78 protein-coding genes are annotated in these 99,903 nt (G+C 40.3%); 52 read left to right on the top strand and 26 right to left on the bottom strand.

Annotated features, from left to right (window positions below; all coding sequences use genetic code 11):
- Nucleotides 1-58: 58 nt before the first annotated feature.
- The 5 genes from HPE56_RS15540 to HPE56_RS15520 all read left to right on the top strand — a co-directional run bounded on the left by HPE56_RS15540 (nt 59) and on the right by HPE56_RS15520 (nt 4,200).
- A complete protein-coding gene (locus tag HPE56_RS15540; protein ID WP_188244661.1) occupies nt 59-328 on the top strand; it encodes a GIY-YIG nuclease family protein in 270 nt (89 codons plus the stop codon).
- 182 nt (nt 329-510) lie between these two features.
- Entirely contained in the window at nt 511-1,416 is a 906-nt protein-coding gene (locus HPE56_RS15535) for a MerR family transcriptional regulator (RefSeq protein WP_188244660.1), read from the top strand.
- A gap of 24 nt (nt 1,417-1,440) precedes the next feature.
- Nucleotides 1,441-2,898 carry a phytoene desaturase family protein gene (locus HPE56_RS15530; protein ID WP_188244659.1) on the top strand — a complete coding sequence of 486 codons (1,458 nt, stop codon included), beginning with the start codon at nt 1,441-1,443 and terminating at the stop codon, nt 2,896-2,898.
- 8 nt (nt 2,899-2,906) lie between these two features.
- The gene (locus tag HPE56_RS15525) at nt 2,907-3,746 is read left to right on the top strand and encodes a phytoene/squalene synthase family protein (protein ID WP_188244658.1); all 840 of its coding nucleotides are present in this window, start codon (nt 2,907-2,909) and stop codon (nt 3,744-3,746) included.
- A 1-nt stretch (nt 3,747) separates the two neighbouring features.
- Nucleotides 3,748-4,200, top strand: a complete 453-nt coding sequence (locus tag HPE56_RS15520) for a sterol desaturase family protein (protein WP_188244657.1) — start codon at nt 3,748-3,750, stop codon at nt 4,198-4,200.
- Between the two features lies 1 nt (nt 4,201).
- On the opposite strand, the gene HPE56_RS15515 is transcribed toward HPE56_RS15520, so the two are convergent.
- The 6 genes from HPE56_RS15515 to HPE56_RS15490 all read right to left on the bottom strand — a co-directional run bounded on the left by HPE56_RS15515 (nt 4,202) and on the right by HPE56_RS15490 (nt 11,096).
- On the bottom strand, nt 4,202-4,762 hold the full coding sequence (locus tag HPE56_RS15515; protein ID WP_188244656.1) for a TlpA family protein disulfide reductase: 561 nt from the start codon (nt 4,760-4,762) through the stop codon (nt 4,202-4,204).
- Nucleotides 4,752-5,327 (bottom strand): TlpA family protein disulfide reductase, encoded by a 576-nt coding sequence (locus HPE56_RS15510; protein ID WP_188244655.1) that lies wholly within the window; start codon nt 5,325-5,327, stop codon nt 4,752-4,754. The genes HPE56_RS15515 and HPE56_RS15510 overlap by 11 nt, the downstream gene beginning before the upstream one ends.
- A 110-nt stretch (nt 5,328-5,437) precedes the next feature.
- Nucleotides 5,438-7,705, bottom strand: coding sequence for an aconitate hydratase (locus HPE56_RS15505; RefSeq protein WP_188244654.1), 2,268 nt, complete (start codon nt 7,703-7,705; stop codon nt 5,438-5,440).
- 175 nt (nt 7,706-7,880) lie between these two features.
- Complete coding sequence (locus HPE56_RS15500) at nt 7,881-8,834, bottom strand: AAA family ATPase (protein ID WP_188244653.1); 954 nt, start codon at nt 8,832-8,834, stop codon at nt 7,881-7,883.
- 5 nt (nt 8,835-8,839) lie between these two features.
- Entirely contained in the window at nt 8,840-10,291 is a 1,452-nt protein-coding gene (locus tag HPE56_RS15495; protein ID WP_188244652.1) for a peptidylprolyl isomerase, read from the bottom strand.
- The gene (locus HPE56_RS15490; protein ID WP_223170339.1) at nt 10,275-11,096 is read right to left on the bottom strand and encodes a peptidyl-prolyl cis-trans isomerase; all 822 of its coding nucleotides are present in this window, start codon (nt 11,094-11,096) and stop codon (nt 10,275-10,277) included. Before HPE56_RS15490 ends, HPE56_RS15495 begins: the two co-directional genes overlap by 17 nt.
- A 323-nt stretch (nt 11,097-11,419) precedes the next feature.
- Between HPE56_RS15490 and HPE56_RS15485 the strand changes: the two genes are divergently transcribed.
- From HPE56_RS15485 to HPE56_RS15460, 6 genes are all read left to right on the top strand, one after another.
- Nucleotides 11,420-11,659: a hypothetical protein gene (locus tag HPE56_RS15485; protein WP_188244651.1), complete on the top strand. Its 240-nt coding sequence runs from the start codon at nt 11,420-11,422 to the stop codon at nt 11,657-11,659.
- 19 nt (nt 11,660-11,678) lie between these two features.
- On the top strand, nt 11,679-12,824 hold the full coding sequence (locus HPE56_RS15480; RefSeq protein ID WP_188244650.1) for a serine hydrolase: 1,146 nt from the start codon (nt 11,679-11,681) through the stop codon (nt 12,822-12,824).
- A gap of 132 nt (nt 12,825-12,956) precedes the next feature.
- Nucleotides 12,957-15,317: a DUF2339 domain-containing protein gene (locus tag HPE56_RS15475; RefSeq protein WP_188244649.1), complete on the top strand. Its 2,361-nt coding sequence runs from the start codon at nt 12,957-12,959 to the stop codon at nt 15,315-15,317.
- Entirely contained in the window at nt 15,301-16,530 is a 1,230-nt protein-coding gene (locus HPE56_RS15470; RefSeq protein ID WP_188244648.1) for a DUF3999 family protein, read from the top strand. The genes HPE56_RS15475 and HPE56_RS15470 overlap by 17 nt, the downstream gene beginning before the upstream one ends.
- Nucleotides 16,531-16,587: 57 nt before the next feature.
- The gene (gene rluF / locus HPE56_RS15465; protein ID WP_188244647.1) at nt 16,588-17,328 is read left to right on the top strand and encodes a 23S rRNA pseudouridine(2604) synthase RluF; all 741 of its coding nucleotides are present in this window, start codon (nt 16,588-16,590) and stop codon (nt 17,326-17,328) included.
- A gap of 502 nt (nt 17,329-17,830) precedes the next feature.
- Nucleotides 17,831-19,162: a carboxypeptidase-like regulatory domain-containing protein gene (locus tag HPE56_RS15460; RefSeq protein ID WP_394355058.1), complete on the top strand. Its 1,332-nt coding sequence runs from the start codon at nt 17,831-17,833 to the stop codon at nt 19,160-19,162.
- Between the two features lie 82 nt (nt 19,163-19,244).
- Here HPE56_RS15460 and recQ read toward each other — a convergent pair whose 3' ends face one another.
- A complete protein-coding gene (gene recQ / locus HPE56_RS15455; protein WP_394355057.1) occupies nt 19,245-21,455 on the bottom strand; it encodes a DNA helicase RecQ in 2,211 nt (736 codons plus the stop codon).
- Nucleotides 21,456-21,650: 195 nt separating this feature from the next.
- Here recQ and HPE56_RS15450 point away from each other — a divergent pair, with 195 nt between their 5' ends.
- The 3 genes from HPE56_RS15450 (at nt 21,651) to lptB (ending at nt 24,292) form a co-directional block, all read left to right on the top strand.
- Complete coding sequence (locus tag HPE56_RS15450) at nt 21,651-22,616, top strand: KpsF/GutQ family sugar-phosphate isomerase (RefSeq protein WP_188244646.1); 966 nt, start codon at nt 21,651-21,653, stop codon at nt 22,614-22,616.
- The gene (tatC, locus tag HPE56_RS15445) at nt 22,616-23,470 is read left to right on the top strand and encodes a twin-arginine translocase subunit TatC (protein ID WP_188244645.1); all 855 of its coding nucleotides are present in this window, start codon (nt 22,616-22,618) and stop codon (nt 23,468-23,470) included. Before HPE56_RS15450 ends, tatC begins: the two co-directional genes overlap by 1 nt.
- A gap of 81 nt (nt 23,471-23,551) precedes the next feature.
- Nucleotides 23,552-24,292 (top strand): LPS export ABC transporter ATP-binding protein, encoded by a 741-nt coding sequence (lptB, locus tag HPE56_RS15440; RefSeq protein ID WP_109649225.1) that lies wholly within the window; start codon nt 23,552-23,554, stop codon nt 24,290-24,292.
- 5 nt (nt 24,293-24,297) lie between these two features.
- On the opposite strand, the gene HPE56_RS15435 is transcribed toward lptB, so the two are convergent.
- Nucleotides 24,298-25,053 carry a CDP-alcohol phosphatidyltransferase family protein gene (locus HPE56_RS15435; protein WP_188244644.1) on the bottom strand — a complete coding sequence of 252 codons (756 nt, stop codon included), beginning with the start codon at nt 25,051-25,053 and terminating at the stop codon, nt 24,298-24,300.
- Between the two features lie 299 nt (nt 25,054-25,352).
- On the opposite strand from HPE56_RS15435, the gene HPE56_RS15430 reads away from it, so the two are divergent.
- The 7 genes from HPE56_RS15430 to HPE56_RS15400 all read left to right on the top strand — a co-directional run bounded on the left by HPE56_RS15430 (nt 25,353) and on the right by HPE56_RS15400 (nt 35,440).
- Nucleotides 25,353-26,543: an Lnb N-terminal periplasmic domain-containing protein gene (locus HPE56_RS15430; RefSeq protein ID WP_188244643.1), complete on the top strand. Its 1,191-nt coding sequence runs from the start codon at nt 25,353-25,355 to the stop codon at nt 26,541-26,543.
- Nucleotides 26,540-28,423, top strand: a complete 1,884-nt coding sequence (locus tag HPE56_RS15425) for an ABC-F family ATP-binding cassette domain-containing protein (RefSeq protein WP_188244642.1) — start codon at nt 26,540-26,542, stop codon at nt 28,421-28,423. The genes HPE56_RS15430 and HPE56_RS15425 overlap by 4 nt, the downstream gene beginning before the upstream one ends.
- 18 nt (nt 28,424-28,441) lie before the next feature.
- Entirely contained in the window at nt 28,442-28,945 is a 504-nt protein-coding gene (locus tag HPE56_RS15420) for a hypothetical protein (RefSeq protein ID WP_188244641.1), read from the top strand.
- 269 nt (nt 28,946-29,214) lie between these two features.
- Nucleotides 29,215-29,790 (top strand): cob(I)yrinic acid a,c-diamide adenosyltransferase, encoded by a 576-nt coding sequence (locus tag HPE56_RS15415; RefSeq protein WP_188244640.1) that lies wholly within the window; start codon nt 29,215-29,217, stop codon nt 29,788-29,790.
- A gap of 112 nt (nt 29,791-29,902) precedes the next feature.
- The gene (locus HPE56_RS15410) at nt 29,903-30,127 is read left to right on the top strand and encodes a DUF2795 domain-containing protein (RefSeq protein WP_013994285.1); all 225 of its coding nucleotides are present in this window, start codon (nt 29,903-29,905) and stop codon (nt 30,125-30,127) included.
- Between the two features lie 310 nt (nt 30,128-30,437).
- Entirely contained in the window at nt 30,438-33,800 is a 3,363-nt protein-coding gene (gene secA, locus HPE56_RS15405) for a preprotein translocase subunit SecA (RefSeq protein WP_188244639.1), read from the top strand.
- A 425-nt stretch (nt 33,801-34,225) separates the two neighbouring features.
- Complete coding sequence (locus HPE56_RS15400) at nt 34,226-35,440, top strand: sensor histidine kinase (protein WP_188244638.1); 1,215 nt, start codon at nt 34,226-34,228, stop codon at nt 35,438-35,440.
- A gap of 381 nt (nt 35,441-35,821) precedes the next feature.
- On the opposite strand, the gene HPE56_RS15395 is transcribed toward HPE56_RS15400, so the two are convergent.
- The 3 genes from HPE56_RS15395 to HPE56_RS15385 form a co-directional block, all read right to left on the bottom strand.
- Nucleotides 35,822-36,079: a hypothetical protein gene (locus HPE56_RS15395; protein WP_188244637.1), complete on the bottom strand. Its 258-nt coding sequence runs from the start codon at nt 36,077-36,079 to the stop codon at nt 35,822-35,824.
- 1,050 nt (nt 36,080-37,129) lie between these two features.
- A complete protein-coding gene (locus tag HPE56_RS15390; protein ID WP_188244636.1) occupies nt 37,130-37,324 on the bottom strand; it encodes a hypothetical protein in 195 nt (64 codons plus the stop codon).
- 705 nt (nt 37,325-38,029) lie between these two features.
- On the bottom strand, nt 38,030-38,233 hold the full coding sequence (locus HPE56_RS15385; RefSeq protein WP_188244635.1) for a hypothetical protein: 204 nt from the start codon (nt 38,231-38,233) through the stop codon (nt 38,030-38,032).
- Between the two features lie 277 nt (nt 38,234-38,510).
- Here HPE56_RS15385 and HPE56_RS15380 point away from each other — a divergent pair, with 277 nt between their 5' ends.
- The 3 genes from HPE56_RS15380 (at nt 38,511) to HPE56_RS15370 (ending at nt 41,500) form a co-directional block, all read left to right on the top strand.
- Nucleotides 38,511-39,230, top strand: a complete 720-nt coding sequence (locus tag HPE56_RS15380; protein ID WP_188244634.1) for a dienelactone hydrolase family protein — start codon at nt 38,511-38,513, stop codon at nt 39,228-39,230.
- 84 nt (nt 39,231-39,314) lie between these two features.
- On the top strand, nt 39,315-39,992 hold the full coding sequence (msrA, locus tag HPE56_RS15375) for a peptide-methionine (S)-S-oxide reductase MsrA (protein ID WP_188244633.1): 678 nt from the start codon (nt 39,315-39,317) through the stop codon (nt 39,990-39,992).
- 317 nt (nt 39,993-40,309) lie between these two features.
- On the top strand, nt 40,310-41,500 hold the full coding sequence (locus HPE56_RS15370) for a Gfo/Idh/MocA family protein (RefSeq protein ID WP_188244632.1): 1,191 nt from the start codon (nt 40,310-40,312) through the stop codon (nt 41,498-41,500).
- A gap of 85 nt (nt 41,501-41,585) precedes the next feature.
- On the opposite strand, the gene HPE56_RS15365 is transcribed toward HPE56_RS15370, so the two are convergent.
- The 3 genes from HPE56_RS15365 to HPE56_RS15355 are packed head-to-tail and all read right to left on the bottom strand — an operon-like array spanning nt 41,586 to nt 44,122.
- Nucleotides 41,586-43,031, bottom strand: a complete 1,446-nt coding sequence (locus tag HPE56_RS15365; protein ID WP_188244631.1) for a DUF4097 family beta strand repeat-containing protein — start codon at nt 43,029-43,031, stop codon at nt 41,586-41,588.
- Nucleotides 43,012-43,596 (bottom strand): hypothetical protein, encoded by a 585-nt coding sequence (locus HPE56_RS15360; protein WP_188244630.1) that lies wholly within the window; start codon nt 43,594-43,596, stop codon nt 43,012-43,014. Before HPE56_RS15360 ends, HPE56_RS15365 begins: the two co-directional genes overlap by 20 nt.
- Nucleotides 43,580-44,122 (bottom strand): RNA polymerase sigma factor, encoded by a 543-nt coding sequence (locus tag HPE56_RS15355; protein WP_188244629.1) that lies wholly within the window; start codon nt 44,120-44,122, stop codon nt 43,580-43,582. Before HPE56_RS15355 ends, HPE56_RS15360 begins: the two co-directional genes overlap by 17 nt.
- Before the next feature lie 106 nt (nt 44,123-44,228).
- On the opposite strand from HPE56_RS15355, the gene HPE56_RS15350 reads away from it, so the two are divergent.
- The 4 genes from HPE56_RS15350 to HPE56_RS15335 all read left to right on the top strand — a co-directional run bounded on the left by HPE56_RS15350 (nt 44,229) and on the right by HPE56_RS15335 (nt 47,666).
- Complete coding sequence (locus HPE56_RS15350) at nt 44,229-45,137, top strand: aldose epimerase family protein (protein ID WP_188244628.1); 909 nt, start codon at nt 44,229-44,231, stop codon at nt 45,135-45,137.
- Between the two features lie 24 nt (nt 45,138-45,161).
- Nucleotides 45,162-45,722 (top strand): DUF2911 domain-containing protein, encoded by a 561-nt coding sequence (locus tag HPE56_RS15345; RefSeq protein ID WP_188244627.1) that lies wholly within the window; start codon nt 45,162-45,164, stop codon nt 45,720-45,722.
- A 128-nt stretch (nt 45,723-45,850) separates the two neighbouring features.
- Entirely contained in the window at nt 45,851-46,810 is a 960-nt protein-coding gene (locus HPE56_RS15340; protein WP_109649244.1) for a glycosyltransferase family 2 protein, read from the top strand.
- Complete coding sequence (locus tag HPE56_RS15335) at nt 46,791-47,666, top strand: lysylphosphatidylglycerol synthase transmembrane domain-containing protein (RefSeq protein ID WP_188244626.1); 876 nt, start codon at nt 46,791-46,793, stop codon at nt 47,664-47,666. Before HPE56_RS15340 ends, HPE56_RS15335 begins: the two co-directional genes overlap by 20 nt.
- Here HPE56_RS15335 and HPE56_RS15330 read toward each other — a convergent pair.
- The 5 genes from HPE56_RS15330 to mazG all read right to left on the bottom strand — a co-directional run bounded on the left by HPE56_RS15330 (nt 47,660) and on the right by mazG (nt 52,417).
- On the bottom strand, nt 47,660-49,318 hold the full coding sequence (locus HPE56_RS15330; RefSeq protein WP_188244625.1) for an ArnT family glycosyltransferase: 1,659 nt from the start codon (nt 49,316-49,318) through the stop codon (nt 47,660-47,662). The genes HPE56_RS15335 and HPE56_RS15330 overlap by 7 nt on opposite strands.
- Nucleotides 49,315-49,884, bottom strand: a complete 570-nt coding sequence (locus tag HPE56_RS15325; protein ID WP_188244624.1) for a phosphatase PAP2 family protein — start codon at nt 49,882-49,884, stop codon at nt 49,315-49,317. Before HPE56_RS15325 ends, HPE56_RS15330 begins: the two co-directional genes overlap by 4 nt.
- Before the next feature lie 5 nt (nt 49,885-49,889).
- Complete coding sequence (locus HPE56_RS15320; protein ID WP_188244623.1) at nt 49,890-50,117, bottom strand: hypothetical protein; 228 nt, start codon at nt 50,115-50,117, stop codon at nt 49,890-49,892.
- Between the two features lie 11 nt (nt 50,118-50,128).
- Complete coding sequence (locus HPE56_RS15315) at nt 50,129-51,496, bottom strand: MATE family efflux transporter (RefSeq protein WP_188244622.1); 1,368 nt, start codon at nt 51,494-51,496, stop codon at nt 50,129-50,131.
- 132 nt (nt 51,497-51,628) lie between these two features.
- The gene (mazG, locus tag HPE56_RS15310; protein ID WP_188244621.1) at nt 51,629-52,417 is read right to left on the bottom strand and encodes a nucleoside triphosphate pyrophosphohydrolase; all 789 of its coding nucleotides are present in this window, start codon (nt 52,415-52,417) and stop codon (nt 51,629-51,631) included.
- A gap of 152 nt (nt 52,418-52,569) precedes the next feature.
- On the opposite strand from mazG, the gene HPE56_RS15305 reads away from it, so the two are divergent.
- From HPE56_RS15305 to HPE56_RS15295, 3 genes are read left to right on the top strand one after another with little or no spacing between them, the layout of a single operon-like run.
- Nucleotides 52,570-54,021 carry a TolB family protein gene (locus HPE56_RS15305; protein WP_223170338.1) on the top strand — a complete coding sequence of 484 codons (1,452 nt, stop codon included), beginning with the start codon at nt 52,570-52,572 and terminating at the stop codon, nt 54,019-54,021.
- Between the two features lie 7 nt (nt 54,022-54,028).
- On the top strand, nt 54,029-54,943 hold the full coding sequence (locus tag HPE56_RS15300; RefSeq protein ID WP_188244619.1) for an SMP-30/gluconolactonase/LRE family protein: 915 nt from the start codon (nt 54,029-54,031) through the stop codon (nt 54,941-54,943).
- On the top strand, nt 54,940-55,668 hold the full coding sequence (locus tag HPE56_RS15295) for a glutamine amidotransferase (protein ID WP_188244618.1): 729 nt from the start codon (nt 54,940-54,942) through the stop codon (nt 55,666-55,668). Before HPE56_RS15300 ends, HPE56_RS15295 begins: the two co-directional genes overlap by 4 nt.
- Nucleotides 55,669-55,793: 125 nt before the next feature.
- On the opposite strand, the gene HPE56_RS15290 is transcribed toward HPE56_RS15295, so the two are convergent.
- From HPE56_RS15290 to HPE56_RS15280, 3 genes are read right to left on the bottom strand one after another with little or no spacing between them, the layout of a single operon-like run.
- Nucleotides 55,794-56,600, bottom strand: a complete 807-nt coding sequence (locus HPE56_RS15290; RefSeq protein WP_188244617.1) for a hypothetical protein — start codon at nt 56,598-56,600, stop codon at nt 55,794-55,796.
- 28 nt (nt 56,601-56,628) lie between these two features.
- Nucleotides 56,629-58,341: a RagB/SusD family nutrient uptake outer membrane protein gene (locus HPE56_RS15285; protein ID WP_223170337.1), complete on the bottom strand. Its 1,713-nt coding sequence runs from the start codon at nt 58,339-58,341 to the stop codon at nt 56,629-56,631.
- Nucleotides 58,342-58,357: 16 nt separating this feature from the next.
- Nucleotides 58,358-61,579 (bottom strand): SusC/RagA family TonB-linked outer membrane protein, encoded by a 3,222-nt coding sequence (locus HPE56_RS15280; RefSeq protein WP_223170336.1) that lies wholly within the window; start codon nt 61,577-61,579, stop codon nt 58,358-58,360.
- Nucleotides 61,580-62,039: 460 nt separating this feature from the next.
- Between HPE56_RS15280 and HPE56_RS15275 the strand changes: the two genes are divergently transcribed.
- The 8 genes from HPE56_RS15275 (at nt 62,040) to HPE56_RS15240 (ending at nt 69,795) form a co-directional block, all read left to right on the top strand.
- Nucleotides 62,040-62,369 carry an ArsR/SmtB family transcription factor gene (locus HPE56_RS15275; protein WP_188244616.1) on the top strand — a complete coding sequence of 110 codons (330 nt, stop codon included), beginning with the start codon at nt 62,040-62,042 and terminating at the stop codon, nt 62,367-62,369.
- A gap of 46 nt (nt 62,370-62,415) precedes the next feature.
- Nucleotides 62,416-63,303 carry an arsenite methyltransferase gene (locus HPE56_RS15270; protein WP_188244615.1) on the top strand — a complete coding sequence of 296 codons (888 nt, stop codon included), beginning with the start codon at nt 62,416-62,418 and terminating at the stop codon, nt 63,301-63,303.
- Nucleotides 63,304-63,321: 18 nt separating this feature from the next.
- A complete protein-coding gene (locus HPE56_RS15265; RefSeq protein WP_188244614.1) occupies nt 63,322-63,951 on the top strand; it encodes an arsenate-mycothiol transferase ArsC in 630 nt (209 codons plus the stop codon).
- 3 nt (nt 63,952-63,954) lie between these two features.
- A complete protein-coding gene (gene arsB / locus HPE56_RS15260) occupies nt 63,955-65,004 on the top strand; it encodes an ACR3 family arsenite efflux transporter (RefSeq protein WP_188244613.1) in 1,050 nt (349 codons plus the stop codon).
- 185 nt (nt 65,005-65,189) lie between these two features.
- Nucleotides 65,190-65,768 carry a PepSY-associated TM helix domain-containing protein gene (locus tag HPE56_RS15255; RefSeq protein WP_188244612.1) on the top strand — a complete coding sequence of 193 codons (579 nt, stop codon included), beginning with the start codon at nt 65,190-65,192 and terminating at the stop codon, nt 65,766-65,768.
- A 183-nt stretch (nt 65,769-65,951) separates the two neighbouring features.
- Nucleotides 65,952-66,602, top strand: coding sequence for a GDSL-type esterase/lipase family protein (locus tag HPE56_RS15250; protein WP_188244611.1), 651 nt, complete (start codon nt 65,952-65,954; stop codon nt 66,600-66,602).
- 25 nt (nt 66,603-66,627) lie between these two features.
- Nucleotides 66,628-68,244, top strand: a complete 1,617-nt coding sequence (locus HPE56_RS15245; protein ID WP_188244610.1) for a family 20 glycosylhydrolase — start codon at nt 66,628-66,630, stop codon at nt 68,242-68,244.
- A gap of 42 nt (nt 68,245-68,286) precedes the next feature.
- A complete protein-coding gene (locus tag HPE56_RS15240) occupies nt 68,287-69,795 on the top strand; it encodes a S10 family peptidase (RefSeq protein WP_188244609.1) in 1,509 nt (502 codons plus the stop codon).
- Nucleotides 69,796-69,867: 72 nt separating this feature from the next.
- Here the strand turns inward: HPE56_RS15240 and HPE56_RS15235 are convergent, their stop codons facing one another.
- From HPE56_RS15235 to ruvX, 3 genes are read right to left on the bottom strand one after another with little or no spacing between them, the layout of a single operon-like run.
- Nucleotides 69,868-70,287, bottom strand: a complete 420-nt coding sequence (locus tag HPE56_RS15235; protein WP_188244608.1) for a DUF5606 family protein — start codon at nt 70,285-70,287, stop codon at nt 69,868-69,870.
- A 57-nt stretch (nt 70,288-70,344) separates the two neighbouring features.
- Nucleotides 70,345-70,935: a peptide deformylase gene (def, locus tag HPE56_RS15230; protein WP_188244607.1), complete on the bottom strand. Its 591-nt coding sequence runs from the start codon at nt 70,933-70,935 to the stop codon at nt 70,345-70,347.
- Complete coding sequence (ruvX, locus tag HPE56_RS15225; RefSeq protein WP_188244606.1) at nt 70,936-71,346, bottom strand: Holliday junction resolvase RuvX; 411 nt, start codon at nt 71,344-71,346, stop codon at nt 70,936-70,938.
- A gap of 105 nt (nt 71,347-71,451) precedes the next feature.
- Here ruvX and HPE56_RS15220 point away from each other — a divergent pair, with 105 nt between their 5' ends.
- The 11 genes from HPE56_RS15220 (at nt 71,452) to HPE56_RS15170 (ending at nt 83,797) form a co-directional block, all read left to right on the top strand.
- Nucleotides 71,452-72,267, top strand: a complete 816-nt coding sequence (locus HPE56_RS15220) for a 2,3,4,5-tetrahydropyridine-2,6-dicarboxylate N-succinyltransferase (RefSeq protein ID WP_188244605.1) — start codon at nt 71,452-71,454, stop codon at nt 72,265-72,267.
- A 242-nt stretch (nt 72,268-72,509) separates the two neighbouring features.
- On the top strand, nt 72,510-73,307 hold the full coding sequence (locus HPE56_RS15215) for a glycosyltransferase family 2 protein (RefSeq protein WP_188244604.1): 798 nt from the start codon (nt 72,510-72,512) through the stop codon (nt 73,305-73,307).
- A 347-nt stretch (nt 73,308-73,654) separates the two neighbouring features.
- Nucleotides 73,655-74,836 (top strand): hypothetical protein, encoded by a 1,182-nt coding sequence (locus tag HPE56_RS15210; protein WP_188244603.1) that lies wholly within the window; start codon nt 73,655-73,657, stop codon nt 74,834-74,836.
- Nucleotides 74,833-75,516 carry a phosphocholine cytidylyltransferase family protein gene (locus tag HPE56_RS15205; protein WP_188244602.1) on the top strand — a complete coding sequence of 228 codons (684 nt, stop codon included), beginning with the start codon at nt 74,833-74,835 and terminating at the stop codon, nt 75,514-75,516. Before HPE56_RS15210 ends, HPE56_RS15205 begins: the two co-directional genes overlap by 4 nt.
- Nucleotides 75,516-77,357, top strand: coding sequence for a CDP-glycerol glycerophosphotransferase family protein (locus tag HPE56_RS20580; RefSeq protein ID WP_188244601.1), 1,842 nt, complete (start codon nt 75,516-75,518; stop codon nt 77,355-77,357). Before HPE56_RS15205 ends, HPE56_RS20580 begins: the two co-directional genes overlap by 1 nt.
- A 63-nt stretch (nt 77,358-77,420) precedes the next feature.
- Nucleotides 77,421-78,491 (top strand): CDP-glycerol glycerophosphotransferase family protein, encoded by a 1,071-nt coding sequence (locus HPE56_RS15195; protein WP_188244600.1) that lies wholly within the window; start codon nt 77,421-77,423, stop codon nt 78,489-78,491.
- Between the two features lie 380 nt (nt 78,492-78,871).
- The gene (locus HPE56_RS15190; RefSeq protein WP_188244599.1) at nt 78,872-79,432 is read left to right on the top strand and encodes an L-threonylcarbamoyladenylate synthase; all 561 of its coding nucleotides are present in this window, start codon (nt 78,872-78,874) and stop codon (nt 79,430-79,432) included.
- A 2-nt stretch (nt 79,433-79,434) separates the two neighbouring features.
- The gene (locus HPE56_RS15185) at nt 79,435-80,859 is read left to right on the top strand and encodes a CCA tRNA nucleotidyltransferase (protein WP_188244598.1); all 1,425 of its coding nucleotides are present in this window, start codon (nt 79,435-79,437) and stop codon (nt 80,857-80,859) included.
- A 237-nt stretch (nt 80,860-81,096) separates the two neighbouring features.
- Complete coding sequence (locus HPE56_RS15180; protein ID WP_188244597.1) at nt 81,097-82,131, top strand: COX15/CtaA family protein; 1,035 nt, start codon at nt 81,097-81,099, stop codon at nt 82,129-82,131.
- A 27-nt stretch (nt 82,132-82,158) separates the two neighbouring features.
- On the top strand, nt 82,159-82,656 hold the full coding sequence (locus HPE56_RS15175; RefSeq protein WP_188244596.1) for an IS1096 element passenger TnpR family protein: 498 nt from the start codon (nt 82,159-82,161) through the stop codon (nt 82,654-82,656).
- Between the two features lie 82 nt (nt 82,657-82,738).
- Complete coding sequence (locus tag HPE56_RS15170; RefSeq protein WP_109649276.1) at nt 82,739-83,797, top strand: nucleoid-associated protein; 1,059 nt, start codon at nt 82,739-82,741, stop codon at nt 83,795-83,797.
- Nucleotides 83,798-83,953: 156 nt separating this feature from the next.
- Here the strand turns inward: HPE56_RS15170 and HPE56_RS15165 are convergent, their stop codons facing one another.
- Complete coding sequence (locus HPE56_RS15165; protein WP_188244595.1) at nt 83,954-85,036, bottom strand: hypothetical protein; 1,083 nt, start codon at nt 85,034-85,036, stop codon at nt 83,954-83,956.
- Nucleotides 85,037-85,222: 186 nt separating this feature from the next.
- Between HPE56_RS15165 and HPE56_RS15160 the strand changes: the two genes are divergently transcribed.
- Both HPE56_RS15160 and HPE56_RS15155 read left to right on the top strand, forming a co-directional pair.
- Nucleotides 85,223-97,660, top strand: coding sequence for a T9SS type B sorting domain-containing protein (locus tag HPE56_RS15160; RefSeq protein WP_317173218.1), 12,438 nt, complete (start codon nt 85,223-85,225; stop codon nt 97,658-97,660).
- A gap of 180 nt (nt 97,661-97,840) precedes the next feature.
- Entirely contained in the window at nt 97,841-99,901 is a 2,061-nt protein-coding gene (locus tag HPE56_RS15155) for a DUF11 domain-containing protein (protein WP_188244594.1), read from the top strand.
- The last annotated feature ends 2 nt before the right edge of the window (nt 99,902-99,903 follow it).

Raw genomic sequence — 99,903 nt, 5'->3', positions numbered from 1 at the left:
TTCGACTCCAGTCGTGGGCACTTAAGCTTCCCCGTAAAAAGGGAGGCTTTTTTCGTTTATGAAGTACTTCACATACATATTATACTCCGAAGCCTTCGACACCTTCTATAAAGGACAGACAAATAATGTACTTGAACGACTCCACCGCCATAATTCCGGAAGGGAAAAAACCACGGCACGCTATCGACCATGGAAACTTGTTTGGTTTACCGAAAAGAAAAACAGGGCCGACGCCATGGCCCTTGAAAGAAAACTTAAGAACCTCACTAAAGAACGCACCAAGGAATTCATCGCAAAATATAGCAAGGATGCTGGTTCTGATGTTTAGCTCGCTAAAATCAGAATGCTGACCGAAGCGTCAGCATTCGACTCCAGTCGTGGGCACTTAAGCTTCCCCGTAAAAAGGGAGGCTTTTTGTTTTTAGTTTAGACCTAATTTTGGATTTTAACGTTCCTTTTTGATATCCGCACCAAATAAATTCTATATTTGTTTAAACTTTTCATATAAAGTATGAACAATATTAAAAAGAATTTCAGTATCCGGGATTTGGAAAACCTATCGGGGATAAAGGCACATACCATACGGATTTGGGAAAAAAGGTATAATCTACTTTCCCCTGAAAGAACCACGACCAATATTAGGACCTACAGTCTTCAAAGTTTGCAAAAGCTATTGAACATCACCCTGTTATATAACAACGGACACAAGATATCAAAAATAGCAGAATTGAAAGAGGCTGATATTCCTGTAAAGGTCAAGGAAATCGCGACTGTTCAAAACAGCAAAAACCATGTTTTGAATGCCTTTAAAATGGCGATGATAAATTTTGACCAAACCCGTTTTGCGATTACCTATAATGGTCTATTGGCAGACCACTCCTTTCGTGATATCTTCAAAAATTATTTCATTCCCTTACTTCATGAGCTTGGACTTTTATGGCAAACCGATACGATTACCCCCGCCCATGAACATTTTATAACAGGATTGATCAAACAAAAAATACAGGTCAATATAGAAAAGTTACAGATCAATGAACCCACAAGGAAGGACAAAACCTTTGTTTTGTATTTACCAGAAGGTGAAATACATGAAATAGGATTATTATACCTTAATTATGAGATTTCATTGCAGGGCTACAAGTCCATCTACCTTGGCCAATCCATCCCTTTGGATAATTTAGGGGAGTTGATGGGGTTGGTTGAAAACATTTATTTCCTATCTTACTTCACAGTTGCACCCTCCAAGGATAAAATAGAAAAGTATATTGAAGGACTTTCCCAAGCGATTGTAAAGGATATAGATTGTCAAGTTTGGTTATTGGGTCGGCAAACCCAATATTTAGAGTTGGACAACCTTTCCCCAAACATAAAAATATTTGATTCCATAGAGCAATTGGTAGCACAGGTTCAAAATTAAAAACCCTTAGACTAAAATAATAAAATGGATAAAAAAGTTGTCATAATCGGTTCGGGGTTCTCTTCGCTTTCAGCGTCCTGTTATTTAGCCAAATGGGGTTTTGATGTCACTGTGTATGAAAAAAACAGTACGATTGGCGGTAGGGCAAGTCAAATGGTAAAAGACGGATTCACTTTTGACCTAGGGCCAAGTTGGTATTGGATGCCCGATATTTTCGACAAGTTCTTTGCCGACTTTGGAAAGCAGACCAGCGACTACTACACCTTGCATAAATTGAGTCCGGCCTATAAAATATTCTTCTCGGACGATTCGATTACCATTGGTGATACTATGGATAAGATCTGTTCGGAATTTGAAAGAATAGAGAAAGGGAGTTCCGTTCATTTAAGGAAATTCATTTCTGACGCCCAAGAAAACTATGATATTGCCATAAATAAGGTTGTACTTAAACCTGGATTATCCCCTTTTGAACTTATCACCACAGACACCATTCAAAAGGTTGACCAGTTTTTTAAAACCATCAGTGGGGAGGTCAGGAAAAAATTCAAAAACCCAAAATTGATTTCCACGTTAGAGTTTCCTGTCCTTTTTTTGGGAGCAAAACCCAGTAATACACCCTCATTTTATAGTTTTATGAACTTTGCTGACTTCGGTTTGGGAACTTGGCATCCCGAGGGAGGCATGTATGAGATCATAAAGGCAATGCATGCTTTGGCTTTGGAGCTTGGGGTAAACTTTCATGTAGATAGTCCTGTTGGCAAGATCCGTGTTACTAATGGCAAAACAATCGGTATTACGGTCAATGATCAGGATATTGATGCTGATTTTGTGCTCAGTGGAGCCGATTACCATCATTCCGAAACATTACTTGAACAAAAATACCGACAGTACAGTGAAAAATACTGGGATCAAAGAACTTTTGCACCTTCCTCCCTGCTGTTCTATGTAGGTTTAAACAAAAAACTAAAGAATGTTGAGCATCATAATCTCTTTTTTGACACTGATTTTGAGCAGCACACCTATGACATCTATGACAAACCGCAATGGCCAAAAAAACCATTGTTCTATGCGAATTTTCCGTCGAAAACGGATTTAACCATGGCACCCAAGAACTGTGAAACAGGATTTTTTCTGATTCCCATTGCTCCCGGACTCGAAGACACCCCCGAATTGAGGGAACAATACTTCGACCTTATTATGAAAAGGCTGGAGGCCAGAACCGAGCAAAACATCAAGGATGGAATATTATTTTACGAATCTTTTTGTGTCAATGATTTTATAGAGAAATACAATTCCTATAAAGGTAACGCCTATGGTATGGCAAATACCTTGACCCAAACCGCTTTTTTAAGACCTAAATTGAAAAGTAAAAAAGTTAAAAACCTATATTTTACCGGACAATTGACTGTTCCAGGGCCGGGCGTACCCCCTTCCCTGATTTCAGGAAAACTTGTATCAGAATTAATCTCAAATAACCAATAAGCAATAAAATGAAGGCATTATTCGACAAAGTATCCTATGATTGCAGTAAGCGAGTGACACAGACTTACAGCACTTCATTTTCACTTGCCACAAAAATGTTGGGTGCTTCCATTCGTCCGGACATATATAATATTTATGGTTTTGTGCGATTTGCGGATGAGATTGTAGATAGTTTCCACGGCTATAAAACCGAGGAACTTTTCAATGATTTTGAACAGAGCCTTAAATATGCGCTTGAGCATAAAATCAGTATGAATCCTATTTTGAATTCATTTCAACATACATACCACAAATATCAAATTCCATATCACTTGGTCGAATCGTTTATGAAAAGTATGCGTATGGACTTGACCAAAAACACCTATTATTCCGAAAAGGAATACAAAGACTATATTTATGGTTCTGCCGATGTGGTTGGACTCATGTGCCTAATGGTTTTTGTTAAAGGAGATCAAGAAAAATACGAGTCCCTGAAAGATTCCGCCATGTCATTGGGCTCCGCTTTTCAAAAGGTGAATTTTCTAAGGGACTTAAAGGCCGATTTCGAAGTATTGCACCGCTCCTATTTTCCGAACACGGATCTGAACCAGTTGGACGAGGATTCAAAAAGAAGGATCATCAATGAAATAAAGGATGATTTCCAAAGGAGCTATGGCGGTATCCAGCAATTGCCCAGGGAGGCTAAATTAGGGGTCTATACCGCCTATAAATACTATTATAGATTATTGGGTAAATTGGAAAAAACCCCTTCAACCCAAATTCGCCAAGCCCGAATAAGGGTTCCCGATTATCAAAAATTTGGACTTTTGGCGGAGTCTTATGTCAATTTTAAATTAAATTTGGTTTAAGATGAACATCGCAATAGGCATACTTATTTTTTTACTCGTTTTTTGCTTCATGGAGTTTATGGCGTGGTTTACGCATAAATATATCATGCATGGGTTTTTATGGAATCTACACAGGGACCACCATAAAAAAGACCACGATTCCTGGTTCGAACGCAACGATACCTTTTTTATTTTCTATGCCATAGTAAGTATCTCATTCTTCTATGCAGGGGCCAATACCGATTTCTGGTATGGCTGGCCTATTGGTTTTGGTATTATGGCCTATGGAGCCGCTTACTTCATAGTGCACGATATTTTTATACACCAACGTTTCAAAATGTTCCGGAACGCAAATAACCGGTACTCAAAAGGGGTACGAAGAGCACACAAAATGCATCACAAACATTTAGGAAAAGACAAAGGGGAATGTTTTGGGATGTTATTTGTTCCCTTTAAATACTTTAAAAAGAATTAAGCTACTCCTGAAGTAATCCATCCAGGATATTTCGCACTTCCGCACTATTCCAATCTGCGTAGCCTGTCTTGGCAATCATAATCTTACCTTTCCTATCAATAATGTAGGTCGTAGGTAACATTTTAGCCGTTAGCAAACTTGGGGCCTCGGTCTTAGAAAAATAAACAGGCAGATCATAACCTTTCTTCGATATAAAGGCCGTTACCTTATCGGGCTTGTCCTGCGCAACACACATAAATACGATTTTATCGCCATAATCATGGTACAAAGTTTGAAGACTTGGCATCTCGGCAATACAAGGAGGGCACCATGTGGCCCAATAATTCACAAGAACCACCTTACCCTTAGCCTCTTCAAAACCAAAACTACGCCCATCGACATCTGTCAGTTGCCAGTTGTAATCATCAACATTCAAGTTCAATTCCTGCTTCACAACCGCCGAACCGGAAGACAATAATCTGCTGGCAAAAGTACTTACATACCCAATTATTGGGGTAAATAAAACTACAACGATCCCAATGATCAAGACAATGTTCCCCCATTTTATCTTCTTAATTCCCATTGGGGGGCCTCTTAATCAATTCGGTCAATAGATTCTTTACCTTACTGCTATCCCAATCTGCAATATCATTTTCCCTAACCACAATATAACCATCCCGATCAATAATGTAGCTTCCGGGTGGCTCAAGAATATCAAAAGGGGCCGGTTCACCGATAATCATATACGTAATGGGGAATGTGAACTTTTTAAGCCGCATAAATTCTTCTACGGGAGGTCTTTCCTCATTGGTGATGATATAAAAATCAACCCGAGCACCGAATTCATCATATAATTTCTGTATGCCGTTTAATTCGGCCTCAGAAGGCAACATCCATGAAGCCCAAAAATTGATGAACACCACTTTTCCCTTGGACCTTTCCATGTTGAAAAAATCCCAATTGGGATCCTTTAATTTCCAGTTATAGGATGGAATCTGCTTTCTTGATGTCTCGACAATAATATCGGGGGTAGAAGCAAAAAGTCGATTTAAGAATATTTTACCGAAATGTCCTAAAGGAGTAACGAAAAAAGACAGAACAAAAGCAAATAGCAATATATTAAGTACTGTTTTTCTTTTAACTATCATTATCTGGGGGTTTACCCAAAACTAAAAAACTCCCGACGAAAATCGGGAGTTTTTATCAATTAAAAAATAGTATTTCAAAACAAATCAATCTAGCTAAGCCAGCTTATTGATTATGCAGCATTTTCCCGTTTGATAACATTCAATGCCGAACCTTCCTTAAACCAACCAATCTGTGATTCGTTATAGGTATGGTTTGCCATGATAGTATCCTTGGAACCATCGGCATGAACAACTTCAATGGTCAATGGCTTGCCTGGTGCAAAATCGGCAACATCGACAAAGTTAAAGGTATCATCTTCCTGAATCAGGTCATAATCACTTTCATTGGCGAACGTCAAGCCCAACATTCCTTGTTTCTTAAGGTTGGTCTCATGAATCCTCGCGAACGATTTAACCAAAACAGCGGCAACACCCAAATGTCTAGGTTGCATGGCCGCATGTTCCCTTGAGGAACCTTCCCCATAGTTATGGTCTCCCACAACAATGGATTTTATGCCTGCTGCCTTATAAGCCCTCTGGGTGTCGGGCACCCCTCCATATTCACCGGTCAATTGGTTCTTCACGAAGTTCGTCTTCTTATTAAAAGCGTTGACCGCCCCAATCAAGGTATTGTTGGCGATATTATCCAAATGTCCACGGAAACGCAACCAAGGTCCGGCCATAGAGATATGGTCGGTGGTACATTTACCAAAGGCCTTGATCAGTAATTTAACCCCTTGTAATTGTTCTGGGGTGATTGGTACGAAAGGCTCTAACAATTGCAGTCTTTCTGAAGTAGGACTAACCCTGACCTCTACACCTGAACCGTCTTCGTCGGGTTCTAAATAACCCGCATCCTCAACAGCAAAGCCTTGAGGAGGAAGTTCTATACCCATTGGCTCATCCAATTTAACCTCTTCACCATCCTCGTTGATCAAAGTATCGTGCATGGGGTCAAAATCCAATCTTCCTGAAATTGCAATGGCAGCTACCATTTCTGGGGAACCGACAAAAGCATGGGTATTTGGATTACCATCTGCCCTTTTTGAGAAGTTACGGTTAAACGAATGGACAATGGTATTCTTTTCATCCCCTTTTAGGTCACTTCGGTCCCACTGACCTATACATGGTCCACAAGCATTGGTAAAAACCGTTGCACCTAAATTCTCGAAAGTCTCAAGAAGTCCATCACGTTCGGCGGTATATCTAATTTGTTCCGATCCCGGGTTGATACCGAAGTCCGATTTTGGTTTGATTTTTTTGTCAACAGCCTGTTTTGCTATGGATGCTGCACGGGATAAATCCTCATAGGAAGAGTTGGTACATGAACCTATCAATCCCCAATCCACTTTAAGTGGCCAATCGTTCTCTCTGGCCTTTTTCCCTAATTCACCAACTGGTGTGGCTAAATCCGGAGTAAATGGACCATTCAAATGTGGTTTCAATTCATCCAGGTTGATTTCAATGATCTCATCGAAATATTGTTCTGGATTTGCATAAACCTCAGCATCGGCTGTCAAATATTCCCTAACGGCATTGGCTGCATCAGCTACATCATTTCTATCGGTAGCCCTCAAATAACGCTCCATAGAATCATCATAACCAAAGGTAGATGTAGTGGCGCCAACTTCAGCACCCATGTTACAAATGGTTCCTTTACCTGTACATGAAAGGTTTTTAGCCCCTTCACCAAAGTATTCTATAATAGCTCCTGTACCTCCTTTAACGGTAAGGATTCCGGCTACTTTCAAAATAACATCCTTAGCGGATGTCCACCCTGAAATGTTTCCTGTCAACTTAACACCTATCAGTTTTGGGAATTTCAATTCCCAAGCCATACCGGCCATTACATCAACGGCATCAGCACCACCAACACCGATGGCTACCATTCCCAATCCACCTGCATTTACAGTATGCGAATCGGTACCGATCATCATTCCTCCGGGGAACGCATAGTTTTCCAAAACCACTTGGTGAATAATACCTGCTCCCGGTTTCCAAAATCCAATTCCATATTTATTCGAAACCGATTCCAAAAAATCGAAAACCTCTGCACTCGTTTTATTAGCAACTTTTAAATCTGCAGTTGCGCCACTTTTTGCCTGGATCAAGTGATCACAGTGTACTGTTGTCGGAACGGCCACTTTTGGCTTCCCGGCCTGCATAAACTGCAATAAAGCCATCTGTGCTGTCGCATCCTGACAAGCAATACGGTCCGGGGCAAAGTCTACATAATCCTTACCTCGTTCAAAAGCCTTGGAAGGCTTGCCTTCCCATAAATGGGAGTATAAAATTTTCTCAGACAGGGTAAGTGGTTTACCGACTATTTCACGTGCCTTGTCAACACGGCTAGCCATATTAGCGTAAACACTTTTGATCATTTCGATATCAAATGCCATTATTATTGAATATTTAGAATTAAATTATTTAAGCGAAATTAAGAAAATCCATGTCGCAAATAAAATTTTTATTCAAGGATTAATATGATTTTTATCATTTGCCAACAACAATGGCAACTTTAATGAAAAAACATTGAAAAGTATTCAATGTTTCAACGCCCTGAATAATGCGAAATCAAAAAAGTCTTCTAATAATATCCTCTTCCGATATACCTTCAGCCTCTGCCTTGTAATTCTTGATAATCCTATGACGAAGGATACCCATGGCAACGGCCTGCACATCTTCAATATCAGGGGAGAATTTCCCATGGATGGCGGCGTGTGCCTTTGCCCCCAAAATCAAATTTTGGGATGCCCTAGGTCCAGCACCCCAATCGAGGTACTCTTTAATGAAATCAGGGGAAGTCTCAAGGTTAGGTCTTGTTTTGCTCACAAGGGTAACCGCATAATTGACCACATTGTCAGGTACTGGAATACGACGTACCAAGTGTTGCACTTCCAAGATTTCCGCTGCATTGAAAAGGGCGTTTATTTGAATGGTCTCGTCCGAAGTTGTGGCTTTCACCACTGCGATCTCCTCTTCGACTGATGGGTATTTCAGTTCTATAGCGAACATAAAACGGTCCAATTGTGCCTCTGGAAGGGGATATGTGCCTTCTTGTTCTATAGGGTTCTGCGTTGCCAAAACGAAATAGGGCAACTCCAACTTATGTTGATGTCCCGCAATAGTCACCGCCCTTTCCTGCATGGCTTCCAATAAGGCCGCTTGGGTTTTTGGTGGGGTTCTATTTATTTCATCCGCTAAAATAATATTGGAAAAAACAGGTCCTTTAATAAATTTGAACTGACGGTTTTGATCTAAGATCTCACTCCCCAAGATATCACTGGGCATTAAATCGGGAGTAAACTGTATTCTTTTGAAGTCGAGGCCCAAAGTTTGTGCAATGGTATTTACCATTAGCGTTTTGGCCAAACCCGGAACACCGATAAGCAAGGAATGCCCCCCCGTATAAATAGACAACAGGATCAGGTCGATAACATCATTTTGCCCAATAATAATCTTCGCTATTTCCTCTTTTAGGTCAGCATGTTTCTGTACTAGTTTATTAATGGCCGCTACGTCTGACATCCCCCCTATTCCTTAACCCAGTTATTAGCAAAATCACAGTCCCTATTGGCTTCATTAACACTGATATAGGTATCATCAATATGTTTGCCCATCCATTTTTTTATGGCATTATACTGTTTTTCCGTTAGGGCAAGTTGTTGAATCCTTGTATAATCCTTGGCAAAATCAGCCACATGCTCATCGTACCTATTGGTAACTTTCAGAATCTTATACTTTGGTCCACCCCCCCTTGGGTCCTGCTCTAGGATAGGGTATGAAATCTCATTATCCTTTAAGTTCCGTACCTGATTGTAAAGGGTCGGATCCATTTTGGTCAACTCAAACCTAGAATCGTAGGTAATCGGGTTTCGCAATAACCCCCCATCAAATTTGGTTTCTTTTTCATCCGAAAAATTACGGGCAGCATCAGCGAAAGAGTATCTACCATCCATGATATGCTTGCGTATCGTATCCAATTCGGACTTGGCCTCATCCAATGATTCTTGGGAAATCTCTGGGGTTATGAGTATATGGCGTAAATCGAGTTCTTGACCCCTTATTTTTTCGATATATACCAAATGAAATCCAAACATGGTCTCAAAGGGTTCGGATACCTCACCTTCCTGTAAGCTAAAGGCAACATCCTTAAAGGTTTTGTCGAAACCGGTATCCTTGGTGATACTATAAAAACCACCTTTTGATTTAGACCCAGGATCCTGTGAGTACAGAATGGCCTTAACACTGAATTTGGCATCATTGTCCTCAACATCCGCCTTTATGGCCTTCAGCTTGTCAATGACCTTTTGTTTTTCAGCCTCAGTAGCCTTAGGTTGCTTAATGATTTGGGATATTTCCAACTCAGCACCAAAAACCGGACGTTCATCCTTCGGTATCTTATTGAAGAATTGGCGAACCTCTTCGGGTGTTATCTCTATTTCGGAAATGATGCTATTCTGCATTTTTTCAGAAAGCATTCGTAGTTTGTTGATCTTGTTAATGTCTTCCCTTAAGCTTGCCTCATCCTCTTTTTTGTAGAACTTCAGCAATTTTTCCATAGAACCCATTTGGGCCACAAAGGATTGGATTTGTCTTTCGGTAGTTAAACTCACCTCATCATCGGAAACCAACAAACTATCCTGTACCGCCTGGTGGGCATACAAACGATCTTCCATTAATTTTCCCAACAGACCACAGCGGGTGATATCCTCTGACATGGCCCCTTGATTTTTAAGGTCGATCAAGGTTTTTTCAATATCGGATTCCAAAATCACATAATCCCCAACAACTGCAGCAATACCATCCAATTTCACTTTTTTGAAATTAGAGGTCGAGTCCTTGGTTACACCCTTGTCGGCCTGTAACTCTGGCAAGGGTGGCTCAATCTGCGTATCTGGAACTTCGTCGGGTACTTGGGAAAAAACACTTCCTGAAATAAACAATAAGGATAGTAAAAGGGTAATTTTATTTGTCTTGTGCATAGACTTCGAATTCTTTTTCTTTAATAGCTTCATCTATTATCTCGGTTTCCAATTTTCTAATATAGTCCAACTTTCTGCGATTGAGAAGCACTTGTCGAATTGATGGTTCTATATAGGACAAGGGTGCAATGTCATTAACATCCAACACTCCCGTAATCTTTGCCAAATATACCCCTAATGAATCCTGCAATTCAAAAAATTGTGATTTTTTTAAGTATCTATCCTGATTTTCAAGGGTCAAAGGAGGTATTTCTTCCTGCACCCTCGAGGCACTGACCCAAATGGAATCATTGAAGTTCAACTTTTTGAATTGCACCCCTATGGAATCCAAATATTCAATATCCTCTTCCTTAAAACTTTTCAATTTATCCGCCACCGTTTCCTTATCCATGAATTGGGGTGGTAAGTGAATGAATCTAAGGCTGATCAGTTTTTCCTTGAGTTTGAAATTCTCCTTTTCCTTTTCGTAAAAGCTTTCCAATTGGGATTTGCTAATGACCGTATCACTCCCTTGTTGCACCAATGCCTCTTTATAAGCCCGGGTATATAAATCGGTCCTATAGGTTTTTACCAATGCATCGAATTCTGCTAGTTTTTCTTCTGATAGATTGATCTTGGCCTTTGAAAGCAATAACTGCTTGGATGCCCAATTATTGATATAGTCGGTCACAAACGATATACTATCCGCCTCACTCATATTTTCCGTGAAGAGTGGTGCTATATCGTCCTTGTACAAATACAATTCCCCCACACGGGCAATCGGTTCCTGATCGGCATGATCTTTCAATAACGAATTGCAGGACATACCGAGCAGGACTAAAACCACCCAAGTATATCGAACTGGAAAAGTATTTTTCAATCTAAAAAACATCCCGCAAAAATAACAATTACAACCTGTTAAACAAGTGATATAGGCTTTCATTAACACAATTTACACATAAATGCAAACCGCATTCCGTTAAAAAACAGACACCTGACGCCAGTACCTACCCAATGGCACCAAAAATGTAGTCCTTCCCAACTATGACCGATAATCCAATTTCCAAGGAGAAAAACCCAAAAAGTAGAACAACTCTCCAAAAAGAATTAATTTAGGCGAATCATAAAGTAGCAAAGAGGAATAAAGCAATGAACAGGAAAATCAGGCTTATTTGGGACTTTCGGGGCCCTGCAGCGGCAAAAACCGCTGAACATCATGAAATTCATTTAAAGGAATATATCCTTATTGAGAACCTTGAACCGCAAATCACCGGGCACGAACATATCAATGAAATGCATAGTTTGGCCTATATGGTCGTAGAGGAAAAAGACATGATTGCCGTCCGTGATGCCCTAAAACCCCATCGGGCCGAAGTATACCAAGAATAATTTGCTCCAAGAACAACGGATGATCCAAAAAACACTTCCCTTCCTGATCATAATGGTTTTTTCAACCGCTTGCAAAAAACCACCCCAATACACCAATGCCCTGGACTATGCACTAGCTTCCAAAGACCTTAAAATAAAAAGGGTAATCGACAGTCTGGATTCCTACGAAGTACAAATAAAATTCACTAAAATAATAAGGGCAGGTGACAGTGTTATTTTCGAAGACCACGACTTTCAAGTCAATGACACCAACTATTTCTACCCTGCCAGTACCATAAAATTACCTATTGCCGCCTTGACGCTTGAGAAATTGAACCATATGGATTCGCTCCATAGAAATACCAGGTTTTATGTGGAAGGCGATACTATGGAAACCACATTTGCCTCTGACATCATGAAAATTTTCACCATCAGTGATAATGCGGCGAACAATCGTTTATTTGAATTTTTGGGACAGGATGCGATCAATGGAAAATTAAAACAGAAAGGTATCGATGCCGTTCGTATTTCGCACCGATTGTCTTCTGACGATGCCTATGAAATCACTACCAAACCCCTTGTAGTCTATTTAAACGACTCTACTACGACCATGTTGAAGAACACGATCAACACCAGCGCCATCCCCTTGGATATGAACAAAATACACAAAGGCAAGGCCTATTATGATGATGAGGATGGACTTGTAGACGAACCTTTCGACTTTAGCCTAAAAAATTATTACCCCATAAATGCACAGCACAATGTGCTAAAGAGAATTGTTTTCCCCGAATGCTTCGATCCCAGTGAACGATTCGACCTAAGCACCACACAACGTGATTTTCTCCTAGAGGCCATGCAAACCTTACCCAGGGAGGCCGGCTATGACCCAAAGGAATACTACGATAGCTATGTTAAATTCTTGATGTACGGGGACAGTAAGGCAGCTATTCCCGATTATATAAAAATACGAAATAAGGTGGGCTATGCCTATGGCACCCTAACCGACTGTGCTTACATACACGACCCTAAAAACAATGTGGAATTTTTACTGACCGCCACAATACTTGTCAATGAAGATGGCATTTTCAATGACAATGTCTACGAATATGATTCCATTGGCATTCCCTTTTTAGCCACATTGGGCAAGGAGATATACAATTATGGATTACAATCAAAGAAAGATTAAGGTAGTATTACAAAAAAGAACTTATCCCAGAACGGAAAATTCCCATCAATAAATCCATGATTATATCGTTTTAGTGTTAGCCAAAAACCGAATTCAGCCTTTTTACCCCATTTTGGGACATAAACCAGACCTATGCAAGACCATCAAAACCGCATTGACGAGCTCAACCAAAAACTAGAGACCCTACTTAGCAAACAAGAAGGTTTTGCGAAAGAACTCATGACCCTATACAAGGAAATCGAAGCCTTAAAAAAAATGGGGGCCGAATTTTCGGAAACAAAAAAGACCATTACACCACAGCCTGTGGTCGAAAAACCAATAGACACCCCCATCCCGAAAGGGGAAGTCACAAAGGAATTCGCTATCGAACCCATTACGGTTGGGCTACCAAAAGAAAATGTGAAACCCAAGTTGGTGCAAAAAATAAAGACCAAATCGAATTGGGAAAGGTTCATCGGTGAAAACCTCATCAATAAAATTGGAATCGTGATTACCGTCCTCGGGGTTGCCATAGGCGCAAAATACTCTATTGAAAACAACCTGATAAGTCCGTTGACTCGAATTATCCTTGGCTATTCTGCTGGTTTGGGCCTATTGGGTTTCGGCATAAAACTCAAGGAAAAATATGAAAACTACAGTGCCGTACTTGTAAGTGGGGCCTTGGCCATTCTCTATTTTATAACCTTTGCGGCTTATAGTTTTTACGATTTATTTCCGCAGCTCATGACTTTTGCCCTAATGCTTGTTTTTACCGCTTTCGGAGTCGTGGCCGCATTGCATTACAACAAACAGGTAATTGCCCATATCGGTCTTGTGGGCGCCTATGCCGTACCCTTCTTACTGAGTAACGACTCTGGGAGTACATCTGTTCTTTTTTCTTATATGGCGATTATAAATATCGGCATTTTGATCATTTCCTATAAAAGATACTGGAAGTCCCTTTACTACTCATCTTTCGTCATTACTTGGCTTGTATTTGCCAGTTGGACGGGGTTCTCCTATGATTATGAAGCACATTTTACAACTGCCCTGATATTCTTAAGTGTTTTCTTCCTTATTTTCTATGCTACTTTTCTAGTATATAAATTAAAGGTCTCTGAAAAATTCAAAAATTCAGATATCGTACTCCTATTACTCAATGCGTTTATATTTTACGGATTCGGTTATGGGTTACTTTCGCAAAATGATACCGGAGTACAACTCTTGGGGGTTTTCACCCTCTGCAATGCCATGCTACACTTTATCGTAAGCTTGATCATCCACAAAAGGAAATTGGCCGACCGCAATCTATACTATTTGGTTTCAGGAATGGTCCTGGTTTTCTTGACCATTGCCATTCCCGTTCAATTGGACGGCAATTGGGTCACCCTTTTATGGGCGTTTGAAGCTGCCCTATTATTCTGGATAGGACGTAAAAAGAATGTTGTTGTCTACGAGTACCTCTCCTATCCTTTGATGGTTTTAGCGGTATTCAGCCTAATACAGGATTGGGAGCTAAGCTACTACATCTTCCAAGGTCAAGACTCCACCATGCGACCTGTTTTCAATGTCACCTTTTTGAGCTCTATATTGTTCTTAGGTGCCTTTGGCTTTATCAATTGGGTAAACAACACTGTAGCACATCCTAAGGAAAACGCCAAAAACACTTCGTTTCCCACAATCATGACTTACGCAATCCCAAGTATCTGGCTCATTATACTCTTCTTTAGCCTGTTCTTGGAAATCCAGTATTATTGGGATACGTTGTACTATGGTTCTGAAGTTGCGATAACCAACGAATACGAATACCTCAAGTACAATCCCGATATTCGTAGTACAGGCAATATATGGTTGCTCAACTATTCCCTTATGTTTATCGCTGCGTTGAATTTGGTGAATATCAAAAAACCGAAAAACCGGGTTTTAGGCATTGTTTCGCTTACCGCTGGTCTATTCGCCCTATTGATATTTCTTACCATGGGATTGTATGAACTCAGCGAATTAAGGGAAAGTTACATTGACCAAACCCTTTCAGAATATTATAACATAGGGATCTTTAATATCATCATTCGCTATATAACCTTTGCGTTTGTGGCGCTTTTATTGATTAGCCTGTATAGATTGATACGTCAAGCTTTCATGAAAATAAACTTCAACATACCCTTCGAAATCATCCTTCATATAAGCATTCTTTGGGTTGCGAGTAGCGAATTGATCCACTGGATGCATATGGTTGGATCCCATCAAAGTTACAAACTAGGCCTGAGCATATTTTGGGGTATATATGCCTTGGTCATGGTTGTTCTGGGGATTTGGCAAAACAAGAAATTCTTACGTCTCGTTGCCATGATTCTATTCGGGCTTACCTTGATCAAATTATTCTTCTATGATATCGCATCGCTCAACACCATATCAAAAACCATTGTTTTTGTTTCTTTAGGGGTATTGTTGTTGATCATTTCATTCCTTTACAATAAGTATAAAAACAGAATATCAGATGATGAAACGAACTAAGATCAGTCTATTGGTCAGTCTTCTCTTTAGTGCGGTTGCCCTTGCCCAAATCGGGGATTATAATACCAAAAGGGAAATCCTGGGTATTACGGACCAATGGCATTCCTTCGAATTACCACCTTCGGTTTTTACGAAGGTATCGAACAACCTGGCGGATATCCGCATATATGGCATAACCCCAAAAGACACCCTTGAGGCCCCTTATCTCTTACGAATCGAAAGGGAGAAACACATACAAAAGGAAATTGACTTTGAATTGATCAATACCACAAACAAGCAACACGACCATTACTATACTTTTGAGGTACCCACCAAAGAAACCTTGAATGGGATTTTATTGAATTTCAAAAATGAAAATTTCGATTGGAAGGTGACGTTGGAAGGCAGTCAGGAGCAATCCAATTGGTTTACGATTCTAAAGGATGCACGAATACTATCCATAAAAAATGAGCAGACCGATTACCGCTTCACCCAGTTGAATTTCCCCAATGCAAAGTATCGCTATTATCGAATATCATTCCATAGTGAAATGACACCAAGATTTAAAGGGGCGAACATTTATTTAGATGATCGCATCAAAGCCAAATACAACACTATCCATATAGCCAACCTCGAGAGCTCCAAGGATAAGGACAAAAAGCAAACCATACTCCAAATCGTAATGGACCAACGTGCGCCTATTAGTTTCCTTAGTCTCGATATAGCCAATGACATTGATTACTACCGGTCGTTTCAACTTCAATATGCCCATGACAGTGTCGCTACGGAAAAAGGATGGAAATACAATTACCGCACCCTTACACGGGGTACGCTAAACTCCGTCGAAAAGAATGAATTCACATTCAATTCCGTATTGGCAAAAAAAATAAGGGTAATCATTGAAGACCATGACAACCAACCTTTAAGCATCGAAAATGCGACTGCAAAAGGCTACGTTCATCAAATAATAGCCCGATTTACGGGTAAGGCGGCGTATTTTTTGGTCTATGGAAACGAAAACGCCTATCTTCCAAATTACGATTTAGTGCATACTTCCAAAAATATCCCCAGTTCCTTAACCCAGGTTAATTTAGGGGAAGCCATACCGATTCCCAAAAAACAAGAAGACAAAATCGCTCCTTTGTTTGAAAATAAATTTTGGCTTTGGGCCGTAATGGGTGTGATCATTTTGGTATTAGGCGGCTTCACCCTTAAAATGATGACAAAAAAGTAACCTCGTTTATTGCGAAGGAAAACCCTAAATTTGTGGTGTCACAAAAGATACGGCCAAATGTCAGCACCCAAACAAACCCGAATCAATAAATATTTAAGCGAAGTTGGTTATTGCTCACGAAGAGCTGCAGACAAACTCATTGACCAAGGCAGGGTCACCATCAACGGAAAAGTTCCCGAAATGGGTACAAAAATTATTCCCAGCGATGAAGTTCGTGTTGATGGCGAATTGATTTCAGACCCTAAGGACAAACCCGTCTATCTTGCATTCAACAAACCAATAGGCATTGTTTGCACGACGGACACAAGGGTTGAAAAAGACAATATCGTGGATTTTATCAACTACCCAACGCGGATCTTTCCGATTGGCCGGTTGGACAAACCGAGTGAGGGACTCATATTCATGACCAATGATGGCGATATCGTAAATAAGATCCTCCGCGCCCGTAACCATCATGAAAAAGAATATTTGGTGACTGTAAACAAACCCATAACCCCTGCGTTTCTGGAAAAAATGCGTACCGGCGTTCCCATTTTGGATACGGTTACACGGGAATGTGAAGTGGAAAGTCTTGGCAAATACCAATTTAAGATCATCCTGACCCAAGGCCTCAATAGACAAATACGTCGAATGTGCGAATATTTAGGCTATAATGTCAAAAAATTAAAACGCATTCGTATCATGAATGTAAAGTTGGATATCCCTGTCGGCACATGGAGGGATCTGACAAATGAGGAATTATCCGAAATCAATAGGTTGGTCGCATCCTCTTCGAAAACCCATGATGATCTTTCATAACCCCACCCAATACAAGGAGGTATACTTCCCTATACAAAGGGACAAAATAAAACATTCCCTCACTTTATAAATCAAATCATATATACGTCTGATTGACCAAGAACATTCAGTTTAAAGGATTCGTTGTTTTACACCCTAATTTTGTTTTGCCTTCGCACTATATTTATTTTTAACGCTTTGGCCCATAGACCCTAATCAAAATCGGTACTTTGACATGATATACCCAACATACAAAGGAATAGTTACTTTACCTGCTGGAGCTCATTTTATGGGGCATTCAAAAAAATTTTCAGTAATGTATTCATAATAGATAGAAGTATCCTGACAGAAATCATTTTCAATACACGAAATAATGACAATCTTTATAAACCTATCAAACGACGCATCAAAATCAGCACCCTATACATTAGGGGGTTAATCCATTTATTTTAACAACTTATGTTCGTAATTATCACTAACTTGTATAGACCCAAAAGCGCTATCCAATTTAAAACAAGCCATCATGAAGAATAAACGATTATTTAGGTTTCGAAAGGCATTCAATACCCTATTACTTTGTTTCTTTCTTATGGGCTTGTTAGGCATGCCCGATGCTTCGGCCTTTGTTCAGGAAGCTCAAGAGCAAGAAATGAATTACAAGCAATTTAAAGGAAGGATAATGGATGCCGAATCCAAAAAACCATTGGTGTTTGCCACACTTACCGTCGAAGGAACGAATATCAGTACCATTTCAAATACAGAGGGTGAATTTGCCTTAAAAGTACCCACATCGATGAAGGAAGGTAAAGTTTTGGTCGCTTTTTTAGGGTATAAAAACAAATCGATCCCCCTTTCCCAATTCAAGGAAGACAACAACAAAATTTATTTGGATGTTTTTGTGGAAGCCTTGGGCGAGGTTAGTCTTAGCGTCCCCAAGAATGCTGAGGAATTGGTGCGGGAAACCTTAAAAAGAAGAGGGGAGAATTATTTTGATGATCCCACCCTAATGACAGCCTTTTATCGGGAAACCATAAAAAGAAGAAAGAAAAACGTTTCCCTTTCGGAAGCTGTTGTAAATATTTATAAAACCCCATACAACTCAAACAAGAAAGACGGGGTTAAGCTTTATAAAGCCCGTAAAAGTACCGATTACAGTAAACTTGATACCGTTGCCCTTAAATTACAGGGCGGACCGTACAACGCACTTTATGTGGATATCATGAAGTACCCCGAGTATATTTTTCATGAAAAATCCCTAAGTAAATATAATTTTAGTTTCGAACAATCAACCCGTGTTGACAACCGGCAGATTTATGTGATCGATTTTAAGCAAAAACCAAATATTGAGGAACAATTATATTCGGGCAAACTATATATCGATGCGGAACATAAAATCTTGACCAGTGCCATTTATTCCTTGAATATTACCAATAAATATGAGGCCGCTAAATTATTTGTCCGTAAAAAACCTGCCAACGCCAGGGTCTGGCCCAACAAGGTCGCCTATCGTGTAGACTATCGTGAGAAAGATGGCAAATGGTACTACGGTTACAGTAATGTGCTTTTGGAATTTAAAATCGATTGGGATAAAAAACTTTTCAACTCGGTCTATAGTCTATCCTGCGAGATGGCTGTCACCGATTGGAAAAAGAACCTAACCAACGAAATGCCCAGGGCAAGGGACAGAATCAAGACATCGATTATTTTGGGCGATGAGGCTGTCGGGTTTTCCGATCCCGATTTCTGGGGAGAATACAACATTATAGAACCTGAAAAATCAATCGAGTCCGCCATAAAGAAAATACAAAGACAACTTAAAAAATCTAAGTCGGGCGATGGTAGTCCCGCTCCTTAGACAATAGGTAAAACTGCAAACAAAAAAACGTCCTGAAGGCTTTCAGGACGTTTTTATTATTTAGAATGATGTGTAACCAACCTTAGTTGGCCACTTCACTGATAAACTTCAATCGATATAAACGAAGATCTTCTTCCTCATACTCGCCATCAAACTCTTGCATGGCCTCCTCAAGATCATCGGTTTCGGCCTCCAAGAAATAATCATGGATCTCTTCCTGTTGGTCTTCATCCAAAACATCATCGATATAATAGCCAATATTCAATTTTGTACCGCTATATACGATCTGTTCCATTTCCTTGATCAATTCAGGAATCTCAAGACCTTTGGCCGAAGCAATATCCTCCAAGCCTAATTTCCGGTCCACATTCTGAATGATGTATAGTTTCAATCCTGAATTTGCCCCGGTACTTTTCACGACCAAATCATCGGGTCGTAAAATATCATTTTCATCAACATACGTTTTGATTGCATCAATAAAAGGTTTACCGTATTTTTTGGCCTTACCTTCCCCTACTCCATAGATATTCAGCATCTCTTCCATGGAAATCGGATATTTCAGTGCCATATCCTGTAGTGAAGGATCTTGGAAAACCACAAATGGGGGTACACTCAATTTATCTGCCTGCTTCTTCCTAAGGGATTTTAAGATTTTCAAAAGTTTCTCATCGGCCACTCCCCCTTTAGAGGCACTTACAATAGCTTCGTCCCTTTCCTTGCTATATTCATGGTCTTTGGTCATCATAAACGATGTAGGCTTAACCAAAAATTTCCTTCCTTTATCCGTTAGATGAAGGATACCGTATAATTCAATTTCCTTTTTCAAAAGTCCGGCCACCAACGTCTGACGGATCAAGGCCATCCAATGGTTCACACTTTGATCTGACCCTATGCCAAACACTGACTTTTCATTGGCCTTATGGGATGAAACCAAGGCGTTTACTTGCCCCGTAATCGTTTTTACAACTTCCTTTGACTTGAATTTTTCACTGGTTTCCTCTACGGTGCGTAACAATTTAAGCACATCATCCTTCGCTTCCTGTTTTTCTTTTGGATTACGGGCATTGTCATCCATATCGGCCCCATCCCCATTGACCTCATCGAATTCTTCCCCAAAATAATGAAGCATGAATTTTCTACGGGACATGGAGGTTTCCGCATAGGCGACGACCTCTTGCAACAGGGCATTCCCTATCTCCTGTTCAGCGACAGGCTTACCTGACATGAATTTTTCCAATTTCTCGATATCCTTATAGGAATAGAACGCCAAACAATGGCCTTCACCCCCATCCCTTCCGGCACGACCGGTTTCCTGATAGTAACTTTCAATACTTTTCGGAATATCATGGTGGATAACGAAACGAACATCAGGTTTATCTATACCCATACCGAATGCAATGGTAGCCACCACAACATCAACATCTTCCATAAGGAACATATCCTGGTACTTTGAACGGGTCTTGGCATCAAAACCAGCATGGTAGGGAACGGCACTAACACCATTTACCTGTAAAACCTGTGCCAATTCCTCAACCCTTTTTCTGCTCAAACAATAGATAATACCAGACTTACCTGCATTTTGTTTTACATACCGGATTATATCCGCATCAACATTTGCCGTTTTAGGGCGTACCTCATAAAATAAATTGGGTCTATTGAACGATGCCTTAAAAACCTTGGCATCGTTAATTCCCAAATTCTTTATTATATCTTCCTGGACTTTGGGTGTTGCTGTAGCCGTTAGGCCAATAATTGGAATATTGTCACCAAGCCTACTTACGATAGTTCTTATATTCCTGTATTCAGGTCTAAAATCATGACCCCATTCCGAAATACAATGCGCCTCATCAACAGCAACAAAAGAAACTTTCACAGATCTTAGAAAATCTATGTACTCCTCTTTGGTCAATGATTCCGGAGCAACATACAACAACTTAGTAACCCCTGATATAATATCGTTTTTGACTTGTTTGACCTCGGTCTTGTTCAATGAAGAGTTCAATACATGTGCGATACCATAATCATCGGAAATACCCCTTATGGCATCTACCTGATTTTTCATCAAGGCTATCAATGGGGATACGATAATCGCGGTACCCTCATGCATTAAGGCCGGTAGTTGGTAACATAATGATTTGCCACCGCCCGTGGGCATAATTACAAAAGTATTATTTCCTTCAACAATATTATTGATTACTTGTTCCTGCAGTCCCTTGAACTTGGAAAACCCAAAATACTTTTTTAACGAGGCGTGTATATCATAATCATTCTGCCCCATTGCTTCTTTCACCATCTAATTTCTTAATTCAATGGCCTAGGGCCATCTACCAAATTTATAGTTGAAGTTAAGGCGTTTTGTTTTACGAAACAAATCCTTCCTTAACATCGTTTAAAACTTAACTGTTTTATAAAATTAAGTTTATGTAATTTTGTAAACTTAAATATAAGACATTCTTTTAGGATAACAATCCTTAACTTCAAATATACCTTGAACAATTCCGAAACCATATTCAAAATTGCCAAAAAGACCATTGAAACCGAAAGTGCGGCCATTGGGAATTTGGCACACCTCTTAGATGGGGATTTTACCCTAACGGTCAACAGTATTTTAAACTCCAAAGGCAGGGTCGTAATCTCGGGCATAGGCAAAAGTGCTATTATTGCCACCAAGATAGTGGCCACCTTGAACTCCACCGGAACACCTGCGATTTTTATGCATGCCGCGGATGCCATACATGGTGATTTAGGGACCGTACAGGATAATGACATTGTCATTTGTATCTCCAAAAGCGGTAACACCCCAGAAATCAAAATGCTGGTACCCCTGATCAAACGGGGTAAAAATCTTTTGATAGGGATGACAGGCAATACAGAATCTTTCTTGGCACAACATGCCGATCATATATTGAACACCTATGTCGAAAAAGAAGCCTGCCCCAATAACCTAGCACCAACCACCAGTACAACGGCACAATTGGTCATGGGGGATGCCCTTGCCATTTGCCTGTTGGAACTTAAAGGGTTCAGCAGCAAGGATTTTGCGAAATACCACCCAGGGGGCTCCTTGGGCAAACGATTGTACCTTACTGTCAACGATATTGTCCAAACCAATATGAAGCCCCAGGTCGATGTAGCTACCGATGTTCGTCAGGTCATCGTTGAAATATCTGAAAAAATGTTGGGGGTCACTGCAGTAATAAATGACGAAAAACTTGTAGGTGTTGTCACTGATGGGGATATTCGCAGAATGTTGAACAAATATGAAAATATCAACGGACTCAAAGCCGAGGATATCATGAGTGCCAATCCGAAAACCATTGAGACGGACAAACTTGCCATTACAGCTCTTGAACGTATGCAAGAAAACGAAATCTCGCAATTATTGGCCGTAAAGAATGGAGCCTATAAGGGCATAGTACATTTACACAACTTAATAAACGAGGGCATAATATAATGGCTGAAACCGAGAGAAAAAGTCCGGACGAAATGTCTTTTCTTGACCATCTTGAAGAATTGAGATGGCATTTGATTCGAAGTATTCTTGCGATTGTCCTTATTGGGATCGTAGCATTCGTAATGAGTCGTTTCATTTTTGACAACATCATCTTTGCTCCGACAAGAATGGATTTTCCCACATATCGTTTCTTTTGCGATATCGCGACATTCTTTGGTATAGAATCTGCCTTTTGTGCCGAAAAATTACCTTTCACCATACAGAGTCGATTGATGGGCGGGCAGTTCTCCGCCGATATTTGGACTGCCATTTGGGCCGGTTTTATCATAGGGTTCCCTTATGTACTCTATGAAATATGGAAGTTCATTAGCCCCGGGTTGTATGAGAAAGAGCGCAAAAACTCAAGAGGATTCATTTTCATCGCATCTTTACTTTTCTTTATGGGTGTGCTTTTTGGGTATTATGTTGTGGCTCCCTTATCCATTAACTTTTTAGGAACCTATCAGGTTAGTGATATTGTACTGAACGAATTTGACATAGGATCATATATAGCTACTTTAAGGACATCGGTTATCGCATGTGGAATAATATTTGAGTTACCCATAATCATTTATTTTCTGACCAAAACAGGTTTGGTAACCCCCGAAATCCTAAGAAAGTATCGAAAAATTGCCTTGGTGATCGTTCTAATCCTATCTGCGGTAATCACCCCTCCTGATGTGACCAGTCAGATTATTGTGGCCGTACCCGTGCTTATATTGTATCAGGTCAGTATCCATATTTCCAAAATGGTATTACGGGCAGATGCAAAAAAAGAGGCCAAATTGGCTGCCGAGAAAAAGAAAAAAGGTTAAAAAACAGTGAATAAGAAACCATCACCCAGTATTTAGATTTAGATTTGGGGGATATTTATTTGAATTTATCCGAATCCGCTTATGAAGCTTAGAGCAGATAATATTATGAAGGCCTATAGGGGGCGCCAGGTGGTAAAAGGGATTTCCTTGGAAGTCAACCAAGGTGAAATCGTTGGACTTTTAGGACCTAATGGCGCGGGGAAAACCACCTCTTTCTACATGATTGTCGGCCTTATAAAACCTAATACGGGCAAGATTTACCTGGATGATATGGAAATCACCAATTTCCCCATGTACAAACGCGCCCAAAATGGTATTGGATATTTGGCCCAAGAGGCTTCGGTATTTCGAAAATTAAGTATTGAAAAGAATATATTAAGCGTGCTACAGCTGACCGATCTCAGCAAAAAAGAGCAACTTATGAAAATGGAATCGCTCATTGAGGAATTCGGCCTTGGCCATATTCGAAAAAACAGGGGTGATTTACTTTCAGGGGGAGAACGTCGTAGAACCGAAATCGCCCGGGCCTTGGCTACCGACCCAAAATTCATTCTTTTGGATGAACCCTTTGCGGGGGTTGACCCCGTAGCCGTTGAGGATATCCAGCGTATCGTAGCCCATTTAAAGGATAAGAACATTGGCATCCTCATCACTGACCATAATGTTCAGGAAACCTTGGCCATTACCGAACGTTCCTATTTAATGTTCGAAGGGGGAATCTTAAAATCCGGTGTACCGGAAGACCTCGCTGCTGACGAAATGGTTCGTAAGGTATACTTGGGACAAAATTTTGAGCTACGTAAAAAGAAGCTCGATTTTTAAGGCAACTAAGCCTTTTTGGATACATTTCCGACAGCAGAGCTCAAAATATAAAAGACAATAATCGCAGGTATGGCCAAATACTTCATGGTCAGCAAGAGCACCAAACTCACGATAAGGAAAATATAACGTTGCGAATTATCCTTAAAATTCCAATTCTTGAACTTTAAGGCAAACAGTTCCAATTTCGAATTCAGCAAATACGCACTTAAAATCGTAATCCCAATCAAAAACCATTGATTAAGGATAATACCGTTCAATATATCATTGTTCTGGTACAACAGGATCAAGGGTAGGGACAGGATCAACAAGGCATTGGCCGGTGTGGGTAGTCCTATAAAAGAACTGGTTTGGTTGTCATCAATATTGAATTTCGCCAAGCGATATGCCGATGCCAAAGTAATCAAAAAGCCCAAAAAGGGTAAAGGGGCAACTTTAAGTCCAACCCAAAAGGTATCATGTGCCGCCTGGGAAGACAAGCTCACATTCCATCCACCATTCATTGACATGGCCAATAACTGGAACATGACAATACCGGGCACAAGACCACTGGTAATTACATCGGCCAGGGAATCCAACTGCAACCCCAATTCACTTTTTACATTTAAGATCCGGGCTGCCATTCCATCAAAAAAATCAAAGATAATCCCCAGGAAAACAAAAAAGGCGGCAAGCTCCAACTGGTTCAGTACGGCAAATACCGTAGCCACAGAGCCACAGAAGACATTCATTAAGGTGATCAGATTGGGAATATGACGTTTCATGACTACTTGTTTATGTAAAAATAAGATATTTATAGGAATACTATTTCCAATTTCCCTTCCCTAATTATTTGTACTGCCCCTAAACCCGCCTTGCTTCCCTTCCCCCTATCCACATCAACAAACTTTGAATACATTACCGATAACAACCCAATACAAATCCTATTGCATAAAATGAGGCTGGCCAAAATCAAAGTAAACCTTACCTTTGGCAAACCTAATCATCAAGATGCCCAAAGATAAAACTACCTTCTAAACAATTTATTCAGATATTTGTCATTGAAAATTTCTATCGAAACATTATGCCATTAAAAAGGTTAATCACATTCCTTTTATTTTTCATTACACTTACGGGGTATTCCCAGGTTCCGGAATTGTCCCCATTGTCAAAAATCAGTGTTTTGACCTGCGGGCCTGGCGACCAACTCTATTCCACCTTCGGGCACAGTGCCTTTCGCGTAAAAGACCCTGCCATTGGCATAGATGTCGTTTATAATTATGGGGTGTTCGATTTTTATTCGGACAACTTTTATGTGAAATTTGCCCAAGGAAAACTGGATTATATGTTGGCCCGACAGCAATACCCCAATTTTATCCGCGAATACAAATATGATAAACGCTGGGTAAAGGAACAGGTCCTGGAACTATCCCAAACCGAGAGAAACAAGCTGTTCCAGTTTTTAGAGCACAATTACCTTCCCGAAAACAGAGGCTACCCCTATGACTTCTTTTATAACAACTGTGCCACCAAGATTTGGGATGTTCTCGATTCGGTTTACGGCAATAAATTGGTCTTCGATAAAAACTACCTTAAGAATCAATACACCCATCGCGAGCTTATACGACAAAATATGCCGGTTAATTCATGGTCTTCCTTCGGTATAGACCTAGCCCTTGGGGCCGTCATTGACGATTTGGCAACACCAAAAGAACACATGTTCCTGCCCCAATATATAATGCAGCAATTGAACTTCGCTAAATTGGACAACCAACCTTTAGCCCCCAAAGAGGTTTTCCTATACCAACCCAAAATCACGGAACACAAAAGTAATTTTTTACTTACCCCACTGTTTTGGTCCATAATGTTGATGGTTTTGGTTTTTAGTATAACCTATAAGGATTACAAGAACAATAAACGGACTAAGGGAATGGATTTCGCCCTCTTCCTAATAACAGGGCTCGCCGGGATACTTATTTTCTTTTTATGGTTCATCACGGACCATACCGCTACCGCCAATAATTTTAATATCCTTTGGGCATTTCCATTCAATTTGGTCCTTGCCTTTTTGGTAGGGCGTAAAAAAGCACTTCCCGAATGGATCGTCAAATACATGCTATTTTTAATCTTGATGCTATTCGTGGTTATCGGCTTATGGATAATGAAGGTTCAAATATTTTCCCCGGTGCTTATCCCCATCTTATTGGCGTTAGGTTCTCGGTATTTCTTTTTATATTCCCGTAATCACAAACAAAACACCCATTCCCGAATATGAACCTACTTTCTGTTGAAAACATAGCGAAGTCCTATGGTGAACTTGTCCTTTTTGAAAATCTATCCTTTGGGGTCAATAAGGATCAGAAGATTGCCTTGATCGCCAAGAATGGCGACGGTAAAACTTCAATACTCAACATTCTTTCCGGCAAGGACGTTCCCGATGCCGGACTGGTCAATTATCGAAAAGGAGTACGGGTGTCTTTCCTGGAACAGGAACCCGACCTCAATCCCGACCTAACCGTTGAAGAGACCATTTTTGCCTCTGACAATGAAATACTCAGGATAATCCTGGCGTACGAAAAAGCATTGGAAAACCCTGAAGACGAAGAGGCTTACCAAAAAGCCTTTGAAGGGATGGACCGCCATGACGCTTGGGATTTCGAGACCCAATACAAGCAGATCCTCTTCAAACTGAAATTGGAAGACATCCACGCCAAAGTGGGGCTTCTGTCGGGTGGACAGAAAAAACGATTGGCCTTGGCCAATGCACTCATCAATAGACCTGACCTATTGATCCTGGATGAACCTACCAACCATTTGGACTTGGAAATGATCGAATGGCTCGAACAATACTTTTCAAAGGAAAACATAACCTTGTTCATGGTTACCCACGACCGTTATTTCCTGGAGCGGGTCTGTAATGAAATCATCGAATTGGACGGTGGCAAATTATACCCCTACAAAGGCAATTATTCCTATTATCTGGAAAAAAAGGAAGCGCGTTTGGAACAGGAAGCCGTTGAACAACATAAATCCAAGTCACTCTTCAAAAAGGAATTGACATGGATGAGGAGACAACCCAAGGCCAGGACCACTAAATCAAAGTCAAGGATCGATGACTTTAAGGATATCAAAGAAAAGGCACATCAACGCCGTATAGAGCATGAGGTGCAACTCGAATTAAACATGGAACGCATAGGGAGTAAGATCCTTGAACTCCATAAAATATCCAAAACCTATCCGGGAAAACCCATCCTCGACCAGTTCGAATATACCTTTACCAAAGGGGAACGTATTGGTGTCATTGGCAAAAACGGTACGGGAAAATCAACCTTTCTAAATATTTTATCCGGTTTGGACCAACCTGACTCTGGCAAGGTAGTCATTGGTGAAACCATCAAAATAGGATATTACACCCAAAAAGGCATCACGATCAAACAAGGGCAAAAAGTCATCGATGTCATTCGGGAGTTCGGGGATTTTATCCCCCTAAAAAAAGGAAAACAAATTTCCGCACAACAGCTGCTTGAACGCTTTTTATTCGATAGAAAAAAGCAATATGATTTTGTCGAAAAGTTAAGTGGGGGTGAACGCAAACGTCTTTACCTATGTACCGTACTGATCCAAAATCCGAATTTCCTGATCTTGGATGAACCTACCAATGACCTTGATATCATGACCTTAAATGTACTGGAGAGTTTTCTGTTGGATTTTCCCGGATGCCTCATGGTCGTATCGCATGACCGTTATTTCATGGACAAGATCGTAGACCACCTCTTTGTTTTTAGGGGAAATGCCGTTATTGAGGATTTTCCCGGCAATTATTCCGATTACAGGGCTTATGAGGACAGTCAGTTGGTAGAAACCAGGTCTGAAAAGAACAAGACCAATGAAAACAGTTCGGCAAAAAACTCCTGGAAAGAGGAAAACACCGTAACAAAACTCTCTTATATCGAGCAAAAGGAATACAAATCACTGGAAAAGGACATACAACGATTGGAGAAAAAGAAAAAGGAATTGCAAAACAAATTTGCCGAAGGTAATCTTTCCGGAGAGAAGATCGATGCGCTTTCTATAGCATTAAAGGAAATCGCGGAGGCCATTGAAACAAAAACCGAACGATGGTTTGAGCTTTCGGCCATGATGGAAGGAAATTAACAAAAACCCTTTTGTTCCATGTTGTACCGCATTATCGCTTACCTAAGGTTCATCCTAAGTTCAACCAACCAGCATGGGGTACATTCCCCCTTTATGTATGCATATGTCACAAAATGCCTGTACCAAAGATCAAAATTCAAGGGAGGCAAAAACATAAAAGCCTTATTCAAGAGCATTGTTTATTTTAAGGCTAGGAACGTTTTTATCCCCCCCAATGAAGATGCTTTGATCGACCGGATAAAAGAAGCATTCCCACATATTAAGATCAACCAACAACCGGCAGACATTATTTATTTGAATACACCCAACAACGTATTGTTTTCCAACATCATAAAAGAAGGCACCTACCATAATGACAGTATGGTTTGGATCGACAAGATACATTATAACAAAGAAAACACATGTCTTTGGGAGTCATTGAAAAACCATGCCAAAGTAACTGTATCGGTTGATCTATTTTATTGCGGGGCCTTATTTTTTAGGAGGGAACAGGCGAAAGAACATTTTAAAATTAGAATATAAACCCGTAACTTTATACAGAAGGAACTCTGCGGTACCAAGTTTCGCAACATCCGTTAAAATCAGCATTTCCAAAAAAGGGGAAATCAAAGTATAAAATTATGGAATATCCCATTTATTCGGTTCTAGGTGTACTTGTCGTCATATATTTGTTTTTTATGATTGTCAACAGGAATAAATCCAAAGAAAGAAAATCGAAAAAATTCATGGATGGGTATCACCATGAGGACAAAAAAGAGAAAGAAAATCGAACCTAGGAACAACAACACTACATGAAGATTTACACTAAAACCGGAGACAAAGGCACGACTGCCCTTTTTGGCGGCACCCGAGTTTCAAAAAAGCATATCAGAATCGACAGTTATGGTACCATTGATGAATTGAATGCGTGGGTAGGCCTTATCCGCGACCAGGAAATGGATACCTACACCAAGAGTTTACTCTCCCTGATCCAACATAAACTTTTCACCGTCGGTGCCATTTTAGCCACAGACCCTGAAAAAGCCATCCTTAAAAACGGCAAAGAGCGATTGAACATCCCCAAAATAGATGCTTCTGACATTGAATTGCTGGAAAATGAGATGGATATCATGAATGAATCCCTACCCCCGATGACACACTTTATACTCCCTGGGGGACACACAACCGTGTCATACTGTCATATTGCCCGTACCGTTTGCCGAAGGGCCGAACGTATGGCCACGGAACTGTTCGAAAAAGAGCCGTTTGATGAAAATGTCATGTCATACATAAATCGACTTTCAGACTTCCTTTTTGTCTTGGCACGGAAATTGTCCAATGACCTAAAGGCGGATGAAATCAAATGGATTCCCGAAAAGAAAGGCTAATAAATCCCGATTTTATTCGTTATCAAACTATTATAGCTAAATAATTGCAAAATAACTTGGCTATTTCAGGATAAAAATTACTTTTGCAAAAATTAAAAATTAAACTACTAAAATGTATTGGACTTTAGAACTAGCATCCTATTTAAGCGATGCACCTTGGCCGGCGACCAAAGATGAGCTTATCGATTATTCGATTCGGACTGGAGCACCTTTGGAGGTTGTAGAAAATTTACAATCTATGGAAGAAGAAGGTGGTGAAATATACGAGTCCATCGAAGAAATTTGGCCAGACTATCCCACAGAGGAAGATTACCTCTGGAACGAGGATGAATATTAAATAAAATCAAACACGTAAAAAAAGTCTCTTCGGAGGCTTTTTTTTATGATTTTATTATAATTACTGACCAGATAAAAAGAAAGAAATTAGCATTCAAAATGTTACCTTCGCAGTGAAATAAAATACCTTGGACTTTTTCTCGGTAAATTTGGCAGTATCTCGGGCATTCCTTTTGATCTATCAAAAACTGGAACACCTTTTGCTTTATCCTTGAAATATTCTTTTAAAAAGGTTTTTAATATAATAGAGCGTTTAAAAAATTGAAAGAAATCGATTTCCGCAACTTTCAATCATATAATAGTAATAAATTATGAGTTTTATAAATTCAGTGCTGAAGGCATTTGTAGGGGACAAATCAAAGAAAGATGTTAAAGAGCTACAACCTATCCTTAAGCAGATAAAATCATTTGAATCCATATTGGAAGGTTTGAGTATCGATGAACTCAGGGCCAAAACTGATGAATTCAAAGCAAGAATAAAGGCCGATTGCAAGGAATTGGACGATAAGATTAACGAGTTGACCGAGCAGGTACACAACTCTACCGATATTGACAAGAACGAGGATATTTATGCCGAAATAGACAAACTTAAGGAAGAGGCTTATAAAATTTCCGAAAAAACCTTGAACGATATTCTACCAGAAGCTTTTGCCGTAGTCAAGGAAACAGCCAAGAGATTTGTAGCCAATGAAACCCTTGAAGTTACCGCAACGGAGTTTGATAGAAAATTATCTGGAAGTAAGGATTATGTATCCTTGGATGGTGACAAGGCTATCTGGAAAAACTCATGGGATGCTGCCGGAAAAGCAGTTACATGGGATATGGTTCATTACGATGTACAGCTCATCGGTGGTATCGCCCTTCACCAAGGTAAGATCGCGGAGATGCAAACAGGTGAAGGTAAGACCCTGGTCGCTACCCTACCTATGTATTTAAATGCACTTTCTGGCCATGGCGCCCATTTGGTGACGGTAAACGATTACTTGGCAAAAAGGGATAGTGCCTGGATGGCCCCTATATTTGAATTCCACGGACTTTCCGTTGATTGTATAGATCATCACAAACCCAACTCCGAAGGACGTAGGGCGGCTTATAACGCTGACATCACCTATGGCACCAATAACGAATTTGGTTTTGATTACCTAAGGGACAATATGGCGCATACACCTGCTGACTTGGTGCAAAGACCACAACATTATGCGATTGTCGATGAGGTCGATTCTGTCTTGGTCGATGATGCACGTACCCCATTGATCATTTCGGGACCTGTTCCTGAAGGGGATCGCCATGAATTCAACGAACTCAAACCCAAAGTCAATGATATCGTCCAAAAGCAAAGGCAACATTTGACCGGTGTATTGGCTGAGGCAAAAAAAGCAATTGCTGCAGGTGACACCAAGGAAGGTGGGTTCCTACTATTAAGGGTCTTTAGGGGATTACCTAAAAATAAGGCCTTGATCAAATATTTGAGTGAGGAAGGTATCAAGCAATTGTTGCAGAAAACCGAGAACTACTATATGCAGGATAACAATAGGGAAATGCCCAAGGTTGACGAAGACCTCCTATTTGTTATCGATGAGAAGAACAATCAGATTGAATTGACCGATAAGGGTGTCGATTATATCTCTGGGGAACAGAATAGGGATTTCTTTGTTATGCCTGATATTGGCGGTGAAATAGCAAAAATTGAAAGTCAGAACCTCGATATTGAAAAAGAAGCTGAACTCAAGGAAGAGCTTTTTAAGGACTTCACGATAAAGAGTGAACGCATACATACCATGAGCCAATTGTTAAAGGCATATACCCTTTTTGAAAAAGATGTGGAATATGTGGTCATGGAAAATAAGGTTTTGATCGTTGATGAGCAAACCGGTCGTATTATGGATGGGCGTCGCTATTCTGACGGATTACACCAAGCCATTGAGGCAAAGGAAAATGTGAAGATCGAAGCACTGACACAGACCTTCGCTACAGTTACCCTCCAGAATTATTTCAGAATGTACAAGAAACTGTCAGGTATGACAGGTACTGCCGTTACGGAAGCTGGGGAATTTTGGGAAATTTACAAATTGGATGTGATGGAGATCCCAACAAACCGTCCAATTTCCAGGGATGACCGAAACGACTTGATCTATAAGACCAAACGCGAAAAGTACAATGCCATTATTGAAGAGGTGACCAAGTTATCACAATCGGGAAGGCCTGTATTGATTGGTACTACCTCAGTTGAAATTTCAGAATTACTGTCTCGAATGTTGAACATTCGAAAAGTACCCCATAATGTTTTGAATGCGAAACTGCATAAAAAAGAAGCCGATGTGGTTGCAGAGGCCGGTAATCCAGGCGTGGTTACCATCGCAACCAACATGGCAGGTCGTGGTACGGATATCAAACTGACCGAGGAAGTGAAAAAAGCGGGTGGTTTGGCCATTATTGGTACAGAACGCCACGATTCAAGACGTGTAGATAGACAGTTAAGAGGTCGGGCAGGACGACAAGGTGACCCAGGAAGCTCCCAATTCTATGTTTCTTTGGAGGATAACCTAATGCGTTTGTTCGGTTCTGACCGGGTAGCGAAGATGATGGACAAGATGGGCTTGGAAGACGGAGAGGTCATACAACATTCCATGATGACAAAATCAATTGAACGGGCCCAGAAAAAAGTAGAGGAAAACAACTTTGGGGTTCGTAAACGATTGTTGGAGTATGATGATGTCATGAACGCACAGCGTGAAGTGGTATACAAAAGAAGGCGCCACGCCCTACAGGGAGAGCGTCTAAAGGTCGATATTGCCAATATGATCTATGATACCTGTGAGGTTATTGCCGAGTCCAACAAGGGCGCCATGGATTACAAACATTTCGAATTCGAATTGATTAAATTCTTTTCGATAACCTCACCCATAAGCGAGGCCGATTTCGGAAAAATGACCGTACCTGAACTGGCAAATTCCATTTACAAATCCGCTTACGAGTTTTATCAAGGTAAGATGGAACGCAATGCGGCAACCGCATTTCCTGTCATTAAGAAGGTTTATGAGGACAACTCGAACAAGTTCGAACGTATTGTGGTACCATTTACCGATGGGATCAAGAGTTTGAATGTGGTTACCAACCTGAAGGAAGCGTACGAAAGTGATGGTAAACAATTGGTAACTGATTTTGAAAAGAACATTACACTTGCCATAATAGATGACGCATGGAAAACCCATCTGCGCAAAATGGATGAATTGAAGCAATCGGTACAATTGGCCGTCCATGAACAAAAAGATCCTTTGTTGATCTACAAGTTCGAGGCCTTTGAACTTTTCAAGAGTATGATCGACAAGGTCAACAAAGAAGTGGTTTCATTCCTATTCAAAGGGGAATTACCAACTGAAAACCCGAATGAAATCCAAAATGCAGGAAACGTAAGAAGACCTAAGGAAAATTTACAGACCAGTAAGGAGGAAATCCCCAATAGTGATGAACTCGCCTCACAAAACAGGGCTGCTGGCCAAACCCAAGGGCAAAGACCACAAATAACGGAAACCATTATCCGTGACCATCCTAAAATTGGACGAAATGACCGTGTCACCATTAAAAATGTGATGTCGGGCGAAAGTAAAACCGTGAAATACAAACAGGCGGAACCGTTGATCCATAATGGCGATTGGGTTTTGACTGAAGACTGATTTCCATTAAAATAATTATAAAAAGCGACCCAATGGTCGCTTTTTTTTTTGCAAATAAACAATATCATTAAAGAAACCCAAATGCCCAATCCCGTATACGAATGGGATTGTATTGCAATACTCCATGTACGAACCCCATAAATAGGCCCTTCCCGTTATAAACCTCTATATCAGCAACATCAAAGAATCTGAATGAAAATCCAACCGATCTAAAAAAAGGATATACCCTCGGTTTTTACACGAATTGCAGCTCTCGTTATTTAATTTTTTTGCTAAAAAGTTGAACAAAACATTTATATTTCATGAAATGATGTTGATTTAATTGTAAAACATATTTAGATTTACCATAAATAACATTAAATTATAAGGAATTACCTTTCAACACGAACATGTAATTCTCTATTAATGAGCCAAAAATTCAAGTCATGAAAATATCCGTACAAGATGAATATCGCTTAAAGGATAAGATCAAATTAACATTGAGGGTCAATTATTTCTCCTCAATATTCGCCATCATCCTTGGATTCCTTTGCCTTTATGTTCTTAATATAACAGAGATACTGCCCTATGCCTTTTGGGGTTTTGGTGTTATAAACCTAATAAATACCATAGCCTTTAAATGGCACAATAATTTAACTGTCACGTACAATATCACCTCAATTACCGGCCTAATCAGCGGAACCTTCATTACCCTCTTTAGTGGAGGAATAAACAGTCCGTTTATTTTTGTTCTGGCACTTATTGTATTCACGGGGTATGTGACTACCAAGCTATACGGCAAGGTTTATCTTTATATCAATATGTCCATTGTCTGCCTGTTGTACTTGGAGAGTCTTCCCCAATACAGTCTAGCCTACAACGTGGTACCTGAGGCGTCACGGAATCTCTTCAGCTTATTAAGTATTCTTTTTTCGGTCTATCTCTTAGGAGGTGTATTGGGGAAAAACCTCTTGAAAGCACATCACAATCTCTACAAATCGCGTAATGAAATCGAAAAACGGATCAAGGAAAAAGAAACTTTGCTTCGTGAAGTACATCACCGGGTAAAGAACAATCTACAAACCGTTTCTAGTCTTTTGAGCCTGCAATCGAGGAATATTCAAGATGAAAAAATGAAAAACATCATGAAAAGCAGCCAAAACAGGGTTATCTCAATGGCTATGGTCCATGAAATGTTGTACATGCGCGATGACCTTTCCAAAATAGAGTACAAATCCTATGTTCAGGAATTAAGTGAATTTTTAATTCGCTCTTTGAAAGGTGCCGATAGCAAGATAAAACTCAATATTGATATACCCGATATCAAGTTGGGTATCGATACGGCCATACCGTTGGGCCTATTGATCAACGAAGCGATTACCAATGCACTCAAATATGGCATAACCGATCAAAAGGATGGGGAAATAAATATTTCCATACGACAAAATGAAACCAATGGTTATGAGTTACGTATAGGGGATAATGGCATCGGTTTCCCCGATACTATTGACCACAAAACAACCAAATCATTAGGACTCAAATTAATCCATAACCTGGCGCGTCAATTGAAAGGAAGCATTAGTAAGGATCTTTCCAAAAAAGGCACAAACTACATAATAGAATTCTACGAAGTTGGGAAGCAATTCAATGCCGTTGCTTGATAATTGATCCGGAATAATGAAGTAATACGCCTAGGAGGTACAAAATATCGCATTAATAATGGTAAAGCCCTTTTTAAAAAAAGCAAAAACCATGGTCAATGACGAAAAGAATGGACTATCAAATTACACAACCTGGAATAAAACATTAATTGCCGTAGCGGGTTGTAACGGACCCATGATAGTCCCTCTGAATGATAATTATAATTGAATTGGGACTATTTCTTGACCCTCACTTTCAAAGGCTGTAAAAAGCCCTTCGTTTTAGGGAACACTATCATATTCAAAATCAGTAAAGCAACCGGAAGCAATAAAATCAATAGTAGCATAGGTTATAGGTTTAAGATTAAACAGGATTTTAAAAAAAACAACCAACCCCTGTTTTTAGGATAGTTTAGGTTTGTCCTTTTTAGTAGTAAAAGTCAAAGCTTTCTTTACTCTTGAATTTTTGAACTTGTATAAGCGCGCAATACTTTTCCCCGTAGTGATTTTAATTTCCTTAACACTAGCAGAATCGTCAACCCCACTATCCAGAACAATATCCATTTGAATAGGCTCCACTGTATCATTGGTATTTGTGTTATGGGCTTGCGCGGTTAAAGTGATGAAAAGAACAAAAGTCAAGGTTAAAAAAGCTTTCATAATAACGATTTGGGTTACATAAATTTAACTCCAATCGAAGGCTTAACAGGTTCACAAAACGTTGAAAAGCCCTTGTTTTTCGGTTATCGGGGAAAGTTTGGATAAAGTGCCCAGAATCTCCGACAACCGTTTTCCATACAAAAAACAACTTGCCGGACCAAAGGACTATTTATCGGATTATGGGTACACTTATTTGCAACCGATTCTAGAGATTCCATAGGAAAAGTACGGGCTGATCTGAAATTTTAGAAGGGTTTGTGGGTCAATCCCAAAGGTTGGGGGTGAATTGGAAAAAGAAGGCATAAACTATCCCGCAGTTCGTGTTCTGTTCTTTTTTGCATTGCCTCAAATGCATAGCATTCATGAATACCGTTAAAAAACAATAGACATGCCGATGAATAAAAAAGAAACAAGGCCGAAAAACCAAGGTATGGTATACCTTGGCTTAGAGAAGCCAGCCGCAGCATGGCCACTTTGTCAAGACCCACATTGACGAAAGCAAATAAAAATCACGGCCACACCGTCCAGGCCGCTTTCACTAAAGTGAAATGCGCTATGGACGGCTTCCCCCACCCAATGCGGAAACCACTTGATTTAAAACGAAATCAAAAATAGGCCGTTCCTTCTTTAGGATTCCGTTCAGAGGCGTTAGAAATACAGAATTTTTCCTATTTAGATTAACTCGATTATTATCATGAATATCCAAATACCCATAAATTGTTCTTGATCTGGGTTTGTAATGCGAAATGAGGAAGCCAAATGGTATCTATAAAATAGTTCAACGATTGTAATACGGAAATAGTAAAAATCCTGTGATCCGAAATAAACCCGGAAGTTTCTTCACTACTGTCTGAATCATTGGATAGCCTTGAAGATCGATGATAACAGAATAGTTTTAAAACACACCTGTTTGTTCTCCTTTTTAAAACAAAATACCTAAAAAATCAAACTGATACAAAGAGTCAAGCTGATAGAAAGAATCAAAGGTAAACCGGAAGGAAACGATCATTACGGACCGATTGGACTACGTTGTATCAATAACACCTACGATTAAGCAAGTTTGGGTTTATTCCTCTTTGTCTTAAAAGCAAGAGCCCTTTTCACCTTGGTATTCTTAAACTTATAAATACCAACCGGATTGGACTTTTTAGGACGTCTTAGTTTGAAGATACCTACCTGTTCTTGAACGGACTGGGCAGGAAGTGACAAAAACGTTAGTGCGGAACCCTTTTCTATTGAATTCATTTGTTTATTCGGACCTATACAATGGGCAAAGGATATAAAGCCCGTAAATAAAAAGATGGTTACTAAAAAAAGGGTTCGCATAGTTGTTAGTAAGTTTGGTTATAATAGAACCTGACGACCCTTGTTTCCCTTTCGAATATTCGATGAAGTGAACCCTTTTATAGATAAAAAGTCAATACATCGATGAAATACACTATTCTACCGGGTAAATCCCATGCGCGATAATACACTTTATCGTTGATTTCTGCATTTCACCGAAGATTTCTGTATTTGGAAACGACCTTTCTTCCTCAAAGGCCATGATTACTTAAGACCCATAGCCCTTTCATAAATCACTTTTGTTACTGAACCCCTGTAGCAAGTTCAATCCCACCTATGCCTATTGCAGACGTATGGCTTACCCCTTACTCCGATAGTAAAATCAAAAAATAGCGCAGATAGCTTTTAGACACCTGCGTTCTTCTACCCTAAGCACGGTATCCCATACCAATTCAAGGGTCCAATCGGTAAAAGAACCCGGATATTTTCATCGATTTTTGGCACTAGAAACCTAGTGCCGTAAATGTTCAAGGAACCTAAAGGCACAACTACTTCCTATACCGACACTTAGGATTGTGACGGAAATTATTAGGAAAATCGTTTTAAAAAAGGTGAAATATGATGAATATGAATACTTGGATCCAATTTGGATGTTACAGTTGTGATCTATTTCACGTTATCCAATATCTTTCCTTTACTTACCTCGCCAATAACAACTACATCCTTGGATACTTCATATTCTTTAATTGCCATTTGCATTTGTTCCTTTGTATCCCTTCTGATTTTCACTCCAGCTTTGGAACCTCTATTTCTTATTTCTATATAAAAACCATCCCTTAATTCCGTTGGTTTTGTTGCCGGTCTACCCATAATATTGCTTATAAACTTAGTTAATGTAGTGTGTCCTTTATCATTAATCCCCACCACTGTACTCAATAGTCGTTAATTAAAGGCCTAACCTACAGCAAAAAGTAAGTAAAACATAGCATTTACCAAAATAGTTATTAAGTATTCATGAACAAAAGACCCATTTATCTTAATTTTAAGAAAGTTTAACATAATTGACTATCAAAATCATAATTCAAGACCCTTAATTGGTATACAAAACAACATTTTCACAATTGAAATATTTTAAAAAAATCCATAAATGATAATCAAAGAAAACATAAGCTACCGGGATGCCTCAAAGAATGAGTTTGAGGGTGTCGTGGTATGGGATGACTCCCACCCTCAGCCCAAACCTGGAATACTGGTCTCCCATATGTGGAGTGGGCAGTCTGAATTTGAAGTGGAAAAAGCAACGGAATTAGCCCAATTAGGCTACGTGGGGTTTGCCATCGACAATTACGGTAAAGGACGCCGGGCCAATGGACCCGAAGAGGCACAAAAACTTATGGATGAGCTCGACCGCGACCGACCCTTATTACAATCGCGTATGTTACTGGCGGTAGACACTTTAAAGAAACATAAGGCGGTCGATGCATCCCAAATTGGGGCTATTGGTTTTTGCTTTGGAGGAAAATGTGTTTTGGACCTCGCACGTTCTGGAACCCAAATAAAGGGTGTGGTAAGTTTTCATGGACTATTGGACCCGCCCACTCCCCATCCCAATAAGGAAATCCAAAGTGCGGTACTGGTCCTGCATGGCTGGGAAGACCCTATGGCATTACCCAATGACATGGTTAAGCTTTCCGATGAAATGAATACCCACAAGGCTGACTGGAATATCCATATATATGGACATACCGGACATGCATTCACCAATCCCAAAGCACAATTCCCTGAAAAAGGATTATTCTTTGAACCTACGTCCAATAGACGCTCATGGGATTCTATGATCTATTTCCTTAATGAGATCTTCGATTGAACCTATTCCGGTACACAACACATTTTAAGCCTTAGCCATGTAAGTAAAGTAGAAAGTCAACAACTAAAATAAAAAAGACATACCATGAATAAACTAACCCTATTGGCATTTACACTCTTGATCACTTTAAGTTGTGAATCAAAAGTAAAGGACAAGAAGCAGGATTCGGGCAATATCGATACTGAAACCGCGATAAAATTATCCCCCAGTGAATTGAAAAAATATAAGGTCGCCTATTTTGCGAGCGGTTGTTTTTGGTGTGTCGAGGCTATTTACGAAGATGTCATCGGCGTAAAGGAAGTTGTTTCAGGATATTCAGGAGGCACTGAGAAAAATCCAACCTATGAGCAGGTCGGAAGAGGTTTGACGAGCCATGCCGAAGCCGTAAAGGTATATTACGACCCGAAGGTGGTCGACTTCAAAACCTTGGTCAAGGTGTTCTTTGGTTCGCACGACCCTACAACATTGAATAGACAAGGGCCAGATCATGGTGCCCAATATCGTTCCATTGCATTTTATTCGAATAATGAAGAGAAAAAAATCATTGAGGATTATATTTCCCAATTGAAAAAAGACAAGGTGTACAGTGCACCCATAGTTACCCAAGTCAAGCCATTCGACAAATTCTATGATGCCGAGGAATATCATCAGGATTATGAAAAGCTGAATCCGAACAACCCCTATATCATAAACATCTCAATCCCAAGATATAACAGGTTTAAAGCCAAATATCCCGAATTATTGAAAAAAGGGGCGCACTGACAACCATTGCCATCCTCAAAAATTATAAAAGCGATTTTTACGGGTCGCTTTTTTTTATTTACGAAAATATCCGATTATCTTTAAGACCATAAATCATTGATACACCAATGGGACGTCAAGAATGTAATCCTTTGAATCTTCAATTTTCAGCGAACAACCCGCTATTTTTTAGTGGCTCCCCATTGGAAACAGACCAAAACAAAGGCACTACGGAACTCAACCCCAACACAAACAGCAGCTAAGGTTTTCAACAATGAATAAGCATTAACAAACAGGAAAAAGGAATTTCAAAAAAGCTAGAACGCAAAATTGTAAAAATGAAACGCAGGGAATTTGTAGTAAAAGGAAGTTTGGCTACTGCAGCAGTCGCCACATCAACATCGATTTTTGGAAACATCAACAACTATAAAGGTGCCAATGATACCGTGAATATTGGGGTAATTGGAACGGGAAGCAGAGGGTCAGGCCTCATTCCCCTAATCAATCAATTGGATAAATTCAATGTGATCGCTTGTTCTGACACCCTACCCTTTCGTTTGGAAAACGGGCTTGGCAAAGTTGAGGGAAAAGCCCAAGGATATAAAGATTATCGCAAACTTTTGGACAACCCTGATGTTGATGCCATATTGGTATCGACCCCTTTTAGCACACATTCCAAAATAGCCATGGATGCCTTGGATGCGGGCAAACACGTTTATTGCGAAAAAACAATGGCTAAAGGGTATACCGGCATTGAACATTTGGCCGAAAAGGTCAAATCCTCAAAAACCCTATTTCAGACAGGACACCAATATCACAGTTCCCGCCTTTACACCCATGTGGTAGATATGATCAAAAAAGGAACGATTGGCAAGTTGACCGCTTTTGAATGTCAATGGAACAGAAATGGTAATTGGAGAAGGGAAGTTCCCAGTCCAGAATTGGAACGCGCCATAAATTGGAGAATGTATCGTGAATTTTCCGGTGGTTTAACGGCAGAACTGTGTTCCCACCAGATTGATTTCGTAAACTGGGTGACCGAGACGACTCCAGATAAAGTTATGGGAATAGGTGGTGTTGATTATTGGAAAGATGGTCGTGAAACCTATGACAACATTCATCTTCTCTACTCCTACCCCAATGGCGTAAAAGCCACATTTACTTGCTTAACCAGCAATGCCATGGACGGCTACCAAATCAAGGCTATAGGTGATAAAGGCACCATTGTCTTGGATTATGCAAAAGCCTGGTTCTATCCTGAAGGAATGAAAAACAAGGAATTGGGTGAGGTTGATGGAGTTTCTGGAGCTACGGTAAAATGGGACGAAGGAAAAGGCTATGCCCTGAACATTGAACATGAGGATGCCAGCAAACAGGCCTTGCATGACTTTAGGGATAGTATCCAGAACAACACCAAACCGATTTCGAACATCACTACAGGGGCAAATGCTGCCATTTGTGTACAGATGGGTCTCGATGCCATGTACAATGATGAAATCGTACATTGGAAAAATCTTCCGAACGTATAAGACTTAAAAAACGGTAATGGAGTTAGAGGAAAAGATGACCTTTGGATAAGATCCGGGGTGGTTTTAGGTACTTGGAAACTGAGGATTATTCCTTTAAAACGACTTCACTATATTTTGAATTGATGTAAATAGACCTTGTACTATTTATGTTCTTATTGTACCCTGTAAGGACTACATTTTTGTCTTTTTGGGCTCGGTCCAACGCCAGGCTTGGCGGAGTGGTCAGCTTGGACAAGGTTTGGTTAATGGTTATTAAGAAATCCGATTGTGGTAAATCGCACGTCATTTCCGCATTCTCAATCGATATATCAATGTCTTTGAAACTATCGGAAATCGCATTGATTTTTAACGGCCCCATCTTCGTATGTATAATGGCGTGTTCCATCAGTGTATGAATGGTAACATCAGAGGATGTGGCACGCAACCTTAAGTTGAGCACCTCACTCAAATCAACATCATCGGAATAATCGGCTTGCAACAAACCATAATTCCAACGTTTGACACGCACCGGTGAATACGAGGTTGTAATTGTGGTTTCATCCCCATCAATGGTGGTTGCCCATAGGGTACTATAGGATAATTTCGCATTGATGTTTTTTGTGTTTTCAGCCAATTTAACCGCTCCGTGACGTACATTCATATTGATCTTCATACCCTTTGGCATCTTAACCTTAATGGATTTTCGAACCTTGAATTTTTTCTTCCCCTTTGCTGTTGAATAATAAAAAACAGTAGGGGCATTGTCGTGCCTTTCACGCAATTCCAACATATGCTCCTTTCGTTCTTCCATTTCCTTGGCACGTTTTTCCATAACCACTGCCCTTGCTTCCATTTGCCTTTCCTGGGCCTCCATCCTTTTCTCGATCATCGCCTCTCGTTTTTCGGCCATGGCTTCTTGTCGTTTGGCCATTGCCTCCTGTTTGGCTGCCATCTTTTCGCCCCATGCCTCCATTTTTCTTTCGTATTCCTTATCAAAGCCCTTGTCAAACTTCTTCTGCCATTTTTTAAGGTATTCCTCCCCATCCTTTTGATAGGCGTCATAGTCGAATTCAACCGCAGGTACGGGAGGCATGGGCATATCGGACAAATCGATATGTAAATCGTGTATATCCATCTCGGGCATCTCGGGCATTTCGGGCATCTCGGGCATTTCAAAATGGAAATTGGGAATATCGATATCAAAATCCTCATACCCTCCTCCTGAAGAAAATTTAAAACCATAGGCATTACCAACACCTGTGACGATAGATACTTTTTTACTATTGCCAACAATTTCGATATCTGCCTGTTCAAAATATTCCTTTGCCTCTTCATCCGTAGCACCATCAAGGAAGATGGTCGCCTCCACAGCTATCTGGTTTTTGTTCCAAGTCTCAAATTCAATATCGACATTACTTGTATTGATGTCGAGGACTGTTTCTGGATTGACATTGAAAACCTCATTAAAGGTCTTACGCTGTTCTTGACCATAAACCCCAATTGCCAATAGGGTTACGACCATGGTTATCGATTTAAATCGCATTCGTTTCATACTGTTCGTTTTTTGATGATTGTATTTCATTTAACTTCGATTTCAATTGCTGTAACAGCTGCAGTCGTAATTGTAGATTCTTTATCAGTGCCGATATCGTCTGGTCATTCGGTCCTATTTGATTGAGTTCGAAATTTAGATTTTTGTATTCCGCATTCAATTCCGACAATCGCTCCATATAACTTTCTACCATATCCTTCGTATCCCCGGAAACATCCAATTTCGAAAGTTCAAGGTTGATATTGGCCACATAATAGTTTTCAACTTTTTTTAAGTCGGGCGAAAGATCCCCCAAGGAAATCCCTGTCTTGGTGTCCTTATCAGGGTTTTCAGTTACGATGGTCGTCGTAATGCCGGTGTTATCCCTATGCATATAAAAGAACAATCCCGAACCGATCAAAACTAAAATAGCTGCCGCAATCTTGACAAAAAAGAATGGGTTCTTCCTTTTTTGTGGGAGCTCTTTCTCCAACAGTTGTTCAAATCGCTGTTCATGCCCCTTTGTCATTGCGAACCCTTCCTCGCACTGCTCTTTTTTAAATAAATCCCTAAGATCTTGTGCCATAGTTTTTTTCCATTAATAATTCCTTTAAATAGCTTTTACCCCGTAATAATCGTGTCCTACTTGTGGTTTCGGTCAGTTTTAAGACCTGTGCAATTTCCCTATGGTCATACCCCTCAATCAGGAACATCATGACCACATATCGGTACTTATCGGGAAGCTTCCCTATTGCCGACTTAACACGATCTATGGTGATTCCATTATCTACCGTCCAGTCATTATCATCGGTGATCTTCAAATAATTCTCATCCAATGCTACCAAATGCTGTTTTTTTGTTTTTAAAAAATCAATACTCTTATTGATGACAATGCGTTTTAACCAGGCCCCAAACGTAACCTCTCCCTTAAATTGATGGATCTTCTGGAAAGCCTTTATAAAAGCTTCCTGTATAACATCCTCTGCATCATTGGTGTTTTGAACATAACGCATGGCTACACAGAACATGCCTTCACAATACTGTTTGTAAAGTTGCATTTGGGCCTTACGATCATTGGCCTTACATTGTTCTACCACATCAATATGAAACATTGTATAACTTGCTGTTGGTTTTAGCTGTTCTATTTCCCTAAGGACGATATTAATAGGTCAATGTTGCAAAAACCTTTAATTTTACGTCGATTTAAATTCGATTTTCTTGAAACAAGTTACAATAAGCAACCCTTTTATCACTTTGATCGTATTGGATTATGGTGCGATCATACAAAAATTATTGGTCAAGGATGATGAAGGAAGATATACAAATGTAGTCGTAGGTTATGACTATCCGAGTAAATACCCTAATGACACTAGATCTTTAGGCGCTTGTGTAGGCCGATATGCCGGGCGTATTTCGAATGGCGGTTTCAACCTCGATTGGAAAAACTATCCTTTACCTTCTGTAAACGGTATTCACCTACATGGGGGCAAGGAAGGTTTTGCCAAAAAATATTGGACCGTTGAGGAAATCGCCCACGGTGATGAACCTTTCGTAAGGCTTTCCTATATGAGCAAACATTTGGAAGAGGGTTATCCCGGTAATCTAAAAGCTACTGTAACCTACAAAATAAGGAATAATGAACTTTTTATAATCCATGAAGCTACGACCGATTTAACGACAGTGGTGAATATGACCAACCATTCCTATTTTAAATTGGACAGGGAAGACAGTATCGATCATTACTTTCTTAGATTAAATTGTCCTAAAGTCTTGGAAACGAATACGAATTTATTACCCACAGGTAAAGTACTACCTGTCGAAGGAACAGAATTTGATTTCAAATCAGTGCGTCAAATCGGTCAAACCCGATTGGACACCCCCTTCGCCACGGATGACAATAGTAGTTTTGCGGCCATGGTATACTCCAAAAAATCAGGTATTTCAATGGAGGTAAACACCAATCAAAGAGGATTGGTCGTCTATACCCCCAACAGTTTCCCTGCCATATGTTTTGAGACCCAAAACTTTCCCGATGCGCCCAATCAACCACATTTTCCGAGCAGTGTACTCAGACCCAACGAAACCTATCGCAATGCAACTATCTTTAAATTTGATTTAGTAACTTAGATCGGAACACCCAAAAATTTGAAAATGAAAAAATTAAAATGGATTATCCTGATAATAGTTGCTTTATTGGCCTTGGTTTTTTTCGTTGGTATGCCCTACATGAAAGAGCAGACAAAAAAAATCAGCCCGGAAACCACGAAGACCTATACGGAAAATGGAATGGACCTATCCATCAATTATTCAGGTCCCTTTAAAAAAGGACGCACGATCTTTGGAGACCTCGTTCCTTATGATGTGGTCTGGCGTACTGGGGCTAACGAACCCACAAAATTCATTACGGCTACAGATATCAAGATTATTGACAAAATACTCCCTGCCGGCACCTATTCCTTTTGGACAATACCCAATAAAGATAGTTGGAAAGTGATTTTCAATAGTGAAATACCCGATTGGGGGGTTACCATTCTCAGTGGTGGTAAGAAAACAACGCGGAATCCTAAAGCCGATGTCATTGTTTTTGAAGTCCCTGTTGAAAAGTCAACTATCGTTGAACAACAACTAACGATGGACTTCGAGGAGGATGATCAATTATACCTGACGCTTTCTTGGGACCTAACCAAAATAAGGATACCCATCAACCAATAACCTTAGAGTCCATTACGTACAACCTGACGCGTGGAGTCTACCGTTTCACCTAGTGTTCCAAAGATAAATATGGAGAATAGGGATTCACTAATAAAAAGCATAAATTTGCGCCACCATAATTCAACGGAATGCAACCTATAACAGATTCATTACTTTCAATTGTTGTCCCTCTTTATAATGAGGAGGAAAATGTGGTTTTATTGACCCAAAAGATTCACGAAAGTCTTGTTGGGTACCAATACCAAATCATCTATATCGACGACTTCTCTAAGGACAATACCCGTAAGGTAGTCAAAAATATGAATGACGACTCGGTGCATCTTATAGAGCTCAAGAAAAATTATGGTCAGAGTTTGGCCTTGGCTGCCGGATTGGATTATGCCGAGGGGGAGTATATCATTACCATGGATGGGGATTTACAAAATGACCCCAGCGATATACCCCAAATGTTGAACTATGCCGTAAATGACGACTATGATGTGGTCACGGGTATACGGCAGAAAAGAAAGGATTCCCTCGTCAAAAAAATACCTTCCAAGATTGCGAATTTTTTGGTTAGAAGGGTAACCAAACTGGATATAAAGGACAATGGATGCGCCTTGAAGGTCTTTACCAAGGAAATTGCCAAAGACCTGAATCTATATGGCGAAATGCATCGCTTTATTACCCTACTTGCCCATTTGGAAGGAGCCCAGATAAAACAAGTACCCGTAAAACACCATGCCCGCCATGCCGGGGTTTCAAAATATGGACTAGAACGCGTTTTTAAGGTCGTTGCCGATATGATGCTATTGCTTTTTATCCGCAAATATTTTCAGCGTCCCATACACCTCTTTGGTATTTTTGGTTTTTTAATGATTCTTTTGGGAATGTTCATCAACATCTACCTCCTTATTGTAAAATATGGTTTTGGAGAGGATATTGGCACGCGCCCATTACTGATTTTCGGTCTGATGTTCATTTTGGCAGGCATTCAGTTGTTCACCATCGGTATTGTAATGGAACTCCTAATTAGGACCTATTACGAATCGCAGAAGAAAAGACCCTACCGAATTAAAAAAGTGACGATTGGAGACGGGGTTGCGTAAAAAACTGATAACAATAGCTAAAATTGCCATAAGTGCAATTCTGATCTATTTTATCTTTACCAAGGTCGATTTTAAGGAGGTACTTCAAATCGTAAGGAAGTCGAATCCGTTTTATTTGACCGCTGCCATCTTGCTCTTCATTGCCTCAAAGGCCTTGGCATCCATCCGACTCAATCTCTACTTTCATCAACTGCATGTACAACTCACCCAAAAAAGCAACCTTAAGTTATATCTATTGGGCATGTTCTACAACCTCTTTCTACCGGGAGGTATCGGAGGTGATGCCTATAAGGGTTATCTTATTAAAAAGGAGTTTCAAGTGGAAACCAAAAAAGTGGTTTCGGTCCTGGTTCTCGACAGACTTAGCGGATTGTTATTACTATTTATCTATGCATGTATCCTTGGTGTGCTTTTAGATAATCATTGGCTCAACACCTACGACATACCCATGGGCTTCCTAGGGATTTTATCCGTTGTGGTATTTTGGTTCCTGAACAAAAGGTTCTTTGCTTTTGTCCTGCCCATTTTCTGGAAGTCTTTTGGACTATCGGCCCTAGTGCAAATGGCACAATTGGTATGTGTGGTATTTATTTTGCTAGCCCTAAAAATAGACACCAACAATATCCCCTATCTTTTTATCTTTCTGATCTCTTCCATCGTATCGGTATTACCCCTGACCATCGGTGGTATTGGCAGTCGTGAAGTCACCTTTTTTTATGGCGCTACCCTTTTGGCCTTGGATGAAAACACATCAATCGGCATCAGTATGGTTTTCTTTCTGATCACCGCACTGGTTTCCCTGTTCGGTATCATTTATCACTTTAAGAAAATAAAACTTAAAACGCAGGATCAATAGATATGCACCAAATTCATTGCATTCACCACTTTCTTTCTGGTATCCGGATTTAAGAACTTGCCTTGCAATCGGGTGATCCTGAATTGTTTTTCAATCAACTGTTTGTTCCAATCCAAACCTGAATCCTTTAGGGCTTCCAATTCTTTGTCATTGGCATACACCCAAACATGCTTTCTTTCCTTCAATTCCCTTATCGATATGATTTTTACAGGTTTCTGGTTGTAAAAATCCAATGCCCAAGTATGGTTATTCGAGATCTTATAGACATTATCGGTAGAAATATTGTTTTCCTTAATTGTCCTGGCCATGGTCGATCCTGCCTGATACTCCAATAAAGAGGGATAAAAATGCGTATTCAAGACCCCATTCAACAAAATAGAACTTACTGCCCCTATGGTTATGATCCTATAATAATACGCCTCGCGTTTTAGACAGTAATAGATGATAAAAGCACCCAAGATAAGCTTCCATATATAATTGTAATAGGTCTCGCCCTTAAAAACGAAAAAGGAAATCAAGGTTGTGGCTATAAAGACCACACCGAGAATAAAATATTGGAAACCCAATAATATCTTTTTTACCCTTTTGTGTTTCTCTGCATGCAAACCATATAAATATCCGGCGGATAGCACAGCAAACAAGGGCATGGTAATATTCAGATAATGTGGTAGTTTAAATTGTGCGAAGCTGATGATGATAAAAATCAAGGTAATTCCACCCAACGTTAAAAACTCCTGCTTCGGCACATACTTGAACTTAGATTGAATCAATGTCCTTGCTTTCTGCCAGTAGGCCAACAAACCAACTACGGTCCATGGCAGGAATACCCATAGAAAAGTATGGAAGAAGAAAAAGTAATCACTACTATTCTTACCTACACCTTCCCCGCTTAAACGCTCAAAACTCTGCTCCCAAAATATAAAGAAGATACCACTTCTATGGCACTTACCCCGTATCACTTTCTCCGGATGCAAATCAAATTGATAATAATAGGCGTACAACATGGGAGCAATGACCACGGCAAAAACCAAAATCCCCATAAGTACCCGCCAATTCAGGAACATCTTCCATTCTCGTGTATAGGCTAGGTGACAGAGTATAGGTAGACCAATGACCAAAAGGGCTATCTGTCCTTTGGTCGAGAAGGCAATCCCAGCGCCAAAGGCGCCCAAGACCATATGTTTCAGTGAATTTTTCTCAATATAGGCGGCCAAATGCCAAATGGCAAAAACGGAAAAACCGGTCAATACCGCATCGGTACGGACATCAATTGCCCCCAATACAATCGTTTGGCACGTCATAAAAATCAAAGCGGCAAGCCTACCCACATTGGCATTGTACAACAACCTACCCAAGCCAAAACAACTATAGGCCCCCAATAAAGTAGCCAATATGCCCGGTATCCTATACGCCCAATCATGCAATCCGAATATCTTGAAAGACAAGGCTGCCAGCCAATAGTGCATATGGGGTTTGTCCAAATATTCCTCCGTTCCCTTAAAAAGGCTCAAAAAATCATTCTCCTGCACCATTCGCATGGCCATGACGGCAAATTGGGCCGAGTCGTTTTCGAAAAGGGTAACGAACATTCCGGCGATGTACACCAGAACCACAAGAAACAACAAAAACCAATATCTGGTATTTGAAATCATAGTTGGTATTTATGAAGTGCAAATATATACAACTTTGTAAACAGCCAGCCTAAACCTAAACCAATAACGATACCGGTCAACACATCCAAGGGAAAATGTACCCCAATATAAATACGGCTATAGGCCACGATCAGTGCCCAAAGAAACAATAGGAATCCAATACGCTTAAAACCAGGCTTCAATAAAAATGTAAAAAAGGATGCTATGGCAAATGAATTGGCTGCATGGGCCGAAAAATAACCAAATTTACCACCACAAGAACTTTTGACCAATCGCATGATCGAACTTATCTCGGGATCATAACAGGGACGTAGTCGCTGTACCCCATACTTAAAGAAATTTGCCAATTGATCGGTCACCAAAATCAAAATGGCGACAGTCCCCAGTACCATGAGCATTTTTCGCAATCCCAATTGCCGATAGGCCAAAATGAGCAATACCAGATACAAAGGAATTGAACTCAATTTATTGGTAGCTGACATCCAAAAACCGTCCCAAGAGGGGTTTCCCAGACCATTGAGAAAGAGAAATACTTCCTTATCCAGTTGTACGAGTTGGTCGAGCATAGGAATTAATCTTCGTAACGGGACACCTCTCGGTCATAGAAAGCCGTAGCTGCTTCAATAAGACCCTCTGCCTCGGATTCCAGATCTTTCTCGTCTTCCGTGGTAAAATCCTCAAACCACTCTACCTCATCATCCTCAAGGTTGATAATAAATCTGGGGTACTCGGTATGAATCACGAATATGGCATTGGGCAAATCAGTGTTATCGCCCAATATGAATTTTGGTAGTTCCATGTGTATTTATATTAATCTGTAATCAATTTTTTCGTCAAATAATTAAATCGAAGATACAACATAATCGCCGATGCGCTCAACCCGGTAAGCAATCCTATCCAGATTCCGGTACTCCCCAGGTCGGTATAAAGCCCACAGTAAAAAGAAATGGGGAAACCAATGACCCAATAGGCTATAAATGTAATCAGGGTAGGCACCTTCACATCCTGTAATCCACGTAAAGCACCCAACACCACTACTTGGATTCCATCAGAAATCTGGAAGAAAGCCGCCACCAACAACAATTGGGCCGCAAGGATAATCACCTCAGTATTGTCCGCCATATTCTGGGCATCGTCAACATCTAGATAAATCGTAGGAAACCAATGTCTGCCCCATAAAAATAAAGCGGCAAAAACAACTTCCACAATCAGGGTCAATAAAAATATTGATTGGGCTATACGTCTTAATTCCTTAAAATTGCGCAATCCTTTTTGATTACCTACCCGAATCATGGCAGCCACCCCCAGTCCCGTTCCGAACATAAAAGTCATACTACTTAAATTTAAGGCTATTTGGTTGGCGGCCTGGGCATTTTTCCCCAGCACCCCACTCAACCACACCGCAGCGGTGAAAATGGCCACTTCAAAAAACATTTGAAGCGCCGATGGGAAGCCTAGACTTATGATTTTTTGCATCACCTTCTTTTCAATCTTCCTGAAATTGAATCCAGTGACATAATCATGGAATTTCTTTTTGCCCCTAAGCAAGAACCAGATGTACAATACCATCATACACCTTGAGACCAAAGTGCCTATGGCTGCCCCCACGATGCCCATTTTAGGAAACCCTAAAGAACCGAAAATCAATAAATAATTCAAGGTAATATTCACCACGTTGGCAATTATCGTGGCATACATCGGATATTTTGTTTGTGACAATCCTTCAGAAAATTGTTTAAAGGCCTGAAAAATAATCAAGGGTACCAATGAAAAGGCCACAAGGTCAAGATAAGGCATTGCCAAGTCAACCACTTCAGGTGGCTGCCTCATCATATGAATTAGGGGTTTTAACAATAGAATGATTGCGAATAGCGACAATCCCAAGGCCGTACATAAAACCAAGCCATGTTTTAAAGCGCTTTTTGCATCTGCCTTATTTCCTCCCCCATCAGCTTCGGCGACCAACGGTGTAATCGATGTGGAAAAACCAATACCGAACGACATGGCAATAAACACAAAGCTATTTCCCAAGGAGACTGCTGCCAATTCCGCGGTCCCCAATTGGCCGACCATTATATTATCTGCAAGGGCCACAAAGGTATGCCCTAACATGCCCAGTATGACAGGAACAGACAATCTGATATTGTATTTGAATTCTTTGGTATATTGTTTTAACAAAGTAATGTATGATTATAAATTATTGATAATACGTGAAGCATCCTTTGGTCAGGACATAACCCTACCGCTAATAGGATAATAGAGACATTGATCCTATAAAGGGTGATTTTGACCTCCCTCTAAAAATATCGACTAAGATGACCCTTCCAAAGCGCTTTTGGCTTCTTCCCAAAAGACATCCATTTCACCAAGGGTCATATCCTTCAAGGACTTCCCTGCTTCCTTGGCTTTGGACTCCAAATATTGGAATCGGCCGATGAATTTCTTATTGGTACGTTCCAAGGCATTCTCTGGATTTATATTGAGAAAACGGGCATAATTGATCATGGAGAACAAAACATCGCCAAACTCAGCCTCCATCTTATCGGCATTTCCCGACTTTATCTCCGATTGCAATTCGGAAAGTTCCTCTTGTACTTTTTCGAAGACTTGTTCGGGTTTCTCCCAATCAAAACCGACGCCAGCGACCTTATCCTGTACGCGATTTGCCTTCACCAAAGCCGGCAAGCCTTTTGGCACACCTTCCAGAACGCTTTTCTTGCCTTCCTTCAGTTTAATGTTCTCCCAATTGCGTTTTACCTCCTCCTCATCCTTTACGGTCACATCGCCATAGATATGGGGATGCCTATTGATCAATTTTTCACAGATACTATTACAGACATCGGCGATATCAAAGGCATTGGTTTCCGATCCGATTTTTGAATAAAAAACAATATGAAGTAAAACATCACCCAATTCCTTTTTGACCTCGACCAAATCGTCCTCTAAAATAGCATCACCCAATTCATAGGTTTCTTCAATGGTAAGATGCCTCAATGTTTGCATGGTCTGCTTTTTATCCCACGGACATTGCTCACGGAGTTCATCCATTATGGTCAATAAACGGTCGAATGCCTTTAATTGAAGTGCTCTTGAATTCATTATTTTACTTTTGGCAAAAGTACGAATACAATTAGTTTATCCCTTAGCCCTTTATCACACATTTTTTAACTAACTTATATGATGTAAATCCATCCTAAAAAGCAATGAAATCCCAACCTATTCATACAATACTTATGGTAATTATTACAACAATGGTAGTTGGACAATCCCCTACCTCCGAAAATTTGGGGATATTTGACAACCACGATGATATCGGCAATGTCTACCACAAAGGATGGGCAAGTTATAGCACAACTGACAATACCTATACCATTTCTGGGAGTGGAACCAATATGTGGTTCAATTCGGATGAATTTCATTTTGTCTGGAAAAAAATGTCGGGCAACGTATCCCTCTCTGCCCTCATAGAAATGATGGATGAAGGTGTTGACCCCCACCGTAAGGCCTGTTTAATGATACGCCAAAATCTTGAACCCGATGCCCCTTACGTCGATGTAGCCCTTCATGGCGACGGCCTCACAGCCATGCAGTTTAGGGAAACCAAGGGTGGAACGACCCATGAGATTAAATGTAACAGCCTGACTCCAAGCCATATTCAATTAAGAAAAGTAGGTGATTACTTTACGATGTATACCGGTTCATCGGAAAAAGACCTTAAAATTGCCGGAGGGTCCTTGCGCCTGGAACTCAAATCCCCATTTTATGTAGGCCTCGGTGTTTGTTCCCATAACAATGAGGTTCTTGAAACCATAAAATTCAAGGATGTTGTGATAAAGGAAAACCTAAAAGCAATCGATACGGTCACGAAGGTTGAAAGCAGCTTGGAAATCCTCGATATTACCTCCTTGAACCGAAGTGAAATACACCATACAAAAAGCCATATCGAAGCTCCCAATTGGACGCCCGATGGCAAAAAATTGATTTATAATAGTGATGGACTTCTGTATAAAATCAATATTGAAGGGGGCACGCCACAAATGATACCAACTGGATTTGCCAATAGGATCAATAATGACCATGGCATATCCCCAGACGGCACGCAAATGGTCATCAGTGACCAAACGGAAACCGGAAACTCAATGATCTATTCCTTTCCTATTGAAGGTGGAAAACCCGAAAAAATCACTCCCCTTGCCCCTTCATACTGGCATGGATGGTCTCCCGATGGGCAAACTTTGGCCTATTGTGCCGAGCGCAATGGCAATTATGATATTTATACTATTCCTTTTGAAGGAGGAAAAGAAACACGCCTGACCGCTGCCGAAGGACTCGATGATGGCCCGGATTACTCCCCTGATGGCCAATATATCTATTTCAATTCCACACGAACGGGTACCATGCAAATCTGGCGGATGAAAACCGATGGATCCGATCAGGAGCAGATTACAACGGACGAATACAACGATTGGTTCGCCCACCCTTCCCCTGATGGCAAATGGATTGCCTATGTCACTTTCAATACCGATGTACCGGCAGGTGCACACCCACCCAATAAGGATGTTATGCTTCGATTGATGAACTTAAAAACCAAGGAAATAATTATCTTGGCGAAATTGTTCGGGGGACAGGGAACCATAAACGTACCTTCTTGGTCACCCGACAGTAAAAAATTGGCTTTTGTAAGCTATCATCCTGTAAAATAGAATAACCATGAGTCTAGTTAAAATTAGTTGTTCCCGTCAAGTGTTCGGATTACTTTTTCTTGTTGGCGTATGCTTTTCAGCAACTTCCCAAGAAAATTCGATTATAGCCGAGGATGCGAAACCTGTATTGATCGCGTCGGCGTATGAATTCACCGAGGGACCGGCTACCGACAAGGAGGGCAATGTCTATTTTACGGACCAACCCAATGACCAAATCATCAAATGGTCCGCAAGTGACAACACCTTGGAGGTTTTCTTAAAACCCTCTGGACGTTCTAACGGACTCTATTTTGACCATGATGGTAATCTTATCGCCTGTGCCGACGAAAAAAACGAATTATGGCGCATTGACAAACAAAAGAATATAACCGTCTTGGTCAATGGTTTTGACCATAAAAAAATGAATGGTCCCAATGACCTATGGATCGATTCAAAAGGCGGGATTTACCTCACCGACCCGTTTTACAAAAGAACGTGGTGGAATCATGAAACGACTGAACAAGAATCCGAGCGGGTGTATTACCTTTCACCTGATAAAAAAGACCTCCGCATTGTTGCCGATGGTTTTGTTCGCCCCAATGGCATTATCGGCACCCCGGATGGCAAAACGCTTTATATTGCGGACATCGGAGATAAAAAAACCTATTCTTACACCATCAATGAGGATAGTAGTCTAACGGATAAAAAACTTTTTACCGCTATGGGTTCCGATGGAATGACCTTGGATAACCAAGGAAACGTATATCTTACTGGTGATGGGGTTACCGTATTTAATGTAGAAGGTGAACAAATCCAACATATTCCCATAAACCAAAAATGGACCGCCAATGTGACCTTTGGGGGAAAGGATAAAAACAAACTTTTTATCACAGCCATGAATTCGGTCTACCTTTTGGATATGAATGTAACCAGTGCCTATTGAAAAAGTTGCTTATTTTACAGCTTCGTCCTGAGGATGAAACCGCCGATAGCGAATTCAATGCCATTTTGCAGATTGGCGGTTTGAGTCCCAATGATGTAGAGCGCATTCGGTTGGAAAAAAGCATTCCTGTAATTGACTTGAATCATTATTCAGGGATTATTGTAGGGGGCAGTCCGTTTGACATTAGCACTGCCAATAACCAAAAGAGCATCCTCCAAAAAAAAATTGAAGCCTTTTTCAACACCTTATTCGATGAAGTTGTCAAAAGGGATTTTCCTTTTCTCGGGGCATGTTCAGGTAATGGACTCTTGGGAAATTATTGTGGAGCTACCATTTCAACCACGTATTCAGAACCGATAGGCAGCGTCGACGTAAGGATTACGGAGGAAGGGAAGGAAGACCCCCTCCTCAAAAACCTTCCCGAGACTTTTTCAGCGCTGGTAGGCCACAAGGAAGCTTGTGATAGTATACCTCCAGGCGCAGTACTTTTAGCCACCTCAGCAACCTGTCTTGTTCAGATGTTCAGGGTAAAGGAGCATATCTACGCCACGCAATTCCATCCCGAGGCCGATGCCAACGAATTTATTCTTCGTATAAATATTTACAAAAACCACAACTATTTTGAACCTGATGAAGTTGGGGAATTGATCAACAGGGTGCAAAAGACCAATACGCCAATACCCAAGATTATTTTAAAACACTTTGTTGAGCGGTATCATATTTGATGCTCTATCAATCCCATTTACCCAAATTCCTTTGTGGTATTCCACACCCTTATTGATGTGAATTGGGTATAAAAAAAGGGCTGTCTTTTAAAACAGCCCTTTAAGATTGATTGGTAATAAACCACTTATTCTTGTGGTTTATAAATTAATGTCCAACCTGTAGGATCACCACCTTCATTGACATTTAACGGAACATACAGTATCAGCTCATCTTCTGTTAAGGAAACAATCTGATAAACACCATTAACACTTGTCCAATTGGCATTGTACCCTAATGCAGTTGTTGGATCTGTGAATGTTAAAGTTTGTCCAGATACATCCAAGTTAAAGGTTCCATTTACTGCTTCTGCACCTGGTTTATTATAATAGGTAACGTTTGCTGCTCCATTAAGATCAAAAGTCATACTTCCGAAAGGATCAGGGGCACAACACTCCCCTGCATTCCACCAAACTTGAGCCCAACTGTCTATATTATTCGATGGCGACATATAATAAAATAAGCCATCATCAGGAGTGCCATTAAACACCCATGTTTTACCAATGGAAGGATCCTCACCTGTCAAATCATAATAATCCTGGGCTATGGGTGTTGTGAATTCGTCAATGGTAACATCTATGGTTTTACTAAAGAACTCAGCACCAAGTGTCCCATGATAGGTAAATGTTGCTGCACCTAAAATAGGATAAACAAACTCAACTTTGTCGGTATAAGCCTGACCGGTATTATAATCCCAATACCCTGTAATACCGGGAGTAACCATACTCAACGCTACTTTATTCCCTCCCGGATCAATTTGGGTGGCCATTAATTCGACCCCTGCAACGTCTGTAACGTTATACAATTCCTCAGTATCCGTAACAATAGGTTCGCATGCTATGAACAACAAAGCAAACATACCTACGGAAAAACCTATGATTTTATTTAATTTCATGTTTCTTATTTTTAAGTTATAAAACATACTACCACCCAGGGTTTTGTTCATAAGCCCCGTTAGACAACCTTATTTCCGTTTCAGGTATCGAAACCAAACCTTTTGTTTCAGACCTATACGAGCCACTATAAGTAGCATCGGAACCTGAATTCCGTACATTCTCAGTATAATCAAAGGCTGTGTCTACATCACCCCAACGCACCAAATCGAAATATCTCAGCCCTTCAAAAGCCAATTCATGCTTTCTTTCCTCCTTCAAGGCCTCAAGGGAATATCCTATAGCTGGCAAACCTACTCTTGCCCTTACCCGATTCATCCCATCGGATGTTTGCGTAATCTCTGAATGCATTAACAAAACATCGGCAAATCGCATAAAGATAAAATCCTGGGCATGCATTAGCTGCATATCCGTATTACTCCAATCGTACATTTGGACAAACATACCCGAAACGTTACCATCTACATCAGGATGCTGAAGCGAAGTATATTTTTTATTGAATAAACCTGTTTCATGGTCTCCTTTGTCTGCCTGATAACCATCAGTTCCTTGTTCTGCATCCCCCATTGGAAGAATAGATCCTTGTTTTCGGGGATCGGCATCATCCCATGTGTTCCATAAAGTAGGCCTTACCGTACAAAAACCCCAACCTTGTCCGAATGGCACCATTGAATTATCGCGAATTCCGCTAAAAAGACAAAGTCTATTGGTATAAATTGAACCGTTTGACCATGACCAATCACCGAATGAAAAACGTTGCACGAACATACTCTCTGAATTTCCTGTTCCAAAGGTGGGATTAAGTCCGTCCTGTCCTACCCATTCCAATCCTTCGGCATCTGCCCAAGGAAGCACTACGCTCCCTGCGCTTTTATTTAAATTGGAATAAGGCCAGAGATTTCTAAAATCTGAAACCAAGTCATAGCCACTATTGTTGATACAATCATTTAAATAACCTGCGACATCTGAACCACTTAACGAACCACCCTCTACCAAAGGTAAATCACTAGTAGATTGGTTCTCAATATTGGACATATAGCCCGTATAATGTAAATACACACGCCCTAAATACGCTTCGGCCACCCACTTGTTGGTATGCCCATAACTTTCCGTTGGTATGGAAGGGAAAGAAATATTGGGCAATGTTTCTATAGCCAATTTCAAGTCTGAGGCAATTTGGGCAAAAGTCTCGGAATAGGTGTTCCTAGGACCATCTTTAGCTTGGTCGACTGAAGTTATCAATGGCACCCCTCCAAAAAACTTAGCCAATTTAAAGTAGAAGAATGCTCTCATAAACAAAGCTTCCCCTACGGCAACATCCTTAAATTCCTGAGCTTCCGCAGGACTACTGAAAAAACTTGAAAAGTCCGCCTCACTGGCCTTTTCTATTATTGCATTACATCGTGCAATGCCATTATAGGATTGCACCCACAAATCGCGATACGTGTCTTCCGCTGGATCCTCAAAGGCATCAACATCCTTACCGGCCTTATCATCGGGACCACCACCACCTAGCATCATATCGGACATCAAATTGGCCGCAAGGGGTTCAAAACTAAGTGCATTAGGTGTATAAATTGCATTGTAAACACCTGATATTGCCTCTTCCATATCTGTAGGGGTCTGATAATATGTATCCAAACTCTTACCGTACAGATTTTCTGTATCCAATAAACTTTCGCTGCAACCTAGGGTTGTTATCCCTAGTAAAACAGCAATTAAATAATATATATTTTTCATCATAATTTTTTTTTAAAAATTAAAAGCCCATATTTAATCCAAACATAACCGTTCTAGGTAATGGATAAAGACCAAGATCGATTCCGGAAGCCCAACTGTAATTTTCATCATCGCCACTAAAGCGGACATCAGGGTCCATACCGTTGTAACCTGTAAACGTATGTAAGTTATTTACGGACATATACATTTTAAGGCTCGAGATAGCAGTTATTTTCTCAAGAACTTTTGTAAAATCATAACCGACTGTCAAATTATTGATTCTCAAATAATCCGCATCATGCATATAAATATCTGAAATGAAGTTCGTATTCCTGTTGGAGCCATAAGTCAACCTGGGTAAAGTATTGGAGGTTCCTTCCCCATGCCAACGATTGAAAATCCCAGAAGTATAGTTTTGTTTAAAACTATCCGCGAACGAACGATAGGATTGCATGATCTGCATACCGAATTTACCGGTCAACGTGGTATTCGCATAGAATCCTTTATATTCGAAATTCAACTGTAGACCAAGTTCTACATCAGGATTCGGGTTACCCAACATAATCTTGTCATTCTCATCAATAACCCCATCAGCATTTTGATCGACAAAACGCACATCGCCTGGACGTTGATCATCAAAATATGGCGCCCCACTTGGACCTACATAGGCATCAACTTCGTCTTGATTCTGTAAAATACCGGCTGTTTTATAACCATAGAAATAACCTATGGGTTTACCGACTTCTACCCTTGATACTTCTGAAGTACCTTGGGCCAACACATTGCTTGGACCATGAATGATACCATCTGAATTGGCAATCTTCGTAACCTCATTTTTATTATAGGCCCCACTAACCGTGACACCATATTTAAAATCATGGGAATTATCATTCCAACCCAAGACTAATTCAACACCGCTATTTTCTATATCACCACCATTGATATACGGAGGCAAGGCACCTGAAGTTCCTAAGGCAGGGGCTTCTACCAACCAGTCTTTGGTTGTCTTTTTGTAGTAATCAAAGGCCAAATTTAATTTTGAATCAAAAAATCTGGCATCAAAACCTAAATCGAGTTGTTCAGAGGTTTCCCATTTAATATCAGGATTGGTCACCCTTTCTGGATAAGCCGTTGGACCTGAAACAGGTTTTGTGTCTCCAAAAAAGTAACCTGGAAATGCATAGGTAATTTGCGATGAATAAATAAAGTTGGGAATGGATTGATTCCCATTCTGACCCCAACTCGCCCTTAATTTGGCAAAGTTCAAAATATCGGATGAGCCAATAAAATCCTCTTCGGTCAAAACCCAACCTGCAGATACTGATGGGAAGTAACCCCATCGATTATCCTCTGCGAAATTAGATGATCCATCCGCCCTCATAATAGCCGTAAAAAGATACTTTTCCTTGTAATTGTACTGAGCCCTGGCCATATACGAAAGTATAGCTCCACCACCGGCAGCCCAATCGGCACCTGACGCGCTAATATCACTAATTGATTCAGGGCTTTGGGTATTGTTCAAATACGCATATTTAGGATCTCCTGGAAATAATAAATTCGATTTTGAAGCAGAAATATTATTATTCAATTGATCTTGATAAAGTTCTGTTCCGATCAAGGCATCTATCTTGTGATCTCCCAATTGACGTTTATAAGACAGGGTTGTAGTCCATGTCTGGTTATTACCAATGTACTGACTTTGTGTTGCTCCATCTACATAATCCTGATACAGAACCCCTAAATTATAAGTTGGGTTCATTGATCTAGAGTGTCCAAACCATGCATTGATACCATAACTTGACCTCAGCTTTAAATCTTTATAAGGTTCAATCTCAACAAAGACATTACCCACAAGACTATTGCCCTTATTATAATTATAGTTATTGCGATAATACATCACGGCCAAAGGGTTGGTTTGTCCGGTATTCCATCCGTCCAATGTGGGGGTATATCCAAACTCATTTACATTATTGTCTATGGCGGGTTGCCAATAGGCAGGCATTAATGGGTTTTGTACCAATGCATTATGTAAATCATTCCAATAGATATTACCCGTTGCGGCACTTCTGTTTTCCGTGTTTGTATAGGTAAGGTTTTCGCCGATTGTTATAATGGAGTGTTCGCTATTCTTCCTCAATATTATTTCTGTATTCAATCTTGTGGTCAATCTTTTATACCCAGCATCTATAATATCTCCTCCCAAAATACCTCGTTGATTAAAATAAGAAGCACCTGCAGAATAGGTTATATCCTCGCTACCACCGGTAATATTTACCGCATGGCTTTCAATGGTAGCATTCTTTGTGGCCATTTCATTGATCCAATTGGTTCCTTCCCATCCATTTTGGAGTCTTGACCAGACATCTTCCCCCAATTGGGTTCCAAGTCCTGCATAATTATCATTCAACCAAGAATTATTTGTAAGAATCGATTGCCAATCAAAAGGTTCCAAACCATCATTTACGCGACCTTCATCCATAAAGTACATATACTCCTGTGCATTTAGGGGGTCAAGGTTTTTATAGATTTTCTGAAAACCGTAATAGCCGTCGTAAGTGATTTTTGCAGCACTGTTTTTACGCCCTTTAACTGTTGTTACAAGAACGACACCATTGGCAGCCCTTGATCCGTAAATTGCAGAAGAAGCAGCATCTTTTAAAACGTCCACGGAAGCGATATCAGAAGGATTCAAATAATTGATATCCCCTACCGCAACCCCATCGACAATAAATAAAGGGTTTGAATTACCGATAGTCCCCAAACCACGAATAGTAACCCGTGTACCAGCACCTGGCTGCCCATTATTTCTAGTGACACTTACCCCTGCAGCAATACCTTGTAGCGCTTCCATTGCCGTACCCGTGTTCAGGGACGCCAAATCATCCCCTTTAACATTTACACCGGCACCGGTCACCAAAGTTTTCTTTTGCGTACCATAACCTACAACCACAACTTCTTCCAGTGCCTCAAGGGATTCCTCAAGCACTACATTGATTGTTCTTTGTTCCCCTACAGTAATCGTTTGCGAAACCATTCCGATGTAAGAGAAAATAATTTGATCCGTTGAACTGACATCTGACAAAGAATAGTTTCCGTCAAAATCAGTTTGAGTTCCATTTGTTGTACCCTTGACCAATACACTGGCCCCAGGTAAAGGAACATTGCCGTCGGTAACAGTTCCCGACACACTCTGTGCCTGCACAAAACCGTAAAACAACATGATTCCTAAATACAACGTACTACGAAAAAGTTTTTTTTTCATGAAATTGAATTTAAAAAATTAGTTTGTGTTAGTATTGAAAATAACATGGTTTCCTTGAGCAGAAAATCATGTTATTTGTATTAATTTACTGTTAAAATTATATCAACAAATAAAATTTCACTACTCATTATTTATCTTTTTTTCATACTAAACTATCAGTCCTTTTAGGGTTAAGTTAGTGCGTAGCATTTGTATCACACCCTAAGTTTCTAATTATGTGTTTGTTAGACGATTCCCCCATAGATCAGGGCATAATCAACCCAAAAGAAACTTTAAAACAAGAATGGATTTGAAGAAATTCAAGCTACAACTAGGAGCACCTATAATTTTTATATACACGGTGAAGGCACATCGATAACATTTCCCATTATAGTCTTTATGCAACATAAAATTATGTTCCATTTTTTATGGAATTCAAGAACTTAATTGTAATATTGCAATGAACTAATAACATATTGATATGGGATTGACCAAAACGGAAATGTTTACCGACTTACAAAATGAAATTGCATTATTCGCAAAAGTCCTTGGACATCCTGCGCGCGTAGCCATTTTACAACATCTGTTTAAAATAGAAGGCTGCATCTGTGGGGATCTGGTCGATGAAATAGGACTGGCCCAGCCTACCATATCCCAGCATTTGAAAGAATTGAAACTGTTAGGATTGATAAAAGGTAATGTGGAAGGTACCAGTGTCTGTTATTGCATCGATAAGGAAAACTGGACAAATATGAAAAGAGTAATGTTGCAATTCTTAGATCAGGATATCGACAACAAAAATTGTTGCTGATATTTTTTTGGGCAATCAATCGTTTTATCGCAATACTATAATACATATGAAAAAAGAACAAGAACTTAAGAATATCGTCAAGGAACGCTATGCTAAAATAGCAGAACAGGGCAAGGCTGAAAATGCCTCATCCTGTTGTGGAGCCACAACACCCTCAAACAAAGTATACCATATAATGATGGATGACTATTCGGAAACCCAAGGGTATGCCGAAGAAGCTGATCTTGGTCTCGGCTGTGGCCTTCCCACCCAATTTGCCAAAATAAAAAAAGGGGATACCGTTATCGATCTAGGTTCGGGTGCCGGAAACGATTGTTTTGTGGCCCGACACGAAACCGGTGCCGAAGGCAAGGTCATCGGTATTGACTTTACCCCCATTATGATTCAGAAAGCCCGAATCAATGCGGAAAAATTGGGATACAACAATGTCGAGTTCCGAACAGGGGATATCGATGATATGCCAGTTAGCGATAATATGGCCGATGTTATTGTGAGCAATTGTGTTCTAAACCTTGTTCCTAATAAGAAAAAAGTTATTGCGGAGATGCATAGGGTCTTAAAGCCGGGTGGTCATTTCAGTGTTTCCGATATTGTTTTGGTCGGTGCACTACCGGATGCCCTTCGGGAAGACGCAGAAATGTATGCGGGTTGTGTTGCTGGCGCGATTCAAAAAGAGGACTATCTACAGCTAATGTTGGACGAAGGTTTTCAAAATCTGAAAATACAAAAAGAAAAGCCCATTGTCATTCCCGATGACATTCTTGGCAAGTATCTTTCCGAAGAAGAAGTAAGTACATTCAATACAGGTGAAACCGGGATTTTTAGTATTACGGTTTATGCCGAGAAGAAAGGAACCACACAGGAAAAAACAAAATTAAACCTTTCCGAGATTCAAGCCGGATCATCATGCACCCCAAATAGTGGTTGCTGCTAATAGTTAAACAAAATACGAATGACAACCACACACACCCTTTTTGAAAAAATAGAGGATATTGTTTCAGCGCTCAACATCGAAACTATCACCGACGAACGCAAAGAAACCCTTCAACCCTTGATCGACTTTATCCAATCAAAGGTCAATGATAAAGAAACGATACGCATAAACTTTATTTGCACCCACAATTCACGAAGAAGTCACCTATCCCAAATTTGGGCACAGACCTTGGCCTATCACTTCAATATCCCAAATGTGCATTGCTATTCGGGTGGTACTGAGGCTACCGCCCTTTTCCCCATGGTCGCCCAAACGCTGCAAAATTCGGGCTTTGAAATCCAATTGCTTTCTGAAGGACCAAATCCAGTATACAGTATTAAATATGCCGCGAACGAACATCCGGTTATTGGTTTTTCAAAAAAACTGGATGATGAATTCAATCCAAAATCAGGATTTGCAGCCATTATGACCTGTTCACAGGCCGATGGGGGCTGCCCTTTTATCGCGGGTGCGGAAAAACGGATTCCGATAACCTTTGAAGACCCAAAGGCTTTTGACAATACACCGCAGCAAGCTGAAAAATATAAGGAAAGAAGCTTACAGATCGCTACAGAATTATTTTATGTATTCTCCCAAATCAATTCTTAAAAAATGGTACAAAAGAAAAAATTAAGTTTTCTCGACAGCTATCTAACCCTATGGATTTTTATTGCAATGGCCTTGGGTGTTGGCATTGGATACTTTATCCCTTCGTTTCCGGATATCATCAATTCCTTCAGTAGTGGAACGACCAATATCCCCATTGCCATCGGTTTGATCTTAATGATGTACCCTCCTTTGGCCAAGGTGAATTATTCCCTTTTGCCCAAAGTTTTCCGTAATACCAAGATTCTATCGATCTCACTTATCCTCAATTGGATCATCGGTCCTGTTCTAATGTTCATTCTGGCCATTACTTTTTTACGGGACTATCCCGAATATATGGTCGGACTGATCTTGATCGGTTTGGCCCGCTGTATTGCCATGGTCCTTGTATGGAATGACCTTGCTGAAGGCAGTAGCGAATATGGGGCAGGTTTGGTGGCATTGAACAGTATTTTCCAAGTTTTCGCATACAGTTTTTACGCTTGGATCTTCATTACCGTTCTCCCCCCTTATTTTGGATTTGAAGGAGCTATCGTCGACATTTCAATTGGAACCATAGCCGAGAGTGTTGCCATCTACTTAGGCATCCCTTTCGTACTGGGAATTCTCAGTAGATTGATTTTGGTAAAACTCAAAGGAGAAGAATGGTACATGAAGAAATTCATCCCGACCATTTCCCCAATAACCTTGATCGCGCTTTTATTTACCATTGTGGTCATGTTCTCACTCAAAGGGGAATTGATAGTGCAAATTCCCATGGATGTTTTGATTATCGCCGTTCCGCTTTTGATTTATTTCAGTTTGATGTTCCTTATCGGTTTCTTCATTACCAAGGCAACAGGGTCTACATATGACAAAACAGCTTCCGTGGCATTCACAGCGGCCGGAAACAATTTCGAATTGGCCATTGCGGTTGCCATAGCTGTTTTCGGACTGAATTCCGGACAAGCCTTTGCAGGGGTCATCGGTCCATTGGTCGAAGTCCCTGCCCTAATCCTATTGGTTCGGGTTTCGTTTTGGTTGCGTAAAAAATATTTTCCAAAAATCACAGCTTAAGACTATAAGAATAAAATACAACCCAAAAAACACTGGCCCAAAAACCAGTGTTTTTTTTAATCCATATTAAAATAATATTTTTGTCCCTTTCCCAGTTCTAAACCATTGGCAAAAACTGTCTTTACTTTGTCTAATCCATAATCAAATTATAAAGGCCTAATCATAATATATAGTTGAAAACGAGGATGACGAAACCGAACCAAAGAATAAAACAGGCCCGAATTTTAAGGATATTTCGAAAAATACACCGAATTACGGGCGCAGCACTGTTCATCTTTTTCTTTATTGTTTCGATCACCGCACTTCTATTGGGCTGGAAAAAACACAGTAATGGCATTTTAATGCCCGAAACCTATGTTGGCACCTCAACGGACCTAAAACAATGGTTGCCCTTAGACAGTCTGCATACCAAGGCCATTGCCGTTTTGCACGATTCAGTCGCTCCCGACTTATCTCCCATGATTGACCGCATTGATGTCAGGAAAGGAAAAGGCTCGGTAAAATTCATTTTTAAGGATCATTTTTGGGGTATTCAGCTCGATGGTGCCACGGGAAAGGTATTGCACATTGAAAAAAGGTATAGCGACCTCATTGAGAACATTCACGATGGCTCCATCCTGGATTGGTATTTCAATACCTCGAACGGTCAAATTAAGGTTATTTACTCCACTATTATGGGCATTGCCCTGCTCATTTTCACGATTACGGGATTTTGGCTTTGGTACGGCCCAAAAAGAATGAGAAAAAGCAAATCCAGATCATAATAGGAATCTAGCCCTCGCGAAGGGATTGGGGATTCGCTTTAGGTCCACATGCGCAAAGAATGAATCGTAGCATTGGCACTCGTAAGAGTCTCCATTTAAGTTTTGGATTTTCCTTTGAATTAAGACCCACAGGTATTGACGAATTCAAATAATAGAAGTATCTTGAAGGTTCAAATTTCAACCATGAGGTTCTTAACAACATCCCTATTATTTTTTATACTCCTAAATGTCAACTCCCAAGATCCCGGGCGCTTCAAAAGTGATATAGACCATATCACAAAAAAATATGATACGCTTTGGAACCCAACTACCGAAACGATCTTATTCACAGGAAGCTCAAGCATCAGAATCTGGAAAGATGTGCAAGATCGGTTTCCCAACCATCAAATCATTAATTCGGGATTTGGAGGCTCTCATGCGTCAGACCTTCTGGCCCTTTCCGATGAACTGATCCTCAAATACCAGCCTAACAAGGTCTTTATTTATGAAGGGGACAATGATATTGCATCAGGAAAGAAACCAAGAAACGTCGTTCGTACCATTGAGCAAATCGTACATACGATCCGAACGGAAAAACCGGAAACTGAAATCATCCTGATTTCCACCAAACCGAGCTTGGCACGATGGGATTTCAGACACAAATACCAACGTTTGAATCGAAAAATGCAAAGGCTTAGTAAAAAAAACAATCTTATCGAATATGCGAATGTCTGGGACCCCATGCTAAACAAAAGCAAATTGATTCCCGATTATTTTATCGAAGACGGATTACATATGAACACCAAGGGATACGATGTATGGTATTCCGTATTAAAACCATTTGTTGAGCATTAATTAACCATCGTTATAGTAAATCATTATGATCAAATCCATCGTAACAAGAGTCCTGACCGTACTATTCATCAGCGCATTATTTGTGGCTTGCCAAGGAGAACAAAAAAAACAGATTGAATTTCCACCAACCGATCTGGCCCTCGAAAACCTCATTCCAAAACCTTTGAAGGTGGTTCCAACGAACAAGGCTTTCGGCCTTGACCGTTATACGGCCATTTACACCAACCAAAGCGATGCGTCATTTGCGGAAATAGGTCGGTTTTTAGCCGATAAGATCAAAGCCAAGATTGATTTGGATGTTCCTGTCAATGAAGAAGGAACCCTTCCTGTTGAACGCATTATTTATATCAATCAATCGGACAGTCTTGAATTGAATGCCCCGGAATCCTATGAACTCTATATTACCCAAGATTCGGTCATTTTAAATTCCAATACCGCCGAAGGTGCCTTTAGGGGTATACAAACATTGCGGCAGATCATTCCCGAACAGAGTAATGACACATTGGCCGAGCAACGCATATGGCCCATACCCTCAGGCAAGATCATCGACAACCCTACCTTTGGATTTCGTGGTGCCATGCTCGATGTGGCCCGTCACTTCTTCAGTGTTGACGATGTCAAGAAATATATAGACCTTTTGGCTTACTATAAGATCAATGTATTGCATTTGCACTTGACCGATGATCAAGGCTGGCGTATTGAAATCAAGTCATGGCCAAAATTGACTGAAATTGGTGGAAGTACCGAAGTCGGAGGTGAGGCCGGTGGCTTTTACACCCAGGAAGATTACAAGGACATCGTCGCCTATGCCGCAAAGCACCATATGACCATTATTCCCGAGGTGGATATGCCTGGGCACACCAATGCGGCATCCGTAGCCTACCCCTTTTTAAATGGCAATGGAAAAACCCCCAAGCTCTATGAAGGTACTCGGGTAGGTTTCAGCACCTTTGATACCAGAAAAGATACCGTATACAGTTTTATCGATGACGTCATACGCGAGATATCAGCCATTACCCCCGGTCCTTATTTTCATATTGGCGGGGATGAAAGTCACGTTACCAAAAAGAACGATTATATCTATTTTGTTGAAAACGTTGAGAAAATCGTACAAAAGCATGGCAAACAAATGATAGGATGGGATGAAATCGCATCCGCCAACGTAGACTCCAACTCCATTTCCCAATATTGGTCCAATGGGGACAATGCACAAAAGGCCATTAAAAGAGGAATGAAGCTTATCCTCTCACCAGCCAAAAGAGCCTATTTAGACATGCAATACGATACGCTCTCTAAACACGGGCTACATTGGGCTGCATATATCCCCGTTGATTCCGCTTATGTATGGACACCCGAGGAATATGAAGGCATCCCTATGGAGAACATTCTCGGTATTGAGGCTCCCTTATGGTCAGAAACCATCAGCAATATCGGTGAATTGGAATATCTGGCATTCCCGAGGATCATTGGTTATTCCGAACTCAGCTGGACATCCGAGGAAAATCGCGATTGGGAAAACTACAAGGTACGTTTGGCCAATCAGGCCCCTTATTTAGACCGCATGAATGTCAAATATTATGCATCCCCCTTAATCGATTGGAAAAAAAGTAAATATTCGTATGAGGAAATAAAGAAGGACTAACACCCCTAAGTCCATCACTGAAACCAACAAAACCACCATACAATGAAAAAAGCTGTACTCTTGGTTTTCATGCTTGTAGGAATGGGGACGATTGCCCAAAAAGCAAATGACACCATTCCCAAAGCGGAAATATCGAAAACGATGCAAAGTGTCAATATCAACGGCAGGACCATTTATTTGACTGCGGAAGCGGGCACTTTTGAAGTTAGGGATGAAAACAACGAGCCCATTGCCTTAATGGGACATACCTATTACGAAAAGGGGGAGGACAAACGTTCTTCGGGCACTAGGAGAAGACCCATTGTTTTTGCGTACAATGGCGGTCCCGGGTCATCGTCCTTTTGGCTGCATATGGGAGCCCTTGGACCAAAACGCATTGTCGTTAACGATCCTATAGCAACACCTGCCGCACCCTATAAGATCATGAACAACAACCATTCTATTTTAGATGTTGCGGATTTGGTCATGATAGATCCGGTAGGTACTGGACTCAGTATCCCTATTGGCAAGGCAAAATTCAAGGATTTTTGGGGCGTTGACCAAGATATTCGAAGCCTATCCTTGTTCATTACCCAATTTTTAATTGCCCATGACAGAATGAACAGCCCGAAATATCTTTTAGGGGAAAGTTATGGGACCTTTAGGAATGCCGGGGTCATGAACAAACTTTTGAACCAAGGTATCGCTATGAACGGGGTGATCATGGTTTCCGCTGTTTTTGACCTAAGAACGTTATTATTTCCACCCAATGATGATTTGCCCTACATTGTACATTTTCCCACCTATGCGGCTACCGCTTGGTACCATGATAAGATTACTGACAAACCGGAGGATGTTTACCAATTTTTAGAAGAAATACGCGATTTCACCGAAAACGAATACACTCCTGCCCTATTCAAAGGAGACCAATTGACCCGTAACGAAAAACAAGAAATGGCTTCTAAATTGGCTGCCTATACGGGTACCTCAGAAGCTTTTTGGGTCAAAGCGGACCTTAGGGTCACCGCCGGTGAATTTTTTGCGGAATTTTTGAGGGACAAAGGGGAAATCGTAGGGCGTTTGGATTCCAGGTTTACAGGTATAAACCAAGACCTTTTGGCACAGGAAGGGAGCCACGACCCACAAAGCACGGCCATTTCACCAGCCTATATTACCGGTTTCCTGGATTACCTACACAGAACACTCAAAGTGAACAAAAAGCTCACCTATACCATTACTGCGGGCAGCCGTGAAGGATTTAAATGGGATTGGTCACATGAAGGAAATAATCGATGGGGCACCCAAGCGGCCATAAATACAGGAATTGATATGGCTGAAGCCCTTTCAAGAGACCCCAATATGAAAGTCTTGGTGTTAAATGGCATTTATGACCTTGCCACGGTATTCTATGGTGTGGAACACAGCATAAACCATTTAGGCCTTACCAAAGAATCCAAGGACAATATTATTATGAAATATTATGAAGCTGGGCACATGATGTACACCCATGAACCTTCCTTGGTGAAATTCAAAAACGATGTTTCCGAATTTATAAAGGCCACATCCAAGTAGCGGTACCGTTGGAATATAAAAAAGCCCTGACTGTTTTGGTCCGGGCTTTAAACTATAATATATTAAGGTTCCTTATTCTTCCTCCGAGGCTTCCTCAGTTTCCGAAACAAACTCGGTAATACCGTTCTCTTGAAGAATATTGTACCATTGTATCACCTTTTTAATATCACTGGGATATACCCTATCCTCATCATAATTCGGCAATACCTCGAAAAAATATTCCTCCAGTTTAAGTTTTTCATCCTTATGACCAACAGAGGTTTTACCTCCTTTTTCCTTTACCAGTATTTTTTGGAACACCTCCCCTAAAGGAATCTCCTCTTCCAAGGTATAAATGGCAATTTCAGACAAAACGCTTACATTGCTATGGGCACTGATAGTGATACGTTTCTTATCCAATAATGATTCTGCCACAAATCCTGATCGGGTTTGTGTCAGTAAATGATAAAGTCCGGGTCTTCCTCCTATCGACAAAATTTTCTCTAAACTCATTCCTTAAAAAATTTTCAATTGCAAAGATGCTATAATTACCGAAATAACTGCGTTAAATTATCTGGCTTTTTTCATGTTCGGAAATCGCATTCGATACTCCACCTTTATTTTGCCCTTGGATATATTGGCCAACCGGCCTTTCAATAGGCGTTTTTTTAGGGAAGACAATTTATCGGTAAACAATATACCTTCGATATGATCATATTCGTGTTGGATGATACGGGCCAAAACCCCATCATAGGTTTCTGTATGCTCCTTAAAATCCCCGTCACAATAGGTAATCGTAATCGTATCCTTTCGGGAAACATCCTCACGGACATCAGGAATGCTAAGACAACCTTCGTTAAAGGCCCAGTCCTTGCCTGTTTCCTCCTTAATTTTGGCATTGATAAATACTTTTTTGAATCCTTCCAAGGTTTTTTGCTCTGCATCGGTCAGATCATCATCCTCTGCAAAAGGAGTTGCATCGACGATGAACAGTCGCAGGGGCAACCCTATTTGTGGGGCAGCCAACCCTACTCCACTTGCATTGTACATGGTCTCCCACATATTCTCGATCAATTCATCCAATTTGGGAAAATCCTTTTCAATCTCCTTTCCTACTTTACGTAACACGGGGTCACCATAAGCGACAATAGGTAATACCATTTATTTTCTATTTATATAAGCCTGTAAAATCAGTGTTGCACTTATTTCATCGATCAACGCTTTATTCCTGCGCTGTTTTTTCTTGATTCCACCATCGATCATGGATTGAAATGCCATTTTTGAGGTAAAACGCTCATCTTGCCTTTCAATGGGAATATCGGGAAATGTCCTACCCAAATGCTTTAAGAAAGGAGCTATCAATTCCTCTGCCTGTGAAGGCGTATAATCCATTTGCTTGGGTTCCCCAACGACAAAACGTTCTACATTTTCCGCTGCTACATACTCTTTCAAAAAAGCAATGAGCTCATGGGTATTTACCGTAGTGAGCCCTGAGGCAATAATCTGCAATTCATCGGTAATTGCAATTCCAGTGCGTTTTTTTCCATAGTCCAAAGCAACAATCCTCCCCAATTCCAATGTTTTTGGCAAAAATAAAGCATAAATTGTTATAACTATAAAAACACAGGATCAATTAAGGTTTCACCCCTTATATTTGTCAAAATTTTAAGAAGCAACATGACTGAACTTAGACAGATTATAGAAAAAGCATGGGAAGACAGGGCATTATTGAAAGATGCCGCTACCCAAAAAGCCATTCGGGAAGTGATCGATTTATTGGATGCCGGAAAACTCCGTTGTGCCGAACCGACCGAAAACGGTTGGCAGATCAATGAATGGGTAAAAAAAGGTGTTGTATTGTATTTTCCCATTCAAAAAATGGAAACCCTGGAAGCGGGCATTTTTGAATACCATGATAAGATTCCGCTAAAAAGAGGGTATAAAGAGAAAGGCATTCGTGTGGTACCCCATGCCGTAGCCAGACATGGTTCATATATTTCGGCCGGTACTATTTTGATGCCCAGTTATGTGAATATCGGCGCCTATGTTGATGAAGGCACCATGGTCGATACTTGGGCCACCGTAGGTAGCTGTGCCCAAATCGGCAAGAACGTACATTTAAGTGGTGGTGTTGGCATCGGAGGTGTTCTTGAACCATTACAGGCCGCCCCGGTAATTATTGAGGATGGCGCCTTTATTGGGTCCCGTTGTATTGTTGTGGAAGGAGTCCGCGTAGAGAAAGAAGCCGTTTTAGGTGCCAATGTGGTTTTAACCATGAGTACAAAGATCATAGACGTAACCGGTGATGAACCTATTGAGACCAAAGGGGTTGTTCCTGCCCGTTCGGTCGTAATACCTGGAAGTTATACCAAAAAATTTCCTGCAGGGGAATTTCAGGTACCCTGTGCATTGATTATTGGTAAAAGAAAGGAAAGTACCAATAAAAAAACATCATTGAACGATGCACTTCGCGAGTACGATGTAGCCGTTTAATATCCTATTTAAAAATTAATTATTATAAAACCCTGCCTTTGAGTAGGGTTTTTGTCTTTCTGATTGTTAACCAATACAATTATCGATAGGAATCCAACCTATTGTGAATGCCCTAATTAAACTGAAATATTTTAGTTGATTCGAAAAATTGTAGGAAATTTACGTATTGTACATACTTTTTCCCTTTTTTTTCTGTTAATTAGAAATACCAATTGGTCTAACCATCCGATGAAATCAAACCTATGTCTCTAACCAAAGAAAAAGTAACCGCCTTAGTGATCACTTTTAATGAAGTAGGATATATTGAAAAATGTATTGAATCCGTTTCATTTGCGGATGAGATCATTGTCGTGGATTCTTATAGTACCGATGGTACGTATGAATACCTTTTGAACCATCCTAAGGTTAAGGTCATTCAACATCCGTTCAAGAACTTTACCGCCCAAAAAGCCTTTACCTTAAAACAGGCGAATAACGATTGGGTTTTGTTTTTGGACGCCGATGAAGTTGTATCGGAAGAACTTCAAAAGGAAATCAAGGAAACGATCAATAACCATCCGAAACATGTTGCCTATTGGTTCTATAGAACATTTATGTTCCAAAATGAACGGTTGCACTTCAGCGGATGGCAGACTGATAAAAATTATCGCCTATTTCGAAAAAGCAAAGTGAACTTCTCTGACAAACGAATAGTTCATGAAACGTTGGACATCAACGGTACATCGGGTAAATTCAAAAATAGACTCACACATTATTGTTATAAGGACTATGGGGTTTACAAAAACAAAATGATGATGTACGGCAGGCTAAAAGCCAAGGAAGCCTTTGTCAAGGGCAAAAAGTTCAGTTATGCCCTACTGCTTCTTAAACCTATATGGAAATTCTTTAATAGCTATATCATTCGATTGGGATTTTTGGATGGCACCAAAGGGATAATCATTTGCCAGCTCGATGCTTTTTGTGATTTGGAACGCTACCGTGAACTACAACGCCTAGAGCAGGAGGAACAGTGGTCCGGGGTTTTCAAGACGATGCCTTGATTCCGTTTTACACCAATCTTCTTTTTTTAGCCCATACTAATTGAATTCCTTGTTTTTTTCGACGTTTTATTTTGGTAGGTTTGCATGGGATTAATTTCATTCAATCATTACTATCATATACGCAGTATTATTTACTCTTGAAACATCTATTTTATTCATAACAAAGAGCTGTCTATTGCGTATTTGTTGTTCGTGTTTCCCGCGTTAACAATTATGGAACTATTAAGATAATCCCACTTGACTTTACTCAAGGGGATAGGTAATATCCAAAATTGATTTTTTTGATTGGATTTGTTTTATGATAAATAAGGCCCTAAAGGATTTATCATATTTTTAAATTATTTATTTTGGATAAAAAGGTTGACGAAAAAATTAGAATAGGGTTTTTATACTTTGAGGAAATCCATCATATTCCCCATTTTATCGGGATAGCATCAGAACTTTCAAAAAACGGAAAATATGAAGTGGACATACTTACTTATAAATCGGACCATAACTATCTATACGGTTTAATACAACTTCTCGAAGCAAAAAATATCCATGTTAAACCATTGGAACAACCTCTGTTCAGAAAGGTTATTGATAAAATAACAGGTAGGAAAAAGCCCAGTTCCGTTTATTTGTACAGAAAACACAAAAATCTATTTCTCACCTATGATGCCTTGGTATTCACAGAAAAAAACCATGCTTTTATCCACAAGGCCAGAGGTGGGAAAAAGAAACCATTCTTAATAATCGCGAATCATGGGGCACCTGGCAGGGGTTACTCCTTTCAACCTGCGGTAAAACTATTCGATCTGGCACTTTTGTGCGGTAATTTTTATGTAGAACGCCTAAAGAAGGAAAAGCTTCTAATAGCTAACCATGCCATAATTGGATATTCGAAATTTGATATTGTTTCTAAGGATAAACAAGATACCCCCTTATTCAATAACGGCAAACCCACTGTTTTATATAATCCGCACTTCAACAAAATAAATTCTTCTTGGTATACCCATGGATTAAATGTCCTTGAGTATTTTTACAATTCAAAGGATTACAATCTGGTTTTTGCCCCACATATCTATCTCTTTAATAGAAAAGGCTTTTTAAAACCAAGTATCATTGACAAAAAATATTTCAATGCCCAGAACATCCATATTGATTTAGGAAGTATAAAGAGTTCAAATATGAGCTATACCCTAAATTCCGATATTTATCTTGGCGATGTGTCCAGCCAAATATTTGAGTTTGGGATAAAACCAAGACCCTCAGTATTCATTAATGCCTTAAAGATTCCTAAAGACAAATGGAAGAACGATCTAAACCACAGATTTTGGAAAACCGGTGAAGTAATCGAGGTGATTAATGAATTTGAAACTGCTTTACATAAATTTGAAGAAAAAAAGGACCAGTATTTAGCAACCCAAAAACAAATTTTCACAGATAATTTCTATATTGATGAACACTATTCCGCTAGTAAAAAAGGAGCGATGGCCATTGATGATTTTATGACCAAGAAAAACACTTTAAAACCGAATAAATTATGAAAATCGTAATCTTAGCAGCAGGTATCGGCTCCCGTTTGGGCAATCCATTTCCCAAACCCCTGACCCCTTTAAGCAACGGAAAGAGCATCATGGGCATGCAATTGGATAATTTAAAGGAATATTTCAATATAGATGATGTCAATATTGTAGTCGGTTTTAAAAAAGACTTGATCATGGAACGTTTTCCTGAAGTCTCCTTTATCTACAATCCTTTTTTTGATAGGACCAATACATCAAAAAGCTTGCTGAAAGCCCTAAAAAAGAACAAAGACCAATCGGTACTCTGGTTAAATGGCGACGTTGTTTTTGATGCCCGTTTATTGAAGGAATTAGCCCCCTACATTCAGAAAGAACAATCCTTTGTCGCGGTAAATACCAGTAAGGTGGCTGAAGAGGAAGTAAAATACACTTTAAAAAACGATTATATCAACGAGCTTTCCAAAACGGTGAAAAACGGATTAGGTGAGGCCGTTGGCATCAACTTTATCGCAAAAAAAGACATCCAAAACTTCATTACAAGATTGGAGGAATGTGATGACAATGACTATTTTGAACGCGGTTTGGAACTGGCCATAGAAAAAGACGGAATTCAAATAAGTGCTGTCGATATCTCGGCATTTGACTGTATGGAGATCGATTTCAAGGAGGATCTGGATAATGTAAATAATCTTTTTCGTTAATGAAGGTCATTCTTTTTTGTCAAAATGCCTATGCTTTCGGGATCATGGACCCTATTCAGGAAGTACTGAAATCAGAATCCCATGAATACCTGTGGTATATTCCCGAAAAACTTTTTGGTGGGTTTCCGTTCAAGAGGGAAAAATTCACCACTAGCATTTTGGATTTGCAATTGTTCAAAGCGGATGCCATCTTCGTGCCTGGCAACGAGGTACCCTATTACCTAAGGGGTCTTAAAGTGCAGATATTCCACGGTCTGGCCGGAGAAAAGAAAGGACATTTCCATATTCGGAATTATTTCGACCTTTATTTGACCCAAGGCCCTTACTTCACCAAAAAATTCAATGAATTAAAAGCAAAACACAAGAACTTTGAGGTCATAGGGACCGGTTGGCCCAAATTGGATGTTTATGGCAAAAGCCGTAATGCCTACCAAAAGGATAAGGAACACATTTTAAGGCAGTTTGATACGGATAAAATCATACTTTTCGCCCCTACCTTTTCCCCTAGGCTCACTGCCGCTCCCTTTTTGTTGCATGAAATCGAGGAACTTGCCCAATCCACGGGCTATGTGATCTTCATCAAATTCCATGACCTAATGGATCCGAAATGGATCACTGCCTATAAAAGCCTTAGCCAACGGATTCCGAATATCATCTTTCAAGAAGAAAAAAACATCATCAAGTTTTTACTCTTAGCCGATGTGTTGATCAGTGATACTTCTTCGGTAATCTATGAATTCCTCCTCTTGGACAAACCCGTAATTTCCTTTAGAAATATCGCCGATAATATCCAATGGGATGATTCTAGGGAATATAAAGGCCTTACAGAAAAAGTACTTGATAACATTCAAAATGATCCGTTTAAATCGCAACGCGATGTTGTCAATCAAGAATACCATCCCTATAGGGACGGGAATTCGGCAAAACGTATGGTTGAGGTGGTTGAAGCTTACATCGGAAAAAATGGAGTACCTGAAACCAGGGATTTATCCTTGGCCCGAAAATTGAAAATCAACAATTTGTTCGGTAAACCCATTACAAATCCATGGAATGGAAACAAAAAGAACAAACTATCCGCTTTATTGATTACCTATAATGAAATCAATCATATCGAAGCTGTTTTGGAGAACATAAGCTTTGCTGATGAAATCATCGTTGTAGATTCCAATAGTACCGACGGCACTATTGATATCATAAAAAAATACCCGCACGTTAAACTTATACAACGTCCCTTTAAAAATTATACCGATCAAAAAGCCTTTGCCATGGACCAAGCCACGAACGACTGGATATTGTTCATGGACGCTGATGAACGACTGACCGACCCCCTTAAAAACGAAATCTTAAAAACAGTAAACTCCGATAAGGAAGATCCTGTTGCTTATATGTTTTTGAGAACCTTTATGTTCAAGGACAAAGTCTTACGGTTTAGTGGATGGCAAAGCGATAAGAATTACCGCCTTTTCAGAAAAAGCAAGGTTCAATTCGACAAAGAACGGATTGTTCATGAAACGTTACTTATCGACGGTAAATCAAGTGTCTTAAAAAACAGATTGATACATTATTCCTACAGTAGCTACCAGGACTATAAGGGCAAGATGATCAAATACGGCCAGATGAAGGCCATAGAGGAATACGAAAAAAACAAGAAGCCTTATTTCTATCATTTTATATTCAGGCCCCTCTATAAATTCCTTAACCATTATGTTTTGCGACTGGGATTCTTGGACGGACGAAAAGGAATCACCATCTGTTATTTAAATGCGCTTGGGGTTTGGTCAAGGTATATCGAGTTACGCAGATTGATCAAGCAAAAACAAAGTACAGTTAATGATAAATAAGACCTTTGAAGTTGAAACCATTTTTTACGGAAGTTTTGAACATCCCTTTACAAGTATTGAAAAATGTATAAATTCCTAATTTACATTTCATATTCATATGGTTTCCCAATCGGAAAACCCTTATATAAAGAAATAAAGAAAAGAAATCATGAAGTAAAGTGGTTTCTAGAGACCTCTGAAGCCAAACAACACAATCCGTTCATTACAAGTACATTAAATACCATTGAGGAAGTCTTGACATATCAGCCCCATATTATACTAACCGCTGCCAATGTAGTTCCCGATTTTTTTCCGGGTTTAAAAGTTCAGATTTTTCACGGCTTTAATGCAGAAAAAAGAAATTTCAGAAAAGGGCATTTTCGGATTCGCGGTTTTTTTGATCTTTATTGTACCCAAGGCCCCTCTACAACGAGTATATTTAAGGAAAAACAAAAAGAACACCCCCATTTTGAGGTTATTGAAACAGGATGGTCCAAAATGGACGCCATGTTCCCTATTCCAGAGAAAGTGGGAAATCAAAGAAATACAATTCTAATAGCCTCAACATTCACAAAAAAATTAAGTTTAGCCTTTGACGAAGAGTTATTTAACAAAATAAAGACCTTATCGGAGAAGGGAATATTCAAGTTTTTACAAATTTTACATCCAAAATTACCGGAGGACATTAAATCCAAGTGGAAAAGTTTACAAGGAGAGAATTTTCTCTATTACGATACCACAGACATAATTCCCTTGTTACACCAAGCTGATATATTGTTATCGGATACTTCATCCGTAATTCAAGAATTTTTGCTACAAAGGAAACCAGTGGTAACCTTCCGTCACAAAATTCCGCAAGATTACATTATCAATGTGAATGAAGTATCCCAAATAGAGGGAGCATTATCGTATGCCTTAACATATCCGACCAAGAAAATAGAACATATTTCAAAATATATATCAAGTATCCATCCTTATTATGACGGCCAATCGAGCTTAAGAATTATAGAGGCTTCCACCCTCTTTTTGCATAAGGACAAATCTTATCTAAAAAACAAACCCATTAATTTAGCCAGAAAATGGAAAATAAGAAGAAAACTGGGATACTTTACAATCAAAAGTTTTTCAAAGCCATTTACGCTTCCTGAAAATTAATGAAAAACAAATATCCTTTCAAGATATTTATTAGCCTAAAATAGTAGATAATCCTAGTCGAAAGCGATAAAGTGTTAGCTTTATCAATCCTTAATCAAACTCTAACTAGATCAGGCCCTATGCAGTTACCCAATCCAGGACCATTTCTTAAACTAGGGTTTGGTCACTTTCCCCAATCCTAAATCCCCCCTCAAAAAGATTATTTATATTTGTAATCATCAAAGGTTTTTATTTAAGTTATTTTCATAAGGATTAATTTTTCAGTAAACGACTGAGTTATTAGTCAAAAATCAAGGTTTCCTTAAGACCCTTTTTCAACTTTTAAAAATGAGTTTTTATCAAATAGGTATACTTAAAATAAACCAAGACTATACAATTAAATGAATCAAGAAATAAAGCAATGCATCCAAATTTTGGAAAATGGCGGACTCATCCTTTACCCTACCGATACGGTTTGGGGCATTGGTTGTGACGCCACTAATGAAACCGCGGTAAAAAAGGTGTATACCTTAAAACAACGTGAAGATTCCAAAGCCTTGATTTGTTTGGTGGCCAATGATGCCATGCTCGAAAGGCATGTAGAAAAAGTGCCTGAGGTGGCCTATGACATTTTGGATCTAGCCACAAAACCAACAACCATCATTTATGACAATCCACTCGGGTTGGCGCAAAACACCATTGCCCAGGACAACACCATGGCCATAAGGGTCGCTTCGGACAAATTTTGCCAATACTTGATCAACAAATTCAAGAGACCCATAATCTCTACATCCGCGAATATAACCGGTGACCCAACACCCCGAAGTTTTAATGAAATAAAGGACCATATTTTAAAAGGTGTCGACTATATTGTAAATTTGCAGCACGATAAAAAAAACGGACCACCTTCATCAATTATTAAGTTAAGTAACGATAGTACCGTTAAAATAATCCGCGAATAGCGATGCAGAAGAACTACCAAGAGGCACTAAATAATCCGATTTTCAATATACTCTCAGAAGCCGCGGACGAGCTTAATGTGGAGAGTTATGTGATCGGTGGTTTTGTACGTGATTATTTTTTACAGCGAGGCAATCCCAAGGATATTGATGTAGTGGCTGTTGGCAGTGGCATTGAATTGGCCAAAAAAGTTGCCCATAAGTTATCTGGAAATCCAAAAATATCGGTTTTTAAGAATTTTGGAACGGCCATGATAAAACATGGGGATTTGGAATTGGAATTCGTAGGGGCACGAAAAGAAAGCTATGACCGCAATAGCCGGAAGCCCTTTGTTGAGGATGGCACATTGCAAGAAGACCAAGAACGCCGGGATTTCACCATCAACGCCTTGGCCCTATCGTTGAACAAATCAAGTTTTGGGGAATTATTGGATCCCTTTAACGGGATTTCCGACCTGGAAGACAAGATTATAAGAACTCCTTTAGAGCCCGGTATCACCTATTCCGATGACCCTTTACGTATGATGCGGGCCATACGGTTTGCCACCCAATTGGATTTCACCATAGAATTGAAATCATTACAGGCCATCACCGAAAACAAAGAACGTATCCAAATCGTTTCCAAAGAGCGGATTGTTGATGAACTGAATAAAATACTGGCTTGTCCTAAACCTTCCATCGGACTGTCCTTACTGCATAAGACCGGACTTCTCGATTACATACTTCCCGAACTCACGGCCTTGGAGGGTATCGAAGAAGTTGAAGGCCAAAGGCATAAGGACAATTTTTGGCATACCCTCGAAGTTGTAGACAACATATCCAAGACCACAGAAAACCTTTGGTTGCGCTGGGCCGCCCTACTACATGACATTGGCAAGGCCCCTACCAAAAAGTTCCATAAAAAAATCGGGTGGACCTTCCATGCCCATGAATTCATAGGGTCTAAAATGGTCTATAAACTCTTTAAAAGATTGCGCATGCCCTTGAACGACAAGATGAAATTCGTTCAAAAAATGGTATTGATGAGCTCTAGGCCGATTGTTTTGGCCGAAGAATTCGTAACCGATTCCGCTGTTCGGAGATTGGTGTTCGATGCCGGTGATTTCGTTGATGACCTAATGACCCTGTGCGAGGCGGATATCACCACCAAAAACCCTAAAAAACAAAAGAAGTACAAGAACAACTTCAAAATGGTACGGGCCAAGATCATAGAGGTTGAGGAGCGGGACCATGTGCGTAATTTCCAACCCCCGATCTCCGGGGAAGAAATCATGGATTTCTTTGGACTTAAACCCTCCAAGGAAATAGGGATTATAAAAGCTGCCATCAAAGAGGCCATTCTAGAAGGTGAAATCCCCAATGAATATGAAGCCGCCAAAGAATTTATGGTACAAAAAGGAATAAAATTGGGTTTAACCCCTAAACCGTAATACATCTGTTTTTCCGTATAGGGATACTGACAATACAGAACGGGCCAAAAAAAATTCAATAATCGAGGTCGTTGCCCGAATGAATAGATAGGTCCAGTTCATTGTCATAAAATGACTTTGTTGTATTTGGCTATGAAAAGGGATAAAAATCCCCTTGCTATTTTTATGGGTTAATTCTTAGATAAACATATGAATATTCGAAAAGAACATTAATTTTGTACTCCTTAACTTTACCACATGTTCAAAAAATACCATTCAATAGCCAAAATCACCTTGGTATTGGTTTATTTGGTCATTATTGCAGGAGCTGTTGTTCGCATGACCGGAAGTGGAATGGGATGTCCGGATTGGCCAAAATGTTTTGGCCACCTGATACCACCAACAGAAGAGTCCCAACTACAATGGAAACCTGGAGAAAGCTATCATAAAGGTCAGGTCATTATCCTCAATGAATCGTTGCAAGTGGCAAAGGAAGATTTTACCAGTGGTAACGAACTGGAAATGCTCCATTGGGAAACCTATACAAAACATGATTACGCAAAATTCAATCCGTGGCATACTTGGATAGAATTCATTAACCGTCTTTTCGGGGCTTTGGCTGGTTTGGCCACTCTGGTATTGGCCATTATGTCTTTCGGATATTGGAAAAAGGAAAAAGGGGTGACCCTTTTATCCTGGCTAGTGGTTTTCGGCATGGGTTTTCAAGCCTGGTTGGGTGCAACCGTAGTTTATTCGGTTCTTGAACCTGTTAGGATTACCATGCATATGGTTATGGCCCTATTGATAGTCGCCATATTGCTCTACCTTATTTTCCGCTCCAATGGGAATAAAAAAACATACATCTATGATTCAAAAACGATGGTGATCTTATCCACGGTTTTTGGGTTGACCCTGATACAGATAATTCTCGGAACCCAGGTTAGACAGTTTGTTGACGAACAGATAGACTTGGTTGGCGAAACGGCAAAAAACCTATGGTTGAACAAACCTATCCTCGCTTTTTACATTCATCGGACATTTTCAGTTGTAGTGGGTCTTGTCAATCTTTATTTGGCATACAGGATTTACAATTTGAATCTTGGTCTCACAAAAATCAATTGGATATTGAGCATTCTCCTTGTCGAAATCATTTCAGGAATGGCCATGTTCTATTGGAATTTCCCTTTTATGAGTCAGACTTTGCATTTGGTATTGGCCTCGTTACTCTTTGGTGTACAATTCTATTTGCTATTGGAATCCTATAATGCGGATAGAAGTCAGAAATCTTCGTAACTTTGCACTCTCTCAAAAATAGAGTCAATGATATATAAAATCCGGATCATCTTGGATGCCCATGAGGATATCTTTCGGGATGTTGAAATCGAGGCGCATAATTCAATGGAGGAATTCCATAATACCATTGCCCAGTCCTTTGGCTTTTTGGGTAATGAAATGGCCTCGTTTTACACCTGTGATGAAAACTGGAAACAAGATGAGGAAATCGCCTTGTTCGATATGAATGAAAGTGGTTCCGATCTTCGGTTAATGAACGAAACTTTTCTTGAGGATATTCTTACCGAGAAAACCCCTAAACTTATTTATGTTTATGATTTCTTGAGTATGTGGACGTTCTTCGTAGAACTGGCCGATATTGTTGAGGAAGAACCTGGACGAACATATCCCAATGTCCTTTTTAGTTTTGGGGAGTTGCCCGAATCGCCACCAGAACGAAAATTCGAAGCGGAAAATACGTCAATCGATTTTGACGATACCTTTGACAACTATGATGACCTGGATTTTGATGAAAATTGGAATTAAGACCCTTAGATCACTTTTCTGAAATTGACTTCAGAAAAATCCATTGAACAAATAACACGTAACACGTAACCCATAATTAGAGATGATAAACCTATACCCTACCCAAATTGAAAGTATTTCTTTGCACCGCGTTGGCAATAAGAACAAAAACGAAGGTATATTTTTATCGGAACAACCCTTTATCCTTAATGATGAGACCACAGGGTTGTTGAAAGAGTATTTTTTCAAACCCTTTAGGGAGAAAGAGGAAAATTATTTTAAACTGACCAATGAGGTTGATGTTGAGTTTAATGAAATTCATAAGATCGTAACAGAAATATTCAATGACCCCGCATGCGCCCATGATCAATCAAAAAGAATAGCAACACATCTTTTTGACCAATCAAACCATCCGCATATCAAAAGTGGGGAAGTCTATGTAGCTCACCTGACCGATGTCGTGCTTGACAATAAAAAAGTGGATGCCATTGGTATCTTCAAAAGTGAATTAAAGCATGATTTTCTACAATTTGAGGAAAATGGAAGCAACTTGGATATTGTCATCCAACAAGGTATCAATATCAATAAATTGGATAAGGGCTGCCTGATTTTCAATGTGAACAAAGAAGAGGGATACAAAGTACTTTCTGTAGATAGTAATCGGTATGATGCCAAATACTGGCTTGAGAATTTTTTGGATGTTGATGCCCTGGCCGATGAAAACTTCTACACCAAAAACTACTTGAAATTCTGCCAGAATTTCGCCAAGGATGTTGTCTTGCCTGCTGAGGACAAACAACAGGAAGTGTTGTTTATGAACAAGGCTGTGAACCATTTCGCGAAAAACGATTCCTTTGAGGAAACGAACTTCTTGAACGAGGTTTTGGAAAATCCGGAACTTATTCCCGAGTTTAAGCACTATAAGGTTGAAAAGGGACCGAAATACAGTATTGAGGATGTCTCTACCTTTGATATCGCCAACAAAGCCGTATCCGACGCGAGAAAGAAGATAAAAAACGTCATCAACCTGGATACCAACATCCAGATAAAAATGGATTTTATCAATCCGGAATCCGCAGAAAAATTCGTTGAAAAAGGATGGGACGAAGAGCGTCAGATGTACTACTATCTAGTATACTTCAACAAAGAAGAAAAAAGCTAGATCTTACTCCAATTTTAAATCCCAAATACCACCAAAAGAACACCGTGTAGTTTGAAATTTGGAATTTGGTATTTGATACTTGTTATTTGTTTTTTAGAATTTGTTTTTTGATACTTGTTATTTGACACTTATTATTTGAAATTTCAAGAAGTCCGACTATATTTTGATCTTGTGCTCAAGAATCTGTTTCATACTGACCCCTTGATAGTTACGTTTCACAAAATCCAAGGCAAGATTCAGGATTTCCCCCATGGTCTTACATTTTTTAAATTGGATATCCTTGGTTAAATCGTAAATCTGCCCTTTAAGCTTTTCAACATTTTCAGGTAAGGATATGTGATCTTTTTTACAGACTTTGTCCAGCAATTTAATCCGGTTTCCCGAACTAAGGATTCGTTTGGCGACAATCGATCTTTCTTCCAACTTGTACTGGTCTATGGAATCTTTCAATAATTTATTACGGACCAGCTCGACCATTTTATAATTCTCCTTGAAAAACTGGGGACGATAAACATTCAATTTACCCTCGAAGGATTGTTGATCAAAATCTATGGCTCTTATCCTATACACGACATGATCAAAATCGTGGGTCGCCACGATTACATAGTTGTATGAGCGCATATCGCCCAACAATCGAATCATACAACGTTCATTGAATTTCACAAACTCCTTGGCCAATTGGGCTTTTTCGATCTCAGTACAATTGGGTAACATCTCCTTGATGAACACATCCCCAGGAATTCCTGCAATATGTTCTTCGATCAAGGTATCCTTATACACCATAAAATTCAGGTTATAAGGGGAAAGCATATGTTCCAATTCCAAACCATAGATCCTTGAAGCATCGGCTTTCTTTACATAGAAATAGGTGAAATTATCGTTAAGGACATTCCTAACCTTGATACGAAAAGGTTTGGAATTACCGAAAGTACAGTAGTCAACCGAGTCAACATTCAAATATTGGTCAATATGCCCGCTTCCGTCGGAGAGTAAAAGTGAGTACACCCGCTTTAAACTCGTATCTATTTCTTGACGGTCAAATTCATTGTAATAGACCCTTACCCAAAGGGTGTCCTCATCATTGGAATCATAAACCACTACGGAACCAATAAAACGTAACAAATCATCATAACAAATAGGTATCTCTATTTTTCTACTATACCTTTCAAGATAAGCTTCCAACGCTTTACTGACTGGATAGGTCGGCTTCTTCTTCGACATCATTTTTTCGTCAATCATCTCCAATGTTTTGTCTAAAGATACAAAAAACGGATACTGCTCTTTATCAAAAAAACAGGTATCTACACCAAAGCCATTACTACGTATTCGCGAGCGTTTACCTATATATTCTTCCCATTGGCAACAAATATCTGTAAATCCCAATAAAAGGTGGTTTTTTCGTAGGAAAGCATAATTAATTCACACGTGGACATATCCCTTCGAACCAACCAACAAAACAATAGGAGTCTTCTTCTGTTATTATTTGTTTTATTTACCTCATTAAATACGTTTGCCCAGTTAAGTGACCTGCATTATTTACCACCTTTAAAGCAGGGAGCGAATAATCAGGGTATACAAAATCAGGCCATCTATTTGTCAACTCCGGAAACCGCCGCTTTTACGGTAAATGTATATCGGGGAACAAATACCTCACCTGTAAACTCCTTCAATATTGACAATCTCAATCCCGCAGTCTGGACATTGGGCAACGGAGACAATAACATTACCCTAGTAAACAATAGCAATACAGGGGTTGTACTCGATAATAGTGGATTACGTTTTGAATCCCCTAGTGGTAAGGAATTCTATGTAAACTATAGAGGGAAATCCGGTTCACAGGCTGCTTCCTTAACCGCCAAGGGTCGACAAGCCATGGGCACCAAATTCAAATGGGGTGGTGTTCCTAACCTAGGTAGTCATGTTTCTAAATCCAACACCTTGGGTATCATGGCAACTGAGGACAATACAACGGTAATATTATCGGGTTATGATTCCAATTGCGAATTTAGGGTAGGTAACGACAGGGCTGGTATTACTGCCGACTCGTATACCATAACATTGGACGCCAACGAGTCTTTTGTTTTTGAAACCTACATAGGCACATCTCCGACCCCAGCCCATGAGGATGGTTGGATCGGCGCCTCAATCGATTCGAATAAGGATATCGTTATCAGTAACGGTATGATCAACTTTGGCAGTCAATCTGGCCAAAGCCACAGGGATGCCGGTATAGACCAACCTGTACCCGAAAACAAATTAGGCAAGGAATATGTTTTTGTAAGGGGTAATGGCAATACGAATGGACTTACAGAATTTCCTCTGGTCATAGCCATTGCCGATAACACTCAGATATTCGTAAATGGTAGTTCAACACCAATAGCCACCATAGATGATGGTGAGTACTACAAAATACCTAGCTCCTATTATTCCTCTAACACAGCGGGTGCAAACATGTTTGTACAAACATCAAAGGATGTATATGCTTATCAATCGATGGCAGGATCAAGTGCCTTGTACACACAAGGACTGAATTTTGTGGCCCCCGTAAACTGTTTGTTACCCGATGTAATGGATAACATTCCGGATATCCGAAACATTGCAGGAACCACTGTCACTGGAGGATTGACAATTACCGCATCGGTAAACACACCGGACGCCAACATTAAGGTATATGAAGATGGTGTGGAAGTTACCAAACCCGCATCTGACCCAGTAGCGGGTTCTTCGGACTGGAAAACTTTCTTTATACCAAATCTTGATGGGGATATTAGCGTAACCTCAACGGGGCCGATGGCTATAGGTTTTTTCGGATATAACGGTGCCCAAGGTGTAGCTGGCTATTTTTCCGGTTTTGATACCGTACCGGAGGTAGTGCTGAAAATTAACGGGGGAACTATAGGCGAATGCTTCGCTGGTTCCAGTATTTTTGAGGCCTCAGATGATAATTTCGATGCGTATCAGTGGTATTTCGATGGGCAATTGATCGAAGGGGCAAACTCCTATGACTATGCTGCAACTGCAGCGGGAGACTATTATGTTCGGGGTACCAAAGGACCCTGTACCTATGATTCCCAATCAATTACTGTTTTCTACTGTGAAGGGGATATCGTAGTCAATAAAACCGTAGACAAACCGGAAATCGTAGAAGGGGAAACGGCAACTTTCACCATAAGGGTAGAAAATTTAAACTTTAAACCTGTAACCAATCTCCAGCTTACGGATAATATTCCATCCGGATTAACTTTAGTTAGCGCTTCTACCACAACAGGAACTTGGAATGGGACCGTATGGAACATTGGGACATTGGAACCAGGGGTGCCGGTGTTTTTAGAACTTGAAGTAGTAGGGGATGAAATTGATATCGCACCCCTAATCAATGTTACCAATACCGTTTCCCATACGCAAGACCAAATAGATGAAAATATCACGGAGGATATCCTTACTGCCAGCATAATCGTACACAATGATTTTGATAATGATGGTGTGGTGGATATTGTGGATGTTGATGACGATAACGATGGTATTTATGATAGTGATGAATGCGAAGGGGCGTTTTGCTTTGAATCCATACTCAACGAAAGTTTTGAAGATCCCAATGTTTCAAGTTTTTCCATTCTCAATGAAAGTAGTGTTCCAGGATGGTTTACGACCGCGACCGATAAAAAAATTGAAATATGGAAATCAGGTTTCTTAGGTGTAAATTCATATGACGGTAACCAACACGCCGAACTTAACGCCAACAACTATGGGGCATTATATCAAAACCTATGTTTGACACCAGGTACCGAAATGAGTTGGTCGGTCAGACATAGAGGACGGGCTGGTACCGATGTTATGCAGTTGAGAATCGGGGCTGATCTTGCCAGTGCCACAGTACAAGAAACAATGACCACCGATAATACGGCTTGGGTGGAGTATTCAGGAACCTATACCGTACCTGTAGGCCAAACCAATACCGTGTTTATTTTTGAGGCCGTATCTACCGCCAATGGCAGTATTTCCGTGGGTAACTTTATCGATGATATCAAAATCAACATTCTTGTACCCGAGACCTGTATTGATTCTGATGGTGATGGGTACCCAAACAATATTGACTTGGACAGTGATGACGATGGTTGTTCCGATGCCAATGAATTCTACAAAGACAACAATGCAGATGGTGGTGATGGTGGTGAATACGGTACCGGGACACCTGCGGTTGACCCGGATACAGGTGCCGTAATAGGCGCATCGTACACCTTGGTTTTAGCCCCTGAAATCGCTTTAGGGAATACGGCCGAAGATTTAGGAACAAACGATATTAACGGACAGGAGATCGCTCTAGGTGATACTTTTGATTATGTCCTTCGATTCCAAAATACAGGAAACGATAATGCTACGGCTTATACCATTAGGGATATACTACCGGCCAATGTAACCGTAGATGATGTGGATATAACAGGTGCTACCGGGGTAACGTATGATCACGATGCCGTTAACAACATTATCACCTTTGATATTCCGGATAGCTTAGTAGAAGTAAACGACCCTGAATATACGATCCGGATAACGGTAACCTTATCCTCCAACTGTTCCGAATTTGTAAATGCCTGTTCAAACACCATAGAAAATTTGGCATACTCCACCTATCAAGGGGTTACGAACACCAATACCTATAGCGATGAACCGGGATCAATACTGACCCCCACCTGTAATGACACCACCGCAGTGGCCACAAACAGTTTGTCAAATACCCTGCAAGGCTGTAATACGGCCAGAACAGTACAACTATGTGGTGATGATGCTACCTTAACGGCAGGTTCAGGATTTACAACATATACATGGGCAATAGACGCCAATGGTAACGGTCAAATAGATGCCTCGGAAACACCGATTGATGATGGTGATAGTGACCCTAGCACATTGGTGATTACGGAAGTTGGTAATTACATCGTTGAAAAAAGTGGAGCAACAGGATGTTCTGACTTAGTTGAACTGATAACGGTTGAACGTTTTGGGTCAACACAGACCAACCCTATTATAACATACTTCAACCAAGTAAATTCAGATGCAAACACGGATAATGATTTACAAGGAGAAATCGTATCCTGTTCAATTGATGGTAGTGAAATGCCACATATATTCCTATGCGGCGAAAACGATGAAGCTACTTTACAATTGGGAATAACCGATGCAGAAAGCATCGTATGGCAACAATTGGATGAAGCTAGTTGCTCTGGCATAGAAGATGATTGTGCAACTACCAACTCTGGTTGTTCTTGGACAGATCTTGCCATCCAGGATAATTATACGGTATCCGATAGTGGTAAATACAGAGTAGTGATCAATTATGAAAATGGTTGCTTCAGTCGTTTTTACTTCAACGTGTACAAAAACACATTGGATATAGATTATATTTCTTCGGATATTTTGTGTAATACTTCTGGAAACATCAGAATTACAAATCCAAATTCTAGTTATGGTTATCAACTTGTAGATGCAACCACAGAAAGTATTGTTATTCCTTTTTCCGATGATAACGGTCCTAATTTCGATATTACTACTAGTGGCACCTATAAAGTTCAAATTACCACCCTCGACCCTACAACGGGAGATCCAATTGACAATGCGTGTATTTTTGAAACTGAGGATATCGGTATCCAGGAAATGGATTATAAGGTAAATATTGAAACAACCCTAGCCGACTGTAGCGGTTTTGGAACCATTTCAATCCAAGCCTTGAATGTACTTCCAGATTATAGTTATGAACTTCGTTTAGATGACGGGAACAATAGTGGTGCGGGAACATTTTTCCAAGAAATGGTTGCTATCAGTGACAATACTTATACGTTTAATAGTGTTCCTCCTAATGACTATATTGTCATTACCACAACAGAGGATGGTTGTACCGATACTCAAAATATTACCGTAGACGAATATCCTACCCTTAATTTAACGGCTAGTGTAAGTGAAAACATTACCTGTAATTCAGGTATGATAACCTTAACACCTAGTGGGGGTAACCCCGATCCAAATTACGACATGGCCATTTGGAGCATTGGTGGGGTTGGACTTTACACAAGTCCGGAAGACGTACCAGCCTCCGAACTTCAAACTACCAACGACTTCGTATTTACCGATAGTAGTGATGCCAATGACTATGTATTTATCGTTTTTGATGACAATGGATGTAGTACGCTATCAAATAGTGTAACCTTACAGGATTTGGGTCCAGTAACCATTTCTGCGTCTCACACCGCTATTGTTTGCGCCGATTCTTCTACATCAACATTGACCATAACGGCAAGTGGAGGTACGGCACCTTACGAATATAGTTTGGATGGTGGCGCCAACTACCAATCCACAAATACATTTACCAATTTAGGTGGCGGTTCCTACACGATTACCGTCAGGGATTCTAGTGGATCAGCTACATCGAGATGTATTGGAACAAAGGAGTATGAAATAGACCAACCTTTTAGATTGACAGCTTCCGCGGCAATCGTAGAAAATGCTTCCTGTGACCCTTCGGGAGCCTTGGTTAAAATATTAAATGCAAATGGCGGTCAAGCACCATATACTTATAGTTTTGATGGCGGTTCCAATTATACCGGTACTAATGAAAAACGATTGACAGCAGGCACTTACAACCTATCCATAAAGGATAACCTAGGTTGTAGTTATGACATGGGCATCACCGTAGATGCCCCTATGTCCGACCCAAGTTTCACCAATGCTATCGACTATAACTGTGATGGATCGGGTACCATAACCATTACTCCGAGCAATACTACGGACTTCAGCTACACCTATAGTCTAAATAGCACTGACAATACCCCTGTGGACAATAACATATTCAATAATGTAGCCCCAGGGACCCATACGGTTACCGTAGGGTATTCCAGCGCTATCACACCTAATCAAAGCACCCTTTTCTTGGAGGATTTTGGAACAGGAATAACCACTAAAATAGGGGAAATAGGCCCGGGATATTGTTACGAACCGCAAGATGGTTCGGATACTGCTTGCAACTTAGGTCCTACCGGTATTTTGGTCAATGGCGAATACGCAGTTACAAATACAGTAACCAACCCTAATACATCATGGAGAACACCTAACGACCATACCGGCTTAACGGATGGTAGGTTCATGGCCATTGGGGTAAGTACCTCAGCAGGCAATAACAATGTTTTATGGTCCAGAACCGGTTTGGATGTTCTGGCAAACCAAGATATTACAATTTCCTTTTATGCTTATAACCTATTAATAGACGGTGCTTCGGGCAATGACCCAGAAGTCCTTGTCGAACTTGTGGATGCTTTTGGAACTGTAATCAGTAGCGCTGCCACTTCAGCAATCCCTCAAAACAACAATGCCAATGATTGGCATCTACGGGAGGTTACCATTAACCCAGGATCAAATACGGTCGTTGGCGTTGTCTTACGTACCAACTTGGATAGCGACGATGGAAACTTCTTGGTCTTGGACGATATCCAAGCTTCCCAGATTCCTGAAGTATGTGAAACCACACAGGATCTAACAATTGTTGTAGAGGACAACAAAGAATTTAGTGCCAGTATTTTGGGTAGTACAAACCCAACATGTAATGGCACCAGCGATGGTAGTATCCGTTTTGAAGTAAAGAATTTTGACACGGCCACAGGTTATGAATATTCAACCGACGGTGGTACTAATTGGACCATTGAAACGGCGGCCATCGTCACCACGCCTGCAACATTGGCGGACGGGACCTATAATATTATGGTCCGTAAGGTAAGCGACAATACCTGTACGGCTACATCGGCTACATCGGCAACTTTGACAGCTCCATCAACCATAGTTCCCGATTTAAAGCAAACAGCAGAATACACATGCTTTAATACCGGTGCCACTTTAGAGGCTTCCGCTACTGGTGGTACGCCAGGTTATGAATACCAATTAGAGGATACTTCCGGTACTGTTGCGATAGCCTATCAAACCAATACGATCTTTAACAATATTGCCGACGGCGATTACCTAATACGTGTAAAAGATGTGAATGGTTGCGAAGTACTATCAACACTACCCATAACGGTCTCCGCACCGGAAACAGTGGATTTTGACACCACTTTTACAACATGTTATGATGGTGGAAACAACGCTACGATTACGGTTGATGTAACTTCGGGCAATGGTGACTATACCTTTAGAATCAATGGCGGTGGATGGGTTACCCCTGCATCGACCACTCCAACGACATATACATTTACAGGATTGACCAATGGGTCATATACGATTGATGTAGATGACACTTTTGGTTGTGGTCCTGTACAAAAAACAATCGTCATACAACCTAATTTAAATGCTACAGTAGATGTCACGGATGTTAGTTCTTGTGGAGATGGCAACATTACGGTTACCGCCAGTGGTGGTGACGGAAACTTGGCGTATGCCTTTGTTCCGACAACAACCCCTGTAACAGCAGCAGATTTTAGTGCTACAAGCACATTTGCAGTTGCAGCGGCAGATACTGGCGCGTATGATGTTTATGTATGGGACAACGGTGCAGCGGATCCACATTGTGAATTTATGGAAACGGTCACCGTAAACCCTGCAACCCAATTAACTTTCACAGCAACACCAACAGACCCAGAATGTCATGACGGATTAGGAACTATTGCTGTAGAAGTCACTTCAGGTATTGCGCCATATACTTATGAAATCGTAGATTTAGACAATGGTGGTGCTTCCAACGAGACAGTTACCAACGTAATCAACAATACAAAAACGTTTTACAATTTAATTCCGGGTGATTATACGATTAACATTACAGATGCTAGTGGTTGTACGTTAACAACGACCCCTAATGTGACCATTAACAATCCTATAGAACTAATAGGTGAATACAGAGGTGTTTTACCTTCTTCTTGTTCCAGTGTTGACCCTAATGATTATGGTTTCGAATTTTTTAACTACCCAACTACATTGGGTACGATAGAATTTAGTGCCGACGGTGGTAGTACGTGGGTTGCAGACAACTCTGTACCCGGTATATCGGATGTTATAACCGGTTATTTATCCGGAGAAAATGTTAATCCATCAATGAGGACAGTAGATGGTTCAGGAAACACAATTTGCCAAACAGATTTTCCAAGATTCACAATCCCTTATCCTTTGGATAATTTAGACATCAAATTAACGGCAATCGTTGTTAACTGTAATGAGTTACAAGTTAAAGTTCAAGGCTCCGAAGGTACTCCTGGTTACGAATATGCTTATTCTGATAATCCTGCTAATTTTGACCCTGCTACTGCAACCTGGATTGCTGGTGGAACTGATGATGATTCGTCAGGTACTATGGTCACTGTTCCTGCGGGACACGGCAATCATACTTGGTCAGGTTTGGTTCCTGGTAGAACATATATGTTTTACGTTAAAGATTTTAATGGTTGTGTACGACAAAGTGATAGAAACGTCAATGATATTATAGACCCATTACCCTTACAAATAGATATTACTTCCACACCAACTTGTTTTGGAGTACCCAATGGAAATATAACCTATACAATCACAGATAACAAATCTCCTTTTGGTACTGAATTTAGATGGGAATTATATGACATGTCCAGTGGAACAGCGACTTTAGTAGATCAAAGTCCTGGAAATGTTCCTTTCGCTTCCCCTCACACCCTTATATTCAACACTTTGACTGAAGGAGAGTATTTTATTCAGATTACGGAAATAGATGGCGGCACGGATACATGTATTTCTGCTTCGGAAAACTTATTGTTGGAAGAATTAGATGTTATTACCGCAGACTTAAACAAACTACAGGATATTTCTTGTGAAAACCCCGGTCTTATCAAAATTGATAATATCGTAGGTGGTGGAGGCACATACACTTTCACCCTTACGGATGATTTAGGAAACCCCGTTGCTACTGGTACTACGGACAATCCGTTAGAGATTCCTGCTGGTTCTGCCGCAGGGGATTACTCGGTCAGTATCAGTGACCAATATGGCTGTGCGTATCCTTTAGGCGATGTTACCATGGCATTATCCGCTAATCCAACTATCAGCAACATTGTCGTTGATAATTGTAGTACATCCCCAACAATTACGGTTACGACCACTATAGGAGATTCTTCTAATTTATTATACTCCATTGATGGTGGAATTACGTATGAAGACAATGGTGGCGTATTTACAAATGTTGCTGTTGGCAATTATACCATATTCGTTAAGGATGGTAATGGCTGTACAGATTCAGATTCAGTAGATGTGTATCCAACATTGCAAGCATCAGCTTCTTTAGAGGAAAATTTAGGGTGTACCAATGATGCGGAGATTCTAATAAGTGCATCATCAGGTTCTGGCAATTATGAATATGAAATAGAAGATTCCCTAGGGAATACTATTACATCAAGAACTGCATTTACGACAACTGCTACTGTGATGATCTCAAATGCAGAAACCTATACGGTTACGGTGTACGATACAAATACTTCGAACCCGGAATGTGAACGTGTGTTTACTGTTGTGGTGCCTGATGCAATTCAGCCCAACTTTACAGCAACACCAACAGGTGTGACCTGTAATGGAGGTTCAGACGGTAAGATTGAATTAGTACAAGTAAACAACGGAAATAACCCGCTGACTTACAGCATTGATGTTCTTCCTGCTGGTGCCAGTTGGGATAATACGACCCAATCTTATATCAAATTACCAGGTGGCACTTATGAAATTACGGCAACAGGTCCTAATGGTTGTACGTCTCCTCCAATAAATGTTACCATTGACGAAAATCCAGCTATTGATTTTAATACTCCAGGAGTAACACAATTTGGTTGCACCACCGACAATACAACGAACAATGCCATAATCACTTTGGACGAAACTACTTTGATAGGTGGCACTACTACTTATTCGCGTTACGAGTTCGAAGATGCTTCGACTGGTACTATTTTACAAAGTGGATTAACTGCTACATATGCATACACAGACTATGCAGGTGGTAATGTAATCGTCCGTGTTTTCGATGATGCTGGATGTTCTTCTGAACAAACAGTTACCGTAAACCCTTATGACCCATTGATTTCGGCATCAACATTTGTACTTACTGATATTAGTTGTGCTACTACGAATACTGGTGAGGAAATTAGGGTGGATGTTACGACCAACAGTACCACATACACTACAAATCCCGGATATTTTGAATATAGATTATTACCTTCGGGAACGGCACAGGCGTCAAATATTTTCCCAGATCTACAAGTCGGGACCCATACTATTGAGATAACCAATACTACGACCCAATGTTCAATTACTACGGAACTTGTGGTAGAGGAACCCAATACTTTTGATATAACCGTTGATGTTCTTTCCAATGTTGTCTGTTTTGGTGATGATGGTAGTATACAAATAACCTTTGCCGATGCCACCTATACCGGTGATTTTGACTGGGAAGTTCTAAATGCCGATGGCACATCAACAAGTAGAACGGATGATGAAGGTACTTTCTCTGGCACAGGCACAACGACTACCATACCAGCCGCAGCGGGCACTTATATTGTTAGAGCGGTACAAGCTGCATTCCCAGAGTGTAGCCAAGAACGCACCTTTACGGTTACAACACCCCCTGCTGCAGTAACTTTGGATACGGTTGAAACATCGAGTGTCGGTTGTTCCAATGGTGAAGGCACAGCCAACATCATCCCATTAGGAGGGAAAGCTTTATATGACATTGAATTAATCAATACCAATACTACCTCCGTTTACAATGCTACACAAGTGAACGCTAATCTATTCAAAGGATTGGAAGCTGGTGTGTATAACGTACAGATAACCGATGCGCTTGGATGTTCACAGCTATTTACGAATGCCTTTGAACTTGTAGAACCAGATGCCCTAACAGGTACGATTACGAATACCGAATTAGTGTGTACCGGCGACACGGACGCTTCCGTCTCTTTTATTATCGACCCTACAAGAAATGTAAGTCCGAATTATAGCTACAGCCTTAATACGTATGACGATGCGGCAGGAACAACACTGTTGCGCAACGCTGCAGCACAGACAAGCCCGGATTTCCATGATCTTAGTGCCGGCTTCTATAGTATTAGTGTTACGGATGATATTGGTTGTGCATATGAAACAGCCATTGTTGAAATCGTAGCGCCAACGGATGTCGATGCCATATTAATTACGGAAAAACCCAATAGTTGCCTTGCAGGAGCGGACCTTTTACTTGTTGCTTCCGGCGGAACGGCTCCTTATACCTGGAGTGGGGATGGCATTACTTACAACAGTATGAACGAGACCAATGGTACAGATTCCCACCTGTTCCAAAATATGGCTATTGGCAATTATAGTTATTATGTTAAGGATGACTTTAATTGTGTATCCGTCATTTCCAACGAAATAACCGTAAACGCTATTGAAGAATTGACCATGACCTTGGATACCTCAGCAGCGACCGTAAATTGTTCGGGCGATAGTTCTGCTGTGATCATAGCGGATGCTGATGGTGGACTTGGCAGCTATCAATATGCTTTATTTGGGGATGCTACCTTGACAACGGAAATAAGGGCGAACCAAACTGATGGAACCTTTGCCGACCTTCCAAGTGGAACGTATTATGTAAGGGTCCAAAGTAGGGATTGTGAAATCGTGTCCGAAGCAATTATAATTGAAGAGCCTATACCACTTACCTTGGATTATGAAATAACGGATGTTACCTGTAATGGGGAAGATAATGGTAGTATTGTTATAAACTTAAGCGGTGGCACGGGGGATTACTTATTTGCAATTTCCCCAAATCTCAATCAATTTATAGAGGAAAATACATTTGATGGATTAAGCCCTGGGGATTATACGGTAATTGCCCAAGACAGCCTTGGTTGTTATGAAGTTATAGAATTCACAATAACGGAACCAACGACTTTAGAGATGGATTACACCGTACAGAACGAAATATGTTTTGAGAGCAGCGATGGTTCAATCACCTTGGACATCACTGGGGGTACCGCACCGTACTTTACAAGTTTAAATACTAACGAATCCGGTGATTTTGTCGAAGATAAACTCTTATATGAAAACCTATCGGCAGGTTACTATACCGTATATATTAAAGATGCCAATGGTTGTTCTACCAATGATTTAATCAACGTTGAAGTAGGTGCAAACCTCAATGCCACAACTGAGGTCATCTATGAATGTACCGGTGATACGCCTAACAATAGCCTTAGTATTACCTTAGAGGATGAGAGTGTTAACGGTGATGTACTTTATGCTTTGGACTCTACGGATCCCGCTGACTTTGTACTAGAACCCAACTTCACTGATATGACTGCTGGGGACCATTACCTAACCATAGCACATGCCAATGGTTGTATACGCACTTTTGATTTTGAAGTAATCGGCTACACAGCCTTGACACTCGTTACAACCCAGGAAGGCATTAATGAAATCACCGCCTATGCTTCCGGCGGAAAAGAGGATTACACGTACTATTTTGATGGCGTGGACAATGGCGATGACAATACTTTTATGATCAATAGAACGGATACTTATGAAGTACGTGTCGTTGATGAAAATGGTTGTGAAGCAATTTCAGAAATTTATATCGAATTCATTGATATTGAGATTCCAAATTTCTTTACTCCCAATGGTGATGGCACTAGAGATATGTGGACCCCTATCAACATAGAAATTTATCCTGACATCTTCATAAAGATATATGACCGATATGGTCGAATCATCTACCGATTCAAAGACAATCAAGATGGATGGGACGGTCTTTATAACAACACCGAATTACCCTCGGGTGATTATTGGTACATTATAAAACTAAATGGTGAAGCGGATGAAAGGGAATTTGTTGGCCACTTTACATTATACCGATAACTGAAAAATCCTAGGGCAGCAATAAGAAATGTTGCCTTAGGTATTTATTGAAAACACCATTAATGGTGCATTGGCAACGGCCTTACGGTGTTTCACAACTTAATATTGCCTTCAATGGAAAAGCTTCGTTAATTAGTACATTGGTGAACTACAAAAACGAACGTGTTGAAGCATATAAAAATGAAACTTAGGTTTCTTGTCCCCCTTTTACTATTTGCTTTTATGCATGTAGGATACGCCCAATTAAGCGACCTACATTACTTACCTCCCTTAAAACAGGGAGCAAACAATCAAGCTATCCAACAGCAAGCCATCTATTTGTCTACACCGGAAACCACGGCTTTCACTGTGAATGCCTATAGGGGAACCAGTGCTACCCCAATTGCGATATTTTCAATATCAAAAGCGAGTCCGGGAGTTTATAACCTAGCAAATGGGGATAACAACATAACATTGGTAGACAACACCAATACAGGAGTTGTCTTAAACAATGGAGGCCTTCGATTCGAAGCCCCTAGTGGTAAGGGGTTCTATGTAAACTATAGAGGTATTTCCGGTTCACAAGCGGCCTCGTTGACATCAAAGGGGAGGGCAGCCATGGGTACCCGTTTTAAATGGGGGGGTGTTCCCAACCTTGGAACCCATGTATCCAAATCCAACACCGTTGGTATCATGGCTACGGAAGATGGTACAACGGTTACCCTTTCGGATTATGACCCTAACTGTGTATTTCGATTGGGGACAAATGCCAATGGTATCACGGCCGATTCCTATCAAATTACATTGGATGCCAATGAATCCTTCGTATTTGAGGCCTATATGGGCAACACTTTTTCAACAGCACAGAGTCAAGGTTGGATCGGCGCTTCCATTGTTTCAGACAAGGATATTGTCATCAGTAACGGTTCTTTAAACTATGGTAGGCAAGCCAACTCATCGAACAGGGATGCTGGGATAGACCAACCTGTACCGGAAAACAAATTAGGAAAGGAATATGTATTTGTAAGAGGTAAAGGGGGAACAAATGGTGCCACGGAATTTCCTATAATCATTGCCACCCAAAACAATACGGCAATTTATGTCAATGGCTCTGCCACGGCAATTGCAACAATTAACAATGGGGATTATTTTGAGATACCCAGCAGTTATTATTCTTCGAATACGGTAGGCGCCAATATGTTTGTCACTACCTCAAAAGATGCATACGCTTATCAATGTATGGCAGGATCCAGCGCCATTTATACCCAAGGCTTGAATTTTGTTGCTCCAGTAAACTGTCTTTTACCGGATACGATGGATAATATTCCCGATATAACCGATGTTGCCGGCACCACGATTTCTGGTGGAGTAACCATAATAGCCTCCACTTCAACGCCTGACGCCAACATACAGGTGATTGATGGTTCTGGCTCCGTGACCCTTCCCAGCCCTATGGCAGTTGCCGGAACAAGCTTATGGAAAACTTTCTATATACCAAATTTAACAGGCAATGTAAGCGTACAATCTACAGGTCCCATTGCAGTAGGTTTTTTCGGATTTAATGGTGCACGTGGAATAGCCGGCTATTTTTCCGGATTCGATACGGTACCCGAGGTTGACCTTCAAGTGACAGGTGGTGGATGTCTTCCTGCGGCACAAGTAGAGGTCGTAGACCCTAATTTCGACAATTACCAATGGTTTGAAAATGGAAGTATGATCGCTGGTGCTAACAATGCCACTTATACACCCACCAGTGCAGGGGACTATTATGTTCGTGTAACCAAAGGGGGTTGTACTTATGACTCCCAACCTTTAACAGCCTATTACTGCGACCCTGATATCGTATTGAACAAAGATGCTGACCAGAATACGGTCAATGATGGGGATAACGTAACATTTACCATCACTGTTGAAACATTGGGCATTGACCCAGTATCCAATTTGGTTTTGACCGATCTTTTACCTGCCGGACTCGAATTGATATCCTCATCTATTTCCAAAGGATCATTTACATATCCTGACTGGAACGTTGGCAGTATGAACCCTGGTGATTTGGAAACCTTGACCTTGGTGACCAAGGCTAGCCTGAACAATATTCACATCTCAACCGTGGACTATACCAATACGGTAACCAATAGTCAAGACCAGACAGATTCTAACACCACCGTGGACGACCCTTCAGAAACGGTAACGGTGAATAAAATAGCCCCCACCACGGTTATAACCAACAGAAGAATTACCCATAGGGTCAACAGAAATTAAAA

The sequence above is a fragment of the Maribacter aquimaris genome (assembly GCF_014596745.1).
GTDB lineage: Bacteria > Bacteroidota > Bacteroidia > Flavobacteriales > Flavobacteriaceae > Maribacter_A > Maribacter_A aquimaris.
The sequence above is the reverse complement of the archived record's forward strand: the minus strand, read 5'-3'. Positions and strand labels throughout refer to the sequence as shown.

What these genes read in the sequence shown, in the direction of transcription:
- HPE56_RS15165 (WP_188244595.1), bottom strand. Translation starts at nt 85,036, where the DNA reads ATGATTGACGAAAAAATGATGTCGAAGAAGAAGCCGACCTATCCAGTC.
- HPE56_RS15480 (WP_188244650.1), top strand. Translation starts at nt 11,679, where the DNA reads ATGATCCAAAAAACACTTCCCTTCCTGATCATAATGGTTTTTTCAACC.
- HPE56_RS15370 (WP_188244632.1), top strand. Translation starts at nt 40,310, where the DNA reads ATGAAACGCAGGGAATTTGTAGTAAAAGGAAGTTTGGCTACTGCAGCA.
- HPE56_RS15515 (WP_188244656.1), bottom strand. Translation starts at nt 4,762, where the DNA reads ATGGGAATTAAGAAGATAAAATGGGGGAACATTGTCTTGATCATTGGG.
- HPE56_RS15240 (WP_188244609.1), top strand. Translation starts at nt 68,287, where the DNA reads ATGAAAAAAGCTGTACTCTTGGTTTTCATGCTTGTAGGAATGGGGACG.
- HPE56_RS15255 (WP_188244612.1), top strand. Translation starts at nt 65,190, where the DNA reads ATGACGAAACCGAACCAAAGAATAAAACAGGCCCGAATTTTAAGGATA.
- HPE56_RS15470 (WP_188244648.1), top strand. Translation starts at nt 15,301, where the DNA reads ATGATGAAACGAACTAAGATCAGTCTATTGGTCAGTCTTCTCTTTAGT.
- HPE56_RS15305 (WP_223170338.1), top strand. Translation starts at nt 52,570, where the DNA reads ATGGTAGTTGGACAATCCCCTACCTCCGAAAATTTGGGGATATTTGAC.
- msrA (WP_188244633.1), top strand. Translation starts at nt 39,315, where the DNA reads ATGAATAAACTAACCCTATTGGCATTTACACTCTTGATCACTTTAAGT.
- HPE56_RS15360 (WP_188244630.1), bottom strand. Translation starts at nt 43,596, where the DNA reads ATGGCACAAGATCTTAGGGATTTATTTAAAAAAGAGCAGTGCGAGGAA.
- HPE56_RS15170 (WP_109649276.1), top strand. Translation starts at nt 82,739, where the DNA reads ATGATAAACCTATACCCTACCCAAATTGAAAGTATTTCTTTGCACCGC.
- HPE56_RS15180 (WP_188244597.1), top strand. Translation starts at nt 81,097, where the DNA reads ATGTTCAAAAAATACCATTCAATAGCCAAAATCACCTTGGTATTGGTT.
- HPE56_RS15535 (WP_188244660.1), top strand. Translation starts at nt 511, where the DNA reads ATGAACAATATTAAAAAGAATTTCAGTATCCGGGATTTGGAAAACCTA.
- HPE56_RS15325 (WP_188244624.1), bottom strand. Translation starts at nt 49,884, where the DNA reads ATGCTCGACCAACTCGTACAACTGGATAAGGAAGTATTTCTCTTTCTC.
- HPE56_RS15475 (WP_188244649.1), top strand. Translation starts at nt 12,957, where the DNA reads ATGCAAGACCATCAAAACCGCATTGACGAGCTCAACCAAAAACTAGAG.
- HPE56_RS15495 (WP_188244652.1), bottom strand. Translation starts at nt 10,291, where the DNA reads ATGCACAAGACAAATAAAATTACCCTTTTACTATCCTTATTGTTTATT.
- HPE56_RS15320 (WP_188244623.1), bottom strand. Translation starts at nt 50,117, where the DNA reads ATGGAACTACCAAAATTCATATTGGGCGATAACACTGATTTGCCCAAT.
- HPE56_RS15340 (WP_109649244.1), top strand. Translation starts at nt 45,851, where the DNA reads ATGCAACCTATAACAGATTCATTACTTTCAATTGTTGTCCCTCTTTAT.
- HPE56_RS15250 (WP_188244611.1), top strand. Translation starts at nt 65,952, where the DNA reads ATGAGGTTCTTAACAACATCCCTATTATTTTTTATACTCCTAAATGTC.
- tatC (WP_188244645.1), top strand. Translation starts at nt 22,616, where the DNA reads ATGGCTGAAACCGAGAGAAAAAGTCCGGACGAAATGTCTTTTCTTGAC.
- HPE56_RS15410 (WP_013994285.1), top strand. Translation starts at nt 29,903, where the DNA reads ATGTATTGGACTTTAGAACTAGCATCCTATTTAAGCGATGCACCTTGG.
- HPE56_RS15190 (WP_188244599.1), top strand. Translation starts at nt 78,872, where the DNA reads ATGAATCAAGAAATAAAGCAATGCATCCAAATTTTGGAAAATGGCGGA.
- HPE56_RS15300 (WP_188244619.1), top strand. Translation starts at nt 54,029, where the DNA reads ATGAGTCTAGTTAAAATTAGTTGTTCCCGTCAAGTGTTCGGATTACTT.
- HPE56_RS15365 (WP_188244631.1), bottom strand. Translation starts at nt 43,031, where the DNA reads ATGAAACGAATGCGATTTAAATCGATAACCATGGTCGTAACCCTATTG.
- HPE56_RS15420 (WP_188244641.1), top strand. Translation starts at nt 28,442, where the DNA reads ATGTTGTACCGCATTATCGCTTACCTAAGGTTCATCCTAAGTTCAACC.
- HPE56_RS15505 (WP_188244654.1), bottom strand. Translation starts at nt 7,705, where the DNA reads ATGGCATTTGATATCGAAATGATCAAAAGTGTTTACGCTAATATGGCT.
- HPE56_RS15205 (WP_188244602.1), top strand. Translation starts at nt 74,833, where the DNA reads ATGAAAATCGTAATCTTAGCAGCAGGTATCGGCTCCCGTTTGGGCAAT.
- HPE56_RS15355 (WP_188244629.1), bottom strand. Translation starts at nt 44,122, where the DNA reads ATGTTTCATATTGATGTGGTAGAACAATGTAAGGCCAATGATCGTAAG.
- HPE56_RS15245 (WP_188244610.1), top strand. Translation starts at nt 66,628, where the DNA reads ATGATCAAATCCATCGTAACAAGAGTCCTGACCGTACTATTCATCAGC.
- HPE56_RS15185 (WP_188244598.1), top strand. Translation starts at nt 79,435, where the DNA reads ATGCAGAAGAACTACCAAGAGGCACTAAATAATCCGATTTTCAATATA.
- HPE56_RS15485 (WP_188244651.1), top strand. Translation starts at nt 11,420, where the DNA reads ATGAACAGGAAAATCAGGCTTATTTGGGACTTTCGGGGCCCTGCAGCG.
- HPE56_RS15510 (WP_188244655.1), bottom strand. Translation starts at nt 5,327, where the DNA reads ATGATAGTTAAAAGAAAAACAGTACTTAATATATTGCTATTTGCTTTT.
- HPE56_RS15280 (WP_223170336.1), bottom strand. Translation starts at nt 61,579, where the DNA reads ATGAAAAAAAAACTTTTTCGTAGTACGTTGTATTTAGGAATCATGTTG.
- HPE56_RS15285 (WP_223170337.1), bottom strand. Translation starts at nt 58,341, where the DNA reads ATGATGAAAAATATATATTATTTAATTGCTGTTTTACTAGGGATAACA.
- HPE56_RS15395 (WP_188244637.1), bottom strand. Translation starts at nt 36,079, where the DNA reads ATGAAAGCTTTTTTAACCTTGACTTTTGTTCTTTTCATCACTTTAACC.
- HPE56_RS15330 (WP_188244625.1), bottom strand. Translation starts at nt 49,318, where the DNA reads ATGATTTCAAATACCAGATATTGGTTTTTGTTGTTTCTTGTGGTTCTG.
- HPE56_RS15175 (WP_188244596.1), top strand. Translation starts at nt 82,159, where the DNA reads ATGATATATAAAATCCGGATCATCTTGGATGCCCATGAGGATATCTTT.
- HPE56_RS15500 (WP_188244653.1), bottom strand. Translation starts at nt 8,834, where the DNA reads ATGTCAGACGTAGCGGCCATTAATAAACTAGTACAGAAACATGCTGAC.
- def (WP_188244607.1), bottom strand. Translation starts at nt 70,935, where the DNA reads ATGGTATTACCTATTGTCGCTTATGGTGACCCCGTGTTACGTAAAGTA.
- HPE56_RS15430 (WP_188244643.1), top strand. Translation starts at nt 25,353, where the DNA reads ATGCCATTAAAAAGGTTAATCACATTCCTTTTATTTTTCATTACACTT.
- arsB (WP_188244613.1), top strand. Translation starts at nt 63,955, where the DNA reads ATGGTACAAAAGAAAAAATTAAGTTTTCTCGACAGCTATCTAACCCTA.
- HPE56_RS15275 (WP_188244616.1), top strand. Translation starts at nt 62,040, where the DNA reads ATGGGATTGACCAAAACGGAAATGTTTACCGACTTACAAAATGAAATT.
- HPE56_RS15435 (WP_188244644.1), bottom strand. Translation starts at nt 25,053, where the DNA reads ATGAAACGTCATATTCCCAATCTGATCACCTTAATGAATGTCTTCTGT.
- HPE56_RS15155 (WP_188244594.1), top strand. Translation starts at nt 97,841, where the DNA reads ATGAAACTTAGGTTTCTTGTCCCCCTTTTACTATTTGCTTTTATGCAT.
- HPE56_RS15380 (WP_188244634.1), top strand. Translation starts at nt 38,511, where the DNA reads ATGATAATCAAAGAAAACATAAGCTACCGGGATGCCTCAAAGAATGAG.
- HPE56_RS15265 (WP_188244614.1), top strand. Translation starts at nt 63,322, where the DNA reads ATGACAACCACACACACCCTTTTTGAAAAAATAGAGGATATTGTTTCA.
- HPE56_RS20580 (WP_188244601.1), top strand. Translation starts at nt 75,516, where the DNA reads ATGAAGGTCATTCTTTTTTGTCAAAATGCCTATGCTTTCGGGATCATG.
- HPE56_RS15215 (WP_188244604.1), top strand. Translation starts at nt 72,510, where the DNA reads ATGTCTCTAACCAAAGAAAAAGTAACCGCCTTAGTGATCACTTTTAAT.
- HPE56_RS15390 (WP_188244636.1), bottom strand. Translation starts at nt 37,324, where the DNA reads ATGAATTCAATAGAAAAGGGTTCCGCACTAACGTTTTTGTCACTTCCT.
- HPE56_RS15525 (WP_188244658.1), top strand. Translation starts at nt 2,907, where the DNA reads ATGAAGGCATTATTCGACAAAGTATCCTATGATTGCAGTAAGCGAGTG.
- HPE56_RS15520 (WP_188244657.1), top strand. Translation starts at nt 3,748, where the DNA reads ATGAACATCGCAATAGGCATACTTATTTTTTTACTCGTTTTTTGCTTC.
- HPE56_RS15220 (WP_188244605.1), top strand. Translation starts at nt 71,452, where the DNA reads ATGACTGAACTTAGACAGATTATAGAAAAAGCATGGGAAGACAGGGCA.
- lptB (WP_109649225.1), top strand. Translation starts at nt 23,552, where the DNA reads ATGAAGCTTAGAGCAGATAATATTATGAAGGCCTATAGGGGGCGCCAG.
- rluF (WP_188244647.1), top strand. Translation starts at nt 16,588, where the DNA reads ATGTCAGCACCCAAACAAACCCGAATCAATAAATATTTAAGCGAAGTT.
- HPE56_RS15345 (WP_188244627.1), top strand. Translation starts at nt 45,162, where the DNA reads ATGAAAAAATTAAAATGGATTATCCTGATAATAGTTGCTTTATTGGCC.
- HPE56_RS15290 (WP_188244617.1), bottom strand. Translation starts at nt 56,600, where the DNA reads ATGAAATTAAATAAAATCATAGGTTTTTCCGTAGGTATGTTTGCTTTG.
- mazG (WP_188244621.1), bottom strand. Translation starts at nt 52,417, where the DNA reads ATGAATTCAAGAGCACTTCAATTAAAGGCATTCGACCGTTTATTGACC.
- HPE56_RS15490 (WP_223170339.1), bottom strand. Translation starts at nt 11,096, where the DNA reads ATGTCCTGCAATTCGTTATTGAAAGATCATGCCGATCAGGAACCGATT.
- recQ (WP_394355057.1), bottom strand. Translation starts at nt 21,455, where the DNA reads ATGGTGAAAGAAGCAATGGGGCAGAATGATTATGATATACACGCCTCG.
- HPE56_RS15460 (WP_394355058.1), top strand. Translation starts at nt 17,831, where the DNA reads ATGAAGAATAAACGATTATTTAGGTTTCGAAAGGCATTCAATACCCTA.
- HPE56_RS15425 (WP_188244642.1), top strand. Translation starts at nt 26,540, where the DNA reads ATGAACCTACTTTCTGTTGAAAACATAGCGAAGTCCTATGGTGAACTT.
- HPE56_RS15195 (WP_188244600.1), top strand. Translation starts at nt 77,421, where the DNA reads ATGTATAAATTCCTAATTTACATTTCATATTCATATGGTTTCCCAATC.
- HPE56_RS15400 (WP_188244638.1), top strand. Translation starts at nt 34,226, where the DNA reads ATGAAAATATCCGTACAAGATGAATATCGCTTAAAGGATAAGATCAAA.
- HPE56_RS15235 (WP_188244608.1), bottom strand. Translation starts at nt 70,287, where the DNA reads ATGAGTTTAGAGAAAATTTTGTCGATAGGAGGAAGACCCGGACTTTAT.
- HPE56_RS15530 (WP_188244659.1), top strand. Translation starts at nt 1,441, where the DNA reads ATGGATAAAAAAGTTGTCATAATCGGTTCGGGGTTCTCTTCGCTTTCA.
- HPE56_RS15415 (WP_188244640.1), top strand. Translation starts at nt 29,215, where the DNA reads ATGAAGATTTACACTAAAACCGGAGACAAAGGCACGACTGCCCTTTTT.
- HPE56_RS15270 (WP_188244615.1), top strand. Translation starts at nt 62,416, where the DNA reads ATGAAAAAAGAACAAGAACTTAAGAATATCGTCAAGGAACGCTATGCT.
- secA (WP_188244639.1), top strand. Translation starts at nt 30,438, where the DNA reads ATGAGTTTTATAAATTCAGTGCTGAAGGCATTTGTAGGGGACAAATCA.
- HPE56_RS15385 (WP_188244635.1), bottom strand. Translation starts at nt 38,233, where the DNA reads ATGGGTAGACCGGCAACAAAACCAACGGAATTAAGGGATGGTTTTTAT.
- HPE56_RS15540 (WP_188244661.1), top strand. Translation starts at nt 59, where the DNA reads ATGAAGTACTTCACATACATATTATACTCCGAAGCCTTCGACACCTTC.